Genomic DNA, 110,851 nt, shown 5'->3' with positions numbered 1-110,851 from the left:
ACCTCGTACAACGCGAGCAAGACCGGTTTCAAGGCGCTCGGCGTCGCCAACCGGGTCTTCCAGCAAGTCGCCGGCGGCGGCAAGGCCGCCCGCCCCGCCCGCGCCAAGAGCGACCTGTTCGACCTCACCCCCGAGGAAGACCAGAAGCTCATCGTCGAGACCGTCAAGGAGTTCGCCGACGAGGTGCTGCGCCCCGCCGCCCTTGAGGCCGACGCCGCCGTCGCCGCGCCGCAGTCGATCCTGGACCGCTCGGCCGAGCTGGGCGTCACGCTGATCAACGTCCCCGAGGAGTTCGAGGGGGCCGCCGCCGAGCGCAACGCGATCACAAACGCGCTCGTCGCCGAGGCGCTCGCCTACGGCGACCTCGGCCTGGCCCTGCCGATCCTCGCGCCGAGCGCGGTCGCCATCGCGCTGGGCGAATGGGGCACCGACGGCCAGCAGAAGACCTACCTGCCCTCCTTCGCCGAGGACAAGGCTCCGCAGTCCGCGTTCGTCATCGCCGAGCCGCAGCCGCTCTTCAACCCCTTCGACCTCAAGACCAAGGCGGTCCGGACCCCGAGCGGGTTCAAGCTGAGCGGCGTGAAGGCGCTCGTCCCCGCCGCGGGCTCCTCCGAGCTGTTCATCATCGGAGCCCAGCTCGAAGGCCGCCCCGCGCTCTTCATCGTGGAGTCCGGCAATAGGGGCCTCACCGTCGAGGGCGACCCGAGCATGGGCCTTCGCGCCGCGGGCATCGGCCGCATCAACCTCGACAACGTGGTCGTGCCCGAGAGCGCGCTCCTCGGCGACCCGGACCCGCAGGCCCGCGAGAACAACTACACCGAGTCGGTGCGCCTCGCGCGCATCGCGTGGGCTTCCGTCGCCGCCGGAGTCGGACAGGCCGTCCTCGACTACGTCATCCCCTACGTGAACGGCCGCGAGGCGTTCGGCGAGCCGATCAGCCACCGCCAGGCAGTCGCCTTCATGGTGGCCAACATCGCCATCGAGCTCGACGGCATCCGGCTCGTCGCCCTCCGGGGAGCCTCCCGCGCCGCCCAGGGCCTGCCGTTCGCCCGCGAGGCGGCGCTCGCCCGCCGTCTCGCCTCCGAGAAGGGCATGCAGATCGGCCTGGACGGCGTGCAGCTGCTCGGCGGCCACGGCTTCACCAAGGAGCACCCGGTCGAGCGTTGGTACCGCGACCTGCGGGCAGTCGGCGTCGCCGAAGGCGTCATCCTCGTCTAATTCCCCGACTCTAGATAGAGAGGATTTCGCACTATGCCTATCAACCTCGAACTTTCCAAAGACCTCGAAGCTATCGTCGAGAAGGCGCACAAAGTCGCTTCCGAAGTCTTCCGCCCGATCTCGCGCAAGTACGACATCGCCGAGCACGAGTACCCTTCCGAACTCGACGCGGTCGCGGCCAACCCCGAGACGAAGGACCTGTTCTCCCCCGGCAGCAACATCGGGGAGGTTCTGAACATCCTCGAGCTCTCCTGGGGCGACCTCGGCCTCGCGCTGACCTTCCCCGGCAACGGACTCGGCAATGCCGCCATCGCGGCGGTCGCCACGCCGGAGCAGCTTGAGCGTTTCGGAGCCGAATGGGCCGCGATGGCGATCACCGAGCCCGGCTGCGGCTCGGACTCCGCCGCCATCACGACCACGGCGGTGCTCGACGGCGACGAGTACGTCATCAACGGCGAGAAGATCTTCGCCACGGCGGGAGCCCGCGCGAAGAACGTCGTCGTGTGGGCCTCGATCGACCCCGCAGCAGGACGCGCGGCGATCAAGTCGTTCGTCGTGCCCTGGGGCACCCCGGGCATGACGCTGGTGCGTCTGGAGCACAAGCTCGGCATCAAGGCCTCCGACACCGCGGCGATCCTCTTCGACAACGTCCGCGTGCCGAAGGAGAACCTGCTCGGCTCCCCCGAGGTGAACGTCGAAAAGGGCTTCGCCGGGGTCATGCAGACCTTCGACAACACCCGCCCCGTGGTCGCCGGGCAGGCGCTCGGCGTCGCCAAGGCCGCCCTGGAGGAGCTGCGCTCGATCTTGGAGAAGGAGGGCGTGGAGATCAGCTACGACATCCCCGCGTACAACCAGCAGTCCGCTGCGGCGGACTACCTGGCGCTGGAGGCGGACTGGGAAGCCGGCTACCTGCTCTCCTTGAAAGCCGCGTGGATGACGGACAAGAAGCTGTCCAACTCCAAAGAGGCCTCCATCGCCAAGGCAAAGGCCGGGCGTGCCGCCACGGCGATCACCCTCAAGGCGGTCGAACTCGCGGGCCTGTACGGCTACTCGCAGAAGTCTCTGCTCGAAAAGTGGGCTCGCGACGCGAAGATCACCGACATCTACGAGGGCACCCAGCAGATCCAGCAGCTCATCGTCGCCCGGCGCGCCCTCGGGCTCTCGTCCGCGCAGCTCAAGTGACCACACCACTCGGAAAAAGGCGTTAAACATGGCGATCAACCTCGAACTCCCGAAGAAGTTCGTTCCCTTCCTCACCCTCGCCCACGAGTTCGCGGGCAACTACCTCCGGCCCATCGCGCGCAAGTACGACCTCGCCGAACACGACTACCCAGTTGAAATGGACGTCATCGGCGCGGCGTACGACGCGATCAACGCGACCAGCGACATGGGCGCGTCCGTCAACTCGCAGGCCAAGGACGAGCCGGCGGAGAGCACGGACTCGAAAGAGAACAAGAACGGCGCGAACCTCAACTCCGTCCTCGCGATGGCCGAGAGCTGCTGGGGCTGCCCCGGCCTCACCCTCACCATCCCCGGCCAGGGCCTCGGCAACTCCGCCATCGCGGCGGTCGCCAACGAGGAGCAGTACAAGCGGTTCGGCAACAAGTGGGCCGCGATGGCGATCACCGAGCCCGGCTGCGGCTCGGACTCCGCCGCCATTAAGACCACCGCGATCCCGGACGGCGACGAGTACGTCATCAACGGCGAGAAGATCTTCGCCACCGCCGCCTCCCGCGCCAGCCACATCGTCGTCTGGGCGACCGTGGACAAGAGCCTTGGCCGCGCCGCGATCAAATCCTTCGTGGTTCCCCGCGACACCCCGGGGGTCAACCTGATCCGCGTCGAGCACAAGCTCGGGATCAAAGCCTCCGACACCTGCGCGCTGATCTTCGACAACGTCCGCGTCCCCAAGTCGAACCTCCTCGGCTCCCCAGAGGTGAACGTCGAAAAGGGCTTCGCCGGGGTCATGCAGACCTTCGACAACACCCGCCCCGTGGTCGCCTCCATGTCCATCGGCGTGGCCCGAGGCGCTCTTGAGGACCTCCTGGAAATCCTCAACGAGGCCGGGATCGAGATCAGCTACGACAAGCCCGCGCACGTCCAGCACGCCGCGGCGGCCGAGTACCTGCGCCTTGAAGCCGACTACGAGGCCGCCTACCTGCTCACGCTCAAGGCGGCGTGGATGGCCGACAACAAGATCCCGAACTCTCGGGAAGCCTCCATGGCCAAGGCCAAAGCGGGCCGCATGGGCTCCGACGTCACCCTGCGCGCGATCGAGCTCGCGGGCCTCTACGGCTACTCCCAGCGCACGCTCTTGGAGAAATACGGCAGGGACACGAAGATTTTCGACATCTACGAGGGCACCCAGCAGATCCAACAGCTCATCGTCGCCCGCCGCACCCTCAACCTCACCTCGGCGCAGCTGAAGTAAAAACGAAACTCGCGCGAGCGGAAAAGAATGCCTTTTCCGCTCGCGCGAGTTTTACTCCGACCTCCTCGAATTCTGCGTGAGGCCTACCCGAAATGATCGCCATAGGGTAAACTTGATCTTGTGTTCGCAGGAGCACAACCACACAACGCAAGAGAAGCACACAACGTAAGAGAAGGCAGGAATGACGATGATCACTCCCACTTTGATGGCTTCCACTCAGATCCTCGCTGAGGCGACACGATACACAGCGTACGGCTGGATCGGCTACATCATCATCGGCGGTCTCGCCGGTTGGATCGCGAGCAAGTTCCTGGGCACCGACGAACGGCAAGGGTTTTTACTGAACATCGTCTTCGGTGTGATCGGCGGGCTGGTCGGCGGCTACCTGCTCAGCTTCATCTGGCATTCGAGCGGAGGCTTCTGGTTCACCTTCATCAGCGCGCTCGTCGGCGCGTCCATCCTCATCTGGATCTGGAAAAAACTCAGCAGCAAGTAAACTTTCCGCGCCTATAACAGGACGACCGGGCCAGTGTCACTGGCCCGGTCGTCCTGTTATAGGCTCTGTGCTATGAGCGAGAACACAACGCCGGTATGGGTGGATTTCGGCACGCCGGACTTCGAGGGCAGCGCGGGATTCTTCGCGCAGCTCTTCGGCTGGACCTACGAGCGCAACGCGGACTTCGGCGGGTACGGCAATTTCTCTCGGGGTTCGAGCCTGGTCGCAGGCGGCATGGAAGTCGCGCCCGACCAGGGCATACCGCCATGCTGGACGATCTATTTCCGGGCCGACGACATCGCTGCGGCCACCGAAAAGGCCAAGGCTGCTGGCGCGACCGTGTTCTGCGAGCCGATGCCGGTGGGCGACCTCGGCTTCATGGCCGTCATCGCCGACCCGACTGGGGCCGTTTTCGGGCTGTGGCAGCCGGGCTCGCACAAAGGCTTCGTCCGCGCGAACGAGCCGGGCAACCCTGTCTGGTTCGAACTCAGCACCCGTGACAAAACGGCGGGGGTCGCCTTCTACAGCGACCTTTTCGGCTGGTCCGCCCGCCCCTACGAGTCAGAGGGCCCGGACTACACGGTGTTCGCCACGCCGGAGACCGGCGAGTTCGCCGGGTCTATCGACGCGAGCAGCTTCCTGCCCGAGGGGGTGCCGAACCACTGGCTGGTCTACTTCGGCGTCACGGACACGGACGCGGCGGTCGAGAAGGCGCAGAGCCTCGGCGGCACCGTGCTCGCCCCGGCGTTCGACACCCCGAACGGGCGGATCGCAGTGCTCGCAGACCCGAAGGGCATCGCCTTCGGCGTGGTGAGCGTCAGCTAAGCCGCGCCTCGAGGGAGCCTTAAAACGGCACCACGTCGTCCGCGTGCACGACGGGCTTCGCGAGTTCGCCCCGTCCAGCGAGCGCTTCGCTCAGCTCCACCGCCCCGTACCCGGCCACGCCCCTGGCGACCTGCGCCCCGCGCTGGTCCGCGAAGACGACCACGTCTCCAGCCCGGAACTCCCCCAAGGCGGCTTTCACGCCCGCGATGAGCAGGGATTTTCGGTCGGCGGTGACGGCGCGCACCGCGCCGTCGTCGAGGACCAGCGAGCCTGCGGGCTCTGCGGCGTGCCGGATCCAGAACTTCCGCGCCGACAGCCTTGGGGCTCGCGGGGCGAACACGGTGCCGCTTCGCCCTTCGAGCAAGGCTTCTGCCCCGCGCGGGGCAGAGGTGACGAGCACCGGAACCCCGGCGTCCGCGGCCATCCGGGCCGCGCGGAGCTTGCTTTCCATCCCCCCGGTGCCCAAACCGCTGCCGCCTTTGGCCGTCACCCCGTCCAAGTCGGCGGCCGAGGCCACCAGGTCGAGCCGGACGGCTCCTGGCTCTTGCGGATTGCGGTCGTACACCCCGTCCACGTCGGAGAGCAGCACGAGCGCCTCCGCTCCGACCAGGTGCGCGACCAGCGCCGCCACCCGGTCGTTGTCCCCGAGCCGGACCGTGGCCGTCGAGACCACGTCGTTCTCGTTGATCACCGGGACCGCGCCGAGCGAGATCAGCCGGTTGAGCGTGCGCTGGGCGTTCGCGTTGTGCTCTCGGATCGAGAAGTCCTGCACGGAGAGCAGCACCTGCCCGACGACTTTCCCGTACCGGGCGAACGACGCGCCCCACGCCAGGGCGAGGGCCGATTGCCCGACGCTGGCGGCGGCGCGCTGGGTGAGATGGTCCTGGGGACGGCGGGGCAGCCCGAGCGGCGCGAGTCCCGCGGCGACCGCGCCAGAGCTCACGACCAAGACTTTGCCGCCCGCTTCGATCCGCCCTGCGATCGCGTCCACGAGGGAGTCCAGTTTCGCGACGTCCACCCCGACGCCCGCGCTGGTGAACGCGGAGGAGCCGATCTTCACCACCAGGGTGCGGGCGGCTCGGACCTGCTCGCGCACCGAGGCGGAGGCTGTCGCCGCGTCCACGGCGTTCACTCGGGAAGCTCCTCGTCGTCCTCCCACAGCTCCTCGTCGGGCTCCTCGAGGCTGCGTTGCGCCTCCCCCACCCTGGTGTCGGTGCCTCGGGACCCGTGCCGCCGAGAGGTCAGCCTCGGCTCCCAGCCGAACACGACATCCCCGATGCGCACGTCGACGCCCGGCTCCGCGCCGAGCTTGGTGAGCTGCTCTTCCACGCCGAGCTTCGCGAGCCGGTCCGCGAGGTAGCCGACGGCCTCCTCGTTGTCGAACTGCGTCTGGCGGACCCAGCGTTCCGGCCTCGCCCCGGTGACCAGGAAGCCTTCGGGGTTCTCTGGGTCCGTCCGGACCGAGAACTGCGATTCGTCGATGGGCTTGGGCCGGACGATCTGCCGCGCGGGCTCGATCTGCGCCATGCGGGCCCGATGCTCCTCCACCAGCGCCGCGAGCGCGAACGTCAGCGCGCGCAGCCCCTCGCCGCTCGCCGCCGAGATCTTGAAGACCTTCGGCGACTCGGGCTCCGCCCACGGCTCGTCCGCCGAGGCGGAACCGCCGCGCAGCTTCTCGGCCAACTCGTCCGCCACCATGTCGGCGAGGTCCGCCGCGTCCGGCACGTCGATCTTGTTCAGCACCGCGATCCGGGGACGGCCGAGCAGATCGCCGAGGCCGAGGTCGGTGTCCAGAGCAGGTTTGTAGGCCGCGAGCTCTTGCTCCACCGCCTCGAAGTCGGACACCGGGTCGCGCCCGGAGTCGAGCGTCGCGCAGTCCAACACGTGCACCAGCACCGCGCAGCGGTCCACATGCCGCAGGAAGTCAAGGCCAAGGCCCTTCCCCTCCGCCGCGCCGGGGATCAAGCCAGGCACGTCCGCGACGGTGAACGTGGTGTCCCCCGAGGACACGACGCCGAGGTTCGGGACCAGCGTGGTGAAGGGGTAGTCGGCGATCTTGGGCTTCGCGGCGGAAAGCGCCCCGATCAGCGAGGACTTCCCCGCATTGGGATAGCCGATGAGGCCCACATCGGCCACCGAGCGCAGTTCGAGGGTGAAATCGCCCGTTTCGCCCTCCTCGCCGAGCAGCGCGAAGCCGGGAGCCTTGCGGGCCTTGGAGACCAGCGCCGCGTTGCCGAGGCCGCCCCGGCCGCCCTCCGCGACGACGAACCTGGTCCCCTCGCCGGTGAGGTCCGCGACGAACTCGCCGCGCGCGTCGAAGACGACGGTGCCGGACGGGACCGGCAGGACGAGGTCTTCGCCCCGAGCGCCGTTGCGGTTCGAGCCCATGCCCATCTTGCCGTCTTGGGCCTTGATGTGCGGGTGGAAGTGGAAGTCCAGCAGCGTGTGCGCCTGCGAGGAGACCTCGAACACCACCGAGCCGCCGTGGCCGCCGTTCCCGCCGTCCGGGCCGCCAAGAGGTTTGAACTTCTCGCGATGGATCGAGGAGCAACCGTGGCCACCTGATCCGGCGCTCACATGGACCACGACGCGATCTATGAAACGCGCCATGGGGAGAAAACCTTACGCTTCGACAGCCTCGGCGGCTTCGATGTTGACGGTCTTGCGGCCACGCTTGGAGCCGAAGAGGACCTTGCCCGCGACGAGCGCGAACAGGGTGTCGTCGCCGCCTCGGCCGACGCCCTCTCCCGGGTGGAAGTGGGTGCCGCGCTGGCGCACGATGATCTCGCCCGCGTTCACAGCCTGGCCGCCGAACCGCTTCACGCCGAGCCGCTGGGCGTTGGAGTCGCGGCCGTTGCGGGAGCTGGAAGCGCCTTTCTTATGTGCCATGGGTCTTTATCCTCTCGTCGAAGTCTTCTTGTCGCGAATGCAGATCAGGCGATACCGGTCACCTTGAGCACCGTCAGCGGCTGACGGTGGCCCTGGCGACGGTGGTAGCCGGTCTTGTTCTTGAAGTGGTGGATGCGGATCTTCGGGCCCTTGGTGTGCTCGACGACCTCGGCGGTCACCTTCGCCTTGGCCAGCGCGTCGGCCTTCGTGGTGACGGTGGACCCGTCGGCGATGAGCACCGGGGTGAGGGAGACGGCAGCGCCGGGCTCGCCCTCGAGCTTCTCCACGCTCACCACGTCGCCAACGGCGACCTTGTACTGCTTGCCGCCAGTCTTCACAACCGCGTAAGTGGCCATAGTTCTCACATTCCTCGAAGCTTGCCCAGGTCGTACCTGCGGGGTTTTCAGCCCACGACGGGCCAGAAACAACCGAGTCATTCTAGGGGAGAGCGGCTCGGAGAGTCAACTTGACGCGGCCGTTCCCAAAAAGACACGTACGAGCGGTCTTTGTGGAACGCCCAAAGCTCGTCGTAGCGGCGCTGCCGTTCCTCGGACCCAGTCTGCGGATCGCCGATCGCGGCGAACTCTCTCGCGTACCGGCGGCTGTCGTCGAGTGCCGCGCGGATCCTGGTCGCCAAGGCGTCCCGCAAGGCCGCGCGCCCCGGCGAGCCCGCAGCCGCCCGGTCGAGGACGGCCACGAATCCCAGCATCGCGTCGAAAACCGCCACGGCCCGAGACCACGCGCCCCCGACCACCGCGCATATCGCGGCGACCAAGTCGGTGACCTCGCCCGGCCCCTCCGGGTCCCGGCGGATTGCTGGGGGCACCCCCGGCACCTCGGGGAACATCTTCCGGTTCATCTCCGAAACGGCCCGCACCCGCGCCTTCGCCGCCGCGACCGCCGTTTCCGCCGTCTCGTCGCCGCCCAAGCCCCAGCGCTCCGGACACCAGCCATTCGCCCAGACCACGATGTGCTTGACCTCCCAAAGCGTCCCTGCCACGCATCCGTTCGCTCGGGTAATCTGGAACCGAAGGTCCGGCGGGCACAACTCGTGCATCCAGTCCCGGAGGATCGTGACCTCGGTGTCCGCGAGGACCGCTATCGCATAGTCCGGCGACTCCGGGTCGCACCAGCGCGACCAGAAGCCTTCGAGCTCTTCCGCAAGCTCGTCCGGGGCCTCCGGTCCGCCCTCGACAGCCATAGCGCCACTGTACCTGGTGGAATATCTGGGTGAGCACCGCCCAACGCACCACAGTTGTCGTCGTCGGCGCGGGCCAGGCGGGCCTGTCCGCCGGGTATTTCCTGCGCAGACACGGCTTGCAGCCCGGCTCCGGGTTCGTCATCCTCGACCATGCGCCTCGATCCGGGGGCGCGTGGCAGCACCGCTGGCCGAGCCTCACCTTGCAGACCGCCAACGCGGTGCACGACCTGCCCGGGCTCCCGCTGGACCATTCCCGCCCGCAGATCCAGGCCGCGACGGCGGTGCCGGAGTACTACGCGCAGTACGAGCGCGAGTTCGGGCTCGACGTGCGAAGGCCCGTCCACGTGCGGGAGGTGGCGCGCGAGGGCGATGGCTTCCTCGTCCGCGCCGACATCGGGGAGTTCGCCTGCGCGGGCGTCCTCAACGCCACCGGCACGTGGGAGAAGCCGTTCTGGCCGCGCTACCCGGGAGCCGACCTCTTCGCGGGCAGGCAGCTGCACGCGCACGACTACCGGGAGCCCGAGGAGTTCGCCGGACAGCGCGTGCTGGTGGTCGGGGCGGGAGTGACCGGGGTGCAGCTGCTCGTGGAGCTCTCCCGTCTCTCCGAGACCACGTGGGCGACCCGGCGCGAGCCGGTCTTCCGGGACGGCCCCTTCACCCCGGAGCTCGGGCGGGCCGCCGTCGCCGTCGTCGAAGACCGCGTCCGACGCGGTCTGCCGCCGGGCTCGGTGGTCAGCGTGACCGGGCTCATGTGGACTCCGGAGCTGCGCGAGGCGAAGGCGCGGGGCGTGCTCGACCGCCTGCCGATCTTCCAGCGCCTCACGCCGACCGGGGTGGCGTGGGAGGACGGCACAACGCTGGACGTGGACGCGATCCTCTGGTGCACCGGGTTCCGGGCCAATCTCGACCACCTCGCCCCGCTCCGGCTGCGCTCCCCCGGCGGCGGCATCACGATGACCGGACGGCTCGCGACGCAAGTCGCCGCCGAGCCGAGGGTGCATCTGCTCGGCTATGGGCCTTCGGCGAGCACGATCGGGGCCAACCGCGCGGGCCGGGCTGCGGTCGCCGAACTGCTCGGCGCGCTCGCCGCTACATCGGCAACGGCTCCCGACAGCCCGGCCACATCGCCCAGCCCGGATACCGCAGCACGCGGTTGAGCAGCGGCAGGCCGTGCAGATCCGACTCCGGCTCCGCGGCGGCCTCCTCCACGAACTGGAGCAGGACGAACCACAGGCCGAGGCAGTAGCCCATGCCCTGGCCCCGCCGCTCGCGCAGACGCTGGTCCGAGCGCAGGAACGTCGCGAGGAGCTCCTCGCCGTAGCGGCGGCTGAGCTCCACCGCCTGCTCACCGCATTCGCGGACCGAGACGGTCCAGAACGGGCGCTCGCAGCCGAGCGCGCGCAGTTTCACCCCGTACATCCACAACGTCTCGAACTCGAACCGCGCCCGCTGCCCCGCGTCGCGCAAGGCGAGATGCCACTGCGCCGCGGAGTCGTCCCCGTCGCCCCGAAAACGCTCGACCAGCGCGTCCACCGCCCAATCGGCCATGTCGAGCGCTTCCTCGTAGGCCATCAGGCGGAAATCTTGCGGAGCGAGCCCGCCATGGCCCGCCGCGAGCCGCGCGCGGGCCCTGCCCGCGTACGAGGGGAAGCGCTCGCGGATCAGCGCGGCCAATCCGGAGTGCCGCAACAGCCACGGGAGGTAGTAGCGGTACGCGACATCGTGCAGCGGCTCCTGCGCAGCCTCGTGGTCCTGCTCATTCCTACGGCAGAGCCACCACTCCCACCATGCCGTGCCCGGCTCGCCCCACAACTCCCGCGCCCGTAGCACGCTCCGGCCTCAGGCCGAGGTGTCCTCGGGCTGCGCGGCCTCGACGGCCTCAGTGGTCTCGGCCTGCGCCGCCATGGCCCGGAACATCGGGTGCTCGCCGTGGTGGGCGACCACCTTGGGCACCACAGGGGCCTGCTGCGCGGCGTTGCCGCCGCGCGACCGGCGGCCTCGGCCCGACCCGGACTCGTGGCGGCCTTCCTCCGGAAGTTCGGTGCCCAGCGGGTCGGGGTGCACGATGACGCCGCGCCCCTCGCAATGCGAGCACTTCGAGGAGAACGCCTCCAAGAGGCCCGTGCCGATCCGCTTGCGGGTCATCTGGACCAGGCCGAGCGAGGTCACCTCGGAGACCTGGTGCCGGGTCCGGTCCCGCGCCAGGCACTCGGTGAGCCTGCGCAGCACCAGCTCGCGGTTGGACTCGAGCACCATGTCGATGAAGTCGACGACGATGATCCCGCCGATGTCGCGCAGCCGGAGCTGCCGCACGATCTCCTCGGCGGCTTCGAGGTTGTTGCGGGTGACGGTCTCTTCCAGGTTGCCGCCGGAGCCGACGAACTTGCCCGTGTTCACGTCGACCACGGTCATGGCCTCGGTCCGGTCGATGACCAGCGTGCCGCCAGAGGGCAGCCACACCTTGCGGCCCAGCGCCTTCGCCAGCTGCTCGTCCACCCGATACTCGGAGAACACGTCCTGGCCCTCTGCCTTCGGCTCGAAGCGCTCGAGGCGCTCGCCGAGGTCGGGGGCGATGGCCGAGAGGTACTCCTGCACCACTTCGTGCGAGTTCTCGCCCTGGACGACCAGCTTCGCGAAGTCCTCGTTGAAGACATCGCGGATGAGCTTGACCAAGAGGTCCGGCTCGCGGTACAGCGAGCGGGGGCCGCCGCCCTGCCCCTTCGCGTCTTCGGCGGCCTTCTGGATGCGCTGCCACTGCTCGGCCAGGCGCGTCACGTCTTCGGTGAGCTGCTCGGCGGACACGCCCTCCGAAGCGGTGCGGACGATGACGCCAGCGTCCTCCGGGACGATGCCCGCGAGGATCTCGCGCAGCCGGTTGCGCTCGGTGTCGGGCAGTTTGCGGCTGATGCCCTTGGCCGAGGCCCCCGGCACGAACACCAGGTAGCGGCCCGCGAGGGCGATCTGCGTGGTCAACCGCGCGCCCTTGTGCCCGACCGGATCCTTGTTCACCTGCACCAGCAGGTAGTCGCCCGGCTTGATCGCGTGCTCGATCTTGCGAGCGTCGCCGCCGAGGCCAACGCCTTCCCAGTTCACCTCGCCCGCGTACAGGACGGCGTTGTTGCCCCGCCCGATGTCGACGAACGCCGCCTCCATCGAGGGGAGCACGTTCTGCACCCTGCCGAGGTAGATGTTCCCGACCATCGAGGCCGAGGCCGAGGTGGTCACGAAATGCTCGACGAGGACGTTGTCCTCCAGCACGCCGATCTGGGTGTATTTCCCTCCCGGCGAGCCGTCCGGGTTGCCATCGCGCTCGCGCACCACCATGACGCGCTCCACGGACTCGCGCCGGGCGAGGAACTCGGACTCGGAGAGGATGACCGAACGGCGCCTGCCCCAGTCGCGGCCCTCGCGGCGGCGCTGGCGCTTGGCTTCGAGCCGGGTCGAGCCGGAGATGCCCTGCACCTCGTCTTTGGCCTTCGAACGGCTGGAGCGCTCGCGCACGACGGTGTTCGGCGGATCGTCCTCGCTGCCCGCGCCGTCGTTCCCGCCCCGCCGCCTGCGCCTGCGGCGCTTCGCCGAGGGCGACAGCTCGCCCGCTTCCGCGCCCTCCGAGGCGGGCTCCGCCTCGTCGGACGCGGCGGCCTCTTCCGAAGGCTCTGCGGACTCCTCGGCCTCGCCAGCCTCTTCGCCTTGCTGCTCCTGCGCCTCAGAGCCCCGGCCCCTGCCCCGGCCCCGCCTGCCCCGGCGGCGCCTGCGCCCGCCCTTGCCCTCGTCGTCGGACTCGTCCGTGGCCTCCTCCGCCGGGCCAGGCTCCTCGGAGACAGCGGCGGCGGGACCGGGCTCTTCGACGGCGGCCGGCTCGGCCTTGCTCGACCTGCGCTTGCGCGGCTCTTGGCTCTTGGGCTCTGGGCTCTTCGGCTCGAGGAACAGCGGTCCGCCCATCAGCTCCAGCTGCGCGGGGGCCGCGGCGGGCTCCTCCGCCGCGGCGGGCTCCTCGGAGGCGGGCTCGGCCGCGGCCGCCGGGGGCTGGGCCTGCTCGCCAGCGGGTGGCTCGGCGTTCGCCAACGCCTCGCGGACCTGGGTCGCGACGGTCTCGTCGATGCTCGACTGCGGGCCCCGGACCGTCACCCCGAATTCGGAAAGCTTGGTCAGCACCTGTCGGGAAGTCACCCCGAGCAGACGGCCGAGGGCGTGGACTCGAATCTTCCCCTGCGGGGCAGAATCGTCAATGGGCGGCAGCTCTTCAGCCACGTGGCACTCCTTATATCAGCCCCCGGGCGCGCTCAGGACGTCGTGACGACATCGCGAGCACAGCCACGCGGGGGGTCTTTGTGTCTATCGCGCGTCACGCGAACTGGAGGAACGCGTGAGGCGACATAGTCGCGTTTTCTGGCCGAGGCTCATCGGAAACTCCCGCCGCCGACGCCCGCGAAGGGGTGGAGCCAGCGTTATTCGGAACCTTTCAACAAAGCTTCGGGGTCGTCGCGCGCCGTCCGGCCGAAGCCGCCAGCTGCGCGCCGACTGCATCCACTATCGCATATCTTTGGCGGAATGCACGCCATCCCCCGCCCAGGAGTCGCCCGGGAAAGCCTTCAAGCAGGTCAGTGGTGATTGGACAAGCAGAACTCGGGGAACCACAGCGCGATCTCCCGATGAGCAGACTCCGGCGAGTCGGAGCCGTGCACCAAGTTGCTCTGGACCGTGAGGCCGAAATCCCCTCGGATCGTGCCGGGGACGGCGCTCTTGACCGGGTCGGTGCCGCCGATGATCTGCCGCATCGCCGCGATGGAGCCCTCGCCCTCGATGACCGCCGCGACCAGCGGGCCCGAGGTGATGAACTCGACCAGCGAGTCGAAGAACGGGCGCTGGGCGTGCTCCGCGTAATGCTCCCGCGCGATGTCCACGTGCGGCACGAGCCGCTGCAGCGCGAGGATCTGCAACCCCTTGCGCTCGACGCGTCCTAGCACTTCGCCGATAAGGCCACGGGCCACCGCGTCAGGTTTGATCAACACCAAAGTCCGCTCAGTCACGCCAGCTAGCTTAGAGCACGGATTTCCGTGGTATCAACCAGCTCCCTGCGCCCTCTGCACGGCCCGCCGCATCCACCACACGACGGCCCAGACCGCCGCGAAAATCAGGCCGGTGACCCCGATGGCGGGATGCACGAGCCACCCCGCCACGAGGACCGCCTGCAACCCAAGGTCCAGGGAGAACCCCCATGGTTTGGACTGCACGGCGCACGCCCAGAAGAGCAGCGCGGCGAAGCAGAGCACGAACGCGGTCGGCGCCCAGCCCGGCCCGTGGAACGAGGACAGGTTCACGACCACGGGCACGCCGAGCAGCACCGCGATCATCTCCAAGATCAGGATGCCGGAGCACACCCCTCGGAACCCCTTCCACGGATCAGGCCGCTCCGCAGGAGCCGGGTCCGGATTCGGTTCTTCTTCGGTCATGAGGGGGCCAATCCGTAGAGGTCTCGCGCCGCGCCGGCAGTCACGACCGAGCCGGTGATCAGCACGCCCTCGCCCTTCGGCGCGGCCAGCTCCTTCGCTGTGCCGACCGCCTCCGCGAAGTCCGGCTGCACCACGACGCGTTTGGGCTCGAACACCGTGCGGGCCAGCTCGGCCAGCTCGGCGGCGGGGAGCGCCCTCGGCGACCCGTTGTCGGTCACCACGACCGAGGCGAGCGCCGGCTTGAGCGCTTCGAGCACGCCGCGCACGTCCTTGTCGCCCATCACGCTGAGCACGCCGTGGAACGGCGTGTTGGGGAAATCCTCCGCGAGCGCCGAGGCCAACGCCGTCGCGCCATGGGGGTTGTGGGCGGCGTCCGCCAGCACGAGGGGCTCCCCCGGCCCGCTCGGCATCCGCTCCAGCCGCCCAGGGGAGCGGGCGTTCGCGAAGCCGTCGAGCACGACGGCTTCCGCGAGGCTCCGCTCCGGACCGGCTCCGAAGAACGCCTCGACCGCGGCGAGGGCGAGCGAGGCGTTCGCCGCCTGGTGCGGCCCGTACAGGGGGAGGAAGACCTCCGGGTAGACCGCGCCGAGGCCGCGCAGGCCGATCTGCTGCCCGCCGACGGCGAGCGAACGTCCGGTCACCGCGAACTCCTGGCCGGAACGGGCCAGGACGGCCCCCGCCTTCTCCACCTGCGCGAGGATCGCCCGCAGCGCCGCCGGGTTCTGCTCGGCGGTGACCACGACCTGGTCCTTCTCCTCCCAGCCCCCCTCGCTCTTCGGGAGCCGTTTGACGATCCCGGCCTTCTCCCCTGCGATCACCGAGAGGTCCGAGCCCAGATACTCGACGTGGTCGAGCGAGATCGGCGCGAGGACGGCGACGTGGCCGTCGATCACGTTGGTCGCGTCCCAGCGCCCGCCCATGCCGACCTCGACGACGGCCACGTCCACCGGGGCCTCGGCGAACAGCGTGTACGCCATCGCGACGAGCACCTCGAACTTGCTCATCGCCGGGCCGCCCTGGGCGCGGGAGCTCGCGTCGACCCGGTGCACGAGCGGCTCTATCTCCCGCCAGGCCGAGACGTATTGCTCCTCGGTGATCGGCTGGTCGCCGAGCGAGATCCGCTCCGTCGGGGACTGCAGGTGCGGGCTGAGGATCCGCCCTGTGCGCAGGCCGGTCGCGGTGAGCAGCGCGTCCACCATCCGCGTTGTCGACGTCTTGCCGTTCGTTCCCGCGATGTGGATCGACGGGTACGCGCGCTGCGGCGAGCCCAAGAGGTCCATGAGGGCGGCGATCCGGGTCAGGCTCGGCTCGATCTTCGTCTCGGGCCAGCGCGCGTCCAGCTCGGCCTCGACGGCCTGGAACTCGGCTGGGTCGAACTCGCTCACAGGAGCTCCTTCAGCTTCGCCTCAAGACGCTCGATCTCTGCCTTCGCCGTCTCGTGCCGGGCGCGGATCTTCTCCACGACGTGCTCGGGGGCCTTCGCGAGGAAGGACTCGTCCGAAAGCTTCGCCTCGGTGCCGTCGCGCTCCTTCTGCTGCGCCGCGACGTCCTTCTCCAACCGCTTGCGCAGCGCGTCCTTGTCCACCGCCCCGGACAGGTCGAAACGGACGACGACCACGCCGGAGCCGAGCGCCGACTCGACGGCCGCGGTCTGGTTGAAGTCCTCCGCAGGGGCTGCGACCTTCGCGAAGGCGCGGATCTGCTCCTCCCAGCCCGCGATTCCAGCTTCGGCGAGCCCGTCGAGCGCGGCGGGGATGCGCTGCCCCGGCGGCAGGCCCTGCTCGGAGCGGAACCGGCGGATGTCGGTGATGAGCGTCTGCGCGGCGGCGACGCGGGCGAGCACCGCCGGATCGGCCCGATGCGCCAGCGGCTCGGGCCATGGCGCGCTGGCCAGCGTCTCGCCGCCGGTGAGCGAGCGCCAGAGCACGTCGGTGACGAACGGCATGATCGGGTGCAAAAGGCGCAGCAGCGTGTCGAGCACGCGGGCGAGCACCGCCCTTGTGCTGTCGGCGCGCCCTGGCATTTGCAGCTTCGCGAGCTCCAAATACCAGTCGCAGAACTCGTCCCAGGTGAACTGGTAGAGGGCCTGGGATGCCTTGGCGAACTCCCCGGCCTCCAACGCGCTGTCCGCCTCGGCCCTGACCTCTTCGAGCCGCCCGAGGATCCAGCGGTCCGCGTCGGTGAGCGACTGCTGGGCCAGCTCCGCGCCGAAGCCTTCGGCGGCGCCGCTGATCAGCGCGAACCGGGTCGCGTTGAAGAGCTTGGTGACGAAGTTGCGGGCCGCGATGGCGTTGGACTCCCCCATCGGCACGTCCGCGCCGGGCGCGACGGCGCGCAGGAGGGCGAACCGGGTCGCGTCCGCGCCGAACCGGTCGAGCCAGTCCAAGGGGTTGATGACGTTCCCCTTGGACTTGCTCATCTTCTGGCCCTTCTCGTCCCGCACCAGGCCGTGGAACCACAGCTCGCGGAACGGGGCCTGGGCCAAGCCCTGTGCTGACGTCGCAGTCGCCGACTGGCCGGTTTGGCCCACCCAGCCGCCGAACATCGCCATCCGCACGGCCCAGAAGAAGAGGATGTCGTACCCGGTGACCAGCACGCTCACCGGGTAGAAGGCTTCCAGCTCCGGAGTCTTCTCCGGCCAGCCGAGGGTCGCGAACGCCCACAGGCCGGAGGAGAACCAGGTGTCGAGCACGTCCTCCTCTTGCCGCCAGCCGTCGGGGATCTCCTCGCCGGGCCCGAAGCACCGGACTTCGCCCTCGGGCCCGTACCAGACCGGGATCCGGTGCCCCCACCACAGTTGGCGCGAGACGCACCAGTCGCGCATGTTGTCGGTCCACTCGAACCACCGGGGGACGAGCCCTTCCGGCGCGATCGGCATGGCCCCGGAGCGCACCTGCTCGCCCGCCGCCTTCGCGAGCGGCTCGACCTTCAGGAACCACTGCAGCGACAGCCGGGGCTCCACCGGCTCCCCGCCGCGCTCGGAGTGCCCGACGCTGTGCTTGTAGGGCCGGACCTCGGCGACCACGCGCCCTTGGTCCGCCAGCTCCAGCCGGACGGCCTTGCGGGCCTCGAAACGGTCCATCCCGTCGAACCGGGTGCCGGTGCCCGCGATCTTGCCGTCCTCGTCCATGACCGTGAGCATCGCCAGGCCGTGGCGCTGGGCGAGCTCGAAGTCGTTCGGGTCGTGCGCCGGGGTGATCTTCACCGCGCCGGTGCCGAACTCCGGGTCCACGTGCGCGTCCGCGACGATGCGCAGCTCGCGCTCGACCAGCGGGTGCGGCAGGGTCGTGCCGACCAGGTGGCGGTAGCGCTCGTCGTCCGGGTGCACCGCGACGGCGACGTCGCCCAGCATGGTCTCCACCCGGGTGGTCGCGACGACGATATGCGGTTCGTCGTCCTTGAGGGAGCCGTAGCGCAGCGAGACGAGCTCGCCGTCCACCTCCTTGTGGATCACCTCCGCGTCGGAGATCACGGTGCGCTGCTTGGGCGACCAGTTGACCAGCCGCTCGGCCTGGTAGATCAGGCCCGCGTCGAAGAGCTGCTTGAAGACGGTCCGCACGGCCTTGACCATGCCCTCGTCCATCGTGAAGCGCTCCCGGCTCCAGTCCACCGAGTCGCCCAGGCGGCGCATCTGCCCGGAGATGTTGCCCCGGACCTGCTCCTTCCACGCGAAGGCCCGCTCTAAGAACGCCTCGCGGCCCAGCTCGTGGCGGCTGGTGCCCTCTTCGGCGAGCTGCTTGTCGATGGCCGCCTGGGTCGCGATGGAGGCGTGGTCGAAACCGGGCAGGTAGAGCACTTCGTAGCCCTGCATGCGCTTGCGCCGGCAGATCGCGTCCATGACCGCGTGCTCCATCGCGTGGCCGACGTGCAGGTTGCCGGTGACGTTCGGCGGAGGGACGACGATGGAGAACTTCGGCTTCTCGCTCGCCGGGTCGGCGGTGAAGAGGCCGGAGTCCTGCCAGCGCCGGTAGATCTCGTCCTCATGCGCCGACGGCTCCCAGCCGGGCGGCAACGTCTCGTTGGTGGTCTCGGGGTTGGGCACCGGGGAATTCTACTCGCAGCCGCGCCGGAGGCAGAGAACGCTCGCGCTTGCGCAGCGCGAACTGGCGTTTCCCGGACCCGCCGCCGCGCCTCACGGCGCGGTATTGGTCCGGCCCCAAATGCATAACAGTCTCAGGGATCTAGTCGCGTAACACTCGACTCACAAGCTTCACTAGTCTCATGAGTAAACAGTCGTCACTCCTTTCGCTGTTCGCGGCGTGCGCTGCGGCCGCGTCTTTCGGCGCGCCGCACGCCGCCGCCGCGCCCGCCGACCCGGCGTGCGCCTCGCTGCAGCAGCTGGGCCCGGACCTGAACGACCTCGTCGGCAAGTTCAACGCGTTCAACAGCACAGTGAGCCAGATCCCGGCGCAGTACCAGCAGACCGATCTGTTGGGCATGGTCCAGAACGTGGGCGCGACCGGGCAGAAGGCCCAAGACCTCGCCGGTTCGCTCAACCAGGTGAACGGCGACATCCAGGACGCGGAGAACACCACCCAGGACCCCGGCCTGCGCGAGAGCCTCAGCCAGCTCTCCGACACGGTCGGCCAGGCCAGCGAGTACGTCGGGGCGTACGCGAACCCGTTCGCGCAGCGTCCGGACAACAGCAAGCTGACCGCGCTCGCGGTCCGCACCGGCACGCTGGTGATCGGCTACCAGATCAACTACACCAGGGTCTGCGGGATCGGGCAGCTCGGCCTGCCGGGCGCGCAGAGCCCCGCCGCCGCCGCGCCGGGCCCCGCCGAGGACAACTAGCCCCGGCCGCCCTCACCGCCCCAGGACGTCGGGCAGCTCGGCTTTTTCGCCGAGGACGTGCTCGGAGAGGAAGCCGAGCACGACCTGGTACCAGAGCTTGGCGTCTTGCGGCGCGAGCACCCAGTGGTTCTCGTTCGGGAAGTACAGGAACCGGTGCGGGCTCCGCCCGTCCTCGTCCGCCGCCAATTGGGACCGCGACAGCAGATCCCACCACAGCCGCAACCCCTCGCCGACTGGCACCCGGTAGTCCTTGTCGCCGTGGACCACGAGCATCGGGGTGCGGATGTTCTCCGCATGCAGGTGCGGCGAGTTCGCCAGCGCCATTTCGGGCGTCATCTCCCTCGTCCAGTACGAGCTGTCGTCGGTGGTGGCCCCGAATTGGTCCAACGCCCACAGGGAGGCGTGGGTGACGATCGCCTTGAACCGGTCGGTGTGCCCGGCGATCCAGTTGGCCATGTAGCCGCCGAAGGACCCGCCCATCGCCGCCGTGCGCGTCTGGTCGACGGCGGGGTGCTCCAGCGCCGCGTCGACCGAGGCCATCAGGTCGGTGTAGGTCGCGCCGCCCCAGTCGCCCCAGCCACGCTGGACGAACGCCTGCCCGTACCCGGTGGAGAGGGCGGGGTCGGGCAGGAGCAGCGCGTAGCCTTTCGCCGCCAAGAGCCACGGGTTCCACCGCCACGACCAGGCGTTCCAACTCGACAACGGCCCGCCGTGCACCCACAAGACCAGCGGCGCTTTCCGCCCCTCGCCCGCCCCTGCGGGCAGCACGAGCCAGGACCGCACCCGCGTGCCGTCCGCTGCGGTCGCGACAAGCTCTTCGAGGGTTCCCGGCAGCTCCAGCGCGGCAGCAGGAGAAGCCAGCTCGACCACCGCCCCGTCGGCTCCGATCCGCACCGGGTGCGGCGGGCGCAGATACGAGGAGCGCAGCGCGAAAACGGTCCCGTCCGACACGGGGGCGATGGCGGCGTAGGCGAAGTCGTCGGCGGTGACCCGCACCGGCGCGGAGCCGTCCACGGCCACCCGGAACAGGGGCGCGCGGCCGTCCTCGTCCGCGACGACGAACAACGCCTCGCCGTCCCGCGACCAGGCGATCTCCCCCGGCCAGCGGTCCCATCCCGGCGCGAGCTGGCGAGCCGGCCCGCCGTCTGCCAACGAGAGCACGTGCAACGTGACCGCCGGCGCCTCGGTCGGCGTGGAGCGGCTCTCGCGCAGGAAGGCGACTTTCGTCTGGTCCGGGGAGATCTTCGGGCTCAGCAGGTGCGCCTCGGGGTCGTCCTGCAAGACGCGGCTCTCCCCCGACGCGACGTCGATCCACACCAGCGTCTCGCGGCTCGCCCCGCGAGCCTCGGGCCGCTTGAACGAGGTCACGAGGAAGCTCCCGTCCGCCGCGATATCGGCCGTGGTCTCCCGCAGGCCGCCGCCTCTGACCTGGGCTCCCGTCGGCGGCGGGGTGAGGTCCACCGGCTCCTCGCCGAGCAGCCAGAGGCGCGGGGCCTCCGGGCCGAGGTCGTGGTCCCAGAACCGCACCGGGTAGCCCGTGTACAGGATCGCCGAGACTTTGCCCTCTTTGCGGAGTTTGCGCAGCTGCTCGTCCGATTCGGCTCCGCTCGCGCCCGAAAGGGTCTGCGCGGTCACGACCGTGGTCGCCGCCGCGCCCGCCGGAAAGACGCCGGTCACCGCGCCTGGGAACTTCGCGACCTCGCTCGCCTCGCCGCCTTCGGCGGGCAGGAGCCATAACGAGGCCGGCGGGTCCTCGCCGCCCTCGCCCGAGCCTCGGGAGCTCAGGAACAAGAGCGAGCCGTCCGCCGCGAACACCGGGGCGGACTCGCCCCGCTCCGAGAAGGCGATCCGTCTCGCCCGGCGCGCCCCGGCCGGGTCCGTCTCCCAGAGCGCGGAGACGAACTTCGACTTCTTCTCGTCGAGCTGGGCGACCACCAGCACCGCCCGCGAGCCGTCCGGCGACACGGCCAGGCCGGTCACCCTTGGGGTGTCCAGATACGCGTCGAGGTCGTGCAGCGCAGCGGGGTTCTCAGGAGCCGTCATGCCTTTGAGCGTAGCCCCGCGAGGGAGGCCCACTGCTGCGGGGTGTTCACATTGCTCAGCGCTAATGGGTCGCTGACCTGTGTTTTTCTGATAGACCGCGAGTCGAGGAAGCGCATCATCGCCCGCTCCCCCCGCTCCAGCGCCGCCCCGGCGGGCTCCGCGAGCTCCGTCGAGTACACCCCGACCAGCGGATGCGCCCGCGCCCGGCCTTCGCTCGTCCGGTCCGAGGCGAGCAACGCCTCCGCCGGGCCGGCCTCGAAAACCGCCAAGAGCTCGCCCACCACAGCGGCTGTGATCAGCGGGAGGTCCGCCGAGAGGACCACGGCGAGCCCGGCTCCGCGAGCGCGGGCCGCCGCGAGACCGGTGGCCAGGCCCCGCAACGGCCCTTGGCCGGGGACCTCGTCGTAGAGCGCGCAGACATCCTCCGGAACCGCGCGCGGAACGCTCCCGAGCACGGCGAGCAGCGGGGAGCAGCACGGCCGTATCGCGTCGAACGACCGCGCCATGAGCGTCTTCCCGTCGAACACGAGCTGGGTCTTGTCCGAGCCCATGCGGCGGGACTCGCCCCCGGCGAGGACGACTCCTGCGATAACGGCCATGCCTCTAGTCTGCCTGCCGTCCTCAGCGGGGGCGCCTCCCTCCCTCGGGGGCGTAGTCCACATAGCGGCGCACTTCCTCGGCCCGCTCGCTGCTCGTCAGGCGCGTGAGCAGGTGCAGGGCCATGTCGATCCCGGCGGAGACCCCCGCCGAGGTGACGATGCCGCCTTCGTCCACCCACCGCGACTCCCTGTCCACCGCGATGGTGGGGTCGGTCTCGGCCAGGAGGTCGAGCGAGCCCCAGTGCGTCGTGGCGCGCTTGCCCCGCAAGAGTCCCGCCGCCGCGTAGACCAGCGATCCGGTGCAGACGCTGGCGAGCAGCGGCACCGTTTCCCGCGCCGCGCGGACCCAGTCCAGATGGCGCTCGTCGCGCATGAGCGCGCGCGTGCCGATCCCGCCGGGATGCACCAGCACGCCGGTCCCGTCCAGATCGTCCAGCCCGGCGTGCGCGGCGACGGCGAGCCCTTTCGCGCAGGCGACCGGCCCGCCGTCCGGGGAGATCATCCGCACCGCCCAGCCGTCCTGCGGGTGGTTCTGGCACCAGGCCGAAAAGATCTCCCACGGGCCGACCGCGTCGAGCTCCTCGACCCCGTCGAACAGCAGGATGTCGATCCGGCTCATCGGACGACCTCCTCGGTGCTGGTCACCGTGGCGAACTCGCGATCGAGGCTCACGGCGGTCGCGGTCGCGATCTCGTCCGCCGTGAACCAACGCTGCTCGCGTTCGCTGAACCGGTCGAAGGTGTGCGTGGCGTCGAGCGGCAAGACCACTTCGTAGCCCAGGTCGGAGCCGACCCGCGATGTCGTCTCGACGCAGAAATTCGTGGCGATCCCGGTGACCACGATCCGGGACACTCCTCGGGCTTGGAGCTCTTTGTGCAGGTCCGGCGTGCCGAAGAACGCCGCGTGCGCGCTTTTGACGACCACGAGGTCGGCGGACGAGCACAGCTCGGGGTCTTTCGGCTCGAACCCCGGCGATCCGGGCGCGAGCGGGGAACCGGCGATCTTCGAGGCGTGCTGGACGGCGACGACGAGCCAGCCCCGTTGGCGGGCGCGGGCGACGAGGCGCGCGATATTCGCCTCCGCGTCCGGATTGTTCCTCGGGCCCCAATACGCCTCGTCGTCGAAACCCTTCTGCACGTCGATGACGAGGAGGGCGGTGTCTGTGCTGTTGTGCGCCATGACATGGAGCCTCGCGCATGCGGGAGCCCCTTGCCAGTGGCATGAATGCCATGGTTCCATAGAAAAATGCCAAATCTTCCGGACCGGCCGCACCGCGTGGTGGCGCTCGCGCTACCTGGGGTGGTCCTGCTCGACCTCGCGGCCCCCGCGCACCTCTTCGGGCACTGCGGCGAGGGGAGATACGAGTTCCAGCTCGCGGGGCTCGCCCCTGGGCCCGTGCCGGACAGCACCGGCGTCGTCCTGTGCGCGGAACACGGCTTGGCCGCCTTGGCGCGGGCGGACACCGTCGTCGTTCCGGGCTACGGGCCGCTCGACAACCCGGCTCCGCCCGAAGCTGCCGAGGCGGTGCGCGCGGCCTACGACCGGGGCGCGCGGGTCATGTCGGTCTGCACGGGCGCGTTCCTCCTCGCCGAGGCGGGCTTGCTCGACGGGCGCAGCGCCACGACCCATTGGGCGCACACCGACGAGCTGGCCCGGCTCCACCCGAAAGTCACCTCGGTTCCCGACGTGCTCTTCGTGGACGAAGGCCGGATCCTCACCAGCGCGGGCGTTGCCGCCGGGCTGGACCTCTGCCTGCACGTCATCCGGCGCGACCATGGCGCGGCCTACGCGGCGGAGGCGGCCCGCCGCACGGTCATCGCCCCGTATCGCGAGGGCGGCCAGGCGCAATACATCCAGCGCCCCGTGCCGGAACGCTCCGGGGACTCGCTCGCGGACGTGCGCGCCTGGGCACTCGAACGGCTCGCGGAGCCGATCACCGTCGCCGACATGGCCCGCCGCGCGCTGCTCTCGACCCGCAGCTTCCAGCGGAGGTTCGTCGCCGAGACCGCCACGAGCCCAGGAGCCTGGCTCCTTCGGCAACGCATCGCCGCCGCGCAGCGCCTGCTCGCCGAGACCCGGCTGAGCGTGGAAGAGATCGCGGCCGCGAGCGGCCTAAGCTCCGCCGAAGGCATGCGGCAGCACTTCCGCAAGCAGCTGCGCACCACGCCGACCGCCTACCGACGGGCCTTCTCGGGTTAGAACCGCTTCAGGCAGACGACCTCGGGGATGGAATCGATCGTGTAGATCGTGTCCGCGTCGGACGAGCCGCACACCGACTTGTCCGACGTGCCTTTTTTCGCGGTTCTGACCACGTACGCGCCGATCGCGCCGCACGTGGCTCCCGTGATCCACTCCGACGATTCGGCCTCCGGCACGTTGTAGCAGGCTCCGACGACGAAGTTCGGATCGACGCACAGATAGTCCGTCTCGCCTTGGAGGCGGATCGAGCCGTAATATTCCGAGCACCCCGACTTCTCGGGAACCGACTTCAGGATCTGATAGGGGCCCGAGTTGTCGCCGCAGCTGCCGAGCTGGTCCGAACTCGGCGTGATCGACAGGCAATCGCCGATCTGGTAGGCGGAGGAACCCCTCCGCGATGCCGTCGTGCTGGTCGTCGTCGGGTCTATGTTGGGCGGCAGCACGCCCGTGCCGACCACGCTGCTTGTGGCCGAGGACTTCGCCTGGCTCGTCTTCCGCGCGTGCTCGGCGAACGACCAGACGAACCACCCTCCCGCCCCGAACACAAGCAGCGCGACCGCTGCGACGACTCCGACGATCACGCCCACCGGAGTCTTTTTCCTCGGCGGCGGGAAGCCCGGCGGGTAGTAGCCCCCTTGCTGCGGGTAGTGGCCCCCTTGCAGGGGATAGCCGCCCTGCTGAGGATAGCCCCCTTGCGGCGGGAACGGCTGGGGCGGATATCCCCCCGGCGGGTAGCTCATCTCTTCCTCGCTTCACTCACCATGCAACCTGAGACTAGCAGTCCGCCTTGGCCTCGACGTGATCTTGCCGTCAATACGCGTAGGCGCAGACGACCTGGGCCGGCTCCTGCCAGTACCAATAGCGGTAGCGCGAGCCGTTGGAGGCGGCTTGACAGTGATTGCCGTTCGTCGTGTCCGGGATGACGTCGAAAACCAGGATCGTCCCCGGCGCTTTACAGGTGGGAGCTGGTTGGATCCAGCCTTTCGCTGGAATCGTGTAGCAGTAATGCACGCGAAGGTCGACCTTGAGGCAGTACACCTGCGAGCCTTGCTCGATGCTGCCCTGGTCGCCGCAGGAGCTTTTCGAGCCTGCGATCTTATAGATCTGATACGTGCCGTCGCCGCACGCCACCGGGGTGGTCTCGCTGTCCGTCAGCTGGAAGCAATCCCCGACGTTGTACTGCGGGACCGGCGGCGAGTACGTGCTGCTGTACGGCGAGTAGGACGAATACGAGGAGTACGAGTGCCGGGAGGAGCTCGTCGAGGCGATGCTCCTGGCGGCCTTCTTCTCTTTGTTCGCGGCGAAGAGGAAGAGCGCCGCCACGCCGCCCCCGCCGCAGCACAGCAGCACCGCGACGACCGAGACGATGATGACCACCGGGGCCACGCTGGATTTTTTCCGCTGCGGGGCCTGTCCCGCGTGGGGCGGGAATTGCGGATACGGCGCTCCCCCTGACGGATACGTCACTTTCCACTCCTGTCCGCGACCCCTCCGGAGAGTCGACCTCTCTGCTGATCCTGGGACTCTAGCAAAACCGGGGAAGCTCCTCTACGATGCTCGTATGCAGCTGCCGCAGTGGCTTGCGCGGATGAACCGCCGCGTCACGAACCCAGTGCTCGGCGCGATCACGCCGTGGGCTCCGCTCTTCGGGACGATCAAACACAAAGGGCGTTCGAGCGGGAAGACGTACTCGACTCCGGTCACCCTCTTCAGCGCCCCGGAGAGCTTCGTCGTCATCCTCACCTACGGCCCGGACCGCGACTGGCTCAAGAACCTCGCCGCCGCCAAGGGCGGCGAGGTCGTCCACCTCGGCAAAACCGTCAGCATCGGGCCGCCCCGTGTGCTGCCGAAAGCCGAGGCCGTCCTCCCCCGGCTCGCCAACGCGATCGCCACGGCGGCGAAGTTCGAGTACGTCGCGATCCTGCCGAAATCCTGAGCTGCGGGAATGCTTCGCGCCGCCACGTCGTTCTGTCAAATATGGCATAATGGAACGCTGCGACGCAGGCGCTGAGCGCAGAACGAGGAGATGACAGACATGGCTGATCGAGTATTGCGCGGGTCGAGGCTCGGAGCGGTGAGCTACGAGACCGACCGGAACCACGACCTAGCTCCCCGCCGGATGGCGAAGTACCGCACGGAGAACGGCGAGGAGTTCGTCGTCCCCTTCGCCGACGACGCGGAAATCCCGCCCACCTGGCTGTGCAAGAACGGCCAAGAAGGATATCTGGTCGAGGGCGACAGCGTCGAGGTCAAAAAACAGAAGCCGCCGCGCACCCACTGGGACATGCTGCTGGAGCGCCGCAGCATCGAAGAGCTCGAAGAGCTGCTGAAGGAACGGCTGGACTTCCTCAAGCAGAAGCGCCGGGTCAGCGGGGTCTAGCCCCAACGGGACCGGCGGCCGCTTCGAAGCGCTCCACCGGTCCGCCCCCTCAACGCCGTTTGCCGAACCTGTGGTCCACGCCCCACTTGGCCACTTTGAAGAACGCCTCGAAGACGATGTCCTTGCTCATCTTCGAGTAGCCGATCTCTCGCTCGGTGAACGTGATCGGCGCTTCCGCGACGGTGAACCCGGCGAGCTGGGCCCGCCAGGCCAGGTCGATCTGGAAGCAGTAGCCGCGCGACTCCACCGCGGCGAGGTCGATCTTGCGGAGCACTTCCGCCCGGTAGGCGCGGAAGCCGCCGGTGATGTCGCGCACGTGCGTGCCGAGCGCGAGGCGGGCGTAGATGTTCGCGCCCCGTGAGAGGATTTCGCGCTGCTTCGGCCAGTTCACCACTGTGCCGCCCGGCACGTACCGGGAGCCGATGACCAGATCCGCGCCCACGTCGATCTTCTCCAACAGCCGGGGGAGCTGCTCCGGGGCGTGGCTGCCGTCCGCGTCCATCTCCACGAGCACCGAGAAGCACCGCTCAAGGCCCCAATGGAAGCCCGCGATGTACGCGGAGCCGAGCCCGCCTTTGCCGGTGCGGTGCATCACGTGCAGCCGGGGCTCGTCCTTGGCCAGCTCGTCCACGATCTGGCCGGTCCCGTCCGGGCTGCCGTCGTCCACGACCAGCGCCTCGACATCCGGGTTCGACGTGAACAGGCGCGGCAGAATACGGACGATGTTCTCCCTCTCGTTGTAGGTGGGAACGATCACCAACGTCCGCTTGGGCTCTGTCATGCTCTTCCTATGTTCTCCGCGAGCGGGGACGGCTCGTCAGCTTGCTTTGTGCGCCCAGCAAGCCTACCGTGTCGGAACCTGAGAGCGAAACCAGCGAACACGAAGGCGACGAACAGGACGTCCAACCACGGGAGGACGTAGCTCGCGGGCGTGCGGTCCGAGCGCAACGGCACGTCGGCGGCGAGCCAGGCCGGTTTGATCTTGCCGGACTCGGCGACCACCCGCCCGTCCGGCAGGATGATCGCGGAGACCCCGGTGGTGGCGGCCACCACCACGGCGCGGCCGAGCTCCACCGCCCGGATCTGCGAGACCGCCAACTGCTGGTAGGTCATGTCGCTGTCGCCGAACGTGGCGTTGTTCGTCGGCACCACGAGGATCTGCGCGCCGCCGCGCACCGAGCCGACCAGCGCCCGGTCGAAGATCACCTCGTAGCAGGTGGCGACGCCGACCGGCACGGGGCTGGAGCCTTCGACCGGGACGCGGACCACGCCGTCCCCGCCGCCGGGGACGAAACGCCCCGCCCGGTCGGCGTACTTGGAGAACAGCCGGAAGAAGCCGCGCATCGGCAAGTACTCGCCGAACGGCTGCAGGATGATCTTGTCGTGCCGGTCCACCGGCCCGGCTTGCGGGTCCCAGACCAGCGCGGTGTTGCGCGGAGCCGCCTCGTCCGCCGTGTCCAGGGTGCCGACCAGCAGCGGGGCGTTCAGCTCCCGCGCCGCCGAGGAGATCTGCTCCCCCGCCCACGGGTAGAGCACCGGGTCGATGTCGGAGGCGTTCTCCGGCCAGACCACGAGTTGCGCCTTCGGCGTCCTCCCCTCCTGTTCCGCGCGGGCGAGCTCGAGCGACTCGCGCACGTGCATGTTGAGCACCGCGGCGGGCCTGCTGTTGAAATCGAGGCCGAGTTTGGGCACCCCGCCCTGGACCGCTGCGACCTTCAGCCGCTGCCCGCCGCCGGGGTCCGGCAGCGCCGCCGCGCCCGCGAGGACGCAGCCCAGCAGCACGGCGGCGGTCGCGCCGAACGCCGCCCACGCGCGTCCAGGGCGCTCGTCGGGGATTCCCCGCGCGAGCCCGGCCCCGATCAGCGCGACGACGAAGGAGAGGAAGCTCGCGCCGCCCAGCGCCGCGACCGGGGCGAGCTGCCCGCCCGCCTGGCCGAACGCGAGCCTGCCCCAGGGGAAGCCGCCGAACGGCCAGCTGCCTCGGAACCATTCGCAGGCGCTCCAGGCGCTGGCGACGAAGAACGGCGCGAATTTCAGATCCCAGAGCCGGACCGCGACCCAGCCGAACAGCCCTGTGTAGAGCGAGAGGAACGCGCACAACGCGAGCCAGGGGCCGCTGCCGACGAAGATGCCCGTCCAGGAGAGCAGCGGCGTGAAAAACCCGAGGCCGAAGGCGTAGCCTGGCCAGAATCCGGTCAGCCGCCGCCGGGGCCCGCTGATTTCGGGCCGGAGCAGGGCGAGGAAGAAGGCGAGGAAGATCGGGGCGGCCCACCACAGCTTGTCGTGCGGCGGGAACGTGAAGTACAGCCCGTAGCCGCTCAGCGCGGAGCCGACAGCGCGCAGCGCTCGGTCCTTGTACGCCTTACCCCGCATACGCGATCTCCCCGTCCACGACGACCATCCTGCACCTCGGAGCCACCGCCGCGAGGTCGGGCAGGGGTGCCTGGTGGGTGCGCCGGTCGGTGGACCAGCTGTTCGCCCTGCCGGGCGCGGATTCGGCGTACCGCTCGACCTCCCACACGGCGAAGGTCGCCCTCGCCCCCGGCACGAGCGTCCCGGCGAACTGGTCCTTGCTGCCCGCCGCCCGGCGCCCGCCTCTGGTGGCCGCGAGGAACGCGGCCCGCGCCGAGATCCGCGACTCGGGCCGGTGGTGGTTCGCCGCCGCCGCGACCCACGCCCACGGGTCCACCTCGGTGACCGGCGCGTCCGAGCCGAAGGCAAGGACGACCCCGGCCGCCGCGAACTGCGCGAAATCGTTCAACCGGCTCCCCCGCCGAGCGCCGAGGCGTTGCTCGTACATGCCGCCCGGCCCGCCCCACAGCGCGTCGAAGAGCGGCTGCATGCTCGCGGCCACGCCCCACTGCCCGAGCAGCCCGGCCTGCTCCGCCGTCGTCATCTCCATATGCTCCAGACGGTGCCCGCACCTGGCGACGGCCGGTCCGCCGAACTCGGCTGCGGCGGCCCCGAACGCGCCGACCAGCTCGGTGATCGCCGCGTCCCCGATCGCGTGGAAGCCTGCGGGCACGCCCGCCTCGGTGGTAGCCCGCACGTGCGCCGCCACCGCCTCCGGGCTCAGATACGCGTTGCCGCAGGCCCCGGTCGAGAGGAAGGGCTCGTGCAGCCACGCGGTGCTCGACCCGATCGACCCGTCGATGAACAGATCCCCCGCAAGGCCGCGCGCGCCGGTCTCGGCGAGCAGTTCGCGGGCCCGCTGCGGGCTTTCGACGGCCTCGCCCCAGTAGCCGACCCGCGCCACGGTGTGCTCGGCCCCGAGGAGCAGGGCCAGGTCTTCTTTGCTGGAGATCTCCGGGCCCGCGCACTCGTGGACCTCGACAACGCCTCGGGAGAGCACGTGGTCCAGCGCCGCGCGCTGCGCCGCCGCGCGCTGCTGCGCCGAAAGCCGCGCCCTGGCCGCCGCGCGCACCAGATGATGCGCCTCCCCGGTCAGCGGGGCTTGGGGGTGGTAGCCCTTGGCCTCGGCGAGCCCAGGGACCGAGGCGCGCAGCGCGGTCGAGGCCGCCGCGGAATGCACGTCCACCCTCGGGCTGTACACCATGGCTCCGGGGGCCAGCGCGTCGAGCTCGTCGGTCGTCGGCGGCTCGGGCTCGTCCCATCTGGACTCGTCCCATGTGCCGAGCCACACCAGCTCCCCGCCCCGGCGCGGGGCGGCGTAGACGCGCAGCGCCTCGGCCCGCGACCTCGCCTCGCCGAGCGCTCGGGCGGCGAGGCCCAGACCGGCGTCGGTCAGATGGACGTGCGCGTCCACGAATCCCGGCGCGACGAACGCCCCGTCGAGCGGGACGAGGTCCGCGTCCGGGAACAGCTCCTTCGCGGCCCGGTCGGCTCCGAACCAGACCGCCTGGCCGTTCTGGACGGCCATGGCCGTCGCCTCCGGGGCGGTCGGACTGTGGATCCGCCCGCCATAGAAGACGGTGGTGTCAGATGAGGTGGGCACGATGTCCAAGTCTGCCAGACCGCGATGACCGATCCGGCTTCTCCGGCGGATGAGGAAGAGCGGAGTTCACGAAGCAGGCACGCGAGGAGCCGACAACGCCGCAGATCGCCGCCCCAGCCACCGGCGCTATGCCACACTAACGAGGTGACCCTCATGCTTGTCGACGGCGCTGGATTATGGTTCCGCGCGTTCTACGCCCTGCCCGAATCGATCACCGCGCCGGACGGGCGGCCCGTGAACGCGGTCCGGGGCTTTTGCGACATGCTCGCCGCGCTGGTCGAGCGCGACCGCCCGAACCGGCTCGCCGTCTGCCTCGACCTCGATTGGCGGCCAAGGTTCCGCGTGGAGCTCCTGCCCGAGTACAAGGCGCACCGCGTCGCCCCCGGCGGGGATCCGGACGCGCCAGGAGCCGGGCCCGGCGAAGCGGAGCCCGAATCGCTGGGCCCGCAGGTCGAGATGATCCTCGCGCTGCTCGACGCGGCGGGGGTCGCCACAGCGGGCGCGGAGGGTTTTGAAGCCGACGACGTCATCGCGACGCTCGCCGCGCGCGAGCGCCGCTCAGCGTCTTCCCTCAATCGCCGGGAGGCTGGCGTCGTGGTGGTCACCGGCGACCGAGACCTGCTCCAACTGGCCGCCGACGCGCCGGTTCCCGTCCAGGTTCGCTACCTCGGGCGCGGGGTGGCGAAGTCAGAGCTGTTCGGACCTGCCGAGGTGGCCGACCGCTACAGCCTGCCGCTCGAGCGGGCCGGGGCGGCGTACGCGGAACTCGCGGTGCTGCGCGGAGACCCGTCGGACGGGCTTCCCGGCGTGGCGGGGATCGGGGAGAAAACCGCCGCGAAGCTGATCAGCGCGTTCGGCGGCCTCGCCCCGGCCCTCGAAGCCGCCAAACGGGGCGAAGTGTCCTCCGCGCGAGTGGCCTCCGCCCGTGTGGAGAGCGCGCTCGTCGCGGCGGAAGACTATATCGGCCGCGCGGTGCGGGTGGTCGTCACCCGCGAGGACGCTCCCGTCGAACTCGACCGCGACGACGCGATCGCGACGGGGCCCGCAGACGAGGCGCGGCTCGCAGCGCTCGCCGAAGCGTTCGGCGCGGGCGCGTCGGCGCGACGGCTGTTCGCCGCGCTCTACGGCTGATCCGCCGGACCCACCTGGTAGTCGCCGTCCTCGTTGGTGAACTTGGCTTTCACGGTGGTCTCCTTGCCGTCCTTTTTCAGGGAGCACGTGAAGGAGGCGTCCTTCTCCACCTTGATGTCGCCGCCTTGGTCCGGGCATTTCACATCGGTGATGTTGGTTTCGCCGTACCCGTTCGGAGCCGCCGCCGTGAGCACCCCTTTGACGTCTTTGGCCGCTTGCGCGGTGTCGAGCACCTTCTGCCTGCCGAAGATCCAGAATCCGGCGAACCCGAGCACCGCGACGAGCACGAACACGCCGAGTCCGATGAGGACGCCTTTCAGCGCCGCGTTGCCCTGCTGCGGCGGGGCCCCGTATCCGATCGGCGCGGCGGGCTGCCCGTACGGGAGCGGCTGCTGGGGCGGGCCGCCATAGGGCGAGGGGGGCTGCTGTTGCGGGGCCCCATACGGGGGCGGCTGCTGGGGCGGGCCGCCATAGGGCGAGGGGGGCTGCTGTTGCGGGGCCCCGTACGGGGACGGCTGCTGCGGCTGGCCGCCATACGGGCTTCCGCCATAGGGCGACGGCTGCTGCGGCGGGCCGTAAGGACTGCCGCCTTGGGCGCCGTACGGGCTCGGCGGGCCGTATGGTCCGGTCATACGATCAAGCTCCTTCACCCTCTTTGACCAGGCGTGTCGCTCTGGCTCTCGAAACTGCGCCCATTATTGCACACAGCCGCCGCGCGCAGCGCCCAGGCTTTGCCCGGACCTCGCGCAGCATCCCGCGCGCGACAGATTCCGCCCCGCACAACTCCCCGCGCGAGGCGCTGAGGTCTTGTTGATGACTCGATAACACGGGTGTAGTGGTCGCGTCACCGCCGAGGACAACCCTCGAAAGCATGGCGAGCACCCCGAAATTCCTCCAAGGCGTCTTCCAATTCAGCGGCGAGGGCCTTGCGAAGCCGTCCCTGATCGATCCGGCCTTGGTCTACGTCGTGCCCCAAGGGACCACCGCCCAGCCCCTCTATTTCCGGGGCGGCAACTCCTCCGACGAGCTCGTCGTGGTCTCGCTCTGGCGCGACGGGGCCCCGATGCGCCACTTCCCGATGGGAGCGCGCTCGGGGGTGAACATCCCGCTGCGGGTCGTGGAGGACGTGGACCCGGACTCCACGCTCGAACTCGTGGTCGCCGCTCCCTCGGGCACGACGGGCGAGGTCGTCGTCGACTTCGGCCTGATGGAGATCTGAGCATGCCCGAGCAGGAGAACACCGAAGACCCCCGGCGCAAGCTCGTCGTCGTCGGCAACGGCATGGCCGGAGCCCGCGCGGTCGAGGAGATCATCGCCAGGGGCAAGGGGAAGCTCTTCAACGTCACCATGATCGGAGACGAGCCGCACGGGAACTACAACCGCATCATGCTCTCGCACGTCCTCTCCGGCGAAGCCACCTTGGAGAGCGAGGACTTCTTCCTCAACCCGATGAGCTGGTACCGCGAGCACGGCGTGCGCCTCTACGCCGGAGACCGGGCGGTCAAGATCGACCGCTTCGCCAAAACGGTCACCTGCGAGTCCGAGCGCGAGATCCCCTACGACGTACTCGTCATCGCGACCGGAAGCAACACCTATTTCCCGAACATGGACGGACTGCGCGAGGCGGACGGACGGCTCGGGCGCAACGTCTTCGGCTTCCGCACGATCAAAGACACCACCGGCATGATCGACCTCGCCACCTCCCGCGACCACACCACCGCGGTCGTGGTGGGCGGGGGCCTGTTGGGCCTGGAGGCGGCGTACGGCCTGAAGACCCAGGGGCTGGACGTGACCGTCGTGCACTCCCCCGGCCACCTGATGAACCAGCAGCTCGACGAGCGCGGCGGGCGGATCCTACGCGCCCGCATCGAGAGCCTCGGCATCGAGGTGCGCACCTCTGCGCGGACCACCGCGGTGGTGCGCGACGAGCGGGGCGAGGTCGTCGGCGTGCAGTTCCACGACGGCGAGACCATTCCCGCCGACATGGTGGTGGTCGCCGCGGGCATCCGCCCGAACACCGAGCTCGCCCGTTCGGCCGGGCTGGTCGTCGAGCGCGGGATCGTCGTGGACGACCAGCTGCGCTGCGAGGACGAGGGCTCGATCTACGCCATCGGCGAATGCTGCCAGCACCGGGGCGAGACCTTCGGCCTCGTCGCGCCGGTGTGGGAGCAGGCGACAGTCCTGGCCGACCACCTCACCGGGGCCGACCCGAAGGCCGCGTACCACGGCTCCCGGCTGACCACGAAGCTCAAAGTCGCCGGGGTGGACGTCGCGGCCATGGGCGTGAAGGGCCCCGAGCGCCCGGACGACGAGTTCGTCCAGTTCTACGAGCCCAAAAGCGGAACGTACAAGTCCGTCGTGGTCCGCGACGGGAAGCTCATCGGAGCCATGCTGCTCGGCGACGTCAGCAAGGTGGGCTTCCTCTCCCAGGCGTTCGACGACAAGGTGCCTCTGCCCGAGGAGCGGATCAGCATGCTCTTCGACATGGGCACGCCCTCCCAGGCGACCGGTGCGGCGGAGCTCGCCGACGACGCGCAGGTCTGCAACTGCAACGGCGTCAGCAAGGGGCAGATCGTCGCCTGCGTGGAAGCGGGCGCGACCTCGCTCTCCGAAGTGGTCGCCAAGACCCGCGCGGGGAAGGGCTGCGGCTCCTGCAAGGGGCTGGTCGCCGACATCGTCGCGTGCGCGGCGGGCGGCGCGTTGACCGCCGACCCCGCCGCCGACTACTACGTGCCCTGCATCCCGCTGACCAAGGCGCAGCTCATCGCCGAGGTCAAGGCCCGAGGCCTGCGGGCGGTCTCGCAGGTCTTCGCCGAGCTCGCGCCGAACGGCGGCGACGCGACGGCGAAAATGGCGCTGGCCTCGCTGCTGCGGGTCGTCTGGGGCCCGGACTGGGTGGACGAGCGCGGAGCCCTGTTCATCAACGACCGGGTGCACGCCAACATCCAAAAGGACGGCACGTTCTCGGTGGTGCCGCAGATGAAGGGCGGGGTGACCACGCCCGACCAGCTGCGCAAGATCGCGGACGTCGCGGACAAGTACAACGTCCCCATGGTGAAGGTGACCGGCGGGCAGCGGATCGACCTGCTCGGCATCAAGAAAGAGGATCTGCCGAAGGTCTGGGGCGATCTGGGCATGCCCTCCGGATACGCGTACGGCAAGAGCTTCCGCACGGTGAAGACTTGCGTCGGGCGCGACTTCTGCCGCTACGGCCTTGACGACTCCACCGGCCTGGGGATCAAGATCGAGGAGCGCTTCCAAGGCCTTGAGACGCCGGCCAAGCTCAAACTCGCCGTCGCCGGATGCCCCGGAACTGCTCGGAGGCGCTGTGCAAGGACTTCGGCGTCGTCGCGGTCGGCGACGGCAGGTGGGAGATCTACGTCGGCGGAGCGGCAGGGGCGCACATCCGCAAGGGCGACCTCCTCGCCACCGTCGACTCCCCCGAGGAGGTGCTGACCGTCGCGAGCCGGTTCATCCAGCACTACCGCGAGGACGCGAAATGGCTCGAACGCACCTACGCCTGGGTGCCGAGGGTGGGCATTGACGAACTCAAGCGCCTGCTGATCGAGGATGCCGACGGCATCTGCGACGGGCTCGAGGAGCGGATGCAGCACTCGGTGGACGGCTACCGCGATCCCTGGCTGGAGCGCGCCGAGCCCAAATCCCCCGCGCAATTCCAACCGGCGCTGCCGCTCGTGCCGCTGCCGCTGGTCCCGATCCGCTCAGGAGGCGAGCATGGCTAAACCCCTTCGGGTCGAGGAGGTCTACGACATCGGGGCTGTCGCCGACCTCACCCCTGGCGAGGGCCGCGCGTACGTGGTGGACGGCGCGCAGATCGCGGTGTTCCTGCTCGACAACGGCGAGCTGCGGGCCACGTCCGCGACGTGCCCGCACAAAGCAGGGCCGATCGCGGACGGACAAGTGGACCTCGGCGTCGTCGTCTGCCCCTTGCACCAGTACGCCTTCAGCCTCGCGAGCGGGCTGTGCACCAGCGAAGGGGTCGGCAGGCTCGCCGTGCACAGCGCGTGGGCGGAGAACGGCCGGATCTTGGTTTCGCTCGGCGGATGAGCGGAGCCTGTGATCAAGCAGACTCTCTCCCGCGCGCGCACGTCGGAGCGCCCACGGCCCTCGTGATGAGGGGTTCCTAACGGGCGTTCGTCCCCCTCTTGTGGTAAGCAGGAGGGGAAAAAGCGGACCAGACAGGAGGCGAACCGCATGAGCCAGGACGCACAACAGACGCCCCACCGTGTGGTGGTGATCGGATCCGGCTTCGGAGGGATCAACGTCGTGCAGTCCCTCGAGAAGGCGCCGGTCCAGATCACTCTCATCGCCAAGACCACGCACCACCTGTTCCAGCCGCTGCTCTACCAAGTGGCGACCGGCATCCTGTCCGAGGGCGAGATCGCCCCGCCGACCCGGCTTATCCTCGCCAAGCAGAAGAACGCCAAGGTGCTCCTCGGCGACGTGGAGCAGATCGACACCGCGTCCAAGACGGTGGTCTCCCGGATCGCAGGGTCGCGCCGCCGTCCGGCGACAGTCGTCACCACCCCGTACGACACGCTCGTCATCGCTGCGGGGGCGGACCAGTCCTACTTCGGCAACGACCACTTCTCCGAGTTCGCCCCCGGCATGAAGACCATCGACGACGCGCTCGAGCTGCGCGGCCGCATCGTCGGCGCGTTCGAGCTGGCCGAGGCGACCAACGACCCCGTCGAGCAGGAGCGGGCGCTCACCTTCGTCGTGGTCGGAGCCGGTCCGACCGGCGTGGAGGTCGCGGGCCAGATCGCCGAGCTCGCCCACCGCACCTTCAAGGGGGCGTTCAAGAACATCGACGCGCGCCAGGCCCGCATCATCCTCCTCGACGGCGCGCCCGCCGTGCTCCCCCCGATGGGCAAGAAGCTCGGCGAGAAGGCGCAGAAGCACTTGGAGAAGATCGGCGTGGAGGTCCGGCTCGACGCGATCGTGGTCGACGTGGACCAGGACGGCGTCACCTACAAGGACAAAGCGGGCGCCCTGCACACCATCGCGACGAAGTGCAAAGTGTGGTCCGCCGGTGTGGCCGCGAGCCCGCTCGGCAAGCAGCTCGCCGCGCAGACGGGAGTCGAGCTCGACCGCGCGGGCCGGGTCGTCGTGGACAAGGACCTCTCCGTCCCCGGCCACCCGGACATCTTCGTCGTCGGCGACATGGCCTCGGTCCCCGGAGTCCCCGGCATGGCCCAGGGCGCGATCCAGGGCGGCAAGCACGCGGCCAAGATGATCAAGGGCGACTTCAAGGGCGAGCCCCGCAAGCCGTTCAAGTACCTGGACAAGGGCTCGATGTCCACCATCTCCCGCTTCTCCGCCGTCGCGAAGGTCTGGAAGTTCGAGTTCTCCGGCTTCATCGCCTGGGTGCTGTGGCTCTTCATCCACCTGTACTACCTTGTCGGGTTCAAGAACCGGGTGACCACGATCTTCTCCTGGCTCGGGGCCTTCATCACGCCAGGCAGGGCCCAGCTCACCATCACCCACCAGCAGATCCAGGCGCGCATCGCGCTCTTGGAACGCAACGCCATCCTGCGCGAGCAGGCGGAAGCCGCCGCTCGAGGGGCCGAGGAGAACAGCGCCGCGCCCGCCGCCGAGGCCGCCGCGCCGAAAGCCGCCACGAACTAGAGCGAGTCGGTTAGCCGAGGACCGCTTCGGGAGTGTCGAAGCGGGGCGTGTCGCGCATATCGCGGATGCGCGCCACGACCAGTGCCTGGTCCTGCTCGCAGAGGTGCACGCCGAACTCCTCCGCCAGGACGGGAAGGGTGTCCTCAGCCGACACCTCTGTCCTGCTCAGCACCTCGTCCGCAGTGGAGACGACCAGTTCGCCGCCTTGGAGCAACACGGCATGCGACTCGTCCATCCGGGACGCGCGCGGAGTTTTGCGGAACGGCGAGCGGGGATGCGTCGACAAGAAATGGTTCGTGTAGAGGTTGTCCACCGGATAACGCGGCACGTCGGCGAAGCTGCTGAAATCGATCCAGCCCTCGGCGGTCTTGCCGGCGAGCACCCACTCGCCGCGCTCCCAGCGCACCGCGTGCTCCCACACGCCCGCCCTGCCGCGCGCTCCGTCCGCGAGCCGCACCGGTTCGAGCGGGCCGGTCCCGAAGCCAACGTCGCACCAGTACGCCGTCCCGTCGACCTGCGCCCAAACCACCGCGTGCGACAGCCCGGTGATTTTCTCCGCCCCCATCCGCACCCTCGCCGAGCGGCATTCCACGTGGAACCCGAGCGCGGCGAGCGCGGCGGCGAACAACGTGGTGTGCTCCTCGCAAGTCAGCCCCCGGCGGCCGACGGTGATCTTGTCCAGGATCGCGGGGGGCTCCAGCACGGCGGGGCGGCCCAAGAACATCTCGATGTTCTCCCACGGGATGCTCGTGGAATCGGCCAATTGAAGCTCGCGCAACGTCTGGAAGGTCGGCTCCGCGCTCCCGGTGTAGCCGATCCGTTCGAAGTATCTGTCGAGGTCGAAATCCTCGCAGAACCACGCCGAAGACGCCGTCTGCGCTGCGACTGGACTGCTCACGGCCCCAGCATAGTCAACGGCCCGCGCGGCCGACGACCTCCTCGCGAACAATCTGGCAACTCCGCCGCCGCCCGAACCTGCCCGTCACTGCCACGGCATGGCGAGCCGCCTGCCGATCCCGGCGAAGTCGTGGTCGCCGCCGAGCAGGTCGAAAACGCCGAGGATGAGGCCTCGGATCTCCGCCCCGATCGGGTTCGGGAGCAGCAGGATCATAAAGAGGACGAGAAAACCCCACTGCCGGACCGGATACAGCTTGCGCTGCGTCTCGTACGAGAGCCACGGCTCGATCGCGCCGTAGCCGTCCAGGCCGGGGACCGGCAAGAGGTTGATCACCACCGCGAAGACCTGGAGGAACCCGAGGAACTCCACGGCGGCCCAGAACACCAGGTGGCCCGACTGCACCACGCCGCCCCCGCCTGGGCCGTCCCACTCGAACCAGGTCAGCGAGGCAAGGCCCGCCGCCCCGGCGGCCAACAGGAGCACGGCAGCGATCAGGTTCGCGGCAGGCCCCGCCAGCGAGATGATGGTGCGCTGCTTCTTGCTCATCCACTGGGTGTCCAGGTAGACCGCCGCGCCCGGCAGGCCGATGCCGCCGATCAGAATGATCACCATAGGGATCACGAGCGAGTTGAGCGGATCGGTGTACCGGCGGATGTCGAGGTCGAGATAGCCCTTCAGCGCCACGTCGTGGTCGCCGAACCGCCATGCGGCGAACGCGTGGCCGAACTCGTGCAGGCACAAGGTCGTCAGCCAGCCGCCGAAGATGAAGACGAAGGCTCCGAGCCTGCCCAACGCGCCGCCCGGCTCCCCGACCCACGCGAGCGCTCCGCCGAGCGCGGTGGCCCCGAGCAAGCCGAAGAAGACAGGACTGGGGCGGATTCCCTTGAACGCGGAGGTGTAGCTCACCCGAACACGGTACCTGCTGCGAGCCGATCCGACCCGATGAGGACTCTGCGGGCGCGGTGCTCGCCGGAACAATTATTCATCCGCGCGACAATTTGTTGAATTCTTTTGTTGAATTCTTTGGACGTATTGCGGTTCGACTCGCGCAAATCTGTCCCTGCCCTTACAATCCTTCGTTATGAGACTGTTACCGGCCGTCATGGCTTCCGCCGCCCTCGCTCTTGCGCCCGTCGCCGCGTCCATGTCGACCGCCGCCGCGGACGATATCTGGAACGCCGCCATCGCCGTCTCGCCGAGCACCGGCGCGGTCGGCACGATCTCCGGCCCCGCGAGCCGCAAGTTCGAGGAGAACGCCGCGAAGGACCTCTGCGCCCGCAACGGCGCCACCGACTGCCAGGTCGTCACAAGCTTCACCAACACCTGCGCCACCGTCGCCAAGGGGGTCACCACCTCGAAAGGCGAGGACGGCAAAGACGTCCGCAACGCCCAATTCTTCGCGGAACTCGGCGGCGACGATGACGACGAGACCGACGCCCGCCAGGTCCGGGTCCTCGACGCGTGCAAGGCCGGAGCGCAGGAGTGCGTGCTGGTGACCACGTACTGCGCGGCCTTCGAGCAGCGCACCGGCATCTGAGCCGGGCGGCGCGAAGCCGTCACGAGCGGAAGAGGGCCTGGTCCCGCAGCCCGTGACGTTCGGCGAGGATGTCGCCGAACGGGTCGGAGACCTCCTGCAGACCGCTCGCGGCGCGCTGCGCTATCTCGTCGCAAAGCCCCGAGAGCCGCAGCGTCGCCGCCGCCATGAGCTGCGGGTCCAGCGCCAGCAGCCGCTGGGCCGCCGTCGCGGCCGCGCTCATCGCGGTGTACACGAAGATCGCCGCGACATCCTCGGCCCCCAGCCCGAGATGGGCTCCGAGCACGCCGAACACCGTGGTCAGATGCGGCCGGGGCGGCAGCTTCTCGCCGCAGCCCGGCCAGCTGGCCTTCGCCAGCCGCGCCAAACCCCTCCCCTGCTCGCGCGAGGCTTCGCGCGCGGCTGGCGAAGGGGTCCGCACGTCCGCCAGCCGCTCGGCCGCCATCGGCCCGCAGCGACCCGCAGCGAGGTGCGCGGCGACGGACGCGCCCGTCAGGCTGGTCGTCTTCGTTTTACGCACGAGGAACGCCTCCGCGCTGGCCAGGTCCACGACCATGCCCGAGGCGATGGCCTCCTCCATCGCGCCCGAATGCGCGTGCGCGCCGGTCGGCAGCCGCGAGTCCGCGAGCGCGAGCAAGAGGGCGGACACGGGGCTCATCACCCCAGAGGATAGCGCGCCGATATCCGGGGCGTGCAGCTCAGGGCACGATCGCGTCCACGTACCCTCCGTCGACTCGGACGGCGGCCCCGGTGGTCGCCGAAGCCAGCGGGGAGCTCAGGTACGCGACGAGGTTCGCGACCTCCTCGGGCTCGATGAGCCGCTGCAAGAGGGACTGCGGCCGGTAAGCCTTCATGAACTCGCGCTGCGCGGCCTCCCACGGCAGCGACTTGTCCACGAGCTGGTAGACGAAGTCCTCCACCCCGCCGGTGTGGGTCGGCCCCACGATCACCGAGTTCACCGTGACCCCGGTGCCCGCCGCCGCTTTCGCGAAGCCCCGCGAGACGCCGAGCAGGGCGGTCTTGGACACCCCGTAGTGGATCATCTCGGCGGGGATCACGATGGCGGAATCGCTCGCGATGTACTGGATCCGGCCCCAGCCCTTCGCGGTCATCCCCGGCAGGTAGTGCCGGGTGAGCCGGATGGCGGCGAGCACGTTGACCTCGAAATAGCGCCGCCACTCGTCGTCGGAGATCTCCAACGGCTCCTCGGAGCCGAAGATCCCGAGGTTGTTCACGAGCACGTCGGCCTCGGGCAGCGCCGAAGCGGCGGCCCCGGCCCCTTCCTCCGTCGCCACGTCCGCGACGAGCCCCAACGCGTCCGCGCCGGGGATCTCGTCGCGCAGTCGGGCGACGGCTCCGTCCACGCTGGCCCTCGAGCGTCCATTGATCGCGACCCGCGCGCCGCTTCCGGCGAGGGCTTTCGCGATGGCGAAGCCGATGCCCTGCGTCGAGCCGGTCACCAGCGCGGTCTTTCCGTTCAAGTCGATCTGCACGCGGATCATACTACACACAAATATTGTGTGTGCAACTTTTGTTGACGCTGCACATCAGAACAAGAAATAACGCTGCGCCATCGGCAGCTCGACGGCGGGTTCCTCCTCGAAGACCTCGCCGTCCACCCGCACTGTGAACGTGTCCGGATCGACCTGGATGTCCGGAGTCGCGTCGTTGAGCTTGAGGTCCGCCTTCCGCACCCCGCGCACGTCCTTCGCCGCCACCAGGCGCCGCCGCACCGCCAGACGGTCGGCGAGGCCCGCCTCCAACGCGGCGGGCGCGACGAAATGCACCGAGGTCTCCGGGGCCGCCGCCGCGCCGAACATGGGCCTCGGCAGCACCGGCTGCGGGGTGGGGATGGAGGCGTTCGCGTCCCCCATCTGCGCCCACGCGATCATCCCGCCTTTGAGCACGAGGTGCGGGCGGACGCCGAAGAACGCGGTGTCCCACAGCACGAGGTCCGCGAGCTTGCCCGGCTCGACGCTGCCGATCTCGTCGTCGAGCCCGTGCGCGATGGCCGGGCAGATCGTGTACTTGGCGACGTACCGGCGCGCGCGGAAGTTGTCGACCTTGCGCCCGCCCGCCAGCACGCCCAACCGGCGTTTCATGACATGCGCGGTCTGCCAGGTGCGGATGACCACCTCGCCGATCCGGCCCATCGCCTGCGCGTCGCTGCCGATCATCGAGATAGCCCCCAGATCGTGCAGGAGGTCTTCCGCCGCGATGGTCGACGGCCGGATCCGGCTCTCCGCGAACGCCAAGTCCTCCGGAATCGCCGGGTTGAGGTGGTGGCACACCATGAGCATGTCAAGGTGCTCGTCGATGGTGTTCACCGTGTGCGGGCGGGTGGGGTTGGTGGAGCTGGGCAGGACGTTCGCGTGGGAGGCGACCGAGATGATGTCGGGAGCGTGCCCGCCGCCCGCGCCCTCGGTGTGGTAGGTGTGGATCCCCCGCCCGCCGATGGCCGCCAACGTGTCCGCGACGTACCCCAACTCGTTGAGGGTGTCGGTGTGCAGCGCGACCTGCACGCCCGACGCGTCGGCGACCCGCAGGCAGGCGTCGATCGCGGCGGGCGTCGCGCCCCAGTCCTCATGGATCTTGAAGCCGCAAGCCCCGGCGCGCAGCTGCTCCCACATGCTCTCTTCCGAGACCGTCGAGCCCTTGCCGAGCAGGACGAAGTTCATCGGCTGCCCGTCCAACGCCTCCAGCATCCGGGCGAGATGCCACGCTCCCGGGGTCACCGTGGTCGCCTTCGAGCCCTCCGCAGGGCCGGTCCCGCCGCCGATGAGCGTGGTGAGCCCGGAGCCGAGCGCCTCGGGAATGATCTGCGGGCAGATGAAATGCACGTGGCAGTCGATCCCGCCGGCGGTGAGGATCTTCCCGTTGCCCGCGATGATCTCGGTGGACGGGCCGATCACCAGGCCGGGGTGCACGCCGTCCATCGTGTCCGGGTTCCCCGCTTTGCCGAGCGCGACGATCCGCCCGTCGCGGATGCCGACGTCGGCTTTGACGACGCCCCACCAGTCGAGCACCACCACGCCGGTGATGACCGTGTCGGGCGCCCCCTCCGCGCGGGTCGCCCTGCCCTGCCCCATCGACTCGCGCAAGACTTTCCCGCCGCCGAACACGGCCTCGTCGCCCGCGAGACCGGGGCCGCCGCAACGGTCCTCGGTCACCTCGATGAACAAGTCCGTGTCCGCGAGGCGGATCCGGTCGCCGACGGTCGGCCCGTAGAGCCCGACATAACGGACCCGGTCGATGCGGCTCACTGGTCGCGCTCGTCTGGCACCACGACCTCGATCTGCGCGCCGAGCGCCCCCGGCGGGTCAAGGCTCAGGCCGGGCACGAACCGCGCGCCGCCGACCGGGGTCAAGAAAACGCGCTTGGCCACCCCCGGCTCGAAACGCACGGCGGTGCCCGCCGGGATGTCCAACCGCAATCCGTGCGCGTGCTCCCGGTCGAACCGCAGCGCCGTGTTGGCTTGGGCGAAATGCACATGGCTGCCGACTTGCACCGGCCGGTCGCCGGCGTTGAGCACCTCGAGCGGGATCGACGGCTTGCCCTCGTTCAGCTCGATGTAACCGGGGGCATAGCCGAAAGCGCCAAGGATCTCGCCGGGAATCATGCAATCACTGTACGGGAACTGGTGGTTCTCGCGCTCGGCTCCGCTCAGCCTTCGGCCTTGACCAGCCGCCACCCGGCCGCGCCGATCCGCTCGTTCCAGTACCGGGCATAGCCGCCGCCCCTGGCGAGCAGTTCCTCGTGGCTGCCCGCTTCTGCGATCCCGCCCCGCCCGTCGAGCATGATGATCCGGTCCGCCGAAGCGATGGTCTGGAGCCGGTGCGCGACGACGACCAGGGTCCGGCCCTCGCGGATCGCGGCGAACGCGTCGTGGATCGCCTGCTCGTTGCCGACGTCGAGCGCGGCGGTCGCCTCGTCCAGCAGCACGATCGGAGCGTCCTTGAGCAGAGCCCGCGCGATGGAGACCCGCTGCCGCTCGCCGCCGGAGAGGTTCGTCCCGCCCTCGCCGACCCTCGCGTCCCAACCGCCAGGCAGCCGAGCGGCGATCTCGTCCGCCCGCGCCTGCTCCCCCGCCCGGATGACTTGTTCGCGGGTGGCTTCGGGGTTGCCGAGCCAGATGTTCTCCAGGATCGTCCCGTCGAAGAGATACACGTCTTGGAAGACCGGCGCGACCGCGCTCAGCACCGTGTTCGAGCCCAACTCCGGCAACGGGGCTCCGCCGATGGAGACGACGCCCTGCTCCGGGTCGTAGAACCGGGCGATCAGCCGGGTGATCGTGGTTTTGCCCGATCCGGACGGGCCGACGATCGCCGTCATCGCGCCCTCGGGAGCCTCGAACGTGAGCCCGCGCAGGACAGGATCGCCGTCGTAGCCGAAGGTCACGTCCTCGAACGCGATCCCCCAGCCCTGCGGCGAGCGCGGCTGGTCTGGCTCGGGCAGCGCGGGCTCGTCGATCAGCGACTGGATGTGGTCGACGGTGTTGGCCGCCATCCCCAACGCGCCGCCCAACGCCCCCGACTGGACGATGGGCTCGACGAACCGCACGGCCAGCACCAAAAGCGGCACCAGGGTCGCGAGCGCCAACTGCCCGTCCAAGGCGAGCCAGGTGGCGACGACGATGACCGCGACCACCGCGAGCTGCACCGCGCCGCCGAAAAGGCCGACCGCCGCGCCGCCGGTCAAATACGCCTTCTTCGTCGCGGCGTGCTGCGCCCGCAGCGCGCGCTGCACGAGGCCTCGGGCGATGGCGTTGTCCCCCGCCGTCCGCAACGCCGGCTGCACCCTGGCGTACTCGATGACGCGGGCCGCGGTCTCGGCGGTCGCGGCGGTGTGCTCGCGGTCAGCCGAGGCGAGCCGGCCCGAGATCACCCGATGGACCAGCAGCATGACGGGCACGACGAGCGCCATGACGAGCGCGACGCGCCATTGCAGGAACACCGAACCGATCAGAACCGTCGCGGGGGTGATGAAACCGATCAGCAGCGGGCGCAGGATGGCGTAGGGCACCGTGGCCGCGAAGACGACGCCCCGCGTGGCGGTGTCCGAGACCGAGCCGCTGCGATCTGCGGCGAACCAGCCGAGCGGGAGCTCGACGAGCCTGGACCCGAGTTTGTCGAGGAGCACCGCGATCACATCGACGGCCGACGCGACGCTGAGCTTCGTGCTGGTCCAGAACCCGACCGCGTACAGCGGGGCGAGCAGCGCCAAGACTCCGAGCCACCGGGCCGTCGCGGCGCTGTCGCGGGTGAACAAGGACGTGAGGAAGGGGACGAGGGCGACGAAGGCCAACCCCTGCAGCACCCCGCAGACGGCAACCGTCGCGATCAGCGCGCGCAGCCGCCGCCGGCCCTGCTCGTCCGCGAGCGCGAAAAGTTTCTTGATCATCGGTCCGCTCCTTGCGGGGTCGTCGCGGCGTGCGCCTTGCTGTAGCGGTCCCACATCTGGCTGTAGAGCCCGCCCTTGGCGGTCAGTTCGGCATGGGAGCCCCGCTCGACCACGCGGCCGCCGTCGAGCACGAGGATCTGGTCGGCGCCGACGATCGTGTGCAGCCGGTGCGCGATGACCAGCAGCGTGCGCTCCTCGGCGAGCGTGGAGAGCGCCTCTTGGATGGCGGCCTCCGAATCCGGGTCCGCGAACGCGGTCGCCTCGTCGAGGACGAGAACCGGCGCGTCGGTCACCAACGCGCGGGCGATGGTGAGCCGTTGCCCCTCGCCGCCGGACAGATGCGCGTCCTCGCCGATCACGGAGTCGTACCCCCTTGGCAGGCGCAGGATCCGGTCGTGGATCTGCGCGCCGCGCGCCGCGCGCTCCACCGCCGCGTCGTCCGCGTCGGGCCGGGTGAGGCGGATGTTGTCGCGGACGCTCGTGCGCAGCAGGTAGACGTCTTGGAACACGAAGCCAGCCGTCCCGTAGAGCTGGTCGGCCGCGATGGCGCGGACGTCCGCGCCGCCGACCGACACCGAGCCTCCGGTCGCGTCGTAGAAGCGCGGCACGAGCCGGGCGAGGGTGGACTTCCCTGACCCGGAGGGCCCGACGAGCGCGGTCGTCGTGCCGGGGGCGCACTGCGCCGCGATCTCGTTGAGCACCTGGCGGTCGCCGTCGTAGCTGAACGACACCGAGTCGAACCCCACCGCGTGGCCCTCCGGCGCGACCGGGCGCTCGGGCTGCGGGATCGTCGGCTGGGCGAAGAACTCGACCAGCGAGGCCTTGCTCTGCATCGCGTTGTACATCGCCTTGCCGGAGGCTCCGAGCTGGAGCAGCGGCGCGGTCAGCCCGAGCCCGAGCAGGAGCGCGGGGACCACCTCGACCGGCGTGACCGCTCCGGCTCCGACCAGCCACGCGCTCACGGCCGACAGATACACCAGGACCACGACGGGGGAGGTGATCAAGGTGACGACCCCCATCCCCAGCGAAGAGCGCCGGGTGGAGTCGCGGTAGAACCCGACGAATTCGCCGACCGCCTCCTGGTAGCGGCTGTGGCTGCGCCCGATCTGGCCGAACGTTTTCACCACCGCGATGCCGTGCACGAACTCGACGGCGGCGGAGCCCAACTTCGCGACCGACGACTCGTACGCCGCGAGCTGTTCCTGCCCGCCGCGCATCGCGACGGAGTAGACGACCATCGTCACCACGATCGGGACCAAGCACACCAGCGCCATCCGCCACTGCGTGGCGAACAAGTAAGCCAGCGACAGCACCGGCACGGCGACCGCCGTGACGATGTCCCCGATCCCGTGCGCGATGAGCGAGTGGACTGCGGAGACGTCGCTCTCGGCCACTTTGCGCACTTCGCCAGAGGAGCGGTCGCCGAACCAGCCAAGCGGAAGCTCGCGCAGCTTTTGCACGATCTTGGTCCGCAGGTCCAGCTGCAGGTCGTTGTCCGCGAGATGGCTCACCACACCCGACAAACCTGCGGCGACGAGGCTGACCGCGAGCGCGACGGCAGCCAAAACGGCCATCGCCCACGCGCCGCCCTCGTCCACCGCGCCGCCCTCGAAGGCAGGCCATAGCGTTTTCGCAAGCTCGGAGATCGCGATCAGCGGGACCACCGAGCACGCCGAGCCCGCCAAGCTGAGCGCCGCGATCACGAAAATCCGGCCGCGCACCGCCTCGAACAGCTTCGTCCGCTCCGCGCCTGCGGCTTTCTCGCCTGCCATATCAGCTCTTTCCCTTCGCTCCAGCTCTCGGGGACGCGCGATTCCGGCGAGAGCCGCCGGGAAACGCCACGAGACTTAGAGAGATAGGATAGCCTGCCCTACGTAATTACTGCGGACAGGCTCCGGCCGAGGCGCGCCCGGCGCGTCACCCGATCGGGTGGTGCACGGTCACAAGCTTGGTCCCGTCCGGGAAAGTCGCCTCGACCTGCACGTCGTGCAGCATCTCCGGCACCCCTTCCATCACGTCCTCCCGCGAGAGCAGGCTCCGCCCGGAATCCATGAGCTCCGCGACCGTGCGCCCGTCCCTCGCCCCCTCCAAGACGTGGTCCGAAATGATCGCCACCGCCTCGGGGTGGTTGAGCTTGAGCCCTCGGGCCTTCCGCCGCCGAGCCAGCTCGGCGGCGTACGAGAGCAGCAAACGCTCCTGCTCGTGCGGGGTCAGCCGCATCAGTCGCCCGCCCCGCCGTAGATGTTGTGCACCCGCAGCTCCCCGACCGCCACGAGTTTGTCCTGGTCGTTCACGATCTCGACCCGCCACAGCTGCTGGCTGCGGCCCTGGTGCACCGGGGCCGCCGTGGCGCGCAGCGTCGTTCCGGGACGGGCCGGGCGCAGGAAGTCGGTGGCGTTGTGGACGCCGACGCAATAGCCCTTGCCCGCGAGCCACACCGTGCCGCCCACGCTCGGCAACGTCTCAACCACGGCCGCGTAGACCCCGCCGTGCACGATGCCCTGCGGTTGCAGATGCTCCTCGGCCACGTCCAGCTCCGCGGTCACCAGGTCCCCGCGCACCTCGCCGTAGCGCAGGCCAAGGATTTTGTTGAACCCCGTCTGGTTATTGATCTGAAGCGCTTCCACCACGCTCGCGTCCACGCTCGGATCGATGTCGGCCATGCCGGCCATCCTAGCCACACCGGCCGAAGCCGACTTCGACGCCCGATCTCGCCACATATCTGATACAGTCAGTATCATGTGTTTTGCGACACGAATCCTCGGCGCGAGTGCCGAGAGGGTATGACCGGCCCGACACCACATCACCCGACACCACATCATTTGAGAAAGCGAGAAGCAGTGACCGCCACAAGCACACGAGCGCAGACCACCGGCCCAGACAAAGGGGCGCAGCCCGACCACGAGGTGCTGATCATCGGAGCCGGGTTCGGCGGCATCGGGGCCGCGATCGAACTCAAGCGCAAGCTGATCGACGACTTCATCATCGTCGAGAAATGGGGGGCCGTCGGCGGGACCTGGCACGCGAACAAGTACCCCGGCGTCGCGGTGGACATCCCCACCTTCATCTACAGCTTCTCCTACGAGCAGCGCACGACCTGGTCGAAGTTCTTCACGCCGGGGGCCGAACTGGAGCAGTACGCCAACGAACTGGTCGACAGCTACGGCCTGCGCCGCAAGATCCGTCTGAACACCATGGTCGTGGACGGCAAGTTCGACGAGGAGAACAACTTCTGGCGCGCGACCCTGGACACCGGCGAGGAGATCACCGCCCGCCACGTGATCGCCGCGACCGGCGGCCTCGAGCAGCCCAAACTGCCCGAGATCGACGGGATCGACAGCTTCGGCGGCACCTTGATGCACACCGCGCTCTGGGACAACGACGTGCAGCTCGAGGGCAAGCGGATCGCGGTCATCGGCACCGGCGCGACCGCCCTGCAGATGATCCCGGAGATCGCGCCGAAGGCCGGGCACCTCACCGTCTTCCAGCGCACCCCGATCTACGTCACGCCCAAGCCGGACCTGAATTACAACGCCTTCTGGCGGGCGCTGTTCGGCTTCCCCGGCTTCGCCAAGGGCATCCGGCACCTGATGAACTTCTCCAGCCTCTACATCCCCGACTTCATCTGGAAGCTGCCGTCGAAGTACATCGAGGCGGGCTCCAACTGGTACGCCGGGCGGATCCGCAAGTGGATGCGCACCCAGGTCGACGACCCGGTCACCCGCGAGAAGCTCATCCCGACGACGTACGGCTTCGGCTGCAAGCGCCCGTCCATGTCGAACACGTACCTGAAGACCTTCAACCGGCCGAACGTCAGCCTGGTCACCGACTCCATCCAGAAGATCACCGAGAAGGGCCTGGTCACCGCAGACGGCACCTTGCACGAGGTCGACGTGCTGATCTGCGCCACCGGGTTCAGCATCTGGGACCACATGCCGCCGTTCCCGGTCACCGGACGAGGCGGCAAGGACCTCAAGACGTTCTTCAAGCAGAACCGCTACCAGTCCTACCAGGGCGTCACGATGGTCGACTACCCGAACCTCTTCCTGGTGCTCGGACCATACGGCTACGTGTTCGGCCCCTACCACTGGCTCATCGAGTCGACCACCGCGCACGCAGCGCGGGTGATCGCCGAGACCAAGAAACGCGGGGCCACCACGGCCGAGATCAAGAAGGAGGTGCACGACGCGTACTTCCACAAGATGCACGAGCGCAACAAGAACCACCTGTGGCTCTCCCCGACCTGCGCGAAGTCGAACACCTACTACATCGACCAGCACGGCGACTCCCCGTTCCGACCGGGCGGGCTCGGCGAGATGTACTACCACAACAGGTTCTTCCCGCTGAACAACTACCGCTACAGCAACAAGACGGTCGCCCCCGCCGCAACGCGCGCCGAGGCCGTCGCGCCGAAGGCGGAAACCGTCGACACCACCGCCAACAGCACCGGAAGCGAGCAGGTATAGCCATGAAGATCAACAAACTGCAACCCCGCCTCGTCGTCGTCACCGGCGCGGGCAGCGGCATCGGCCGCTCCATCGCCCGCCGGTTCGCCGAGCAAGGGGCCAGCGTCGTCGTCTCGGACATCAACCCCGAGACGGCGAAAGAGACGGTCATCCTCATCGAGGAGGCGGGCGGCAAAGCGTTCGCCGAGCCGCTGGACGTGACCGACCCGAACGCCTGGCGCGACTTCGCGGACGACGTGCGCGCCCTCTACGGCATCCCCGACGTGCTCGTGAACAACGCGGGCATGCTGGTCAGCGGCCGGTTCCTCGACCTTGAGCCGGCGAACTGGGAGCGCCAGCTGAGCGTGAACCTGAACGGCATGGTCTACGGCTGCAAGGCCTTCGGCCAGCAGATGGTCGAGCGCGGCTCGGGCCATATCGTCAACATCTGCTCGGCCGCCGCGTTCGCCGCGACCCCGGTGATGTCGCCGTACTCGGTGTCCAAGGCCGGGGCGAAGATGCTCTCCGACTGCCTGCGGCTGGAGTTCCGCCCGCACGGGGTCGGCGTGAGCGCCATCTGTCCGGGCGTGATCAACACCAACATCGGGTGGCACGCCGAGACCATCGGCGTCGACGAGACGATAGTCCAGCAGGGCAAAGAGATCGGCAAAAAGCTCCAAGAGCTGATGGAACGGCTCCCGCTGTCCCCGCGCAGCCCCAACCTGGTGGCCCGCGCGGTCACGCGCGCGGTCCGCTACGACCTCGCCGTGGTCCCTGTGACCTTCGAAGGCTGGCTCAGCTACGCCTTCAGCAGGCTCGCGCCGTCGCTCAACCGGTTCATCGTGAAGGGCGCCTCGGTCGACCGGGCCGAGAAGCTCGGCGTATGGGCTCTGGCGCGGTTCGGCGGACTCATCAACCGGCTCTTCCCGGATCTCGCGAGCGCCCCGGCCTCGAGCCGGCCTGCGGCGAAAGCCGGCTCGGCCAGCTCGTAAACCGAGAAAACGACAAAGCTGGAGCGCCGAGGCGCTCCAGCCAAGGGGAACCAAGAAATAAGAAAGTTGATGGCCCGCCGACCACCAGCGCGGCGGGCCATCAACTTGTGGTCCGGACCTCGCCGCAGCCCTCGGCTCTGTCCGGTACAACCATTATAGGTAAGCCTAACCTTGGTTGTCAAGGGGGTAGGATATACTGCAGTTATGAACGGTCTCGGTGATTTGGAACGCGCGGTGATGGAGCGCCTGTGGGCGTCGGCCACGCCGCTAACCGTGCGCCAAGTGCACGAGGAACTGGCGGCGGACCGCGACCTCGCCTACACCACCGTCATGACCGTGCTCCAGCGCCTCGCGCGCAAACGTCTAGTCATCCAGCGGCGCGAAGACCGGGCGCACCGTTACTCCCCCGCGCAGCCCCGCGAAGACATGGTGGCCGCGCTGCTCGTGGACGCGCTCGGCCAAGCGCCCGACTCAAGCGTCCGAACCGCCGCCCTCGTCCGGTTCATCGGGCAAGTGACCCCCGGCGAGGCGCTCGCCATGCAGGAGGCGCTGCGCCAGCAACAAGAGCTCGACCCTCCGGTCGCGAACGGGGCGGGCGAACGGTGACGACAGCCGTCGCGTTCGGGGTGCTCGCCCTCCTGCTCGCAGGGCCGATCCCCGCATGGCTCGGAGCCTCGGAATGGCCGCAACGGGCTCCCCGCGCCGCGCTCGTGCTCTGGCAAGCCGTCGCAGTCGCCGCTGTGTTCTCCGCGTTCAGCTGCGGGCTCGCCATCGCGAGCCGACTGCTCCTCCCCGGCCCCGACGGCCGCCCGACCCAGGACGTCCACGCCCAGCTCGCGAGGCTGGGCGTGCCGATGTGGCTCTTCTGCGTCGCCGTCTTCGCGCTGACGCTCCTCGTCGGGGCGCGTCTGAGCTACTCCGCCGTGCGCCTCGCGGTCGCGTTGCGGGCCCGCCGCGCCCACCACCGCATGCTCGTGGACCTTTTGACCAGCGACCGGCGGATCCCCGAGCACGCGGAGGAAGACCTGCGCCTGCTCGCCGCCGAGGAGCGGTTCGCGTACTGCCTGCCGGGCCTGCGGCATCGGCTGGTGATCAGCCACGGGACGGTGGACTCGCTCGCGCCGAGCGAGCTCGAAGCGGTGATCAGCCACGAGCGGGCGCATCTGCGAGCCCGCCACGACCTCATCTTGGAGGCGTTCACCGCGATCTACGAGGCGTTCCCCCGCCTCGTCCGGTCCCAGGCCGCGCTGACCAGCGTCCGCATGCTCGTGGAGATGCTGGCCGACGACCACGCCCGGTCGGCGGTCGGGGCCGCTCCGGTCGCCCGCGCTCTCGTGGCGCTCGCCGACACCTCGGCCCCCGCAGGAGCCATCGCGGCGGGCGGCGAGTTCACCCTCGCCAGGGTCCACCGGCTCTGCCGCTCGGAGCGCTCCCCCTTGATCGCCGCCTCGGCCTATCTCGCCGCGTCGGTCATCCTGATCGTCCCGACCATCGCTCTCGCGGTCCCGTGGCTCACCGAACTCTCCCGCCTCCTGCGTTGATCAGCACAGGGGGCTTCTCCGCTCGCCGGGGCGACGAAAGTAGATCGCCCTCACAGAGCCGATCTCGCGCAAACGCGCTAGGGTGAAGTGGTGAGCATTCCTACCGGCACAGCACAAATCGGAGTCACCGGCCTCGGCGTGATGGGAGCCAACCTCGCGCGCAACCTCGCCCGGCACGGCCACACCGTCGCCCTCCACAACCGTAGCGCCGGACGCACCGACGCCCTCCTGGAAGCCCACGGCTCGGAAGGCTCGTTCGTGCGCACCGAGACCATCCGCGAGTTCCTCGACGCGCTGGAGCGTCCGCGCCGCGCGCTCATCATGGTCCAGGCCGGCGCGGCCACTGACGCCGTGATCGAGCAGCTGGCCGCCGAGATGGAGCCGGGCGACATCATCATCGACGGCGGGAACTCGCTCTTCACTGACACCATTCGCCGCGAGGCGTCCCTGCGCGAGCGCGGGCTGCACTTCGTCGGCATGGGGGTCTCCGGCGGCGAGGTCGGCGCGCTCGAAGGCCCGTCGATCATGCCCGGCGGCCCCGCCGAGTCCTACGAATCCCTCGGCCCGCTGCTGGAGTCCATCTCCGCGCACGTCGACGGCGTCCCCTGCTGCACCCACATCGGCCCGGACGGCGCAGGCCACTTCGTGAAGATGGTGCACAACGGCATCGAGTACTCCGACATGCAGCTCATCGCCGAGGCCTACCAACTGCTCAAGGACGTGGCCGGCCTGTCGGCCGACGAGATCGCCGACATCTTCCGCGGCTGGAACACGACCGAGCTCGAAAGCTACCTGATCGAGATCACCGCCGAAGTGCTCAGCCACAAGGACCCGCGCACCGGCAAGCCTCTGGTGGACGTGATCGTGGACGAGGCCGAGCAGAAGGGCACCGGGCGCTGGACCGTCCAGTCCGCCCTCGAACTGGGCGTCCCGGTCACCGGCATCGCAGAGGCCGTCTTCGCCCGCGCGCTCTCCGGATCCCGCGCGCAGCGCAAGGCGGCCGCAGGCCTGCCGTCCGGCGACCTCGCCGAGAAGCCGAACCTCGACGGGTTCGTGGAAGACGTCCGCCAGGCGCTCTTCGCCTCGAAGATCGTCTCCTACGCCCAGGGCTTCGACCAGATCAAAGCGGGCAGCGACGAGTACAACTGGAACATCAAGCCCGGCGACCTCGCGACCATCTGGCGTGGCGGCTGCATCATCCGGGCCGGGTTCCTCAACGACATCAAGCAGGCCTACGACGCCCAGCCCGACCTGCCGAACCTCCTCGTCGCCCCCTACTTCGAGGAAGCGGTCGCCAAGGCGCTCGGCTCGTGGCGGAAAGTCGTGGCCACGGCCATCGGGCTCGGCGTGCCCGTTCCCGCGTTCTCCTCGACACTCGCCTACTACGACGGCCTGCGCGCCAAGCGGCTGCCCGCCGCCCTCATCCAGGGGCTGCGCGACTACTTCGGCTCGCACACCTATGCCCGTATCGACGACGAGGGCAAATGGCACACCCTCTGGTCCGGGGACGGCTCCGAAGTCAAGAGCTAGTTCCCAGAGGAGTCAAGCGCTCATTCCAGGGGCCGCGCGACTCCTCCCACCCGACAGCACCCACGCGCCCGCACAGACGACGAGGGCAAACGGCACACCCTCTGGTCCGAGGACGGCTCCGAAGCCACAAGCTGAGCAAGCCTCGCCGATGCTCTCCATAAGGTATGATCCTGCGTGTGACCGATGACTATCGAAGTACCGGCGCGGGGGTGACACCCTCGCGCTAGACGCGCGCCGCGCGTCTGCTGCGACATAGCTATGCCGCACGTATTGGTACAAGTTCTGAGCGTTCTCGGCTTCCTCGCGCTCACTGCGGGGACGGCGCTGTTCGTCGCCGCCGAGTACGCGCTCACCACCCTCGAACGGGGCACGGTCGAGACCGATTTCCGGCTGCGCAAAGACCGGCGGGCGAAAGCCCTTCTGCGAGCGCACCGCCACCTCTCGTTTCAGCTTTCCGGCGCGCAGCTCGGCATCACGCTCACCACGCTCGCCACCGGCTATCTCGCGGAGCCGGTGCTCGCGGAAGCGCTCGAACCGCTTATCGAGCCTATAGTCCCCGCCTCCGCGATCCGCGCGGTCGAGTCCGCCGCCGCGCTGATCGTCGCGACCTGCCTGTCGATGGTCCTCGGCGAGCTTGTCCCGAAATACCTCGCGATTGCCAAACCGCTGACGCTCGGGCGGGCGACCGCGCCGTTCCAGGTCCGCTTCTCCACGTTCTTCGCGCCAGTGATCCGAGGCCTCAACCGCGCCGCGAACGCCGTGGTGCGCAGCTTCGGGGTCGAGCCCGCCGAGGAGCTGCGCTCCGCCCGCTCCCCGAACGAGCTGGTCGTCCTCGTGCGCAACTCCGCCGTGCACGGCGGTCTGGAAAAAGAAGAAGCACAGCTCATCGACCGCTCCCTGCGGTTCGGCGAGCGCCGGGCGGAAGAAGTCATGACGCCCCGCTCGCGGATCGTCGCGCTTTTGGCGGACAACACAGTGGACGAGCTGCTGCGGATCTCGGCGGAGACCGGGCATTCGCGCTTCCCGATCCTTCAGGCCGGCAGCAGCGAGCAGGCCTCCGACCTGGACGAGGCGTTGGGCTTCGTGCACGTGCGCCAAGTGGTCGACGTGCCGAGGGCCGAGCGTGGCAAGCGCCTGTTGGAAACCCTCGCCCGCCCGGTCTCCTCCGTGCCCGCCACCTTGGACGGCGACGCGCTCATCGCGCAGCTGCGCCGGGAGAAAATGCAGGTGGTGTGGGTCGTGGACGAGTACGGCGGCACTGCGGGCATTGTCACCCTTGAGGACTTGATCGAAGAGATCGTCGGCGAGGTCACCGACGAGCACGACGGCGCGGAAGAGCTCCCGATCCAGCTCGTGGACCCGCAGGACCAAACGGCGGGCTGGGCCTGCTCGGGTCTGCTGCGCGCCGACGAGCTGTGCGAGGCGACCGGGTACCGCTGCCCGCCGGGAGACTTCGAGACCGTCGCGGGCCTGGTGCTGCACGTGCTCGGGCGGATCCCCGAGGTCGGCGACGAGCTGCAACTGCCGCAGATCCATTCCGAGGAGGAGGACGAGGGCGTCCTCGTGCCGTCTGCCTGGTGGATTCGAGTCCTCGCCATGGACGGCAGGCGCATCGACCGGCTCTGGATCGGCGAGCGTCAGAACGCGGAGCCGCGCAAGGAAACGGAGCACGGATGACAGCAGGCATTTTCGAGCTCGTCGGCCCTCTGGCTCTCTGCGCGTTCCTCGGCTGGTCGGCTCTCGTCTGGGTCCGGGCGCTGCGATCGATTCGCGGCCGTCAACGCTCCTCAGACGGACAAGGCGATGGCGCATGATCTGGGGAATCGTCGCCTTCGTCGCGCTCATCGCCGTCAACGGGCTGTTCGTCGCTGCGGAATTCGCCTTGATCTCCGCCCGCAAAGACCGGCTGCAAACCCTTGCCGACCAGGGCAGACGCGCCGCCGAAGACGTGATCGCCATCGGCGGCAGGCTGCCCGCGCTCATCACCGGGGCGCAGCTCGGCGTCACCCTCGCCTCTCTCGCGCTCGGCTGGACCGCCGAACCGATGTTCGCGGCGGCGCTCGCCGAGGTCGCGGCGTTCGCGCGCGTGCCAGCGTTCCTCGCCCACCCCGCCGCGCTCGTGCTCTCCCTCGCGCTCGTCGCGTCGGTCCACGTCCTGTTCGGCGAGATGGTGCCCAAGAACCTCGCGCTTTCCGGCCCCGAACGGGCGGCGATGCTCCTCTCCGGCCTGCTCTCTGCCTGGGTGCGCGTCACCGCGCCGGTGACGTGGGTGTTCCAGAAGACCGCCTCCGCGCTCGTCCGGCTCATCGGGGTCGAGCCGAAAGAAGAGTTCGACAGCGCCGTTTCGGTGGCCGAACTCGGGGCGATGATCAGCGAGTCCCGCGAAGTCGGCCTTTTGGACGAAGAAGAGCACCGCAGGCTCACCCGTCTGTTGTCCATCGGGGACCGCACGCTCGCCGAATTGGCCATCCCTCTCGAACGCGTGGTGAGCCTGCCCGCCCGCCTGGCCCCGGACGGCGGTGTGCTCGGCCCCACAGCGGCGCAGGTGGAGCAGGCCGTGGCGCGGACCGGGTTCTCCCGCTTCCCGGTGTCCGCCGCGCAGGGGACCGGCGCTGCCGACTTCCTCGGCTACGTGCACTTGAAGGACGCGCTGCCGCTCATGACCAGCGAGGCGGACGATCAGGACGAGCAAGGGCCGCAGCTACGGCCCTTGCCGCGCGTGTCCGCCGCGCTGAACTTGGACGACGCCCTCGCGGCGATGATGGCGGAATCGACCCAGCTCGCGCTCGTGGTGGACGAGTCGGACAAGGTCGTCGGCCTCGCCTCGCTCGAAGACCTCGTGCGGGGCTTGATGGACGGTCCCAAAAACTCGCTTGCCCGCCCGGAGTGACCTGGATAGGTCGGACTAACATGGACGTGTTCCAGTAACCGATAAGGAAGGTCGTCCATGTCTGAACGGGTCAATGTCCACGGGTTCCAGGTCGCGAAAGAGCTCTACGACTTCGTGACCGACGAGGCCATCCCGGGCACAGGCGTGGACCCCTCGGCCTTCTGGTCCGGCTTCGCCGAGATCCTGACCGAGCTCGCTCCGCGCAACCGTGAGCTGCTCGGCCGCCGCGACGAGCTGCAGAGCGCCATCGACCAGTGGCACCGGGACCACAAGGACAGCTTCCAGCCCGCCGAGTACCAGGCGTACCTCCGTGAGATCGGCTACCTCGGGGCCGACCCCGACGATTTCGCGGTCACCACGGAGAACGTGGACGCGGAGATCTCGGGCACCAACGGCCCGCAGCTGGTCGTGCCGCTGCTCAACGCCCGCTACGCGCTCAACGCCGCCAACGCCCGCTGGGGCTCGCTCTACGACGCGCTGTACGGCACGGACGCGATCAGCGAGGACGACGGGGCCGAGAAGGGCACGTCCTACAACCCGGTCCGGGGCGCGAAGGTGATCGCCTACGCCCGTGCGGCGCTGGACACCATCGCTCCGCTGGAGGAAGGCAGCCACGTCGGCTCCGTCGCGTACACGATCACCGACGGCAGGCTGCTCGTGACCACCGCCGAGGGCCGCCAGGTCTGCCTCGCCGACCCCACTGGCCTCGCGGGCTGGGTCGGCGAGCCGTCCGCCCCGACCGCGGTGCTGCTGGTCCACAACGGCCTGCACGCCGAGATCCAGATCGACCCGCAGAGCCCGATCGGCAAGACCGACCCCGCAGGCGTCAAGGACGTGCTGCTCGAATCCGCGATCTCGACCATCGTGGACCTCGAGGACTCGGTGGCCGCCGTGGACGCGGAGGACAAAGTCCTCGGCTACCGCAACTGGCTCGGCCTGAACAAGGGGACGCTCACCGAGGAGGTCACCAAGGGCGGCAAGACCTTCACCCGCGCGCTGAACCCGGACCGCTCCTACACCGGCGCGGACGGGGAGCCGCTGGTCCTGCCGGGCCGCTCGCTGCTCTTCATCCGCAACGTCGGGCACCTGATGACCATCGACGCCGTGCTCGACCCGCAGGGCCGGGAAGTGCCAGAAGGCCTCCTCGACGCGCTGGTCACCTCGCTCGTCGGCCTGCACGGGATCAAGGCCGACAACCCGCTGCGCAACTCCCGCGCCGGATCGATCTACATCGTGAAGCCGAAGATGCACGGCGCGGCGGAGGTCGCCTTCGCGGTGGAGACCTTCGAGAAGGTCGAAGCCCTCTTGGGCCTGGCGAAGAACACCATCAAGGTGGGCGTGATGGACGAGGAGCGGCGCACCTCCGCGAACCTCAAAGCCGCGCTCTACGCCGCGCGCGAGCGCCTCGCGTTCGTCAACACCGGCTTCCTCGACCGCACCGGCGACGAGATCCACACCAGCATGGAGGCCGGCCCGGTGGTCCCCAAGGGCCAGCAGAAGACCCAGACCTGGTACAACGCGTACGAGAACCACAACGTGGACGTGTCGCTGCATGCCGGGCTCGCGCACCACGCGCAGATCGGCAAGGGCATGTGGGCGATGCCGGACCTGATGGCCGCGATGATCGAGCAGAAGATCGCCCACCCGCTCGCGGGCGCGACCACCGCATGGGTGCCCTCGCCGACCGCCGCGACGCTGCACTCGCTGCACTACCACGAAGTGGACGTGTTCCGCCGCCAGGACGAGATCGCCAAGCGCGACCCCGGCCCGATCGAAGATCTGCTCACGCCGCCGCTCGGCGACCCGGCGAAGCTCGGAGCCGACGCGCTCCAGGAGCAGGTGGACGACAACTGCCAGTCCATCCTCGGCTACGTGGTCCGCTGGATCGACCACGGGGTCGGCTGCTCGAAGGTGCCCGACATCCATAACATCGGCCTCATGGAGGACCGCGCGACGCTGCGGATCTCCAGCCAGACCTTGGCGAACTGGCTGCACCACGGCGTGATCACCGAGGAGCAGGTCGTCGAGAGCCTCAAGCGGATGGCGGCGGTGGTCGACGCGCAGAACGCGGGCGACCCGTCGTACCGGCCGTTGGCCCCGGACTTCGACTCGAACATCGCCTTCCAGGCGGCGAAAGAGCTGGTCCTCAAGGGCCGGGAGCAGCCGAGCGGCTACACCGAGCCGATCCTGCACCGTCGGCGCAAAGAGTTCAAAGCCCGCCAATCATCACAGGCATGAGCCGAGCCCCGAGACAACAGCGCGCCTGGAGCCTTCTCCCCCTCGCCCTGCTGATGGCGGCGTGCGGCACGGACCCCGCCGGGCCGACGACTTCGAACCGCGCCAAGGTCGACCCGTCGGCCTTCTTCGCGGGAGCGCTGCCGGCGTACGCGAAAGACCTCGACGGCATCGCGCAGTCGCGCCTCCTCGTGCGTTCGGGCCATCCGCGAGGGTCCGACCCGTGCGCGCTCGTGCCGAAGGACGAACTCGCCAAGGCCGCGCCCGCGCTGACGGACGCGGTCCCGGGCGACTCGCTCGACTCGTGCCGGCTCTCGTTCGCCGACGACGGCCCCGGGGAGCGGTTCGATGTGAGCCTGGTCCCCGACGCGGACCGGAGCCCCGGCGAAGAGTACTTCGAGGCGCATGGGCAGACCGTGTACCAAGGCCGCTCGAGCGACAGGGCGGTGTGCTCCTTCTTCTTCGACTCCGGACTCGCCAAGTATCCGGGGGCTCCGAGGGACGTGCCCGACGCGAAGATCCAAGTCCGCGCGTACCGGCACGACAACCCCTGCGGCCTCGCCAACGCGGTGGCCACCGCCATCGCGACGGAGAAGCCGGCCAACCTTCCCGCCCGCGCCTCGGCGGAGAAGGTGCTGGACGAGGACCCGTGCGCGGTCGTCGCCGACCGGGAGAAGGCTTCGGTGGATTTCGCGGACACCGAGGCGTACCGCTGCGGTTTGGTGACCACTCCGGACGAGCGCTCGCTGTGGGTGGAATTCCGCCGCCTGCCGGACGGCAAAGTCGCCCAATTCCCAGTCGGCGCAGAGGACGGCGTCCAGGTGTGGGCCGACGCGGCTGCGACTCCCCTCGCCCAGCTGCTCGTCACGTCCACGCCGTCGCCGACCAAGGGCTCGACCCCGGCCAAACGCGCTCCGGCGAGCCCGTCCGCGAAGCCGAAACCGCCCTCTGGCCCGCATTGCACCGCGTTCGCGAAAGTCGCGGGGGCGGACTCCGCCTCGCCGCAGCCCGCGCAGAACTCCGCGCAATCGGTGTACGTTGTGGTGGGCGGACAGATCGACTGCCCGCAGGCGAAACACCTCGCAGGCGAGGCGGCGCGCAGCCTCGCGCGGTGACCGCCGCGCGAGGCTGGCCCGCCAAGCTCAGTTGTCAAAGCCCGGGCGGGTTCTTCTCCAGCGTCTTCGCCACCGGCGGCTTGTACGGGTCCGGAACGTCGATCCCCTTCGCCTTGAGCACTTTGCGCAGCCGGTCCGGGTAGTCGGTGACGATCCCGTCGACTCCGAGGTCCACGAGGTCCGACATGGCCTTCTCGTCATTGACCGTCCACGGGATGACCTTCAGGCCCGCCGCGTGCGCCCGGTCCACGAGGGCTTTCTCCAGCAGCGGAGACCCAGGCCCCGGCGGAGTCGGCCCCGCGCAGCCCGCCGTGGTGTAGCAGGGCGAGAGAATGCTCGCGCCGATGCGCTGCGCCGCCTTGACCGGATCGCCGCCGACGGCGGCGTAGTCCACCGAGCCCAGCCAGGGGCTGCCGGAGAAGAACGTCCGCTCGTCGTACATGGCGATCAGCGTGACCTTGGGGTTCTGCTGCCTGATGAGGTCGAGATTGCGCCAGTCGAAGCTCTTGACCCTGATCTGCCCCTCTCGGTGGTCCCGCTTCGACTCGAGCAGGACCGCTTCGGTCGCCTGCTCCGGGGTCGAGGAGGAAGGATCGTTCGGGACGGTGTGGATCTGGATGTCGAACGTGAACTTCGACCTGCGGTTGACGAGGTTGAAGACCTGCTGCAGCAAAGCGATCTTGTTGCCGGAAACGGCTTTCTGGTCGGGGAAGCTCGGCGAGGCCTTGTCGCACACCATGGTGAAGACCTGGGCGAAGGTGAGGTCCTTGAGCGGTTGCCCGACGTACTTCCCGTTGCACTTCGACGCGCTCGCCGTCAGGTCGCCCCACACCAACGGCGCGGGGCGCTGGTACCCGACGAGCTCGTCGGCCCCTTGCGCCTTCCCCGGAACGATGTCGAGGTCGAGCACGTCCACGCCCAGATCCAACGCGCTCTGGAACGCCGCCAACGAGTCGCCGAGGTTCAACCCGCGCCCGCCTTCGTGGGCGATCACCTCGACGCGCTTCCCGATCTGTACCTGCGGCACGGGAGGCTGGCACGCGGTCAGCGCGAGCCCCGCCGCGAGCAGCGGCCACAGTCGGACGCGCCGCGCGGGGCGCGCGCCCGTATGCACGCCGTTCTCCGGCCCACCGATTACGCTGTGATCGTCCATTGTCAGCATGGTACTCGCCCCATCACAGAAACTTCACCCTATGCCGCACACCACTCGACGCGCCCCGATCCTCCGGCAGATTTCGCGCCGGAACTTCTTCCTCGGCGCGAGCGCCGCCGCCGCTGCCGGAGCGCTCGGCTGGGCGGGCTGTCACGCCTTCGCCGACCCCGCCGACGTCGAGACCGGCAGTTTCTCCTCGAAGTTCCGCAACGGCAGGGAGACCGGTTGGGCGATCGTGCGGCCCAAAGGCGCGAGCGGACCGCTGCGGGCGGTGATCCATCTGCACGGGCTCGGCGGCGACCACACCGAAATCTTCGGCTTCGACTTCGCAGGAGCCGTCGCCTCGGCGGTCGCCTCGGGCGCGCGGCCCTTCGCCGTGGTCGGCGTCGACGGCGGGAAGATGGGCGAGGGCACCTACTTCCACCCGCGCGCCACCGGCGAAGACGCGAGCCAGATGGTCATCCAAGAACTCATCCCGCTCTTGGGCCAGCGCGGCCTCGACGTCTCGAAAGTCGCTTTCCACGGCATCTCCATGGGCGGTTTCGGCGCTCTGCGGATCGGGGCGCTCTTCGGCCCGGTCCGGACCGCCGCCATCTGCGCGGCGAGCCCCGCGCTCTGGCAGCCCGGCTCGGGGACCGCGCCGGGGGCTTTCGACTCCGCTCAGGACCACGACCGCTACAGCGGCTTCGAGCTGCGCTCCGCGCTGGCGCAGATCCCGCTGCGGATCGACATCGGCGAATCCGACCCCTTCGCCTCCGCCACCCGCTCGTTCATCGCAGGCATGGACCCCAAACCGGAGGGCGGCTTCTTCCCCGGCGGGCACGACGGCGCGTTCTGGGGCGCGCACCTGCCGGACGAGCTGGCGTGGCTGGGCAAGCACCTCGCAGCCTAGAAACAAGCGGAGTCCCGCTCACCGGGTGAGCGGGACTCCGTTCGTTCTTGTTTCCGCTACCGGGCTCCCGAGTCCGCCGCCAACTTGCGCAACGCCGCGACGAAACAGCGCTTCCCCGTTCGCCACGGAGGCTCTTCGCCGCTACCGAGTTCCCGAGTCCGCTGCCAACTTGCGCAACGCCGCGACGAAGAAATCAACCTCGTCAATCGTGTTGTAGAAGGCGAGCGAAGCCCGGACCGTCGTCTCCTGGCCGTAGCGGCGCAGGATCGGCTGCGCGCAATGGTGCCCGGCGCGCACCGCGATGCCGAGCTCGTTGAGCGCCTGGCCGACCTGGATCGGCTCGTAGCCCGCGAGGGTGAACGAGAGCACGCTCGCTTTTTCCCGAGCGTGGCCGAAGATCCTCAAGCCGGGGATCTGCGACATGCCCTCGGTGGCGTGCTCCAGCAGCTGGTGCTCGTACGCCGCGATGGCGGGCAGGCCGATCCGCTCCACATATTCCAGCGCCTCGCCGAGGCCGACCGCGTCGGCGATGTTGCCCGTCCCGGCCTCGAACCTGCCCGGCGGGGGCTGGAAGACGCTGCGCTCGAACGTCACGTCGGCGATCATGTTGCCGCCGCCCTGGTACGGCGGCATGTCCTCGAGGACTTCGCGCTTGCCGTACAGCACGCCGATCCCGGTCGGACCGTAGATCTTGTGCCCGGAGAAGACGAAGAAGTCGGCGCCGAGCGCGGCGACGTCCACCGGGGCGTGCGCGACCGACTGCGCGCCGTCGATGAGGACCTTCGCGCCAGCCCGATGCCCGGCTTCGACGATGGCCTGGATCGGGGTCACCGTGCCGAGCGCGTTGGACACATGGGTCACAGAGACGAGCTTGGTGCGGTCGGAGAGCAGGTTCTGGTACTCGCCGAGCAGCAGCTCGCCCCGCTCGTCCACCGGGATCACTTTGATCACCGCGCCGGTCTGCTGCGCGACGAGCTGCCACGGGACGATGTTCGCGTGGTGCTCCAGGTTCGAGACGATGATCTCGTCGCCCTCGCGCAGATTCTTGCGGCCCCACGAGGAGGCGACCAGGTTGATCGCCTCCGTGGTGCCCCTCGCGAAGACAATCTCCTCGGTCGAGCCCGCGCCGATGAACCGAGCCACGATCCTGCGCGCCTTCTCGTAGGCGTCGGTGGACCGAGCCGCGAGCGTGTGCGCGCTGCGGTGGATGTTCGAGTTCTCGTGCGCGTAGTAGTACGCAAGCCGGTCGATCACCGCCTGCGGCTTCTGCGTGGTCGCCGCGTTGTCGAACCAGATCAGCGGGTGCCCGTTGATTCGCTCGGCGAGGATCGGGAAGTCCGCGCGGACGCCCCGGATGTCGAACCCAGGCGCGCTGCCGGAGACCGGATGTCCAGCTCCGGAGGCCAAAGGCGCGCCGCCGAAGGCGGGAAGCCCCTCCTCTGCCGCAGGCTCCCCCAAATACGGGGCGAGGTCGACGAAGCTCGGAGCGGTGGGCACGGCAGGAGGCACAGCCGCCGAGGGCGGCCGCGTCCGGGAGGCCTCTTCGAGGAAGTAGAACTCCGGAACCGAGGCGGCTGGGGCTGAAACCGGACCGTAGGACACGGGCAAGGTCTGCGCTGGCGGGGTGGCCGGCACAGCCGGGGCCGAGGGAGCAGCGGGGGCCAGCCCCAGCGCGCTCAGCACCGAATCCGGCAGGTCCGGCGAGAACCCGCCGACGCTTCCGGCGGAGAAGCCGGGCGCGCCTGGCGGAGCGGTGGCCGGCGCCACCGGGACGCTCGGCGTCGCCGTGAGGTCGAGCCCGCCGGGAACCGAGGCGACGCCGGGTGGCGTGGCCGAACTCGTCGGGCTCGGCGGCGTCGCCGAAGTCGCCCCCGGCAGGGCGGTGAAGAACTCCGCCGCCAGCCGGTTCAACGTCGCTTCGTCCGGCAACCAGCCGACCCCTTGGCCGACATCGGCGCTTGATGCGTTGCGACCGACAGCGTTGTCATCGATCCTGCCGGACTCCCAGCCGACCCCTTGGCCGCCGTCAGCGCTTGATGTACTTGGGAGCGTAGTCATGGAACTTTCCGACCTCCACATCGTCGAGCACTGCGAGCGCGTCATCAGTCAGCACCGCGAGCGAGCAGTACAGGGACACCAGGTACGAGGCGATAGCGCTGCGGTCGATCCCCATGAACCGGACCGACAAGCCCATGCCCTGCTCGCCGGTCAGGCCCGGCTGGAAGAGGCCGACGACGCCCTGCCGCGCCTCGCCGGTGCGAAGGAGCAAGAACTTCGTCTTCCCGTCCACGACCGGAACCTTGTCCGACGGGATGATCGGGATGCCGCGCCAGGTGATGAACTGGGAGCCGAACAGGCTCACGGTTGCGGGCGGCACGCCGCGCCGGGTGCATTCCCTGCCGAAGGCGGCGATGCCCTGCGGGCTGGTCAAGAAGAAGCCCGGCTCTTTCCACACCTTGCCGATGAGGTTGTCGAGGTCGTCCGGCGTGGGCGGGCCCGCGAGCGTGGAGATCCGCTGCCCCGGCGCGACGCTGGAGAGGAGGCCGTACTCGGGGCTGTTGATCAGCTCGCCCTCTTGGTGCTCCTTGATCGCCTCGATCGTCAGCCGCAGCTGCTGAGTGATCTGGTCGTGCGGGCTGGAGTACAGGTCGGAGATGCGGGTGTGGACATCGAGGATGGTCTGCACCGCTTTGAGGCGGTACTCCCTCGGCTCGGTCTCGTAGTCGACGAAGGTGTGCGGCAACGGCGACTCGTCGTGGTTGTCGCATTGGACCGCGACCGTCTCGGGGTTCGCGACCTTGTTGACCCGGTAGATGCCAGCCTCGACCGGGACCCAGGACATCAGCCGCACCAGCCACCTCGGCGTGATGCTCAGCTGTTGAGGGACGGTCTTTGTCGCGTTCGCGAGGACACGTGCGGCGTCGTCGCTCAGCGACACTGCGTGCGGGTTGGTCACGACCTGCTCCTTTGCTCGGATTCGCATGCCCCCGTCATTCGAGATGGATCGCATGTTCTATTAAAATCACACCAACATTAATCCTTGACAAAGCGGTTTAATGCGAATGCGAGCATAGCAGAGCACGACCCGGAGGTCGTGCGGGGAAGAGCGGGAGCGGGCCGAGGGAAGTCAGCCGGGCGCGGCGACGGAGATCTGCGTCCGGTCCGGGTAGAACGCGAGGCGGCCCGCGATGGCGGCGGCCGAAGGATACGGCTCCGGGTAGCTCCAGGCCGCGTCGAGAACCGTCCCCGCCTCAGTGACCACGTCGTAGTGCGAAGCCTCCCCTTTGTAGGGGCAGTACGTGTTGGTCGCGCTGCCGCGCAGCGCAGACCAGTCCGCGGCGCTCGCTGGCAGGTAGTAGACGGGAGGGTACGCCGCCTCGCGCAGCACAAGCGCTTTTTCGCTTTCGGCGATCACAACTCCGCCGACGCGGACCACCACATGGTCGGACGAAGGCTCGATAGCGATGGGGTGGTCTGGACCGGGTAGACGCGGCTCGCGTGCCATGCGCGGTGCAACATACGGTCGGAGCGGGATATTCCCGTCTCGTCCTTGCCTCAGCGCCCGGTGCCGCCTTGGGCCGCGACCGCGGCCGCGCCGGCCTCGGCGGCCGCAGGGTCCAGGTACACCCCGCCCTTGACGATCGGCTTCAGATGCTTGTCGAGGTCGTAGCGCAACGGGACGCCCGTGGGGATGTTGACCCCGGCGATGTCCTCGTCGGAGATCTCGTCCAAATGCTTGACCAAGGCGCGCAACGAGTTGCCGTGCGCGGCGACGAGCACCGTCAGCCCTGCGCGCAGCTCGTTGGCGATGTCGTGCTCGAAGTACGGCACGATGCGGGCGACCACGTCGGCAAGGCATTCGGTCAGCGGACCGCCGCCCTGGGGCCCGTAGCGGGGGTCGCGGTCCTGGGAGAACTCGCTGCCGGCCTCGATCGGCGGGGGCGGCGTGTCGTAGCTGCGCCGCCACTGCATGAACTGCTCCTCGCCGTACTTCTCCCGGATCTCGGCCTTGTTCAAGCCCTGCAGCGCGCCGTAATGCCGCTCGTTGAGCCGCCACTCGCGCACCACAGGGATCCACAGCAGGTCAGCCTCGTCCAGCGCGTAGTTCGCGGTGTTGATCGCGCGCCGCAAGAGCGAGGTGTGCACGATGTCCGGCGCGAGCCCCGACTCGGCGATGAGCCTGCCCGCGCGCTTGGCCTCGCCGACGCCTTTCTCCGACAACGCGACGTCCACCCAGCCGGTGAAGAGGTTCTTCGCGTTCCATTCGCTCTCGCCGTGCCGCAACAGGATCAGGGTGCCAATGCTCATGGCACCTATTGTCCCATACGGGGAATAGACACGGCGAGACGACGGTTTCCTGCACTATGGCCCTCTCCATTGTCGCCTCCGCGTACGGCGGCCCAGAAGTCCTCGAACTGCGCGACCTGCCCGTTCCCGACCCCGGGCCGGGGCAAGTCGTGATCGACGTGCGAGCCGCGGGGACGAACCCCATCGACTGGAAGATCTACAGCGGCACACGCGGCGACGACCCCGCCGCGCTGCCGTTGCGGATCGGGTTCGAGGTCGCGGGCGTGGTCTCCGCAGTCGGCCCGCAGGCGCGCGGAGTCACCGGAGCCCTGCGGCAAGGGGACGAGGTGCTCGCGTTCCGGGTGTCCGGCGGGTACGCGGAACGGCTCCTCGTCCCCGCGAAGGACGTGTTGCACAAACCCGTCTCGCTCGGTTTCGAGCAAGCCTCGGGGCTGCTGCTCGCCGGGACCACCGCCGTGCACGCGCTCGCCGTCGTCGGCCTTGGCGAGGGCGACACGCTCCTCGTCCACGGCGGCGCGGGCGCGGTCGGCCTCGCCGCCGCACAGCTCGCCCGGCTGCGCGGCGCGAAGGTCGTCGCCACCGCCAGCGCGCCCCGCCACGACCAGCTCCGCGCGTGCGGGGCCGTTCCCGTCGAGTACGGGCCCGGCCTGCTCGAACGAATCAAGGCGGTCGGCCCGGTCACCGCCGCGCTCGACTGCGTCGGCACGGACGAGGCTGTGGACGCCTCGCTCGCCCTGCTCGCGGACAAGCGCCGCTTCGTCACCATCGCCGCGTTCCCCCGAGCCGCCTCGGAGGGCTTCAAGGCCATCGGCTCCCAAGCGGACCCCGGCGTAGAGATCCGCGACAACGCCCGCGCCGAACTCGTCAAGCTCGCCGCCGAGGGCGAGCTCGACGTCGTCGTGGACCGGACCTACCCGCTCGCCGAAGCCGCCGAGGCGCATCGCTACCTGCGGACCGGGCACGCCAAGGGAAAAGTCGTCCTCATCCCGTAAGGATCGAACCCGCCTGCGGCAACTACGCCCGAAGCTCCGCCCCGCAACGCTTCGCAGCCTCCGCCAACGCCGACGCGCGAGCCTCGCTCGCATCGTCCTCCGTCAAAGTCCGGTCCGCAGCGCGGAACGTCAACGCGTAAGCCAGCGACTTTCTGCCCTCGCCTACCTGCGGCCCGGAGTACACGTCGAAGAGCCGGATGCCCTCCAACAGGTCTCCCGCGCCGTCGCGCAGCGCGCGCTCCACGCTCGACGCGGGCACGCCCTTGGCGACCGTCACCGCGATGTCCTGACGCACCGGCGGATACGTGGAGATCGGCGGGATCGGCTTGCGCTGCTCCTCGAACCCCTCCGAGCCGAGGGCGCTGAGGTTCAGCTCCAGCACGCACGTCCCCGGCGGCAGGCCGGCTTTCTCCAGGACCGCCGGGTGCAGCTCGCCGGCGATGCCCACCGTCCACGGCCCGGCTTGCAGGTACGCGCACCGGCCCGGATGCCACGGCACGTGGTGGGCGGTCTTCCTGGTCAGTTTCACCCTGGCCGCGCGGGCCAGGATGTCGCCGACCATGAAGATGTCCGACGGCTCCACGGCCCGGCCTTTGCCCCAGGGGCCGGGCGGGATGCGGTTGCCGCACAGCGCCACCGCGAGGTGGACCGGCTGCACCGGGACGCGTTCGGACAAGGCCCGCAGCTCGGTCACCGACGGCGGGCGGTCGGTCCGGATCGGCGGGATCGCCGCCGGCTTGAGCGCCGTGCCCACCACCTGCGCGATGCTGAAGACGGCGAGGTCCGTCATGCCCCTGGAGAGGTTGCGCGCCATCACGTCCAAGAGCCCCGGCATCAGGGTCGTCGCGAGTTCTGGCTTCGCGGAGTCCTGCGGGTTCGCCAGGCGCACCGTGCGCCGCCGCCCGGCTTTCTCGGACAAATTCCAGTCGTCGAAGACCGCGCTGGAGAAGAACGGGCTCACCGGCACCTGGAGGAACCCCTCCTCCGCGAGGGCGGAGCCGACCTTCCGTCGCAGCCGCTGCGACGGAAGGAGCCCCTTGCCCGCGGTCGCCTTCGGCAGGATCGAGGGGATCCGGTCGATGCCTTCCAACCGGAGCACCTCTTCGACCAGGTCTGCCTTCTGCTTAAGGTCCGAACGCCAGCTCGGCGGGAAGACCACCAGCTCGCGCTCCCCCCACACCGTGCAGCCGAGCTGCACCAGCCTGCGATACGTCGTCCCCGGCGGGTACGTGAGGCCCGCCGTGCGGTCCGGCAGGTCCGTCGGCATGATGATCGGCCTCGGCTCGTGCTTGCGCAGCACTTCGCTGCGGACCGGGGCCACTTCGCCGCCCGCGATGGAGACGATCAGCTGCGCGGCGCGGGCGAGGGCGACCGGGGCCACCAACGGGTCGACGCCCCGCTCGAACCGCCGCGAAGCCTCGCTCACCAAGCCCAGCCGCCGAGAGGTGTGGGTCGTGCGGCTCGGGTCGAAGCTCGCCGCCTCCAAAAGGACGCGCGTGGTCGCGGAGCTCACTTCGGTGCTCTCCCCGCCCATCACGCCAGCGAGCGCCACCGGCCCGGAGTCGTCCGCGATGACCACGTCTTTCGCGTCCAGGGTCCGCAAGGAGCCGTCCAGGGTCGTGATCGTCTCGCCCTCCCGCGCCTCGCGCACCTGGACCGGGCCGGAGAGCTTGTCCGCGTCGAACGCGTGCAGCGGCTGGCCCAGCTCGACCATCACGAGATTCGTCACGTCCACGACCAGGCCGAGCGAGCGGATCCCCGTTTTGGCGAGCAGCGCCCTGATCCACCACGGCGACGGCGCGGCGGGGTCGATCCCGCGCACCTCCAGGACGCTGTAGCCCGCGAGCGGGGTGCCCGGAGCCACGGCGATCGGCCAGCCCTCGCCGACTGGAGGGACGCTCGAAGGCTGGGCGACGCGGAGCGCGAGGTCCGTGTGCTGGGCTCCGAGCCCGATCGCGAGTTCGCGCGCCAGGCCCCGGACCGAGAGCGCGTAGCCCCGGTCCGGCGTGACGTCGAGGTCGAAGACGGGGTCGGCGAGGCCGAGGGCCAGGACCGCGTCGGCCCCCGGCTCGGCGGTGCCTTCCGGCAGCACCAAAATGCCCGAGTGGTCGCCGCCGAAGCCGAGTTCGGCGACCGAACAGATCATCCCGTCCGAGACCCGCCCGTACGTCTTGCGCGACGCGATGGCGAAATCGCCGGGCAGCACCGCGCCCGGCAAAGCGGCCACGACGAGGTCGCCCGGCGCGAAGTTCGTCGCCCCGCAGACGATCCCGCGCGGGGCTCCCCCCTCCCCCGCGAACGCTGCGCCGACATCGACCTGGCAGAACCGGATCGGCTTTTTGAACCCGGTCAGCTCTTCAATATCGAGCACCCTGCCGACGACGACCGGCCCGACCAGCTTGGGCTCACTGAGGTCCTCCACCTCGAAGCCGAGCCGAACCAGCGTCTCGGAGAGTTTCTTCGGGCTCGTCGAGAATCCCGGGTTGTCCTCGGACAAGGCTTTCACAAGCCACGAGTACGGAGCCTTCATACCTCTACTCCTCCCCTTCGGAACGGCCGACGAACGCAGCGGTGAACCGCACGTCGCCCTCCCACACGTCGCGCAGGTCGGACAGGCCCTCGCGCAGCATCAGCGTGCGGTCCAAGCCCATGCCGAACGCGAAACCGCTGTACACGTCGGGGTCGATGCCGCCGGCTCGCAGCACGTTCGGGTGCACCATGCCGCAACCGCCCCACTCGATCCAGCCCGGCCCGCCCTTCTTGCGCTCGAACCAGATGTCGTACTCGGCGGACGGCTCGGTGAACGGGAAGTGGTGCGGGCGGAACCGCGAGCGCACCCGGTCGCCGAACATCGCCTGCGCGAACGCGTCCAACGTGCCGCGCAGATGCGCCATGGTGAGCCCTTTGTCCACCGCGAGGCCTTCGAGCTGGTGGAACACCGGGGCGTGCGTGGAGTCGATCGCGTCGTTGCGGTACACCCGGCCCGGCGCGATCACGTAGATCGGCACCTGGCGGGAGAGCATCTCGCGCACCTGCACCGGAGAGGTGTGCGTGCGCAGCACGAGGCCCGAGCGCTCGCCGTTCGGGCCGAGCGCGTAGAACGTGTCCTGCGGGGTCCGGGTGGGATGTTCCTCGGGGAAGTTCAGCGCGTCGAAGTTGTAGTGCTCGGCTTCCAGCTCGGGGCCCTCGGCGACCTCCCAGCCCAAGCCGACGAACACGTCGCAGGCCCGGTCAACGAGCAGATCGATCGGATGCCTGCCGCCCGGGGTGATCCGGCTGGCCGGCAGGGTGACGTCGATGGCCTGCTCGGCGAGCACGCGGCGCTCGCGCTCGGCTTCGAGCTCGGCCTGGCGCTCGTCCAGCGCCGCCTTGATCTCGCCCTGGACGGCGTTCACGGCCTTCCCCGCCTCGGCGCGCTCCGGTCCGGGCAGCTCTCCGAGCGAACGGCGTGCCTGCGCCACGGCGCTGCGCTCCCCCAAGTGCTCCGCTTTCGCCGCAGCCAACGCGGGCAGGTCCTCGGCTTGTGCGAAAGCCGTTTTGGCAGCGGCTACCGCCGCCCCCAATGCGTCGCTCACGTGCTCTCCTTTTAGCGTTCCTCGTTCTGGGAAGACTCTACCGGACCCCGGACAGCGGCCGCGAAGGTCATGAGCGCAGCCTGGCGGTCTCATACAGGCAGATCCCCGCAGCGACCGCGAGGTTCAAGCTCTCCGGGGGCGCGAAGCCGGCCGCCGGGCGCATCGGCACAGCGACCCGGTGGTCCGCCGCCCGCGCGACCGGCTCGGGCAGGCCGTGCGCCTCGTTCCCGAACAGCCACGCGCACGGTCCCGAGAGTTCGGAGCCCGCCCGGCCCAGCGGCAATTCCCCGTCTGCTGTGGTGGCGAACAAACGCAATCCCGCCGTCCGCAGAGCAGCCACCCCCGCGGCCACGTCCCGCTCCCGCGCCAGCGGCACCGCGAAGAGGCTGCCCGCGCTCGACCGCGCCGCCTTGGGGTTGTGCGGGTCCACCCCGTCGCCGAGCACCAGGAACGCGCTCGCCCCGAACGCGTGCGCCGCGCGCAGCACTGTGCCGAGGTTGCCGGGGTCTCTCGGCTCGACCAGCACGACGACCAGGCGTTCCGGGTCTTCACCGGCAAGGACTTCGGCGAGGCCGCGGTCGAGCAGCGGGCAGCGGGCAGCCAGACCGACCGGAGCCACCGCGTCGGTGAGCTTGCGCGCGGCCCGCTCGTCCACGAGCCTCGTCGGCACGCCCGCGCGCTGGGCCGAGTCGATCAGCTCGCCGTGCTCCGCCGAGGCGGCTTCGCTCGCGAACAGCTCCAAAGCGCGTCCCGTCGCGAGCGCGGCCTGCACGTTGTTCGGCCCCTCGGCGAGGAACTCCCCCGCCTTGCGCCGACCGACGGGGGACAAAAGCTTCGCGGCCTCCACCACGCGTCTGGATGAGACGGTGAGGAGGCCGCGTTCGCTGTGCGGTTCGGACAGAATCAGACCGTGCTTTGCCTCAATGCCGACGGGCTAGCTCTTGGCCCCGACCAGCTGGTCGGCCACGGCTTCCCGCGCAGCCTCGACGAGCTGGGCGAAGACCTGGGGCTCGTTCACCGCGAGCTCGGCGAGGATCTTGCGGTCCACCTCGATGCCCGCGAGCGCGAGGCCCTGGATGAAGCGGTTGTAGGTCAGGCCGTTCGCCCGTGCCGCCGCGTTGATGCGGGTGATCCACAGCTGGCGGAACTCGCCTTTGCGGGCGCGACGGTCGCGGAAGGCGTAGACCAGCGAGCGCAGCTGCTGCTCCTTCGCCTTGCGGTACATGCGGGACCGCTGGCCCCGGTAGCCCTTCGACGCGTCGAGGATTGTGCGGCGCTTCTTGTGCGCGTTGACTGCGCGTTTCACACGTGCCATGAGTCGTTCCTATTCTTCGAGAAGTAAATGGGGTCGGGAAGCTGGGGCGACGAGCCGGCCTCAGAGGCCGAGCAACGCCTTGATCCGCTTGACGTCGGGACGGGCCACAGCGGCGGTGCCGTCGAGGCGGCGGGTCAGGTTCGTCGGCTTGACCTCGAGGTTGTGGCGCTTGCCGCATTTCTGGCGGCGCAGCTTGCCCGAACCAGTCACCTTGATCCGCTTCGAAGCCCCCGAGTGGGTTTTGTTCTTAGGCATGTTCTCTCCTTGTTGTGCTGATGCGCGTCTGTTGTTGGTGGGCTTCGGTCACTCAGCCGCCGTGTTGCCCGCTTCCGCGCCGCCCGCCTCGGAGGCGGGCGAAGCCTCCGCCTGCGCCGCAGGCGTCGTCGGGCCCGAACTCGCCTCCGCGGCTTGCTGCGCGGCCTTCGCGCGGGTCTTCGCCCCTCGGTGCGGGGCGAGGATCATCGTCATGTTGCGGCCGTCCAGCCGTGGGACCGTCTCGACGAACCCGTGCTCGCTGACGTCCGCCCCGAGCCGCTGCAACAGGCGGTGTCCGAGCTCCGGACGGGACTGCTCGCGGCCTCGGAACATGATCGTCACCTTGACCTTGGCCCCGGAGTCCAGGAACCGGACGACATGGCCCTTCTTGGTCTCATAGTCGTGGTCGTCGATCTTCGGGCGCAGCTTCTGCTCTTTGATGACGGTGTTCTGCTGGTGCTTCCGCGACTCGCGGGCCTTCTGCGCCGCCTCGTAGCGGAACTTCCCGTAGTCCATGATCTTGCAGACCGGAGGACGGGCGTCGGGAGCCACTTCCACAAGGTCGAGATCGGCCTCAATCGCAAGCCGCAGAGCTTCCTCCACGCGAACGATCCCCACCTGCTCGCCGCCGGGTCCGACAAGACGGACCTCTGGGACGCGGATGCGGTCGTTGATGCGGGTCTCTGTACTGATGTGGCCTCCTCTAGGTGCGGACAAAGTCATGACCAGAGCAGAAAAAATCCACGCCGAGAAAGCCCGTCGAGAGGCGCAAACGCCACCCTTGCAGGGCTACCAGACGGACCGCAATGGGCTAGACGAGCGTACGCTGTCAGACAACGCCCATGCGGTGGGAGCGGACTCCTCTTGCTCGCCCCGAAAGCTTCGGGGCAGGTCTCGATGTGAGAGTCTAACAGACATGAGCCCAGAAACACCAGCAGGCAACGCGTCCGGGCAAATCGTCCGCGAGCTCGCGGGCATTCCCGCCGCAGAAGTGATCAGCAATGCGATCATCCTGCTCATGAGCGCGGCGGCGGAAAAGCTCGGACTGGCCGACCCCGATCCCGCCTCCAGCGAGAACGTCGACCTCGACGAGGCCCGCAAGCTCATCACCGCCCTCGCCGGCCTCGTCCAGGCGGCCACGCCCGACCTCGGGCTGCACGGCAAGCCTATCCGAGACGGGCTGCGCGGGCTGCAGGCGGCGTTCCGCGAGGCGAGCGCCTTCCCCGACGCGCCGGGCGAGGGGCCTGGGGAAAAGCTGGTCTAGCGGCTCTTTCCGAGCCGGGCGCAGGGAATCGGCAGGCGTTAAGCGCGGTAGACAGTGAGAGGATTGCCAGAAGTTGGCCGTTCCCATGGCCTGCCGGTGGGCCACGAGCACGTGGACAACAAGGTGTCGGCGTCCGGGCCGAGGGTGCTCGACCCGGACGCACAGGGGCGCCACCAACTGCGGGATAGAAGCGACCCGCTGGCTCGACGCTGAGCGTGCGCCCGTCTGGCGAATAGCCGTAGCTAGCCCAGAGCTGCTACTAGGCTTTCCGCATCCACGTTTGGGGTGGTTCCCACTCGTCGTCTTCCGACTCGGCTGTCGAAGACGGACTCTCTGACGCAAGGAGTTTCGACGGCTCTGACTCCTCGGCGATGCCGAAGTAGGCTTGGATTTCTTTGATCGCGGCAGCGACGTCGCCGTCGGTCTCGAATTCGCCCATGATCTCGGCCACCTGCCGCTTGACATTTTTACGAGCCTCGTTGTACGCACGGCGGAACCCGCTCGCAATAGACGCCCCGTTCAACGTAGAGGCGGTATCGGCGACCTCGCACCGCACAAGCTCGCCGTCCGCGTCCAACTCGACCACAACAGCCACGTTCAGCCCATAGCCCTTGCCCCGCACTTGCGCAAGGGCTTCCCTCACGTACCGCTGCTTCGCTCGCAGCTCCTCCACTCTCGCGATTAACGTAGGATCGTGGTTCGACATTCAAGGGCCCCTCTCGGATCAGCTCTCGACAAGCTCCAACGTGAACCACCCAGGCGGAACACCCTCCCGTAGTCTCGCGTCCAACTCCTCGTACGTCAAGACGACCACGTGCGAGAACACAGTTGCGCCTGACTGGGTCATCCAACCTCGGTAAGCCGGCTCCTGGTCCACGATGATCCCGAACTTCTGAGAAAACTCTTTCTCCGGCTCCAGGTTCGTCAGCGTCACCCTCGGATGCAGGCCCTCCCGGTACCAGAGCAAATCGAGCGAGTCGAGGTTGTTCACACTTCTCGCCACGTCAGCCAACGAGAACAGCACAGCCTTCTCCGCATCAGGGAAGTTCGTGAACGTCATATCCCGGCCCCGAGAGCCCCGCTCCTCGCTCTCCAGATAGAAGCAGCCGTCCTCCGCAACCAAGTAGCTGTTCTCGTTCGAGGCCAAACCGAGGCGGAGTTCAGTAGGTGTGGCCATCTTCGGGGGCCACGCGTACCAGTAGTCGAACGACTCCGGGTCGCTAGAAAGCAGCCCGATCCGCCGTCCGGTGTGCCGAAGGTAGATTTCACGCCAGACACACCATTGCCGGACGGTCCTGTGCAGGGCTTCAGGGAATTGGCTCATGTCGATATGCGCCAGGCTCATTGGCGGGGACCTCTCTGCTCTCTCATTTCTTCACCTCGACGAGAAAACCCGTTCGGATGAGTTCGTCCAGTTTCGCTGTTCTCGCCAAATCCCCGTCCGGTCCGATGATCCTGTATTGCGTGCCGCCCCCTGGTTGTCCGAACCACGGCGCGACTTTGGACTCCTCGATCCGGTAGCCGGGCGGCAGGGGGCCGTCGCCCACCTTGTAGACGGTGTAATCGCCTCCGAGGCTTTCCGGGGGCAAGCCGCGCGCGCCGAACGGCGCTCCCTCAGGGGCAAGCCACCCGCCTTTCGGATAGCCGTAGCGGTCGAGGGTCATGCCCCGCATCTCTGCTGGGTCGGCTGTGCGAACAGTGCCGGGTATCGCGTAAGGCTTGTCTTTGCTGGTCTCATCCGGCCATCTCGTGCGTCCGTCGCGTGGCCCCCATTTCGCCTCGTACTCTTCGATGGTGAGTCCTTCGGATTTGGCCGCTTCGGCCTCTATCTCTTGGATTTTCTTCTCAGTGGCGAGGGTGTCTCTTCCCGCTGTGGTGAGGTAAAGGACGGCGCGCGCGTCGAGGAGGGGCTGGAGTTCGGCCGCAGTTTTGGCGAGCCCACCGACCGTCGCGAGGACGGGTGCTCCCGAGGCTTCCGCGAGCGTGCCGAAATTACGGCAGATGTTGGCGATGCGCGCGCCGACGGCGGCCAGGCGGCTCGCCTCACCGGCTTGGGCCACGCCCTCCGCGATCCCCGCCGTGAAGAACGCGGCGACACCGCCAACGACCTCGATGGCCACGCTCTGCCAGGCGAGGTCTTTCGCGGCTTCCAAGATTTGCTTGTGGGCCTCTTCGATCTGATGGGCGTAGTTCCCGCACGACGCCGCCAGCACGTCGAGCTGCGCGGCCACATCGCCCATCCGGTCCAGGAGCACCGAGCACCACCGCGCGGCGGCTGGGACCTCCGGTGCCACCTGCTGCCCGATCAAATCCGCAGCGGCCGGGATGTGCCCCGCAGCCTCCCGCACGAAGCCCGCCGCCGCGCGGTACGCTGCCGCGACCGCCTGGAGCTTGGCCGGATCCCCGTTCGGCCATAGGAAGCCCTCGGTGTATTTCGCGATGAACGTCCACCAACCCGGCTCGCCCCCCGAGCCGCCCCCGAACGCCTTCGGCACGCTTTGCGCTGTTTGCTGCGCCATCGTGCCAGGTGCCGGAACCGGGGCTGTGGGATTGTCGGCGTTGCGATGGTTCGCCGCGCTGTAGGCGAGCAGGTCGCGCATCATCGCAGCTCCGTTGCGTAGATCCGTCACCGTCGCCAAGGGCCCGTGCTGAGGGTCTGTTGCCACCGGGTCGTACTGCTCAGCCCATTTCTGCGCCCCTGAATCCGACCCCGCCATCCCCCCAGAGCCCGGCAACTCCCGTCCCAACGCCGACGCAGCGGCGGACATCGCGGCCTCCACGCGAGAGAACACCTGCCCCGCGTTCAGCAGCCCGTCCGGCACCACCGAGAGCAACACACCGCCAGGATCCAGCGCTGCCCCGCCGCCCGAGGGCGTCCCCGCCCCGCCAGGAGGAGGCTTCGGCGTCACGGCCACATCCCCTTCTGGTGCGCGATCACGCCCGTATACGCCTGGTGATTCCCCTTCGCCTGCCCCCGTAGCTCCTGCAATCCCTCACGCATCTGCGCGAGACCTTTGGCCCACCGGTCGTGATACGCCCTCTGCTGCTCCGCCGCTTGACCCGACCACGAGGCGTGCAACCTCGCAATTGCCGCGTCGATCTGACCGACCCACTCCTCAACTTTTTTGTCGAACGCCTCGCAGTCCTCGATCATCGCGGACAAACGGTCCAGATCGATCCGGTAATGCCCATCGGCCATCAGAAGTTGAGCCTCGCCTCAACCTGCCCGAAGCCCTGCTTGTTCTCACTCTCCTGCCGGTCGTACTCCGCAGCAGACTCGTCCAACAGCCCCGACTCGCCCTCTAACGCATCGATCACCGCCTTGCCGCCGCGCTTCCACTCCTCCCACGGCGCTCGGTACTTCGACCCCGACACACCGACCCAACCCTCCGCGAGCTCGTCGCCGCGAGCTGTGAGCTTCTCGAACTCCGAGCGCATCTCCTCCACAACGCTGTTGATCAGCCCCGCGACCGCGCGCATCTCCTCGGAGTCCGACTTAAGAGGACCACTCATAAAAACCTCCCATAAAAACCTCCGACCGTCGCAGCAACCACCTTTGAGGGTGAGCATAGCGAGAAGACCGCAAGCACGCAACCAGGGAATATGCTTTCCGAACATATAACAGACCACGCAATCTGACTCGATCTGCCTAACTCAATCTGCGCAAAGGAACCGCAACCACCCAGCGCGCGCCAGGTAGGACGGCAGAGTCGTGAGCAATGGGCGCGAGGGGACGAGCCGCCGGGAACCCCGACGGACAGCGGCGGGGAACACGCCACGACGGTTGCCGACAAAGCGCCTCCTCCCCTCTCTTGCTTGAGATACGTCGCTTTTCACCTGACGGCCTTTGGGCTCGGTCTGCGATCCTCACACCAGCTTGCTGGCGACGACCACTTGCTGGAACCCATCGACCCTCGTCCACAGCTTGATGTCCGGGTCGGCGGCCTTCGCCAGCGCGCGGAACGCGGCGGGCCGGTACGCCCGCAACAAGCTGATGAACCCGTCGTGGGCGGTCGGCAGCCCCTGCGTGACCGCCGCAAAAGAGAAAAACATCGGCAGGCCCGCCAGCAGCATCAACGACGGCGGACGCAGCACATCGATGATCAAAAGCTTCTTGGCCGCCCGTGTCCCCTCGCCGAGCACCCGGCTCGCCAGCTTCGGCGGCAGATGGTGGAAGGACTGCGCGAAAACCGCGAGGTCGTACGTCCCGGCCGGGGCGTCGATCGCGGTCGCGTCCTCGACTTTGACCGTCGCTCTCGGATGGCTGCCCAAATCCCCATTCCGGATCTTCGCCACCGACTCCGGCTCGACATCGGTGATCACGACCTCCGCCCTCGGATGCAGTTGCAGGATCTTCCGCGACAGACCGCCGTGGCCTGAGCCGAGTTCGAGGATCTTCGGGCTCGGGGTGCCCGCGACCTGTTCGAGGGCGAGCTCGGCGAATTTCTCGTGCCACCGCATTTGCTCCCCCATCCGGTCCAAGGAGCGGATCACCGACCCTTTGACCCGGTAGGGCACGTCGTCCCGGTCGAGGAATTCTTGCCGGTCGGTCTGCAGGAACCGATCGAGCCACGAGGCGCGCGGCCCCCCTCTCGGCAGTTTGTCGAGGTCGAACGCGGCTGAAGTCTCCGTCATTCCCCCATCCTAGTCAGCGACACGGTTCGCCGAGGCATGTGGCGGAGGCCTCTGTCATACTGGTCGGAATCGTCAGTGGAGGAGGCTACGCGGATGCAAGTGTCCGGGCATATTCAGCGGCGGCTGTTGGTCAACTTTGTGGCCGACCCTGACGAGGTACGGCCCCGGCTACCGCAAGGCGTGCGCCCGCACGTGACCGGCTCCGGGGTCGTCGTGGGCTGCTGCCTCCTTCGGTTCGGCCAGGTGCGGCCCGATCCGCTCCCCGACTTCCTCGGCCTCGGGTTCCAAGCCGCCGCGCATCGGATCTCCGTGGAGTGGGAGGCCGAGTCCGGCGCGACGACCGTCGGCGTCTATGTCCCGGTCCGGCACACCGACTCGCGCCTGCTGCCGCTCGTCGGCGGACGGATCTTCCCCGGAGTCCACGAGCGCGCGGACATCCGGCACGAGCAGACGGGCGATCTGATCGACTGGGCAGTCGCGACGCGCGGCGCGTCCTGCGGCTTCGACGTCGCGGTCCGGGCCAGAATCGACCGGGAGGCCGAGCCGGTCGATGTGTGCGACCAGATCGCGGGGGCATGCGTGAACGCGAACGTCGGCGTTTCCCCCGGCCATAACGGCGCGCTCGAAGCGGTCCGCATGGTCCCCAAGCATCGCGAGGCCAGAGAGATCGCAGTCGAGCACATCGAATCGGCGTTCCTCGCGGGCTTCGCCAGCGCCCGCCCCGCCCCGTCGTATCTGATCGAGGACGTGGGGGTCGCCTGGGCCGAAGCCTCGCTGCCCCGCCAGGCGCTGCGAGCCGCCGCGTGAGCGCGGCCAAGCTGGCATGGGCGTTCGGCCTCGCCGCCGCGCTGGGCTGCGATCTGGCGCTCGCCCCGCCGCCCGCCGCGCGGGCCGATCCCTACCTCCCCGATCTGGACCGGTTGACCACGGACGGCTCGACCTATCGCGACACGTACGGGGAATACGTCATCGAGGAGCGGGACGCGGGCTTCGAGCGCATCCCTACCGGGCGGATCACCGCGCTCGACCCCATCGTCTACGCCGAAGCGGACCCGGAGCCGTTCACTGCGGCCATCGCACCGGGCGATTACCAGGTCAAGGCCTTCGTCGCGCAGCTCTCCCGCGACTGCGCGCCGACCGAGCGGCGGGTGGCGGCGTTGCAGCTGGTCGTCTCCGACGAGCCCGCCGCCTCCTGGCAGCCGGCGCTGCGCCCCGGCCAAGACGGGAGCGACCTCGGCGAGGACCAGTACTACGGGTATCCGAGCGACGCCGCGACCGGCGCGATCGCCGACGTGGCCGCTGTGGCCGCGCTGTCCGGCTGGGACGAGGCCCGCTTCGAGAAAGCCTTCCTCTCCCCCAGCTCCGCGCACTGGTTCCGAGACCCGATCCCTGGGCTCTTGAACGTGGTGGCCGATCCGGCGAGCGGCGCGAACCTGGTCACCGTGACCACCGGTTTCGGCGACGGCTCCTATCCCACGTTCGTCGGACGCTCCGCGCAAGGCCAGATCACGTCGTTCGTCACCGACTTCCTCGTCGTGCCGAAGTCCGACGAGCCCGCGCGCTGCCCGAAGGCGCGCTGAGAATCACCAGCCGCGCTCGGCGAGCCGGTGCGAGACCGGCAACGAGTCGACGGTGATGCCCACCATCGCCTCGCCGAGCCCTCGGGAGATCTTCGCGAGCATGTCCGGGTCGTCGTAGTAGGTCGTCGCCGCGACAATGGCTTTCGCCCGCGCGGACGGGTCGCCCGACTTGAAGATGCCCGAGCCGACGAACACGCCTTCCGCGCCGAGCTGGCGCATCAGCGCCGCGTCCGCGGGCGTCGCGATCCCGCCGGCGGTGAAGAGCACCACCGGCAGCCGCCCTGCGGCGGCGACCTCTTTGACCAGCTCGACCGGGGCCTGAAGCTCCTTCGCCGCGACGTACAGCTCGGACTCGTCCAACGAGGCCAGCCGACGGATCTCCCCGCCGATGGAGCGCATGTGGGTGGTGGCGTTCGAGACGTCGCCGGTGCCGGCCTCGCCCTTGGAGCGGATCATCGCGGCTCCTTCGGCGATCCGGCGCAGCGCCTCGCCGAGGTTCGTCGCCCCGCAGACGAACGGGACGGTGAACTTCCACTTGTCGATGTGGTGGGTGTAGTCCGCCGGGGTCAGCACCTCGGACTCGTCGATGTAGTCCACCCCGAGGCTCTGCAGGATCTGCGCCTCCACGAAATGGCCGATCCGAGCCTTCGCCATCACCGGGATGCTCACCGCGTCGATGATCCCCGAGATCATCTCGGGATCGCTCATCCGAGCCACGCCGCCCTGCGCGCGGATGTCGGCGGGGACGCGCTCGAGCGCCATCACCGCGACGGCCCCCGCGTCCTCGGCGATCTTCGCCTGCTCAGGAGTGACCACGTCCATGATCACGCCGCCCTTGAGCATCTCGGCCATGCCTCGCTTGACTTTCGCCGTGCCGGTCTGGTGGATCTGTTGCTCTGTCGTCATGCCTTCATCGTAAGCCGCCGCGCAGGCCAGAAATCACGTTTCCAAACGCGAACAGGCCAGTGGTTTCCCACTGGCCTGCTCGCGGTCTCCCGAGGGATCAGGCGGAGGGGATCTGGGAGAGCATCTTCGCGGCCATCGCCGAGGTCAGCGAGCCGTTGTCGTCGAGGTCGCACGTCTCGACCTCGAACACGACCGCCGCGTGCTGATGCGCCTCGCGGTAGCAGTGGTACGGCATGCCGGACACATGGCTAAAGCCGACGTAGTCATCCCATTTCGCGCTGTCCGCCGTAGAGTCCGACACGGTGAAGCCCGAAGCCGAGGGCTGCTGCGCCGCGCTGCTCGGGGCCGCCGGAGCGGTGCTCTCTCCAGCAGGCTGCCCAGGCTCCGGAGCCGACGAGGCTCCCGTCGGCGCGGGGGCCGCAGGGGCGGCGGACTTGCAGGAGGCCAGTTGGGCGGTCAGCTTGCCGAACGCCTTCGCGGCGGCGGCCTCGTCGGCGTAGACCGCGACCCGCTGGGTCGGGCCGAGGTTGTTGTACGTGCTGTAGTGCACCGAGCGGTACGCGGTCCACGGGTCGGAGAACGCGGCGGCCTGCGCGTTGCCGCAGTTGCCGAGCGCCTTCTCCGGATCGGACGGGGCCGAGTTCACCGGCGAGGAGGTGAAGGTGTGCGAGAACACCTCGTTCGCGGAAGCCACCGAGACGAGGATCGAGTCGATCGAATCCCCCGCAGGGGCCGCCGAGGCCGGGACGAAGCCGAAGGCCGCTTGCGACGCGCAGGCGAACAGCAGCGCCGTGGGGAATAGGGTCCGTGTGCTGGGGTACATCTTCATCGTCGCCTCGCTGGTTCCGGGCACTCACTGAATTCCATGAGTGTTATTTCCTGGAAATTGTGCGCCGCCGACACTCCGAGAAGGGCCGGCCAAGGCCCTGTGTTACCAGATCGTGTTTGACTGGTGGGACTCGTGTGACCAATGAGCCCAGTACCAATGAGCCCAGTGTGGCCGCTAGGGGCGAGGCGCTCCGCCGGGGATCGCCCCGGACTCGTACAGCCGGGCCCGAAGCGGCCCGAGGAGCTCGACCAGGCGGGCGGAGCGTTCCGGGCCGAGCCGTCGCCACGGCGCTTCGGCGATGTGGTCGGTGAGCGTCTCGATCCGGTCGCGCAACGCCCGACCCTGTTCGGTCAACGCCTCCTGCGGCCCGTCTTCGAGCAGGCCGCGCTCGCGCAGCGAGTCCGCACCCGCGTCCCACTGCTCCGCCGACCAGCCCCGCGTGGCAAGGATGAACGCTTTCGGCATCGGCGCGGCCCCGGTCGCGTAGTAGGTGATGCCCGCCTCGAGGCCGGTCAGCCCGTGCCCGACGAGGAGCGCGATGTGCCCGTCGCCCCGGTGCTCGCGCAGCAGCGTGAGCGCGAACCAGAGCCGCAGGTGCGGCTCCTGCGGCCACGGCATGCGCAGATGTCCCGCGAAAAGCGGGCGGCCGGGCGCGTCGGAGGCGTCCAACGTCCTCGCCGCCGCTTCGGCCAGCTCCGCCGCTTCGGCGAACTCGGCCGACGCGATCAGCTCCTCGCCCCACCCCCGCCGCAGCCCCGCTCCGACCCCGTCGAGGCGGACGGACCAGTACTCTTCCGGAGCGGCCAGCGACCACGCGGCCGCCATGCTCCGCACGACCAGCTCCGGATTGAAGTTGTAGAACGTCGCCACCACGACCTCCGGGGCCACCGCGCCCATCGGGGCGACGCGGGAGGCGAAATAGCGCGTGTGGGCGTCCGTCACGCCGATCTCGGCGAAGCGCTCGGCGACTTCGGGGAAGAAGTAACCGCTCGCGTGGATCCGGTCGAAGGGCTGCATCGCCCGAGTCGTTTGCGCAGGGGTGAGTTCGGCGGAGTTCGGCATGCCAGACACGTCACAAATCTACTCGACCAGGGGACCGGCCCCTTCGACAATCTCGAAATACGCGGGCAATGGCGCGCTGCCTGCGAGTTTGAAGAGCCGAACGGCGGACCTGGCGCGCAGCGCGAGCGTGTCTCTGACCGCCTCGTTGTAGAAGCTCCGCGCGAAACGCACCCGAGCCTCCGCGTCCGCCCGCTCCTCGACGAGCTGCTCGCCGAGCGCGTCAGTCCCTTCCGCGCCCAACGCGCCGAGGCAAACCGACAGCTCGCTCTCCAGCCGCTCCCTGTCGGCCACGTCCGCCGCCTCCACCGCGCGGGCGAGCCTGGCGAGCTCCCCCCCTTGCGGGCCCAGCCGCGCCGCCGCGGTCCGCGCCACCAGCGCGCGTCGGTCCAAGGCCGCAAGGAGCGCCTGCCAGGCCAAGTCTCGGCGCACGTGCAGACGGTCCAGCCGCCGCGCGGTGTTGACCAGCCATCCCGCGAGCAAGAGCAGCCCGACGACGAGCGCGCCGAGCAGCGCCGAGGCCAACACGATCATGCGCGGGCGACCCGGACCCCGGGAGAGCCGACCGTGACCGTCTCGTACACCCGCAGGATCTGCTTGGCGATCACGTCCCAGTCGTACGCCGCGACCACCGCTCTGCCCTCCGCGACGTACCGCGCCCGGCACGAGCGGTCCGAGAGCAGCGCGCTCACGCCTTCAGCCCACGCCGACGCGTCCCCGACTGGGAGCAGCGCCCCAGCCCGTCCGCCGCCGAGCACCCTGCGGAACGCCTCCAGGTCGCTCGCCGCGACGGCCACGCCCGCAGCCATCGCCTCCAACAGGACGATGCCCTGGCTCTCCCCGCCCGTGTTGGGGGCGCAGAAGACATCCGCCGAGCGCAACGCGGCGGCCTTCTCCGCATGGCTCACCCGGCCCAAAAACCGGAGCCGGGCGGCGTGCGCCCCGGCTTTCGCCCGCGCCCGTTGCTCGTCGCCCGGCCCGACGACGAGCACTTCCAGGTCCGGGTGCCGCGCAGCCAGGCGCGGCAGCGCCCGAAGCAGCGTCGCGAAGCCTTTGCGCGGCTCGTCGTACCTGCCGAGGAACACGACCGTCCCGCCGCCGCGCGGGTACCCCGGCAGCGGCTCGGCATCTTGGAACTCCCGCACGTGCAATCCGTTAGGGATCTCCACCGAGCCCGCGCCGACCGTCTGCATCTGCAGCCGCCGCGACAGCGGGGAGACCGCGATCCTCCCCATGATCTTCTCGTAGCAGGGGGTGATCACCGAGCGGAGCGCGGAAAGGATCAGCGACTGGGTCGCCGCCGCGTGGAACGTCGCGACGATCGGCCCCTCTGCGGCCCTGACCGCCAGGAACGACAGGCTCGGCGCGCTCGGCTCGTGCACGTGCAGCACGTCGAAACGCCCCGCCGCGATCCAGCGCCGCAGTTTCGCGAGCGCGCCGGGGCCGAACTGCAGCCGCACGGTCGAGCCGTTGTACGGCACGGCGAGGGCCCGCCCGCTGGTGAAGACATAGTCCGGCAGTTCCGCCGCCCCGCTCGCCGGGGCGATGACCTGCACCTCGTGGCCTTGGTCGATGAGCACCTTGGCGAGTTCGAGCACGTGCGCCTGCACGCCCCCCGGCGCGTCGAGAGAATACGGGCACACCATGCCGATCCTCACCTCGGCCGTCCCCGGTCGGCTTCCCAGAGCGGCTGCAGCATGTGCCAGTCCGCCGGGCGCCCGGCGATGGCCGCCTCGAAGGCCTCGGCGATCCGCGCCGTCGCGGCCTCGACTCCCTCCGACGTGTCGATCCTCGGCCCGACCTCGGCCCGCCACGGTCCCTCGGGCTCCCCTGCCTCGTACCAGGTGTGCGCGGTGACCAGTGCCGCGCCGGTCTCGACCGCGAGCTTCGCCGGGCCGAGGGGGAAGCGCGCCGCCTCGCCGAAGAACTGCACAGGGACGCTGCCCCGGCTCATGCCCCGATCCGCGAGGAGGCACACGACTTTGCCCTCCCGCAGCCGCTGGGCGAGGATTTGGTACGGCCCCTCCCCCCTCGCCTCGTCCGAGCTGGACACGTGGGGCAGGATCTCGAAGCCCAACGACTCGCGGTAGGCGAGGAACTTCTGGTACAGCGACTCAGGCTTGAGGCGTTCGGCGACCGTGGCGAACTGCCCGTGCCGCGCCACCAGCCACACTCCGGCCAAATCCCAGTTCCCCATATGCGGCAGGGCGATCACCACGCCGCGCCCCTCCGCCACCGCCGCGTCCAAGCGCTCCTGCCGGGCCACCGCCGCGTCCACCTCCCGCGACAGGCGGGCGTGGTCCATCGCCGGGAGGCGGAACGCTTCGCGCCAATACCGCGCGTAGGAGCGGAAACTGCGTTGGACCAGTTCGTCCGGCACCTGGTCGGCGGGGACGGCCAGAACCCGCGCGAGGTTCTTGCGCAGCTGCGCCCCTGCCCCTCGCCGGAACGCCCGGTCCGCGCCAGCCTGAAAGGCCGTCCGGGCGAGGCTCTCCGGCGCGCGGCGGACCAGCCCCCAGCCCGCGCTGTAGCCCCAGGTGGCGGCCCGCTCTTTCAGGCTCTCGCTCATCGCGGCCCGTCTGCCCGCTTGGCGTCGCGCCAGACCGAGACGATGCGCTGGCCGATGGTGATCACGCTGGTGACGGCCAAGAAGGCGACCGCGACGGGCAATGCCCACCACAAGCCCAACCCGCTGAACCCTGCTCCGACGAGCACGATGACGAGCCGTTCTGGCCTCTCGATCCAACCGCCGTCCCCGGAGAAGCCGCTCGCTTCGGCGCGGGCCTTGATGTACGAGATCGTCAGCGCCGAGACGAGGCAGACCAGCAGGCCGACAAAGAGGAGTTGGAACCCCTCCGCGCTGAGCGTTGTCGAGGCTGGAGAATCTAAACCCTTCCCGACGAAGAGGTATTTCGGAGGAGCCGTTGTGAAATAAGCATCAGCGACCCGGCCCATTCTCTCGGCTCCCCACGGGAACGCGGCCCAGTAGGCCAGCGCGCCGAAGATCGCGCCGTCCGCGATCCGGTCGCAGCTCGCGTCGAGCACCGCGCCGAACTTCGTGCCGCCGCCCGACGCGCGGGCGACCGCGCCGTCGAGCATGTCGAAGACCGCGAACGCCCCGCACACCACCGCGCCCCAGAAGAGCTGGCCGGTCGGGAAGAACGCCAGCGCGGAGAGCACGGTGCCCGCCGTGCCGACCACCGTCACCACGTTCGGGGTCACCCCGATGCGGACCAGCCCGCCGCCCAGCGGCGCGATGACCTTCGAGACGACCGGCTTGATGAGCGACGAGAGCACTACTGCTGCCCCGGATACGGCGGGTATCCTCCGGGCTGGCCGTACGGTCCGGGCTGCTGGGGGTGCGCCCCGCCCGTTCCGGGGAGCTGCGGGGTCTGCTGCTGGGGCAGCGCGGGCTGCGCGCCGGGGAGCTGGGGGCTCGCCCCGCCGGGCCCGAACGACGGGTAGCCGAGCTGCGCGGCGGTCTGCTTGGCGGCTTCGGTGACGGGGACCGCGACGACGGCGGTGCCGTACGCGCACATCTCGGTGAACACATCGCCCATCTCGGAGGTGTCGAACCGCATGCCGACCACGGCGTTCCCGCCTCGGGCGCGCGCCTCCTCGATCATCCTGCCCATCACCTGGTTCCGGCTCTCGGTCAAGTTCTTCGTCATGCCCTGCAGCTCCCCGCCGAATATCGACTTGAAACCGGATCCCATCTGCGAAAACGCGTTCCTGGAACGGACGGTGAGGCCGAACACCTCGCCGCACACCCGCTGGATCTCCCAACCGGGTATGTCGTTCGTCGTCACCACAAGCACAGCCGTCTCCTCTCGCTCCACGCGATTTTTATCGCCCTTAGCGTACGCGACCGGTCAGGACGGGTCCTGTCCCCACGCGGCGGCGAGCAGAGCCCGTGTGTCCCGCAGCAGTTGCGGCATCACCTTGCTCGCGCCGATGACCGTGATGAAGTTCGCGTCGCCGCCCCAGCGGGGCACGATATGCAGGTGCAAGTGCGCGGCGACCGACCCGCCCGCCGCGGCTCCGAGGTTGAACCCGACGTTGAAGCCGTGCGGACGGGAGATCCGCTTGATCGTCCGCAGCGCCTCCTGCGTGAACACCACGAGCTCGGCGCTCTCCTCGCCGGTCAGCTCCTCGAACTCCGAGACGGTCCGGTACGGCACGACCATCAGATGCCCGGGGTTGTAGGGGTAGAGGTTCAAGACCGCGTACACGAACTCGCCCCTCGCCACGATGAGGCTCTCCTCGTCGGAGAAGCTCGGCAGGTCCGCGAACGGGTTCGCGGCCTCGCCCGTCTTGGGCCCCGAGGCGATGTACTGCATGCGGAACGGGGACCAGAGCCGGGCCAGGTGGTCCGGCTCCCCTGGGCCTTGGTCGCGCAGCGTCTCGTCGGATTCAGCCATGGCACCACTCGCTCATCGGCCGCTAGCCCTCCAGACCGAAGCTCTCCGCCGTGGGAGAGGCGTTCTCCCGGCGGGCGACCCAGTCCAGGACCAGGCGCTTGGCCTCGTCCACCGGCACCGCGTTGCGCTGGCCGCCGTCGCGGAACCGGAAGCTGACCGTCCCCGCCTCGACGTCCCGCGCGCCAGCCAGCACGAGGAAGGGGATCTTCTGCGCGGTGTGGGTGAAGATCTTCTTCTGCATCCGGTCGTCGCTGGTGTCCAGGTGCGCCCGGACGCCGCCGGCGCGCAGCGAGTCGACGAAAGCGCGCAGGTGCGGGACGTGGTCGTCGCTCACCGGGATGCCCATCGCCTGCACGGGCGAGAGCCACGCGGGGAAGGCCCCGGCGTAATGCTCGACCAGCACGCCGATGAACCGCTCGATGGAGCCGAAGAGCGCGCGGTGGATCATGACCGGCTGTTCCCGGTGCCCGGACGGGCCGGTGTACTCCAAGCCGAACCGCTCGGGGAGGTTGAAGTCGAGCTGGATCGTGGACATCTGCCAGGTCCGCCCCAGCGCGTCCTTCGCCTGCACCGAGATCTTCGGGCCGTAGAACGCCGCGCCGCCCGGATCCGGCACCAACGTGAGTCCGGACGCCTCGGCGACCTCCGCCAGCGTCCGGGTGGCCTCCTCCCAGATCTCGTCGGACCCGACGAACTTCTCCTCGTCCTTGGTCGAAAGCTCCAGATAGAAGTCGTCAAGGCCGTAGTCGCGCAGCAAATCGAGCACAAACTGCAAGGTCTTGGCCAGCTCGTCCTTCATCTGGTCGCGGGTGCAGTAGATGTGCGCGTCGTCCTGCGTCATCCCCCGGACCCTGGTGAGCCCGTGGATCACGCCGGACTTCTCGTACCGGTACACCGAGCCGAACTCGAACAGCCGCAGCGGCAGCTCCCGGTACGACCGACCGCGCGAGCGGAAGATCAAGTTGTGCATCGGGCAGTTCATCGGCTTGAGGTAGTAGTCCTGCCCTGGCTTTCGCACCGCGCCGTCCGCGTCAAGCTCCGCGTCGACGTGCATCGGCGGGAACATGCCGTCCGCGTACCAGTCCAAGTGGCCGGAGACCTCGTAGAGGTGGGATTTGGTGATGTGCGGGGTGTTGACGAACTCGTAGCCGGCCTCGATGTGCTTGGCGCGCGAGTAGTCCTCCAGCTCTTTGCGCAGGATCCCGCCCTTAGGGTGGAACACCGGAAGGCCCGAGCCGAGCTCGTCGGGGAAGCTGAACAGGTCCAGTTCCGTGCCGAGCTTGCGGTGGTCGCGCCGCTCCGCCTCGGCGATCAGCTCCAGATGCCGCTCAAGGGCCTCGGCGGACTCCCACGCGGTGCCGTAGATCCGCTGCAAGCTGTCGCGGGACTGGTCGCCGCGCCAGTACGCCGCCGAGCTGCGGGTGAGCTTGAACGCCGGGATGTGCTTGGTGGTCGGGATGTGCGGGCCCCGGCACAGATCTGCCCACTCCCGCTCTCCCGTGCGCGGGTTCAGATTGTCGTAGATGGTCAGCTCGGCCCCGCCGACCTCCATGACCTCCGGGTCGTCGATGCCGGACTTGTCGCTGATCAGCTCCAACTTGAACGGCTCGCCCGCGAGCTCGGCCCTGGCCTCTTCCACCTCGACGACGCGGCGGGCGAACCGCTGCGAAGCCTTGATGATCTTGCGCATCCGCGTCTCGAGGCGCGCCAAATCCTCCGGGGTGAACGCGCGGTCCACGCGGAAGTCGTAGTAGAAGCCGTCTTTGATCGGCGGCCCGATCCCGAGCTTCGCCTCGGGGAACTCCTGCTGCACCGCTTGCGCGAGCACGTGCGCGGCGGAGTGCCGGATGACCGAGCGGCCCTCTTCGGTGTTCGCCAAAACCGGCTCCACCAGTGCGTCCGCCTCCGGAGACCAGGCGAGGTCGCGCAGCGCCCCGTCCGCGTCGCGCACCACGACGACCGCCTCCGGACCCGAGGTCGCGAGCCCCGCCTCCCGCACGGCGGCGCTCGCAGTCGTCCCGGCCAGCACCTTCAGCGCGGCTGCTGAGGCGGGCGGGGCGATCAAATCGGCCATGTGGGTTGCTCCGTTCGGACTGGGCTTGAGACAAGACAAGGTTTCGGGTCTGACCATGGTAACCGGCCTGGCCGGAGAAATTTTCAGATCCCCAAGGGGCTGGCGAGCCACGGCTCGTCCCATCCGAACAGCCGCCCCGCGAACGCGAACGCCCCGAGCAGCCACAACGTCAGCGCGGTGAACACCGCCACGGAGAGCGCCATCAACGCCCGCAGCCAACGGGGCTGCCCGCGCTGCCACTCCATGAGCCGGTCGTAACGCCGTTTGGTCCACCGCAAGACGCTGGCCGCCCAGCGGAACTCCGTGGCGAGGACGCCGAGGCCGAGGAAAAGGACCGCCCAGCCCGGACCGGGGTACGGGATCATGACCACGCCCGCGATGAGAATGATCCCCCGACGAGCGCCACCGCGACCCGGTACGCCTTATAGAGGAGCGGCCGTTCGCGATAGAGGAGCGGCCGTTCGCGCAATGCTGACTTGAACCCTTTGATGTGGTCCCGGCTGGGATCGAACCAGCGACCTTCCGCGTGTGAGGCGGACGCTCTTCCACTGAGCCACGAGACCTTACCTCGCGCGGCGGACGTGTCCGCCGCAGTGCGCGATACTGGGATTGAACCAGTGACCTCTTCCGTGTCAGGGAAGCGCTCTCCCGCTGAGCTAATCGCGCGGGCTCCGAGCCTGCCGACATCAGTGCCGGACGCTCGAATGTGCTCGTGCATAGTACCGCACGATGCGCTCGATACCGAAATATCGAGGTGGAGACGGGATTCGAACCCGTGTGGACGGCTTTGCAGGCCGCTGCCTCACCACTCGGCCACTCCACCGAAGTCGCCGCCACATGCTGTGGCCGCTTTTCGATCCTACCCGCCAGAGTCCAAGAAAACCTCGAGTCGCAGCCTCGCGCTCGGCTCGCAAACCCGTGACCTGCCAAGATGTCCACCGCGATCTCGGATCAAGCTGAGAGGATCAGTCAGACACGGAAAGTAGAACACTCCGATGACCGAGCGGATGACGAGATTCGAACTCGCGACCCTCACCTTGGCAAGGTGATGCGCTACCAGCTGCGCTACATCCGCATACCCACTCGGCCTCCGGGCGCTGCCGGAGAGCTCGTGGCGCGAGGACATACCTTAGCGCATCGACCGGCGACCCCGCAAATACGCAGGTCGGAAGGTGTGTCGACCATCAAGGGCTCCTCGTCCGCCGCGCCTGGGGCGCGTTTTCGCGCGTACGAGCGCCCCGGCGCGCCCGTACGCGCCAACTCCGCGCTCCTTGTGCCTTATAAGCCAACTCCCTGCTTATAGTGCGAACACAAGGCTTCGTGCGGCGCTTTTCTTGATTTGTGCTATCGTCGCTTTAATGCGTTATGCTTTGGGCGCATTATTCTTTTTAGGAATAATAAAGCAATGGCGTGGCTCACATTTCGATGGAAAAGTGATGTTGTGCCATTGTAATTCGCGCCCAAGACAACGGCGCTACGATGCTTTCTAGCGACATGGCATCGAAGCCAGGTTGCTTCTCACTCTCGATCGCCCGCCATTGAAGCCGGACGGCCCGAAGCGCTCCAGAACGACACCCTCCGGGCCTTCGAGAATTTGCCTCGGAATTTCGATACGTCTCACTGCGCGGACCTCTTCCGTTTCAGACGTAACTTCGTGGATGGATGATGGATTATCCGATCGAGGAGCAGACCAGAATCATGTGGGCATTACGTTATCCTGTTTTTGCGCTGCGGCCGCGTCGATGGCTCAGCGTTTCTTTTGCTTTTATCTCTCAGGTTTTCATGCTTTTTTGCGCGCCGGATATCGTGCTCTCGCATTCTGCCGCAGCGCATGCCGATCCAGTGGGCTTGGACGACACCATCGGAAACCATGTGACGGACGACGGCTACACGGTGTCCCTGAATCTTTTAGACATGTCTGTGAACTCGGTCGCGAATATGGGCTCGACGCTGTTTACGAGGGAAGCATTCATATCCGGCAAAGCTGCGGTGTCCATAGAGGGGAAAGGGAGAGCTCCGGTGGACTCCGGACTTTTGAAAATAGGCCTTCAGGCTTCTTGCCAGATGGATCTCTCGAACGGGCTCGAAGTCCAAGGCGGAGCCAACGCGAACTGGGCCTCCCCCAACGTCAGCGTCGGGACGGGCGGCCTCAACCTCAACAGCGGGAACGTCGGCGTCGGCGTGAACGGTTTCCTCGACCTGTACCTGCGGCCCGGGCAGATCGTCACCGTGCCGATGTCGGTCAAACAACTCACCGGGCCGAAGGGCGGGACGCGCGTGACCGACGGACATCTCAACGTGGACGCCTGCGGAGGCGCCGCGTATGTCCGGCTGTTCGCGGTCGTCCAGCTCTCGACGCCGGAAAACGACGACACCTTTTCCGTCTACGGGCCGATAGTTTCATTCTGAACAGGAGGAACCTGATGATCCGACCTCGAACCGCCCTCCGTCCGCTCCCCGGCGCGCTCTTCTGGTTCGCGCTGCTGTGTTGCGCCGCCGAAACCGCCAAAGCGGACCCGCCCATCATCCCGATGCCCGGCGACCCCAGCAGTCCGGCCATCGGCAGGCGCACCGACCTTCGCAACCAGGACGACTTCGGCAGGCCCTCGAACAAGATCTTCCCCGAGAACGGGGGCTCGCCGCACATGAGCGTGCAGACGAACGACCCCTTGCCGTCGAACGAACATCCGATCATCAAGCAGTAACCGAGGACCCCATGTCGACCTCTACCATCGCAAGCCCCCTTGCCGTCCCGAAGGCGAACACGCGGCGGCAGAAGAGCAGCCCGTATGTGAGCACCATCGGCCTTCTCGACTTCGTCGTCCTCGTCGTGGCCGCCAGCATCTCCCACACGTGGACCCTCGACCGGAAGTCCATCTGGCACCCCGGCCCTGCGTGGGTCGCGGTCTTCGCCGGGCCGCTGGTCGTGGTGACAGTCGCCGAAGCGCTGGGCATCTACCGCAGGCGCATGGCGCTCGCGGCGCTCGACACGATTCCCGAGCTGATCGCATGCGGCTGGATGGTCACGCCGTTCATGCTCATCCTCGCGTGGCACGACCCGCACCCGGTGCTGTGGTGGATCATCACCGCGCTGTTCACCTACGTCGCGTTCTTCCTCGTCAGGGTGGTCGTTTTCGCGGCGCTGCGCTCACGTCGGCGCCGAGATGTCCGCAGCCGCGCGCGGACCTTGGTCGTCGGCGGCGGCAAGGTGGCGCAAGTTTTGGTCCAAAGCGCCGCCGAATACCCCGAGTACGGGCTCGAGCCGGTGCTCGTCATGGACGACGACCCGATGAACAAGGCGTGGCCCGAAGGCGTCTCGGTGATCGCGCACAGCGACGACCTTCCCGGCGTCGTGGCGCGGGCTGGCATCCAAGTCGTCGTGGTGGCGTTCTCCAAGCAGAACGACCGGGCGCTCGTCGATCCGCTCCGCGAATGCGACGAGCTGGAAGCCGAGATCTACATCGTCCCCCGGCTGTACGAGTTCGTCCACCTCGACCGGGATATGGACCGCTTGCACACCATTCCGCTGGTGCGTGTGCGCCGGCTTGCCTTCCGCAGCGTCCACTGGCGCACAAAGCGGATCTTCTCCCTGGTCTCGGCGTTGCTCGGAATCCTCGTCCTCTCGCCGCTGCTGATTTTCGTCGCTCTCGCGATCAAGCTGCAAGCTCCTCGTCACCCGGTGCTCTTCAAGCAGGAGCGCATCGGCCGCGACGGGAAACCTTTCCTGCTCTACAAGTTCCGGTCGATGCGGCCCGTGCCGGAACAGGCGAGCAACACGGACTGGTCCCCCGACCACGCGCAACGGGTCAACCGGTTCGGATCCTTCATCCGGAAGTTCTCGATCGACGAGCTTCCCCAGCTGTGGAACGTCGTCCGGGGCGAGATGACCCTGGTCGGCCCGAGGCCGGAGCGCCCCCATTTCGTGAGCCAGTTCGGCGAATCGATCCCCTCGTACAAAGCCCGGCACCGGGTCCCCGTCGGCCTCACCGGCTGGGCGGCCATCCACGGGCTCCGAGGCGACACGAGCATCGCGGACCGAGCCATGTACGACAATTTCTACATCGAGAACTGGAGCTTGTGGCTCGATATGAAGATTCTCATGCTGACCTTCGGCGCGGTCCTTTTCGGCACAGGCCGCTAGCCCGCGCCCGTCGCGATGAACACGGCCGCCGCGCAGCAGTCTGTGTGCGAGAACGAGACGACCCTCTGCCCCCAGCCCCGCTCCTCCGCAGCAGCCGCCACCGCCCCGGAAAGCCGCACTTTCGGCCCGTCCGGGGCCGACACGACTTCGACGTCACGCGGCGAGGCGGGAAGATCGCCTTGGAGCTTGAGCGCTTTGACGACAGCCTCCTTCGCGGCGAACCGCGCGGCGAGCCGACGAGCGTCGCCCGCGCACTGCTCAAGCTCTCCTTCGGTGAACACCCTGTTCAGATACCGCGCCCCGAAGACTGCCACAGCGGTTTCGACCTCCTCGACCGCGACCAGGTCCACGCCCATCCACACGGTCACACGCCGCCCCCTGTCACAACGCGTCCACCACCGCGCGCATGCGCAGCCGGAACCGGGCCGTTGAGAAACCCTCCGCGTGCCGCCGTATCGCCGCCGGGTCGAAGTCCCCTGGGCGGAAGCCGCGCATCGCCTCGGCGAACCGCGACACCGTCTCCCCCTCCGAGGAAGCACGTCCTGCCCCAGCGGGCTCGACCAGCTGGCCCGAGAGGCCGGGGACAACCGTGTCGAGCGCCCCTCCGGCTCCCAACGCGATCACGGGAGTACCGCACGCCATCGCCTCCACCGGCACGATCCCGAAGTCTTCGAGCCCCGGCATGACCAACGCCCGCGCGCGTTGGAACAAGGAGCGCAGCTCGCCGTCGGCGACTCTGCCGAGGAATCTGGTCTCGGGCCCGGCGAACGAACGGCACAGACCGGCAAGCCTGCCCTCGCCCGCGACCACGAGGGGGACTCCCGCCTCCCGCGCGGCCCGCACCGCGATGTCGGCCCGCTTGTACGGAACAAGCCTGCCCGCGACGAGGAAGAAATCCTCGCGCGAGCCCGGATCCCCCAGGCTGAACCGGTCGACGTCCACGGGCGGATGCACCACTGTGGACTCGCGCCCCCACCACCGCCGGATCCGTTTCGCCACCTCGGCCGAGTTCGCCACGATCCGAGTGATCCGACTGGCCGCCTCCAGCTCGGTCCGAACAGCCTGCTTGGCGAGTCCGGCGAGGGCGAACCGCCCCAGCTGGGAAGAAGCCTCGTGCTCGCGCATCGCCGGATCCCAAGCCCAACGCGCGGGCGAGTGGACGTAGGCCACCGTTGGGACCTGCGAGGCAGCGACAGACGACACCGCCAGCGCGTGGTGGCTCACGATGACCGCCTCTGCGTCGCCGAAGTCCCAACGCCGCATCGCCCACGGCACGACCGGCAGCACAGGAGCGTGCGACCTGCGGCCGAGAACCCGGTGCAGCCGGTCGGCGGGGCTCACGACGATGCGTCCGGCCACCGGCCCCCGCACAGAGGCCGGGTCCGCGAACGGCACGAAGACACGCGCGCGCGGCCATTCGAGCGCCAGCTGCTCGACCACATTCTCAGAGCCGCCGATCTCGGTCCAGCGCTCGTGGACTATAGCGATTCGCGATCTGGTCATCGCTGAACTCTGGCAGAGGAAAAGAGACGGAATATTGCGCGATTAATACAGCGTTGGAAACTCTCAGAGCATATCTTGAAGCGCTCTGACCGTCCGCGCCATCGCAGAGATCGACGCGAAAGTGGATTTCTTCAAGAACTCGTCCGGAAACGCTATCGAGAACTCCTCTTCGATGGCCAGCATGACATTGACGCTCCCGTGAGAACTCAGGCCGAGAGAATACAAGTCGGCTTCGGCGGGGACCGTTTCGGGATCGACGGACAGGCGGCCGTGCGCCTTGAGTATTGAACGTATTCTGTCTTCCATAACAACCCTTCGTTCGTCGTCGGAATTCGATTTCCAACAGATGACGCCGCTCAGTCCGACCCTCTTGCGGAGCCTATGATGTGGATCACGCAAGATATCGGATCAGCGCTCGCTCAATACAGCGCAATTCTGTTATTCTCAAACCATGAGCGGCCATGCAACGGGGCATCGGCTCGTATCACTATTCCATAGGTGACGCGTTAGTGCCTTGCGCGCTCAAAGAAAGGACGATCTCCTGATCGAAACCCAGGAAGAGCATTCCCTAGGAAACCATTCTGACCGCCCCGTCACAGTTCCGCTCCATGCGAGCGCCATGCCCGCCCAGGCGCTCCGCGCGCGGCGCGCCGCTTTCCGCGACGAGCTCATTCGCTCTCGATACCTGGTCCCTCTTGGCTCCGGCGGGCTGTACGCCCTTGCCGGGGCCTTCGAGGACATCGTGACCGGGATCGGAGTCCGTGTGACGGAGGAAGGCCGCCGCGCGCACGGGGACCGGGCGGCGGTCCTGCGTTTTCCGCCCGTGTTCCCCGCCGAGGATTTCGACCGCACCGACTACATCGCCGCGTTCCCCCACCTCAGCGGGCTGGTCAACACGTTCGGCGGCGGCGAAGAACAGCACAGAGAGCTGCTCCTGGACCGCGAGGCGGGTCTCGCGTGGGACTCGCACCTCGCCCCTTCGGGCATCGCCCTCGTCTCCGCGGCTTGTCACCCCTGCTACGCCGGCCTTGCCGGAGCCTTGCCCGAGCAAGGAGCCCTGTTGGACGTTTATGGCTCTTGCTTCCGCCGCGAGCCTGCCGCAGACCCCGCCCGCATGCAGTCCTTCCGTATGCGGGAGTTCGTCGCGGTCGGCCGCGCCGAGCAGGCGGCGGCGCATCAAGCGTCCTGGATTCCCCGAGCGCAGGGCGTCCTTTCCGATCTTGGACTCGACGCGGCCACCGCGCCAGCGAGCGATCCGTTCTTCGGCAGAACAGGCCGGATGCTCGCGGCGCACCAACTCGCGGAGAACAAGAAAACAGAGTTGGTCGTGCACTTGTACGGGGCCGACCAACCGCCGACCGCCGTCGCCTCGTGCAACAATCACACAGACCATTTCGGGGTGAATTTCTCGATCAGCGCCTCCGACGGCACGCCTGCGCACTCCGCGTGCGTGGGCTTCGGCATGGAGCGGATCGCCCTTGGCTTGCTCAAAACGCACGGCTTCGACCGAGCCGCGTGGCCCGCCTCCGCAAAGGCCTGGCTATGACCGGACAGTCCTCATCCGCGCTCAGCGTCCACATGACCGGCTCCGAATGGTTCCGGACCCTGCCGAGCGGGCTGTCCAGGTACTTCTCCAACCTCTTCGCCGCATTGCGCGAACATTCGGACACGCGGGTCTGCGCGTCGGCATTCGGGGAGCCGGACCCCGGCGGCACCGCCTGGGCCTGCGCCGGGGCGAGCCTGCCCAGGCGGGTCAGAGCCTCGCGCGACCGGTTGCCTCGGCATATCGACATCCTCGACCGCCACTTCGCCCTGTACGGCCCGCCAGCTCCGAGCGGCGCTGCGCTCATCACGCATTTCCATGGCCCATGGGCTATGGAGAGCGCGGCGGCGGGGCAAGGGGCGGCAGCGGTCGCGGTCAAGCGGTTGATCGAGATCGCGCGCTACCGGCGCAGCACGCGTTTCGTGGTGCTGTCGCAATGCTTCGGCGACCTGCTCTCGGCCCGGTACGGCGTGGTCCCTGCCCGTGTCTCGGTGATCCCTCCCGGAGTCGACCTACGCGCGTTCGTCGCGACCCCGATCCTCGACGGCCCGCCGAGAGTTCTCTGTGTGCGCCGCCTGGAGCGCCGCATGGGGATCGACATCCTCCTCGACGCATGGCCCCTCGTCCGCGCCGCAGTGCCCCAGGCCCGTCTCGACATCGCGGGCACAGGTTCGGTCGCGGGCGAGTTGGCCGACCAGATCTCGGCATTGGGCGTGGAAAGCTCCGTGACGCTCCTCGGACCGAAATCGGAAACCGAACTCGCCGCCGCCTACCGCGACGCGACGGTCACCGTGGTCCCCACCCGCTCGCTCGAAGGCTTCGGGCTGATCGCCCTCGAATCGCTCGCGAGCGGACGAGCGCCTATCGTCACCGATGTCGGGGGCCTGCCCGACTCGGTGCGCGGACTCGCGCCCGACCTTATCGTGCGCAAGGAGGATCCCGCCGCGCTCGCCGAACGGCTCATCGGCGCGCTGCAAGGCGACCGGCCATCCGTCGACCAGTGCCGCGCCCACGCGGAGTCCTTCTCCTGGAGCCTCGCCGCCGAGCGCCATCTCGCCCTGTACCGGGAGGCGCTGTCATGAGCCCGCCTCCCGGCCTCGTCGTGTTCCTCTCGCACACCGCCGCCGTGTCCGGCGCGGAACTCGCCTTCGTCCGGCTCGCGACCGCGCTCGGCCGCCTCGGACACCCCGCTGCCGCCGTCCTCACGGAGTCCGGCCCGCTGGACGGCGCGCTCGCCTCGGCAGGCATCCCGACGACTCTCGTCGCAACCTCCTTCGCAAGCCGCGAGGTCACGATCGGCGGCTCATTCGCGCGCCTTATCCGAGGCGGGTTCCAAATGCTCGCGGCGGGCTGGGCCGCCGGGGCCGCGATCCGCGAAGCACATGGCTCGGTTGTGGTCGCCGAGTCCACGAAAGCGCTGCTCATGGGCGCAGTGGCGAGCCGACGCGCCCGAGTTCCGCTCGTATGGCACGTGCATGACCGGATCACTCGCGAATACTTCGGCAGGCTCGCCCCGATCATCCGGCTCATCGGCTTCTTCGCGGCGGCCGGATTTGTCGCCAACAGCAAAAGCACACTCGCCACCCTGTGGACGGGCCGGCGGCCCGCCGTCGTCAGCTATCCGGGCGTCGATCTGGGCCAGGTCCCCGAGCGCGGGCCGCAGCGCCCCGCCGCAGAGGCCGCGCTCGTGATGGTCGGCAGGCTCGCCGAATGGAAGGGGCAAGACCTCGTCCTTCGAGCGCTCGCCCGAACTGCGGCCCCGGTTCCCCTCGTCTTCGTCGGCGGAACTCATTTCGGCGAGGAGGATTACGCCCGCGCGCTCCGAGACCTCGTCGACGAGCTTGGGCTCACCGACCGCGTCGCTTTCGTCGGGCACACGGACGACCCGTTGCGCCAGGCCGCGCAGGCCGACGTGGCGATCCATTACTCCAGGCTCACCGAGCCCTTCGGCCAAGTCGTCGTCGAGGCGATGGCAGCAGGATGCGCGACCATCGCGGCCGCCGAGGGCGGTCCGGCGGAGATCGTCACCGACGGGGTGGACGGCGTCCTGGTCCCCCCGCGCGACCCCGAAGCCTTGGCAGAAGCCATCGACCGTCTCGTCGCGGACAGCTCGCTGCGAACCGCGCTCGCCGCCGCCGGCGCGGCCAGAGCCCGTGATTTCAGCCTCGACGTCGTGGCCGTCGCCGCCGCCGAGCTGCTGCGGCAGGTGGCTCCGCGCACCGCTGCACCGCCGCGTCCCTCCTTCCCGCGCGGGACAGCCCGATGAGCGGGGGCACGCGGACCGCGCTCGCGGTGATCCGCGACATCGGCTACGTCTCGTTCGGCAAATACGGGCAGTACCTCGTCGCCCTCGTGACGCTGCCGGTGTCCGCGCGCGTGCTGGGGCCGAGCGGGATGGGCCTGCTCGCGGTCGCCATGTCCACCTATTTCCTCGGATCCCTCGTCGCGGACCTCGGGATCACCCCGTATCTCGCGGCCAGGGTCGACGGGCCCGGGCTGGCGCAGCTCCGAGGGGACTACGCGGGTTTGCGGGCGACGGTCGTCTTCCTCCTCGGGTGCGGGTGCGCCGCCGCCTTGGCGCTAGGAGCCCCCGCCGATCTGGGCATGATGGCGCTCGGCCTCTTCGGCGGCTCGATCAGCTCATCCGGGGACGACTGGGTGCTGCTCGGCAAAAACAGGTTCGGGACGATCGCGCTGCTCCAGTCCACCGGACGCGTCCTCTACCTCGCGACGTTGTTGGTCTTCCTCCCGCGCTTCCCCACACCGACGACCGCCATGCTGTGCCTCATTCTCTCGACGTTGGTCCCCGTGGTCGGGTCGTGGGCGATCACGGTCCGCGACTATGGGCCGCCCGCGCGCCCGAAGAGCCCTGCCCCGCTGGTTCGCACCGGCCGGACGGTGCTCGCCGCGCGACTGCTCGAGAACACGTACGAGCAGGGCTCTGCCACCGTGTTCGCCGTGGCGCTCTCGACGCATTCGATGGGCTTGTTCTCCGGCAGCGACCGCCTGGTCCAAGCGGTCGGAGCGCTTCTAGACGCCATCGGGTGGAGCCTGATTCCCAGAATGGCCCGGCACAAGGCCGGAGACAGCTTCCTGGCCGCCGCCATGCGCGGAGCCCGCGCGGTGGCGCTGATCGGTTCCGCCGCCGCAATCGTCACAGGCATATTCGCGTCTTGGGGGGTGCTGCTGCTCTTCGGCCCGGCCTTCACGGGCTCGGTCCCGCTGGTGCGCGTCGAAGCATGGTGTTTGCCGGGGATGGCCGTTGCCTCGTTCTTCTCGACGGCTGTGCTCCCGGCGCGCGGGGACGCGCTCGGAGTCCTCTACGGGGCCACGATTGGGGCGGGCGTGGCCTTCGTCGCGCTCGTGGTCTCGCTCCACGACCATTCGCCGATGACCGTGGCCCTCGGCATCGTCGGAGCCGAGACGACCGTCGCCTTGTTCTATTTCCTCCGTGCGCGTCGCCTGGGCCGAAGCGCGCCCCCGACCCCCCAAGAAACGGAGACAGCGCGATGAAGATTCTGTTCGCCGGCGACGACTGGTACGGGAGCAACGCCCGCTCGCTCGCCGACGGCTTCCGCATGGCGGGCCACGACGTGGTCGTCGTGGACACCACCGCCGTGACTCTTCCGCGCCGGGGAACGCCTTCCTGGTGCTATGCGAAGGCCACCGGCCGTCGCGACCCTCGCACGGTCCACGCGACGCACGACCAGCTGGCCGCCGCGGCCTCGGCGTTCCGGCCCGATCTGTTCGTGGCGTACAAGTCGATCTACCTCGACCAGGAGCGGCTGCTCTCGCTCCCCGTCCCGCTCAAAGCCCACTACAGCGCGGACGACACCGCCAACCCCGACAACACGACCCCCGAATACCTCGCGAGCGAGTCGCGTTGGGACGCGATCGTGACCACCAAAGCCCATAACGTCGAGGAGCTGCGCGACAGAGGGGCGCGCGACGTGATTTTCGTGCTCAGCGCGTACGACCCGGCCTGGCATCGCCCCATGGCCCGGCGCGGGGCCCGGTCCTATATCGCCGGGTTCGTCGGAGCCTTGCGCCCCGACCGGGCCGACCTGTTGCGCGGACTCGCCGGACGCTACCGCGAGCGCTTCTATCTGGCAGGTCCTGGCTGGCGGCGCGACCTCGCCTCGCGGATGAGCGGGGCACAGATCGACGGAGCCCAATACGGCGAGCGCCTGTCCTCGGCAATCGGCTCGATCCTTGCCAACCTCGTGCTCTTGAACTCGGCCAACAGGGACACCCACACCTGTCGCACTTTCGAGGTCCCAGCCGCGGGCGGGCTCTTCGTGGGGCAGCGCACCGACGAGCACCTCGCGCTGTTCGCGGACGGGGACGAGGCGTTCTTGTTCGAGAGCGAAGGAGAGCTGGCGGAAATCCTCGAGCGGGTCGCCGCCCATCCCGACCACGCCCGCGCGGTGGCCGAGCGCGGACACCGCGCTGTGGTCAGGGGCCGGCACAGCTACCGAGACCGAGCGGAGACGATCGTTGCCCGCCTTCGCTGACCTCTCGCCCGGATACGCCTCGGTCGCCCGCGTCTCGACGGCGCTCATAGTCCTCGTGCTGCTGGCCGTCGCCGCGAAAGGCGTGGCCCGTATCCTGCTCCTGACCCAGGTGGTGTATTGGGGAGTGGCATTCGTCGGGAGGTCCGTGCTGCTGCTCAAAACGACCCCGGAGCCGAGCTTCGGCGACAACATCGCCGACCCTCGGCTCAAGAGTATCGGCTACGACTACGGGATCGCGCATGTGCTCGGCACTGTCGAGCACAGCCTGTGGGTCTACGTGGCGCTCGTGGCGGCGTTCGTGGTCGCGCAGCGGCTCGCGGGCCCGGCTCCCGACCCGCTGCCCCGGCAGTCTTCCCTCACCATGGCGACGCTCGCGACGATCTGGGGCCTCGGCATGCTCGCCCGAGCTGGCGCGTATCTCACCGGCTCGATCAGCAAAGCCGGGGAGGTCCACAACGCGAATCCGTACTTGGACATCCTGAGCACTCTCTGCTCCATCGGCGCGCTCGGGATCATTCTGTATTTCCACAGCGAATCGTGGTGGACAGAGCTCGCCGTCATTGGATTTTTCACGGCGAGCCAGCTGATCTGGGGCATCGCCGAGGAGTCAAAGAGCCCGTTCATGGGGGCTGTGCTCGCCCTCGCCGTGCGCTACCTTTCGACAGGGATGAGCCGGGCGAAGCTCGCTGGCATCGGCGCGGGCGGGTTCGCCGTCGTCAGCCTGTTCGGCTGGATGCAGGCCATGAAGTCCTCGGAGCGGGCGACGACCATGGTCAACTCCGCCGGTTTGACCTACAACCTGTCCTACCCGGAGCCAGTACGTCCGTATCTGTCGATCTTCCGGCGGTTCGACCTGCTCGAAGCCGCGACCGACGTCTACTACATGAACGGGCAGTCGTGGAAGCGTCCAGCCGACATCGCTCGCAGCGCCGTCGTCAACCTCGTCCCCCAGCAGCTCGGAGCCGTCAAGGTCCAGTCCGGACCTGATTGGGCGCAGCACGTGCGCGGCAAGTCGGTGGATATGAGCACGATCTCCGTTTCTCTCGCGGAGGGGCACCTGAACGAGGGCTATCTCATGGCCGGAACAAGCGGCGTCGTCTTGGAATCGCTGTTCGTGCTCGGCATGATCGCGCTCGTCGCCCGCTGCCTTCGGTCCCGTGACAATCCCGTCGCCCTCACGCTCGGGATCTTGTTCGTCTCGCTGCCGCCCTTGTTCGAGCGAGGAGTGCTGGGGATCACCGAGACCTTGGGGAAATCGGTCCAGCAATGCGCGATCGTCGGAATCATCGCCTTGTCGCTCTGGCTCTGCCGCGAGCTTGGCGAAAGGGCGCGAACAGCCAATGCCATAGGCCAACGGAAGGAGACACGATGAAACTGGACGAAGTGCTCTCATTGATACGCCGAGGATGGTGGGTCGCGCTCGGGCTCGCCCTGCTCGGGGCGTACGAGGGGCACTCGTACGCGGCGAAGAAGCCCGTCTTGTACTCCTCAACGTCGCAAGCGTACGTGGTGGTCAACAACAGCGGCACCTCCGGCGGCGACGCCTTCAACGCCGGGCAGGCCGCGCAGAACAAGATGGCCTCGTACACCGTCCTCGCGAAGAGCCGGCCCGTCACGCAGAAGGTCATCGACGCGCTCCAGCTCACGCTGAAGCCCGAAGAGGTCGCCGCGCATCTGTCGGTGGACTTCGCGCCGGGCACGCTGCTGCTCGAGATCACCGCGACCGGGGAGACCGCGCGGCTGGCCTCCGATTTGGCCTCGGAGACAAACCGACAGCTGGTCAACCAGGTCGAGATCCTGGAAACCCCGGCGCCCGGAGTCCCCGCGTGGACCCGCCTGATCCCCCTCTCCGAGTCCACTCCTCCGACTGCGTCGAAACCGGGCACCACGAAACTCACCGCCGCGGGCGGCCTCGGCGGGCTCGGGCTCGGCATGGGCCTCGCGTTCCTCATGACACGCTTCGACCCGAGGGTGCGGAGCGAGAAACGCCTCGCGGAGATTTTCGGCTCCGATCCGCTGTCCTCGGACGATCCTCGCGCGATCCGGGCGCGTGTCCTCGCAGAGGGGAACGCCGGGCGGCTGGTCGCGGTCTCCGGGGTCCGGGCAGAGAGCTGGCCGACGACACGACAGCTGGCCGACTCGCTCGCCGCCGCCGGAGCGTCCGTGCTCGTCGTCGACGCGCGGCCCGTGCTCGGCGGGGCCACCTCTGCGTTCGGCATGGCGGACGCAGAAGGGCTCGCCGAGTCGTTGCGGCTCGGCGAGCCGCCGCACGGCCTCGGGCAGCCAGAAGCCGGATCGGTCGCCGTGCTCCCCTCAGGGATCGCGCGCGCGGACTTGCCCGACCTGCTCGCGTCCTCGCAAGCCCGCCGCGCCCTCGACCAGCTATCTTCCGCCTATGACCACGTGCTCGTCGACGGAGTGACGCCCACCACGAGCCCGGCGGCCGCCGGGGCGTTGCGGCTGTTCGTCGTCAGGCCCGGCAAGGCTTCGGCCTCGGGCTACCGATCCGAATCCGGGGCCGAATCCGCCCTGGATTCCCCTCGGCTCCTCGCTGTCGTGCGGCGCTCGATCGTCCTGCGCTGGCTGATGGGGCTGGCCGGAGGAAGGAGCGGCAGATGACCAAGGAGGCGACGCGCGAGCTGCACACCTATCTCGGGCCTGAAGAAGCCCCGCTGTTCGGGGCGATCCATCTGCCCGCGTCGGGCGAGGCCAGGGGAACCGCGCTGGTCTGTCCGCCCCTCGGCAAAGAGCACTTCGACACGGTGCGCGGGCTCCGGCTGCTCGCCGACGAGCTGGCCTCGGTCGGCATCGTCGCGCTGCGAGTCGACTACTACGGCACCGGCGACTCTGCCCACGAAGCAGAGCGCGACGACATCATCGCGCTCTGGGACACAAGCGTGCGACTTGGCCTCGCCCACCTGCGCGCGCTCCTGCCGCTGCCGCCCGCCATAGTCGCGCTGCGCGCCGGGGCGCTGCTCGTCGCCAACGCGCTCGCCTCCGGCGACGCGGGGGAAGTGGGCCCGGTCGTGCTCTGGGACCCCGTCGCGACCGGACGTTCGTATCTGCGGGAGCAACGCGCCCTGTTCGCCATGGCCGCCGACTCGCGCGCGACCCCGCCAGAAGCCGTGCCGCTGCTCGGAATGACGCTGAGCGCCGAAGGGGCGGCCGCGCTGTCCGGCCTTCGCATCCACCCTGCCGCCGCGGGCTCGGCGGCTCGCTGGCTCATAGCGCGCCGCCCGGAATCCACTGGCTCCGCGTTGGACGCGTTCGCGAGATCGGCCCGTCCGGACGAGCTGGTCTCGACGGGAATGCCGGAGTTCGTCCAAGCCCCCGGCCTCCTGGTGCGGATCCCCGGAGCGGCTATAGCAGACATCCGCAACTGGCTCGACCGCGTCTTGCCCGACAAGGCAGTCCCGGTCTCGCCGACGATCCGCGACTCGGCGAGCTTCGCAGGGCCCGGCGGCGAGCAGATCGTCGAGCGTATCGAGCGGCTGGGCGAGCACGGGCTCTTCGCCATCCGCACGTTCGCGCGATCCCCCAGCGTCGACCGGACCGCCTTGTTCTTCGCCACCGCGAACGACACGCATCACGGCCCAAACCGCGCGTGGGTCTCGTTGTCCCGCGCGGTCGCAGAGATGGGCGCGCAAGCGCTTCGTTTTGACCGCCGAGGCGCTGGCGAGACCTCCCGGCCTCTGGCGCACGAACGGACGGCGGTGTACGGGCCGAGCTCCATCGAGGACGCGTTCGCGGCGGCGCGCGGCGCGGGCGGCCCGGACGGCGTCATCACCGCCGGAGTCTGCTCTGGCGCGTGGCACGGCGCGGCGGCGGGCAGAGCAGACTTGGCCGAGGCTGTGGTCCTGGTCAATGTGACCGAATGGTCATGGCGGCACAAGCGCGCCCTCGCCAAGGCCGACGCCGACTCTTCCGGAGTCCTCCGTTCCGACCCGGCCTTCCAGAAATCATTGCGCGGCCGCCTGAAAGCAGCGCTGCGGCGCTGGCTTCCGTACCCCGGCTGGCTCCTCCTCGGGAAACTCGGCGTCACCCAGGTGCCAGAGGTGCTGCTGCGCGCCTTGGCCGACGCGGGCGTCGAGATCACAGCGATACTCGCGCCGCACGACGCCGACTGGTTCGACTCGCAGCGCGGCCCCGAAGGACTGCGCCGGATGCGCGCCGCGCCGCGCCTCCTCCGGACCGGAATCGGCGACCACGCCGCGTACCATCCCGCCGTGCGGGACGCCGTCCGCGCTGTGATACTCGAGTGGTGCGCGAGAAACGAGGCCCGTTGCGCGGACCATGCTCCTCCCCCCTGCACGGAGGCTGCCAATGACTGACCGACCCCCGATCACCAGGCGGGGCGCGCTGCTCGCCTGGATAGGAGCCGGAGCCTCGGCCACCGCCGCCTGCTCTGGCGACCACGGCAGGGCGACGACCCCCGAGCCGGCCAATGTGATGTCCTTCGGCGCAGTGGGCGACGGCAAAGCCGACGACACGGCCGCCATCGCGAACGCGGTGCGGTCAAGGGGCGAGCACGTGTCGCTGTTCTTCCCGCCGGGCGTGTACCGCGTGACCTCGTTCCCAGAGCTCCCCGACTTCGCGACGGTGACCGGGGCGGGCGCGGACCTCAGCGTCCTGATGCACGAGGGGGACGGCGCGCTCTTCGTCCTCCGGGGCAAGCAACGGGTCTCGTTCGCCAGGATCGGAGTCTTCGTCACGAAGAGCGCGGGCGCAGCCGCGCTGCTCAGCAACTCGTTCCGATGCTCATTCGACGCTGTGACGCTGCGGGGCAACCACATTGGCGAGAACTTCCCGAAATACCAGGAGCAGCGCGGCCTCATCCTCGACGAGAACACCGGCGGCACGAGCCTGATCAACTGCGACATCAACAATTTCGGCGTCGGCCTGACCGTCAAATGCATCCAGAACTACGTCACGAACTGCAAGTTCGCCACAAACCACGTCAGCGTGCTCGGCTCCGGCAACAACCACACCGCCGGTCTGTCGATCACGAACACCGAGTTCGTCTCCGACGAGGACCCGCGCAGCACCAAGACGCACATATGGGTCGACGGGGCCGCGAACGACTGGTTTTTGACGAATATATGGTTCGAGGGATGCGACATCGCCGCCGACATCGGGGCGAACGGCGGCGGCCCGGCGCAGTTCGGGCTGGTGAACGCCAAGGTCGCCGCACGGAAGACGGGGATCGCGCTCAACTACTGCCGCCAGCCGTATCTCGCGAACGTCTCGTTCGACGACGACACCGGCCAGACGACCGGGCCCCGCGCGCTGGCCGTCGACCCGCAGGGCTGCCCGGACGGCATCGCCCTCGGTTTGATCTCCGGAACAAGCGACGACCTTCCGTTCTCGGCATTCCCCGAGGGCTGGACCGCCATCACTCGGCACGGCAACCTCGGAGGCAGGGTCCTCACGCCGACCACCATGATGGCTCCGACGGTCGCGGACTCCCCGGCGGCGGCTCCGGTGCTCACCGACCCCGGCGGGGGGTATTGGCAGCTGACGGTCGACTCGAGCGGGAACCTCGCCACCCGCTCGTTGGGCCACACTCCGCCGAGGTGAGCCGCTGGAGACTTCGGCGGAGCAGAGCCCTCCTCGCCTTGACCGCCCTTTTGACACTCGTGTCGGCCATGTTCGTCCGTGATTTCTACATCTCGCCCACCATCGACTCGCCGCTGCGTCCCGCAGACGCGGTCGTCGTGCTGGGCGGCGCTCCGTACGAGCGGTTCCGCTACGGGATAGGGCTCGGCGAACGCGGCCTCGCCCCGCAAGTCGTGATCTCGAACTCGATCGGGCCGGACGACCCGGTCATGCGGCAGATCTGCGCCGCCCCCACGCATGTGCGGCTGACTTGCTTCCTCCCCGTGCCGTGGTCCACGCGCGGGGAGGCCCAGGAGATCCGACGGCTCGCCGCTTCCCGGCACTGGCGCAGCATTATTGTCGTGACGACGACCGCGCATATCGAGCGGGCGCGCTACATCGTCCGCCGGTGCTTCGCGGGAGACATCCAGATGACGGACTACCCGGAGCGACGGGGAGCTTGGGAATCCGTCTACGGATGGATCTACCAGACCGGCGGGTGGCTCAACGCGATCACGCAAACCGGATGCTGAAGCCCCGTCGCGCACTTCCAGAATGGCTTGCCTGCCATCGGGAAGGAGCGTCCCGTCCACGCGCGAAAGGTCCGGGCGCATCCGCTTTCGAGGTGGTTCTTCCGGTCGCGCGGCGCAGTTCGAGCCATTAAACTCCACATCACCGAACGATCTGCGTTTCAGCCGAGCACACCTCGTGCGACAGCGGATAGGAACGAGCGCATGCATTCCGAATCTGGCCGGGCCGAGCCGCCCCCGCACCAAGGCGGCCGCGAGCGCTGGAGCGTGATCGCAGTCGTCTCGACTCTGGTGACCATCGCGCCCTTCTTCTCGGCGGCGCTGCGAACAGACCAGGCTCTCGATCTCGCCGTCACGGGGCTTTGCACAACCGCAGCCGCGACGATCATCCTTCGCAGGAGCAGGCTCAACCGTTACCAGGACGTTTGCGCCGGGAGCCTCGCCATCGCGGCGATCAACGTGGCCTCGTTCGAGATCGCCGACCACAAACCTGAAACCAGCTCCGAGCAGATCATGACGACGATTCTGGCCGGAGTCCCTGTCTTCGCCGCCAGGAAAGCCAGGCCCTGCGCCGTCGCCGTGCTGATTCTCGCCGCTGCCGTGTCCGCAGGCTCGCGACGCCTGTTCGGCGCCGGGCCGTCGGCCCCCGAGTGGCTGGGGGTGCTCGCCACGCTGTTCATTGTCGCTGCCCCCGCCGCGATGGTGCTCGTCGTGCGGAGTTCTCTCGAACGCGCCCTCGCCGCGCTGAGGCGAGTCAGCGAGACCGATCCATTGACCGAAGCGCTCAACCGCAGAGGGCTCGTCGCGCACACCGCCGACCTCGTCGCGACGGCTGTCCGCCAAAACTGCGACCTCGGCCTCCTCGTCCTCGACTTCGACCATTTCAAGGGCATCAACGACAGATACGGGCACACGGCAGGGGACGCGATCCTCGCCAGAAGCGCCGAGGCGATCCGCGCCTCCTTGAGCCCGAAGGCGCTCGTGGCCCGCGTGGGCGGCGATGAATTCATCGTGCTGTGGCCCATCGCCGACCAGTTGGAACTCGCCTGGCAAGCGGACTGCATCCGCCGCATGATCGAGTCTCAGACCCCCTCGACCATCAGCGCGGGCGCGTTGTACTGCCCGATCCGGAGCCGGCGAATAGCCGTTCCCACCGACAAAGACGCGTCCGCCGATCTGTTGGCCCAGCTCGCGCAGCAGGCCGACCAACTCCTGTACCGGGCGAAACGCGCGGGCAGGAACTGCGTTCGCACAGGAGTCGCGCGCACGGCGGCTCCGGCCGCCGAGGTCCGGCCCATGAACCGAGAAGCGCTCGACTGCGCTCCGCCCGCCGCGCCGTTCGGGTGCTCTCTCCCCTCAGATCAAGAGAGCCACTCCCCTCTGCGCATCACCTGGCGCACTCCTCGGTCTTCGTCGAGCACGACAAAATCGGCGTGACTGCCGGGGAGCAGCTCGCCGATATCGGCCAGCCCCAACGCCTCTGCGGGACCGGAGCCGACGTATCTCGCGAGCGCGCCGAGGCTCATGGGCGACCGGCGCGCGATGTCGGCGAGCGCGCTCGTGCTCCCGGCGAGCGACCCATTGGCGAGCCGGGCCACCCCGTCTTGCACGACGACGTCCAGCTCGCCGAGCCGGTACGGCCCGTCCGGCATGCCCGAGGCGGCCATCGCGTCCGACACCAGGACCACCTCGCCTCCCACTGCGGCCAGCATCGCCACGAACTGGTCCGCGACGTGCTGTCCGTCCGCGATGAGCTCGATGTGCGTCGAGCTTGTCCCATCGGTCGCGATCTTATGCAGCACCGCCCCGACCGGGCCGGGAGCCCGATGGTGCATGGGGGCCATCCCGTTGCCGAGATGGGTGACGACCCTTGGCTTCGGCGCGTCGAGCGCGCGGCGGAACGTCGCGTAGTCGGCGGCGGTGTGCCCGAAGGCGACCGTCACCCCCGCATCGTCCAAAACCGAGACCACCTCGTCCGCGCCGAGCAGTTCGGGGGCGAGCGTCATCATGACCACCGTCCCCTCCCCCGTCTCGAGCAACCGCCTGGTCATCGACGGATCGGGCGGCACGAGGTATCGCGGGTCCTGCGCGCCGCACCGGCTCGCGGCGAGGAACGGGCCCTCGAGATGGATCCCGGCGATCACCCCCTCGTCGGCCAGCGGCCGCAAAGCGCGGATCTGCGCCTGCAACACCTCTTCGCTGGCGGTCACCAGGCTCGCGACCACCGTGGTGGAGCCGCTGCGGTGGTGGAACTCCGCCGCTTTCCTGGCCTCGTCCGGGTCGGTGGTGCAGAACGTGTGCCCGCCGCCGCCATGGCAGTGGATGTCGACCAGACCGGGGAACAGCCTGCCGAGATGTGTCGGCGGCACGGCTTTCGGCCAGGCCCGCGACCACTCCTCGAACGCCTGACGCTGGGCGATCGCCCCGTTCCGCACGGTGAAGACCACGTCGCCCTCAGAACTCGTGCTGCCTCGGATTTGATGCGATGTCATAGCGCCGAGTGTGCCCGACTCCGCGCCGTTCCGTTGAGCGGGCCCTCTCGTCGCGAACTCGACGAGAAGACCGGACGAGCCAAAACCACCCGGTCAGATGGCGACGGCGCGGGCACTCGTCGTGTAGGCTCGGTGCAATGATCCGCCTTTTGATCGCAGCTGGCGTCGGCTACGTCTTCGGAGCCCGCGCCGGACGGGAGCGCTACGAGCAACTGCTGGCTCTCACCAAGAACATCCAGTCCAATCCGCTTGTCGCCGAGGCCATCGCCGCCGCCCGCAAGCAGGCGAGCGACGCGCTGGGCGGGGGCACGGCCCCGAACGGACGGCCTTCCCCGGACGGCGGCTCCGGCCGCTAGCCGAACGGCAGGCCGTCCTCCCCGTTCACCTGCTTCTGCAGGGCGCGCCGATACGACTCCAACGCGACAAGCTCGCCGAACACCTCCGCGACGCGGCCCTCTCCCCCAGCGCCCTCGCTGCGGCTGAGCTCTGATTTCAGCTCGGCGATCTGGTCCTCGACGTCGAAGAGCTCCAACCGGGCCAGCACCGCGCCCACATACCTCGGCATCTGCTCGTGGGAGGTGGCGATCGGCTCCACGGCGAGTTCGGCGACCAGGGTCCGCAGCCGTTCGTCGTCGGTCTGCTCCCGGACCGCTTGCACCCAGCTATGCCCCTCAAGCCCAGGCGCGCTGTCGATCGCGCGCATCGCGCCGTCGCGGATCGCGCGGTAATCCGGCAGGGCGAACACGGTCGGGGACACCCCCGCGAACTGCTCCGCGGCGAGCTTCGGGTGCTGGAGCAGTGCTTTGAGCGACTCCCGCTGCGACCAGTCCCGCGCCGACGAGGGGCGGCGCTGCGTTCGGGGCGCGGGCCCGCCCCCTTGCGACGAGGGGCGGCGCGCGGATTTCTCGCCCGACTCCTCCCGAACTCGGTGCAGCACTTGGGCGGTGTCCTCCCACCCCACCCAACCGGCGAGCTGGCGGGCGTACTCGTCGCGCAGCGCCACGTCTTTGATCTTCGCGACCATCGGCACCGTCCGGCGCAACGCGCCGACCCTGCCCTCCGCGGTCGCGAGGTCGAACTCCGCGATCGCGGCGCGGGTCGCGAACTCCAAGAGCGGCACCCGCTTGGCGACCAGCTCGCGCAGCGCCTCCTCCCCGAGCTGCAACCGGGTGTCGCATGGGTCGAGCTTTTCCGGCATGAGCGCCACGAACGTCTGCGCGACCAGGCTCTGGTCCCCCTCCCACGCCTTCAGCGCGGCGGCCTTCCCCGCGTCGTCCCCGTCGAAGGTGTAGATCACCTCGCCGCGCGAGTTGTCGTCGAGCAGCAACCTGCGGATCACCCCGATATGCTCCGAGCCGAACGCCGTGCCGCAAGAGGCCACGGCGGTCGGCACGCCCGCGGCGTGCATCGCCATCACATCGGTGTACCCCTC

At 69.0% G+C, this 110,851-nt stretch carries 107 protein-coding genes, 4 tRNA genes and 2 pseudogenes (2 of these 113 running past the window's edge); 45 read left to right on the top strand and 68 right to left on the bottom strand.

Features of this window, described 5'->3' with window-relative positions:
* The 5 genes from HMPREF9336_RS15920 to HMPREF9336_RS15900 all read left to right on the top strand — a co-directional run.
* Window positions 1-1,218, top strand: partial view of an acyl-CoA dehydrogenase family protein gene (locus HMPREF9336_RS15920; protein WP_007468808.1) — the 3' portion only. The gene continues 150 nt to the left of window position 1, outside the view; the window shows 1,218 of its 1,368 coding nt (coding positions 151-1,368); its start codon lies beyond the left edge, outside the window; the stop codon is at window positions 1,216-1,218.
* Window positions 1,219-1,251: 33 nt separating this feature from the next.
* Window positions 1,252-2,400 carry an acyl-CoA dehydrogenase family protein gene (locus HMPREF9336_RS15915; protein ID WP_007468806.1) on the top strand — a complete coding sequence of 383 codons (1,149 nt, stop codon included), beginning with the start codon at window positions 1,252-1,254 and terminating at the stop codon, window positions 2,398-2,400.
* Window positions 2,401-2,428: 28 nt separating this feature from the next.
* Window positions 2,429-3,649, top strand: a complete 1,221-nt coding sequence (locus tag HMPREF9336_RS15910) for an acyl-CoA dehydrogenase family protein (protein ID WP_007468804.1) — start codon at window positions 2,429-2,431, stop codon at window positions 3,647-3,649.
* A gap of 181 nt (window positions 3,650-3,830) precedes the next feature.
* Complete coding sequence (locus HMPREF9336_RS15905) at window positions 3,831-4,145, top strand: GlsB/YeaQ/YmgE family stress response membrane protein (protein WP_007468802.1); 315 nt, start codon at window positions 3,831-3,833, stop codon at window positions 4,143-4,145.
* Between the two features lie 72 nt (window positions 4,146-4,217).
* The gene (locus tag HMPREF9336_RS15900) at window positions 4,218-4,970 is read left to right on the top strand and encodes a VOC family protein (RefSeq protein WP_021030858.1); all 753 of its coding nucleotides are present in this window, start codon (window positions 4,218-4,220) and stop codon (window positions 4,968-4,970) included.
* A gap of 19 nt (window positions 4,971-4,989) precedes the next feature.
* On the opposite strand, the gene proB is transcribed toward HMPREF9336_RS15900, so the two are convergent.
* The 5 genes from proB to HMPREF9336_RS15875 form a co-directional block, all read right to left on the bottom strand.
* Window positions 4,990-6,102 (bottom strand): glutamate 5-kinase, encoded by a 1,113-nt coding sequence (gene proB, locus HMPREF9336_RS15895; protein ID WP_007468797.1) that lies wholly within the window; start codon window positions 6,100-6,102, stop codon window positions 4,990-4,992.
* Window positions 6,099-7,580, bottom strand: coding sequence for a GTPase ObgE (obgE, locus tag HMPREF9336_RS15890; RefSeq protein ID WP_007468795.1), 1,482 nt, complete (start codon window positions 7,578-7,580; stop codon window positions 6,099-6,101). Before obgE ends, proB begins: the two co-directional genes overlap by 4 nt.
* A gap of 12 nt (window positions 7,581-7,592) precedes the next feature.
* Window positions 7,593-7,859 carry a 50S ribosomal protein L27 gene (gene rpmA, locus HMPREF9336_RS15885; RefSeq protein ID WP_007468793.1) on the bottom strand — a complete coding sequence of 89 codons (267 nt, stop codon included), beginning with the start codon at window positions 7,857-7,859 and terminating at the stop codon, window positions 7,593-7,595.
* A 44-nt stretch (window positions 7,860-7,903) separates the two neighbouring features.
* Window positions 7,904-8,215, bottom strand: coding sequence for a 50S ribosomal protein L21 (gene rplU / locus HMPREF9336_RS15880; RefSeq protein ID WP_007468791.1), 312 nt, complete (start codon window positions 8,213-8,215; stop codon window positions 7,904-7,906).
* Between the two features lie 77 nt (window positions 8,216-8,292).
* Window positions 8,293-9,060, bottom strand: a complete 768-nt coding sequence (locus HMPREF9336_RS15875) for a hypothetical protein (RefSeq protein WP_007468789.1) — start codon at window positions 9,058-9,060, stop codon at window positions 8,293-8,295.
* Window positions 9,061-9,089: 29 nt separating this feature from the next.
* Between HMPREF9336_RS15875 and HMPREF9336_RS15870 the strand changes: the two genes are divergently transcribed.
* Entirely contained in the window at window positions 9,090-10,217 is a 1,128-nt protein-coding gene (locus HMPREF9336_RS15870) for an NAD(P)-binding domain-containing protein (protein WP_007468788.1), read from the top strand.
* On the opposite strand, the gene HMPREF9336_RS15865 is transcribed toward HMPREF9336_RS15870, so the two are convergent.
* The 6 genes from HMPREF9336_RS15865 to HMPREF9336_RS15840 form a co-directional block, all read right to left on the bottom strand.
* Window positions 10,150-10,890: a hypothetical protein gene (locus HMPREF9336_RS15865; RefSeq protein ID WP_007468786.1), complete on the bottom strand. Its 741-nt coding sequence runs from the start codon at window positions 10,888-10,890 to the stop codon at window positions 10,150-10,152. The genes HMPREF9336_RS15870 and HMPREF9336_RS15865 overlap by 68 nt on opposite strands.
* A gap of 9 nt (window positions 10,891-10,899) precedes the next feature.
* On the bottom strand, window positions 10,900-13,311 hold the full coding sequence (locus HMPREF9336_RS15860; protein WP_021030857.1) for a translation initiation factor IF-2 N-terminal domain-containing protein: 2,412 nt from the start codon (window positions 13,309-13,311) through the stop codon (window positions 10,900-10,902).
* A 350-nt stretch (window positions 13,312-13,661) separates the two neighbouring features.
* Window positions 13,662-14,090, bottom strand: coding sequence for a nucleoside-diphosphate kinase (gene ndk, locus HMPREF9336_RS15855; protein WP_040585695.1), 429 nt, complete (start codon window positions 14,088-14,090; stop codon window positions 13,662-13,664).
* 33 nt (window positions 14,091-14,123) lie between these two features.
* Complete coding sequence (locus HMPREF9336_RS15850) at window positions 14,124-14,513, bottom strand: DUF4233 domain-containing protein (protein WP_007468780.1); 390 nt, start codon at window positions 14,511-14,513, stop codon at window positions 14,124-14,126.
* Window positions 14,510-15,898 (bottom strand): bifunctional folylpolyglutamate synthase/dihydrofolate synthase, encoded by a 1,389-nt coding sequence (locus HMPREF9336_RS15845; RefSeq protein ID WP_007468778.1) that lies wholly within the window; start codon window positions 15,896-15,898, stop codon window positions 14,510-14,512. The genes HMPREF9336_RS15850 and HMPREF9336_RS15845 overlap by 4 nt, the downstream gene beginning before the upstream one ends.
* Complete coding sequence (locus tag HMPREF9336_RS15840; RefSeq protein ID WP_007468776.1) at window positions 15,895-18,555, bottom strand: valine--tRNA ligase; 2,661 nt, start codon at window positions 18,553-18,555, stop codon at window positions 15,895-15,897. Before HMPREF9336_RS15840 ends, HMPREF9336_RS15845 begins: the two co-directional genes overlap by 4 nt.
* A 179-nt stretch (window positions 18,556-18,734) precedes the next feature.
* Here HMPREF9336_RS15840 and HMPREF9336_RS15835 point away from each other — a divergent pair, with 179 nt between their 5' ends.
* The gene (locus HMPREF9336_RS15835) at window positions 18,735-19,307 is read left to right on the top strand and encodes a hypothetical protein (protein ID WP_007468774.1); all 573 of its coding nucleotides are present in this window, start codon (window positions 18,735-18,737) and stop codon (window positions 19,305-19,307) included.
* A gap of 12 nt (window positions 19,308-19,319) precedes the next feature.
* On the opposite strand, the gene HMPREF9336_RS15830 is transcribed toward HMPREF9336_RS15835, so the two are convergent.
* From HMPREF9336_RS15830 to HMPREF9336_RS15815, 4 genes are read right to left on the bottom strand one after another with little or no spacing between them, the layout of a single operon-like run.
* Window positions 19,320-21,350 carry a S9 family peptidase gene (locus tag HMPREF9336_RS15830; RefSeq protein ID WP_007468773.1) on the bottom strand — a complete coding sequence of 677 codons (2,031 nt, stop codon included), beginning with the start codon at window positions 21,348-21,350 and terminating at the stop codon, window positions 19,320-19,322.
* Window positions 21,347-21,949, bottom strand: coding sequence for a molybdenum cofactor guanylyltransferase (gene mobA, locus HMPREF9336_RS15825; protein WP_007468772.1), 603 nt, complete (start codon window positions 21,947-21,949; stop codon window positions 21,347-21,349). The genes HMPREF9336_RS15830 and mobA overlap by 4 nt, the downstream gene beginning before the upstream one ends.
* Before the next feature lie 22 nt (window positions 21,950-21,971).
* Window positions 21,972-22,568 (bottom strand): DJ-1/PfpI family protein, encoded by a 597-nt coding sequence (locus HMPREF9336_RS15820; RefSeq protein ID WP_007468771.1) that lies wholly within the window; start codon window positions 22,566-22,568, stop codon window positions 21,972-21,974.
* Window positions 22,565-23,128 (bottom strand): cysteine hydrolase family protein, encoded by a 564-nt coding sequence (locus HMPREF9336_RS15815; RefSeq protein WP_007468770.1) that lies wholly within the window; start codon window positions 23,126-23,128, stop codon window positions 22,565-22,567. The genes HMPREF9336_RS15820 and HMPREF9336_RS15815 overlap by 4 nt, the downstream gene beginning before the upstream one ends.
* A 66-nt stretch (window positions 23,129-23,194) precedes the next feature.
* On the opposite strand from HMPREF9336_RS15815, the gene HMPREF9336_RS15810 reads away from it, so the two are divergent.
* On the top strand, window positions 23,195-24,148 hold the full coding sequence (locus HMPREF9336_RS15810) for a GlxA family transcriptional regulator (RefSeq protein ID WP_021030856.1): 954 nt from the start codon (window positions 23,195-23,197) through the stop codon (window positions 24,146-24,148).
* Here the strand turns inward: HMPREF9336_RS15810 and HMPREF9336_RS15805 are convergent.
* The gene (locus tag HMPREF9336_RS15805) at window positions 24,145-24,888 is read right to left on the bottom strand and encodes a hypothetical protein (RefSeq protein ID WP_007468768.1); all 744 of its coding nucleotides are present in this window, start codon (window positions 24,886-24,888) and stop codon (window positions 24,145-24,147) included. The genes HMPREF9336_RS15810 and HMPREF9336_RS15805 overlap by 4 nt on opposite strands.
* Before the next feature lie 70 nt (window positions 24,889-24,958).
* Window positions 24,959-25,615, bottom strand: coding sequence for a hypothetical protein (locus HMPREF9336_RS15800; protein WP_007468767.1), 657 nt, complete (start codon window positions 25,613-25,615; stop codon window positions 24,959-24,961).
* A gap of 94 nt (window positions 25,616-25,709) precedes the next feature.
* On the opposite strand from HMPREF9336_RS15800, the gene HMPREF9336_RS15795 reads away from it, so the two are divergent.
* A complete protein-coding gene (locus tag HMPREF9336_RS15795; protein ID WP_007468766.1) occupies window positions 25,710-26,084 on the top strand; it encodes a nitroreductase family deazaflavin-dependent oxidoreductase in 375 nt (124 codons plus the stop codon).
* A 99-nt stretch (window positions 26,085-26,183) separates the two neighbouring features.
* Window positions 26,184-26,528: an RNA polymerase-binding protein RbpA gene (locus HMPREF9336_RS15790; RefSeq protein ID WP_021030855.1), complete on the top strand. Its 345-nt coding sequence runs from the start codon at window positions 26,184-26,186 to the stop codon at window positions 26,526-26,528.
* Window positions 26,529-26,577: 49 nt separating this feature from the next.
* Here the strand turns inward: HMPREF9336_RS15790 and HMPREF9336_RS15785 are convergent, their stop codons facing one another.
* From HMPREF9336_RS15785 to HMPREF9336_RS15775, 3 genes are read right to left on the bottom strand one after another with little or no spacing between them, the layout of a single operon-like run.
* Window positions 26,578-27,309 (bottom strand): polyprenol monophosphomannose synthase, encoded by a 732-nt coding sequence (locus tag HMPREF9336_RS15785; RefSeq protein WP_007468763.1) that lies wholly within the window; start codon window positions 27,307-27,309, stop codon window positions 26,578-26,580.
* Entirely contained in the window at window positions 27,306-28,901 is a 1,596-nt protein-coding gene (gene lnt / locus HMPREF9336_RS15780; protein WP_021030854.1) for an apolipoprotein N-acyltransferase, read from the bottom strand. Before lnt ends, HMPREF9336_RS15785 begins: the two co-directional genes overlap by 4 nt.
* The gene (locus tag HMPREF9336_RS15775) at window positions 28,891-30,408 is read right to left on the bottom strand and encodes an amidohydrolase (protein ID WP_021030853.1); all 1,518 of its coding nucleotides are present in this window, start codon (window positions 30,406-30,408) and stop codon (window positions 28,891-28,893) included. Before HMPREF9336_RS15775 ends, lnt begins: the two co-directional genes overlap by 11 nt.
* Window positions 30,409-30,636: 228 nt before the next feature.
* On the opposite strand from HMPREF9336_RS15775, the gene HMPREF9336_RS15770 reads away from it, so the two are divergent.
* The gene (locus HMPREF9336_RS15770; RefSeq protein ID WP_007468759.1) at window positions 30,637-31,614 is read left to right on the top strand and encodes a 5'-3' exonuclease; all 978 of its coding nucleotides are present in this window, start codon (window positions 30,637-30,639) and stop codon (window positions 31,612-31,614) included.
* Here the strand turns inward: HMPREF9336_RS15770 and HMPREF9336_RS15765 are convergent.
* Window positions 31,605-32,246 carry a DUF4333 domain-containing protein gene (locus tag HMPREF9336_RS15765; RefSeq protein WP_021030852.1) on the bottom strand — a complete coding sequence of 214 codons (642 nt, stop codon included), beginning with the start codon at window positions 32,244-32,246 and terminating at the stop codon, window positions 31,605-31,607. The two genes, HMPREF9336_RS15770 and HMPREF9336_RS15765, sit on opposite strands and share 10 nt — an antisense overlap.
* Before the next feature lie 239 nt (window positions 32,247-32,485).
* On the opposite strand from HMPREF9336_RS15765, the gene HMPREF9336_RS15760 reads away from it, so the two are divergent.
* From HMPREF9336_RS15760 to HMPREF9336_RS15745, 4 genes and pseudogenes are all read left to right on the top strand, one after another.
* On the top strand, window positions 32,486-32,833 hold the full coding sequence (locus HMPREF9336_RS15760) for a hypothetical protein (protein WP_007468757.1): 348 nt from the start codon (window positions 32,486-32,488) through the stop codon (window positions 32,831-32,833).
* Between the two features lie 2 nt (window positions 32,834-32,835).
* Window positions 32,836-35,357: pseudogene (gene nirB / locus HMPREF9336_RS15755) on the top strand (nitrite reductase large subunit NirB).
* Window positions 35,350-35,682: a Rieske (2Fe-2S) protein gene (locus tag HMPREF9336_RS15750; RefSeq protein ID WP_007468755.1), complete on the top strand. Its 333-nt coding sequence runs from the start codon at window positions 35,350-35,352 to the stop codon at window positions 35,680-35,682. Before nirB ends, HMPREF9336_RS15750 begins: the two are co-directional and overlap by 8 nt.
* 147 nt (window positions 35,683-35,829) lie before the next feature.
* A complete protein-coding gene (locus HMPREF9336_RS15745) occupies window positions 35,830-37,263 on the top strand; it encodes an NAD(P)/FAD-dependent oxidoreductase (protein ID WP_007468754.1) in 1,434 nt (477 codons plus the stop codon).
* Between the two features lie 10 nt (window positions 37,264-37,273).
* Here the strand turns inward: HMPREF9336_RS15745 and HMPREF9336_RS15740 are convergent, their stop codons facing one another.
* Together HMPREF9336_RS15740 and HMPREF9336_RS15735 are read right to left on the bottom strand one after the other, a co-directional pair.
* The gene (locus HMPREF9336_RS15740) at window positions 37,274-38,161 is read right to left on the bottom strand and encodes an arylamine N-acetyltransferase family protein (RefSeq protein WP_007468753.1); all 888 of its coding nucleotides are present in this window, start codon (window positions 38,159-38,161) and stop codon (window positions 37,274-37,276) included.
* Window positions 38,162-38,245: 84 nt separating this feature from the next.
* Complete coding sequence (locus HMPREF9336_RS15735; RefSeq protein ID WP_007468752.1) at window positions 38,246-39,067, bottom strand: site-2 protease family protein; 822 nt, start codon at window positions 39,065-39,067, stop codon at window positions 38,246-38,248.
* 175 nt (window positions 39,068-39,242) lie between these two features.
* On the opposite strand from HMPREF9336_RS15735, the gene HMPREF9336_RS15730 reads away from it, so the two are divergent.
* Window positions 39,243-39,698 carry a DUF4189 domain-containing protein gene (locus tag HMPREF9336_RS15730; protein WP_007468751.1) on the top strand — a complete coding sequence of 152 codons (456 nt, stop codon included), beginning with the start codon at window positions 39,243-39,245 and terminating at the stop codon, window positions 39,696-39,698.
* Window positions 39,699-39,717: 19 nt separating this feature from the next.
* Here the strand turns inward: HMPREF9336_RS15730 and HMPREF9336_RS15725 are convergent, their stop codons facing one another.
* From HMPREF9336_RS15725 to HMPREF9336_RS15690, 8 genes are all read right to left on the bottom strand, one after another.
* The gene (locus tag HMPREF9336_RS15725) at window positions 39,718-40,353 is read right to left on the bottom strand and encodes an urease accessory protein UreF (protein ID WP_021030849.1); all 636 of its coding nucleotides are present in this window, start codon (window positions 40,351-40,353) and stop codon (window positions 39,718-39,720) included.
* A 40-nt stretch (window positions 40,354-40,393) separates the two neighbouring features.
* The gene (locus HMPREF9336_RS15720) at window positions 40,394-41,188 is read right to left on the bottom strand and encodes an SDR family NAD(P)-dependent oxidoreductase (RefSeq protein ID WP_040586147.1); all 795 of its coding nucleotides are present in this window, start codon (window positions 41,186-41,188) and stop codon (window positions 40,394-40,396) included.
* A 54-nt stretch (window positions 41,189-41,242) separates the two neighbouring features.
* A complete protein-coding gene (locus tag HMPREF9336_RS15715; protein WP_007468748.1) occupies window positions 41,243-42,958 on the bottom strand; it encodes an urease subunit alpha in 1,716 nt (571 codons plus the stop codon).
* A complete protein-coding gene (gene ureB / locus HMPREF9336_RS15710; protein WP_007468746.1) occupies window positions 42,955-43,314 on the bottom strand; it encodes an urease subunit beta in 360 nt (119 codons plus the stop codon). Before ureB ends, HMPREF9336_RS15715 begins: the two co-directional genes overlap by 4 nt.
* A gap of 44 nt (window positions 43,315-43,358) precedes the next feature.
* Window positions 43,359-45,095, bottom strand: coding sequence for an ABC transporter ATP-binding protein (locus tag HMPREF9336_RS15705; protein WP_007468744.1), 1,737 nt, complete (start codon window positions 45,093-45,095; stop codon window positions 43,359-43,361).
* Complete coding sequence (locus tag HMPREF9336_RS15700) at window positions 45,092-46,867, bottom strand: ABC transporter ATP-binding protein (protein WP_007468742.1); 1,776 nt, start codon at window positions 46,865-46,867, stop codon at window positions 45,092-45,094. The genes HMPREF9336_RS15705 and HMPREF9336_RS15700 overlap by 4 nt, the downstream gene beginning before the upstream one ends.
* A 145-nt stretch (window positions 46,868-47,012) precedes the next feature.
* On the bottom strand, window positions 47,013-47,315 hold the full coding sequence (locus HMPREF9336_RS15695) for an urease subunit gamma (RefSeq protein WP_007468740.1): 303 nt from the start codon (window positions 47,313-47,315) through the stop codon (window positions 47,013-47,015).
* Window positions 47,315-47,758 carry a PaaI family thioesterase gene (locus HMPREF9336_RS15690; protein ID WP_007468738.1) on the bottom strand — a complete coding sequence of 148 codons (444 nt, stop codon included), beginning with the start codon at window positions 47,756-47,758 and terminating at the stop codon, window positions 47,315-47,317. Before HMPREF9336_RS15690 ends, HMPREF9336_RS15695 begins: the two co-directional genes overlap by 1 nt.
* A gap of 177 nt (window positions 47,759-47,935) precedes the next feature.
* On the opposite strand from HMPREF9336_RS15690, the gene HMPREF9336_RS15685 reads away from it, so the two are divergent.
* From HMPREF9336_RS15685 to HMPREF9336_RS15645, 9 genes are all read left to right on the top strand, one after another.
* On the top strand, window positions 47,936-49,561 hold the full coding sequence (locus tag HMPREF9336_RS15685) for a flavin-containing monooxygenase (protein ID WP_007468737.1): 1,626 nt from the start codon (window positions 47,936-47,938) through the stop codon (window positions 49,559-49,561).
* A gap of 2 nt (window positions 49,562-49,563) precedes the next feature.
* Window positions 49,564-50,532: an SDR family NAD(P)-dependent oxidoreductase gene (locus HMPREF9336_RS15680; RefSeq protein WP_007468736.1), complete on the top strand. Its 969-nt coding sequence runs from the start codon at window positions 49,564-49,566 to the stop codon at window positions 50,530-50,532.
* Between the two features lie 204 nt (window positions 50,533-50,736).
* On the top strand, window positions 50,737-51,138 hold the full coding sequence (locus tag HMPREF9336_RS15675; protein WP_007468735.1) for a BlaI/MecI/CopY family transcriptional regulator: 402 nt from the start codon (window positions 50,737-50,739) through the stop codon (window positions 51,136-51,138).
* Window positions 51,135-52,073 (top strand): M56 family metallopeptidase, encoded by a 939-nt coding sequence (locus tag HMPREF9336_RS15670; protein ID WP_007468734.1) that lies wholly within the window; start codon window positions 51,135-51,137, stop codon window positions 52,071-52,073. The genes HMPREF9336_RS15675 and HMPREF9336_RS15670 overlap by 4 nt, the downstream gene beginning before the upstream one ends.
* Before the next feature lie 87 nt (window positions 52,074-52,160).
* On the top strand, window positions 52,161-53,603 hold the full coding sequence (gndA, locus tag HMPREF9336_RS15665) for an NADP-dependent phosphogluconate dehydrogenase (protein ID WP_007468732.1): 1,443 nt from the start codon (window positions 52,161-52,163) through the stop codon (window positions 53,601-53,603).
* A 258-nt stretch (window positions 53,604-53,861) separates the two neighbouring features.
* Complete coding sequence (locus HMPREF9336_RS15660; protein WP_021030847.1) at window positions 53,862-55,280, top strand: hemolysin family protein; 1,419 nt, start codon at window positions 53,862-53,864, stop codon at window positions 55,278-55,280.
* A gap of 133 nt (window positions 55,281-55,413) precedes the next feature.
* A complete protein-coding gene (locus HMPREF9336_RS15655) occupies window positions 55,414-56,493 on the top strand; it encodes a hemolysin family protein (RefSeq protein WP_007468727.1) in 1,080 nt (359 codons plus the stop codon).
* Window positions 56,494-56,550: 57 nt separating this feature from the next.
* Window positions 56,551-58,731, top strand: a complete 2,181-nt coding sequence (locus tag HMPREF9336_RS15650) for a malate synthase G (RefSeq protein ID WP_007468725.1) — start codon at window positions 56,551-56,553, stop codon at window positions 58,729-58,731.
* A complete protein-coding gene (locus tag HMPREF9336_RS15645) occupies window positions 58,728-59,843 on the top strand; it encodes a hypothetical protein (RefSeq protein WP_021030846.1) in 1,116 nt (371 codons plus the stop codon). The genes HMPREF9336_RS15650 and HMPREF9336_RS15645 overlap by 4 nt, the downstream gene beginning before the upstream one ends.
* Before the next feature lie 34 nt (window positions 59,844-59,877).
* Here HMPREF9336_RS15645 and HMPREF9336_RS15640 read toward each other — a convergent pair whose 3' ends face one another.
* Complete coding sequence (locus tag HMPREF9336_RS15640) at window positions 59,878-60,996, bottom strand: glycerophosphodiester phosphodiesterase family protein (RefSeq protein WP_084206707.1); 1,119 nt, start codon at window positions 60,994-60,996, stop codon at window positions 59,878-59,880.
* A gap of 40 nt (window positions 60,997-61,036) precedes the next feature.
* Here HMPREF9336_RS15640 and HMPREF9336_RS15635 point away from each other — a divergent pair, with 40 nt between their 5' ends.
* Window positions 61,037-61,888 (top strand): alpha/beta hydrolase-fold protein, encoded by an 852-nt coding sequence (locus HMPREF9336_RS15635; protein ID WP_007468720.1) that lies wholly within the window; start codon window positions 61,037-61,039, stop codon window positions 61,886-61,888.
* Window positions 61,889-62,029: 141 nt separating this feature from the next.
* Here the strand turns inward: HMPREF9336_RS15635 and HMPREF9336_RS15630 are convergent, their stop codons facing one another.
* From HMPREF9336_RS15630 to HMPREF9336_RS15615, 4 genes are all read right to left on the bottom strand, one after another.
* Window positions 62,030-63,946, bottom strand: coding sequence for a family 2A encapsulin nanocompartment cargo protein cysteine desulfurase (locus tag HMPREF9336_RS15630; RefSeq protein WP_021030844.1), 1,917 nt, complete (start codon window positions 63,944-63,946; stop codon window positions 62,030-62,032).
* On the bottom strand, window positions 63,915-64,871 hold the full coding sequence (locus tag HMPREF9336_RS15625) for a family 2A encapsulin nanocompartment shell protein (protein WP_007468717.1): 957 nt from the start codon (window positions 64,869-64,871) through the stop codon (window positions 63,915-63,917). Before HMPREF9336_RS15625 ends, HMPREF9336_RS15630 begins: the two co-directional genes overlap by 32 nt.
* A 144-nt stretch (window positions 64,872-65,015) precedes the next feature.
* Window positions 65,016-65,393: a DUF427 domain-containing protein gene (locus HMPREF9336_RS15620; RefSeq protein ID WP_007468715.1), complete on the bottom strand. Its 378-nt coding sequence runs from the start codon at window positions 65,391-65,393 to the stop codon at window positions 65,016-65,018.
* A 50-nt stretch (window positions 65,394-65,443) separates the two neighbouring features.
* A complete protein-coding gene (locus HMPREF9336_RS15615) occupies window positions 65,444-66,196 on the bottom strand; it encodes a phosphoglyceromutase (protein WP_007468713.1) in 753 nt (250 codons plus the stop codon).
* A 56-nt stretch (window positions 66,197-66,252) separates the two neighbouring features.
* Here HMPREF9336_RS15615 and HMPREF9336_RS15610 point away from each other — a divergent pair, with 56 nt between their 5' ends.
* Window positions 66,253-67,188 (top strand): NADP-dependent oxidoreductase, encoded by a 936-nt coding sequence (locus HMPREF9336_RS15610; protein WP_021030842.1) that lies wholly within the window; start codon window positions 66,253-66,255, stop codon window positions 67,186-67,188.
* Window positions 67,189-67,210: 22 nt separating this feature from the next.
* Here HMPREF9336_RS15610 and pheT read toward each other — a convergent pair whose 3' ends face one another.
* The 6 genes from pheT to infC form a co-directional block, all read right to left on the bottom strand.
* Window positions 67,211-69,718, bottom strand: coding sequence for a phenylalanine--tRNA ligase subunit beta (gene pheT / locus HMPREF9336_RS15605; RefSeq protein WP_007468710.1), 2,508 nt, complete (start codon window positions 69,716-69,718; stop codon window positions 67,211-67,213).
* A 4-nt stretch (window positions 69,719-69,722) separates the two neighbouring features.
* Window positions 69,723-70,763 carry a phenylalanine--tRNA ligase subunit alpha gene (pheS, locus tag HMPREF9336_RS15600; RefSeq protein ID WP_007468709.1) on the bottom strand — a complete coding sequence of 347 codons (1,041 nt, stop codon included), beginning with the start codon at window positions 70,761-70,763 and terminating at the stop codon, window positions 69,723-69,725.
* A 67-nt stretch (window positions 70,764-70,830) separates the two neighbouring features.
* Window positions 70,831-71,613: a TrmH family RNA methyltransferase gene (locus HMPREF9336_RS15595; RefSeq protein ID WP_021030841.1), complete on the bottom strand. Its 783-nt coding sequence runs from the start codon at window positions 71,611-71,613 to the stop codon at window positions 70,831-70,833.
* 84 nt (window positions 71,614-71,697) lie between these two features.
* Window positions 71,698-72,078, bottom strand: a complete 381-nt coding sequence (gene rplT, locus HMPREF9336_RS15590; protein WP_007468707.1) for a 50S ribosomal protein L20 — start codon at window positions 72,076-72,078, stop codon at window positions 71,698-71,700.
* A 60-nt stretch (window positions 72,079-72,138) separates the two neighbouring features.
* Window positions 72,139-72,333, bottom strand: coding sequence for a 50S ribosomal protein L35 (gene rpmI / locus HMPREF9336_RS15585; RefSeq protein WP_007468706.1), 195 nt, complete (start codon window positions 72,331-72,333; stop codon window positions 72,139-72,141).
* A 48-nt stretch (window positions 72,334-72,381) separates the two neighbouring features.
* Window positions 72,382-73,056: a translation initiation factor IF-3 gene (infC, locus tag HMPREF9336_RS15580; RefSeq protein ID WP_007468705.1), complete on the bottom strand. Its 675-nt coding sequence runs from the start codon at window positions 73,054-73,056 to the stop codon at window positions 72,382-72,384.
* A gap of 193 nt (window positions 73,057-73,249) precedes the next feature.
* Between infC and HMPREF9336_RS15575 the strand changes: the two genes are divergently transcribed.
* Window positions 73,250-73,597, top strand: coding sequence for a DUF1844 domain-containing protein (locus HMPREF9336_RS15575; RefSeq protein ID WP_007468704.1), 348 nt, complete (start codon window positions 73,250-73,252; stop codon window positions 73,595-73,597).
* A gap of 259 nt (window positions 73,598-73,856) precedes the next feature.
* Here the strand turns inward: HMPREF9336_RS15575 and HMPREF9336_RS15570 are convergent, their stop codons facing one another.
* The 6 genes from HMPREF9336_RS15570 to HMPREF9336_RS15545 form a co-directional block, all read right to left on the bottom strand.
* On the bottom strand, window positions 73,857-74,303 hold the full coding sequence (locus HMPREF9336_RS15570) for a YbaB/EbfC family nucleoid-associated protein (protein ID WP_021030840.1): 447 nt from the start codon (window positions 74,301-74,303) through the stop codon (window positions 73,857-73,859).
* 18 nt (window positions 74,304-74,321) lie between these two features.
* Window positions 74,322-74,921: a hypothetical protein gene (locus HMPREF9336_RS15565; RefSeq protein WP_156920438.1), complete on the bottom strand. Its 600-nt coding sequence runs from the start codon at window positions 74,919-74,921 to the stop codon at window positions 74,322-74,324.
* A gap of 43 nt (window positions 74,922-74,964) precedes the next feature.
* Window positions 74,965-76,506 carry a TNT domain-containing protein gene (locus tag HMPREF9336_RS15560; protein WP_007468701.1) on the bottom strand — a complete coding sequence of 514 codons (1,542 nt, stop codon included), beginning with the start codon at window positions 76,504-76,506 and terminating at the stop codon, window positions 74,965-74,967.
* Window positions 76,503-76,796: a WXG100 family type VII secretion target gene (locus HMPREF9336_RS15555; RefSeq protein WP_007468700.1), complete on the bottom strand. Its 294-nt coding sequence runs from the start codon at window positions 76,794-76,796 to the stop codon at window positions 76,503-76,505. The genes HMPREF9336_RS15560 and HMPREF9336_RS15555 overlap by 4 nt, the downstream gene beginning before the upstream one ends.
* Window positions 76,796-77,110 carry a WXG100 family type VII secretion target gene (locus tag HMPREF9336_RS15550; RefSeq protein WP_007468699.1) on the bottom strand — a complete coding sequence of 105 codons (315 nt, stop codon included), beginning with the start codon at window positions 77,108-77,110 and terminating at the stop codon, window positions 76,796-76,798. The genes HMPREF9336_RS15555 and HMPREF9336_RS15550 overlap by 1 nt, the downstream gene beginning before the upstream one ends.
* A gap of 354 nt (window positions 77,111-77,464) precedes the next feature.
* Window positions 77,465-78,232: a class I SAM-dependent methyltransferase gene (locus tag HMPREF9336_RS15545; protein WP_007468698.1), complete on the bottom strand. Its 768-nt coding sequence runs from the start codon at window positions 78,230-78,232 to the stop codon at window positions 77,465-77,467.
* A gap of 93 nt (window positions 78,233-78,325) precedes the next feature.
* On the opposite strand from HMPREF9336_RS15545, the gene HMPREF9336_RS17680 reads away from it, so the two are divergent.
* Complete coding sequence (locus tag HMPREF9336_RS17680) at window positions 78,326-79,039, top strand: DUF2071 domain-containing protein (protein WP_007468697.1); 714 nt, start codon at window positions 78,326-78,328, stop codon at window positions 79,037-79,039.
* On the top strand, window positions 79,036-79,812 hold the full coding sequence (locus HMPREF9336_RS15535; RefSeq protein WP_021030838.1) for a DUF4241 domain-containing protein: 777 nt from the start codon (window positions 79,036-79,038) through the stop codon (window positions 79,810-79,812). Before HMPREF9336_RS17680 ends, HMPREF9336_RS15535 begins: the two co-directional genes overlap by 4 nt.
* 3 nt (window positions 79,813-79,815) lie before the next feature.
* On the opposite strand, the gene pdxS is transcribed toward HMPREF9336_RS15535, so the two are convergent.
* The 15 genes and pseudogenes from pdxS to HMPREF9336_RS15460 all read right to left on the bottom strand — a co-directional run bounded on the left by pdxS (window position 79,816) and on the right by HMPREF9336_RS15460 (window position 90,176).
* Entirely contained in the window at window positions 79,816-80,718 is a 903-nt protein-coding gene (gene pdxS / locus HMPREF9336_RS15530; RefSeq protein WP_007468692.1) for a pyridoxal 5'-phosphate synthase lyase subunit PdxS, read from the bottom strand.
* A gap of 97 nt (window positions 80,719-80,815) precedes the next feature.
* The gene (locus HMPREF9336_RS15525) at window positions 80,816-81,571 is read right to left on the bottom strand and encodes a sensor domain-containing protein (RefSeq protein WP_244431684.1); all 756 of its coding nucleotides are present in this window, start codon (window positions 81,569-81,571) and stop codon (window positions 80,816-80,818) included.
* Between the two features lie 150 nt (window positions 81,572-81,721).
* On the bottom strand, window positions 81,722-82,609 hold the full coding sequence (locus HMPREF9336_RS15520) for an SCO6745 family protein (protein WP_021030836.1): 888 nt from the start codon (window positions 82,607-82,609) through the stop codon (window positions 81,722-81,724).
* 18 nt (window positions 82,610-82,627) lie between these two features.
* Window positions 82,628-83,140 (bottom strand): LemA family protein, encoded by a 513-nt coding sequence (locus HMPREF9336_RS15515; RefSeq protein ID WP_007468686.1) that lies wholly within the window; start codon window positions 83,138-83,140, stop codon window positions 82,628-82,630.
* A complete protein-coding gene (locus tag HMPREF9336_RS15510; protein WP_040585684.1) occupies window positions 83,137-84,264 on the bottom strand; it encodes a glycosyltransferase family 4 protein in 1,128 nt (375 codons plus the stop codon). Before HMPREF9336_RS15510 ends, HMPREF9336_RS15515 begins: the two co-directional genes overlap by 4 nt.
* A complete protein-coding gene (locus HMPREF9336_RS15505; RefSeq protein ID WP_007468682.1) occupies window positions 84,261-85,175 on the bottom strand; it encodes a phosphatidylinositol mannoside acyltransferase in 915 nt (304 codons plus the stop codon). The genes HMPREF9336_RS15510 and HMPREF9336_RS15505 overlap by 4 nt, the downstream gene beginning before the upstream one ends.
* On the bottom strand, window positions 85,172-85,903 hold the full coding sequence (locus tag HMPREF9336_RS15500; protein WP_007468680.1) for a CDP-alcohol phosphatidyltransferase family protein: 732 nt from the start codon (window positions 85,901-85,903) through the stop codon (window positions 85,172-85,174). The genes HMPREF9336_RS15505 and HMPREF9336_RS15500 overlap by 4 nt, the downstream gene beginning before the upstream one ends.
* 203 nt (window positions 85,904-86,106) lie before the next feature.
* Window positions 86,107-86,424 (bottom strand): annotated as a pseudogene (locus HMPREF9336_RS19265) (YbjQ family protein); the annotation flags it as partial.
* Window positions 86,425-86,478: 54 nt separating this feature from the next.
* Entirely contained in the window at window positions 86,479-87,027 is a 549-nt protein-coding gene (locus HMPREF9336_RS15490) for an ATP adenylyltransferase (RefSeq protein ID WP_007468676.1), read from the bottom strand.
* Window positions 87,028-87,049: 22 nt separating this feature from the next.
* Window positions 87,050-89,101 (bottom strand): threonine--tRNA ligase, encoded by a 2,052-nt coding sequence (gene thrS, locus HMPREF9336_RS15485; RefSeq protein WP_007468674.1) that lies wholly within the window; start codon window positions 89,099-89,101, stop codon window positions 87,050-87,052.
* A gap of 83 nt (window positions 89,102-89,184) precedes the next feature.
* Window positions 89,185-89,466: a TIGR02611 family protein gene (locus HMPREF9336_RS15480; RefSeq protein WP_021030834.1), complete on the bottom strand. Its 282-nt coding sequence runs from the start codon at window positions 89,464-89,466 to the stop codon at window positions 89,185-89,187.
* A gap of 126 nt (window positions 89,467-89,592) precedes the next feature.
* A tRNA-Val gene (locus HMPREF9336_RS15475) sits at window positions 89,593-89,664 on the bottom strand.
* A 31-nt stretch (window positions 89,665-89,695) separates the two neighbouring features.
* Window positions 89,696-89,767 (bottom strand) — tRNA-Val (locus tag HMPREF9336_RS15470).
* 86 nt (window positions 89,768-89,853) lie between these two features.
* Window positions 89,854-89,924: transfer RNA gene (locus tag HMPREF9336_RS15465), tRNA-Cys, on the bottom strand.
* A gap of 179 nt (window positions 89,925-90,103) precedes the next feature.
* Window positions 90,104-90,176, bottom strand: a tRNA-Gly gene (locus tag HMPREF9336_RS15460).
* A 590-nt stretch (window positions 90,177-90,766) separates the two neighbouring features.
* On the opposite strand from HMPREF9336_RS15460, the gene HMPREF9336_RS18110 reads away from it, so the two are divergent.
* From HMPREF9336_RS18110 to HMPREF9336_RS15445, 3 genes are read left to right on the top strand one after another with little or no spacing between them, the layout of a single operon-like run.
* Entirely contained in the window at window positions 90,767-91,510 is a 744-nt protein-coding gene (locus HMPREF9336_RS18110; RefSeq protein ID WP_169727326.1) for an MspA family porin, read from the top strand.
* 14 nt (window positions 91,511-91,524) lie between these two features.
* Window positions 91,525-91,806: a hypothetical protein gene (locus tag HMPREF9336_RS15450; RefSeq protein ID WP_007468668.1), complete on the top strand. Its 282-nt coding sequence runs from the start codon at window positions 91,525-91,527 to the stop codon at window positions 91,804-91,806.
* 11 nt (window positions 91,807-91,817) lie between these two features.
* Window positions 91,818-93,242, top strand: coding sequence for a sugar transferase (locus HMPREF9336_RS15445; RefSeq protein WP_007468666.1), 1,425 nt, complete (start codon window positions 91,818-91,820; stop codon window positions 93,240-93,242).
* On the opposite strand, the gene HMPREF9336_RS15440 is transcribed toward HMPREF9336_RS15445, so the two are convergent.
* From HMPREF9336_RS15440 to HMPREF9336_RS15430, 3 genes are all read right to left on the bottom strand, one after another.
* On the bottom strand, window positions 93,239-93,610 hold the full coding sequence (locus HMPREF9336_RS15440) for a holo-ACP synthase (RefSeq protein WP_007468664.1): 372 nt from the start codon (window positions 93,608-93,610) through the stop codon (window positions 93,239-93,241). The genes HMPREF9336_RS15445 and HMPREF9336_RS15440 overlap by 4 nt on opposite strands.
* 13 nt (window positions 93,611-93,623) lie before the next feature.
* Window positions 93,624-94,745: a glycosyltransferase gene (locus tag HMPREF9336_RS15435; protein WP_007468662.1), complete on the bottom strand. Its 1,122-nt coding sequence runs from the start codon at window positions 94,743-94,745 to the stop codon at window positions 93,624-93,626.
* 63 nt (window positions 94,746-94,808) lie between these two features.
* Entirely contained in the window at window positions 94,809-95,051 is a 243-nt protein-coding gene (locus tag HMPREF9336_RS15430; protein ID WP_007468660.1) for an acyl carrier protein, read from the bottom strand.
* Between the two features lie 313 nt (window positions 95,052-95,364).
* Here HMPREF9336_RS15430 and HMPREF9336_RS15425 point away from each other — a divergent pair, with 313 nt between their 5' ends.
* The 11 genes from HMPREF9336_RS15425 to HMPREF9336_RS17670 all read left to right on the top strand — a co-directional run bounded on the left by HMPREF9336_RS15425 (window position 95,365) and on the right by HMPREF9336_RS17670 (window position 108,364).
* Window positions 95,365-96,291 (top strand): amino acid--[acyl-carrier-protein] ligase, encoded by a 927-nt coding sequence (locus tag HMPREF9336_RS15425; RefSeq protein ID WP_007468658.1) that lies wholly within the window; start codon window positions 95,365-95,367, stop codon window positions 96,289-96,291.
* 32 nt (window positions 96,292-96,323) lie between these two features.
* Window positions 96,324-97,370, top strand: coding sequence for a glycosyltransferase family 4 protein (locus HMPREF9336_RS15420; protein WP_040586133.1), 1,047 nt, complete (start codon window positions 96,324-96,326; stop codon window positions 97,368-97,370).
* Window positions 97,367-98,554, top strand: a complete 1,188-nt coding sequence (locus HMPREF9336_RS15415; protein WP_007468655.1) for a glycosyltransferase family 4 protein — start codon at window positions 97,367-97,369, stop codon at window positions 98,552-98,554. The genes HMPREF9336_RS15420 and HMPREF9336_RS15415 overlap by 4 nt, the downstream gene beginning before the upstream one ends.
* Window positions 98,551-99,801, top strand: a complete 1,251-nt coding sequence (locus tag HMPREF9336_RS15410) for a lipopolysaccharide biosynthesis protein (RefSeq protein ID WP_021030833.1) — start codon at window positions 98,551-98,553, stop codon at window positions 99,799-99,801. Before HMPREF9336_RS15415 ends, HMPREF9336_RS15410 begins: the two co-directional genes overlap by 4 nt.
* Window positions 99,798-100,802: a CgeB family protein gene (locus tag HMPREF9336_RS15405; RefSeq protein ID WP_007468651.1), complete on the top strand. Its 1,005-nt coding sequence runs from the start codon at window positions 99,798-99,800 to the stop codon at window positions 100,800-100,802. The genes HMPREF9336_RS15410 and HMPREF9336_RS15405 overlap by 4 nt, the downstream gene beginning before the upstream one ends.
* A complete protein-coding gene (locus tag HMPREF9336_RS15400; RefSeq protein WP_007468649.1) occupies window positions 100,786-102,174 on the top strand; it encodes a hypothetical protein in 1,389 nt (462 codons plus the stop codon). Before HMPREF9336_RS15405 ends, HMPREF9336_RS15400 begins: the two co-directional genes overlap by 17 nt.
* Window positions 102,171-103,421 carry a chain length determinant protein gene (locus HMPREF9336_RS15395; RefSeq protein ID WP_007468647.1) on the top strand — a complete coding sequence of 417 codons (1,251 nt, stop codon included), beginning with the start codon at window positions 102,171-102,173 and terminating at the stop codon, window positions 103,419-103,421. The genes HMPREF9336_RS15400 and HMPREF9336_RS15395 overlap by 4 nt, the downstream gene beginning before the upstream one ends.
* Entirely contained in the window at window positions 103,418-105,133 is a 1,716-nt protein-coding gene (locus HMPREF9336_RS15390) for an alpha/beta hydrolase family protein (RefSeq protein ID WP_007468646.1), read from the top strand. Before HMPREF9336_RS15395 ends, HMPREF9336_RS15390 begins: the two co-directional genes overlap by 4 nt.
* Window positions 105,126-106,379 (top strand): glycosyl hydrolase family 28-related protein, encoded by a 1,254-nt coding sequence (locus tag HMPREF9336_RS15385; protein ID WP_007468645.1) that lies wholly within the window; start codon window positions 105,126-105,128, stop codon window positions 106,377-106,379. The genes HMPREF9336_RS15390 and HMPREF9336_RS15385 overlap by 8 nt, the downstream gene beginning before the upstream one ends.
* A 68-nt stretch (window positions 106,380-106,447) precedes the next feature.
* Window positions 106,448-106,930, top strand: coding sequence for a YdcF family protein (locus HMPREF9336_RS15380; protein ID WP_021030832.1), 483 nt, complete (start codon window positions 106,448-106,450; stop codon window positions 106,928-106,930).
* A gap of 201 nt (window positions 106,931-107,131) precedes the next feature.
* Window positions 107,132-108,364 carry a GGDEF domain-containing protein gene (locus tag HMPREF9336_RS17670; protein WP_007468643.1) on the top strand — a complete coding sequence of 411 codons (1,233 nt, stop codon included), beginning with the start codon at window positions 107,132-107,134 and terminating at the stop codon, window positions 108,362-108,364.
* Here HMPREF9336_RS17670 and HMPREF9336_RS15370 read toward each other — a convergent pair.
* Window positions 108,289-109,419, bottom strand: coding sequence for an N-acetylglucosamine-6-phosphate deacetylase (locus HMPREF9336_RS15370; RefSeq protein ID WP_040585683.1), 1,131 nt, complete (start codon window positions 109,417-109,419; stop codon window positions 108,289-108,291). The genes HMPREF9336_RS17670 and HMPREF9336_RS15370 overlap by 76 nt on opposite strands.
* Window positions 109,420-109,556: 137 nt before the next feature.
* On the opposite strand from HMPREF9336_RS15370, the gene HMPREF9336_RS15365 reads away from it, so the two are divergent.
* Window positions 109,557-109,775 (top strand): hypothetical protein, encoded by a 219-nt coding sequence (locus HMPREF9336_RS15365; protein WP_007468641.1) that lies wholly within the window; start codon window positions 109,557-109,559, stop codon window positions 109,773-109,775.
* On the opposite strand, the gene dnaG is transcribed toward HMPREF9336_RS15365, so the two are convergent.
* Window positions 109,772-110,851, bottom strand: partial view of a DNA primase gene (gene dnaG, locus HMPREF9336_RS15360; RefSeq protein WP_007468640.1) — the 3' portion only. Its footprint extends 792 nt past the window's final position; the window shows 1,080 of its 1,872 coding nt (coding positions 793-1,872); the start codon falls outside the window, past its right edge; it ends in the stop codon at window positions 109,772-109,774. The two genes, HMPREF9336_RS15365 and dnaG, sit on opposite strands and share 4 nt — an antisense overlap.

Origin of the sequence: Segniliparus rugosus ATCC BAA-974 (genome assembly GCF_000185725.2) — a bacterium.
GTDB lineage: Bacteria > Actinomycetota > Actinomycetes > Mycobacteriales > Mycobacteriaceae > Segniliparus > Segniliparus rugosus.
This window is presented reverse-complemented; position numbering and strand designations above follow the sequence as displayed.

Coding starts and splice junctions, on each gene's coding strand:
- HMPREF9336_RS15915 (WP_007468806.1), top strand. CDS start 1,252: ATGCCTATCAACCTCGAACTTTCCAAAGACCTCGAAGCTATCGTCGAG.
- HMPREF9336_RS15910 (WP_007468804.1), top strand. CDS start 2,429: ATGGCGATCAACCTCGAACTCCCGAAGAAGTTCGTTCCCTTCCTCACC.
- HMPREF9336_RS15905 (WP_007468802.1), top strand. CDS start 3,831: ATGACGATGATCACTCCCACTTTGATGGCTTCCACTCAGATCCTCGCT.
- HMPREF9336_RS15900 (WP_021030858.1), top strand. CDS start 4,218: ATGAGCGAGAACACAACGCCGGTATGGGTGGATTTCGGCACGCCGGAC.
- obgE (WP_007468795.1), bottom strand. CDS start 7,580: ATGGCGCGTTTCATAGATCGCGTCGTGGTCCATGTGAGCGCCGGATCA.
- rpmA (WP_007468793.1), bottom strand. CDS start 7,859: ATGGCACATAAGAAAGGCGCTTCCAGCTCCCGCAACGGCCGCGACTCC.
- rplU (WP_007468791.1), bottom strand. CDS start 8,215: ATGGCCACTTACGCGGTTGTGAAGACTGGCGGCAAGCAGTACAAGGTC.
- HMPREF9336_RS15875 (WP_007468789.1), bottom strand. CDS start 9,060: ATGGCTGTCGAGGGCGGACCGGAGGCCCCGGACGAGCTTGCGGAAGAG.
- HMPREF9336_RS15850 (WP_007468780.1), bottom strand. CDS start 14,513: ATGACCGAAGAAGAACCGAATCCGGACCCGGCTCCTGCGGAGCGGCCT.
- HMPREF9336_RS15835 (WP_007468774.1), top strand. CDS start 18,735: ATGAGTAAACAGTCGTCACTCCTTTCGCTGTTCGCGGCGTGCGCTGCG.
- HMPREF9336_RS15830 (WP_007468773.1), bottom strand. CDS start 21,350: ATGACGGCTCCTGAGAACCCCGCTGCGCTGCACGACCTCGACGCGTAT.
- mobA (WP_007468772.1), bottom strand. CDS start 21,949: ATGGCCGTTATCGCAGGAGTCGTCCTCGCCGGGGGCGAGTCCCGCCGC.
- HMPREF9336_RS15820 (WP_007468771.1), bottom strand. CDS start 22,568: ATGAGCCGGATCGACATCCTGCTGTTCGACGGGGTCGAGGAGCTCGAC.
- HMPREF9336_RS15815 (WP_007468770.1), bottom strand. CDS start 23,128: ATGGCGCACAACAGCACAGACACCGCCCTCCTCGTCATCGACGTGCAG.
- HMPREF9336_RS15810 (WP_021030856.1), top strand. CDS start 23,195: ATGCCAAATCTTCCGGACCGGCCGCACCGCGTGGTGGCGCTCGCGCTA.
- HMPREF9336_RS15805 (WP_007468768.1), bottom strand. CDS start 24,888: ATGAGCTACCCGCCGGGGGGATATCCGCCCCAGCCGTTCCCGCCGCAA.
- HMPREF9336_RS15795 (WP_007468766.1), top strand. CDS start 25,710: ATGCAGCTGCCGCAGTGGCTTGCGCGGATGAACCGCCGCGTCACGAAC.
- HMPREF9336_RS15790 (WP_021030855.1), top strand. CDS start 26,184: ATGGCTGATCGAGTATTGCGCGGGTCGAGGCTCGGAGCGGTGAGCTAC.
- HMPREF9336_RS15785 (WP_007468763.1), bottom strand. CDS start 27,309: ATGACAGAGCCCAAGCGGACGTTGGTGATCGTTCCCACCTACAACGAG.
- lnt (WP_021030854.1), bottom strand. CDS start 28,901: ATGCGGGGTAAGGCGTACAAGGACCGAGCGCTGCGCGCTGTCGGCTCC.
- HMPREF9336_RS15775 (WP_021030853.1), bottom strand. CDS start 30,408: ATGGCCGTCCAGAACGGCCAGGCGGTCTGGTTCGGAGCCGACCGGGCC.
- HMPREF9336_RS15770 (WP_007468759.1), top strand. CDS start 30,637: ATGCTTGTCGACGGCGCTGGATTATGGTTCCGCGCGTTCTACGCCCTG.
- HMPREF9336_RS15765 (WP_021030852.1), bottom strand. CDS start 32,246: ATGACCGGACCATACGGCCCGCCGAGCCCGTACGGCGCCCAAGGCGGC.
- HMPREF9336_RS15760 (WP_007468757.1), top strand. CDS start 32,486: ATGGCGAGCACCCCGAAATTCCTCCAAGGCGTCTTCCAATTCAGCGGC.
- HMPREF9336_RS15750 (WP_007468755.1), top strand. CDS start 35,350: ATGGCTAAACCCCTTCGGGTCGAGGAGGTCTACGACATCGGGGCTGTC.
- HMPREF9336_RS15745 (WP_007468754.1), top strand. CDS start 35,830: ATGAGCCAGGACGCACAACAGACGCCCCACCGTGTGGTGGTGATCGGA.
- HMPREF9336_RS15730 (WP_007468751.1), top strand. CDS start 39,243: ATGAGACTGTTACCGGCCGTCATGGCTTCCGCCGCCCTCGCTCTTGCG.
- HMPREF9336_RS15725 (WP_021030849.1), bottom strand. CDS start 40,353: ATGAGCCCCGTGTCCGCCCTCTTGCTCGCGCTCGCGGACTCGCGGCTG.
- ureB (WP_007468746.1), bottom strand. CDS start 43,314: ATGATTCCCGGCGAGATCCTTGGCGCTTTCGGCTATGCCCCCGGTTAC.
- HMPREF9336_RS15705 (WP_007468744.1), bottom strand. CDS start 45,095: ATGATCAAGAAACTTTTCGCGCTCGCGGACGAGCAGGGCCGGCGGCGG.
- HMPREF9336_RS15700 (WP_007468742.1), bottom strand. CDS start 46,867: ATGGCAGGCGAGAAAGCCGCAGGCGCGGAGCGGACGAAGCTGTTCGAG.
- HMPREF9336_RS15695 (WP_007468740.1), bottom strand. CDS start 47,315: ATGCGGCTGACCCCGCACGAGCAGGAGCGTTTGCTGCTCTCGTACGCC.
- HMPREF9336_RS15690 (WP_007468738.1), bottom strand. CDS start 47,758: ATGGCCGACATCGATCCGAGCGTGGACGCGAGCGTGGTGGAAGCGCTT.
- HMPREF9336_RS15680 (WP_007468736.1), top strand. CDS start 49,564: ATGAAGATCAACAAACTGCAACCCCGCCTCGTCGTCGTCACCGGCGCG.
- HMPREF9336_RS15675 (WP_007468735.1), top strand. CDS start 50,737: ATGAACGGTCTCGGTGATTTGGAACGCGCGGTGATGGAGCGCCTGTGG.
- HMPREF9336_RS15660 (WP_021030847.1), top strand. CDS start 53,862: ATGCCGCACGTATTGGTACAAGTTCTGAGCGTTCTCGGCTTCCTCGCG.
- HMPREF9336_RS15655 (WP_007468727.1), top strand. CDS start 55,414: ATGATCTGGGGAATCGTCGCCTTCGTCGCGCTCATCGCCGTCAACGGG.
- HMPREF9336_RS15650 (WP_007468725.1), top strand. CDS start 56,551: ATGTCTGAACGGGTCAATGTCCACGGGTTCCAGGTCGCGAAAGAGCTC.
- HMPREF9336_RS15645 (WP_021030846.1), top strand. CDS start 58,728: ATGAGCCGAGCCCCGAGACAACAGCGCGCCTGGAGCCTTCTCCCCCTC.
- HMPREF9336_RS15640 (WP_084206707.1), bottom strand. CDS start 60,996: ATGGACGATCACAGCGTAATCGGTGGGCCGGAGAACGGCGTGCATACG.
- HMPREF9336_RS15635 (WP_007468720.1), top strand. CDS start 61,037: ATGCCGCACACCACTCGACGCGCCCCGATCCTCCGGCAGATTTCGCGC.
- HMPREF9336_RS15630 (WP_021030844.1), bottom strand. CDS start 63,946: ATGACTACGCTCCCAAGTACATCAAGCGCTGACGGCGGCCAAGGGGTC.
- HMPREF9336_RS15625 (WP_007468717.1), bottom strand. CDS start 64,871: ATGCGAATCCGAGCAAAGGAGCAGGTCGTGACCAACCCGCACGCAGTG.
- HMPREF9336_RS15620 (WP_007468715.1), bottom strand. CDS start 65,393: ATGGCACGCGAGCCGCGTCTACCCGGTCCAGACCACCCCATCGCTATC.
- HMPREF9336_RS15615 (WP_007468713.1), bottom strand. CDS start 66,196: ATGAGCATTGGCACCCTGATCCTGTTGCGGCACGGCGAGAGCGAATGG.
- HMPREF9336_RS15610 (WP_021030842.1), top strand. CDS start 66,253: ATGGCCCTCTCCATTGTCGCCTCCGCGTACGGCGGCCCAGAAGTCCTC.
- pheT (WP_007468710.1), bottom strand. CDS start 69,718: ATGAAGGCTCCGTACTCGTGGCTTGTGAAAGCCTTGTCCGAGGACAAC.
- rplT (WP_007468707.1), bottom strand. CDS start 72,078: ATGGCACGTGTGAAACGCGCAGTCAACGCGCACAAGAAGCGCCGCACA.
- rpmI (WP_007468706.1), bottom strand. CDS start 72,333: ATGCCTAAGAACAAAACCCACTCGGGGGCTTCGAAGCGGATCAAGGTG.
- infC (WP_007468705.1), bottom strand. CDS start 73,056: ATGACTTTGTCCGCACCTAGAGGAGGCCACATCAGTACAGAGACCCGC.
- HMPREF9336_RS15575 (WP_007468704.1), top strand. CDS start 73,250: ATGAGCCCAGAAACACCAGCAGGCAACGCGTCCGGGCAAATCGTCCGC.
- HMPREF9336_RS15570 (WP_021030840.1), bottom strand. CDS start 74,303: ATGTCGAACCACGATCCTACGTTAATCGCGAGAGTGGAGGAGCTGCGA.
- HMPREF9336_RS15565 (WP_156920438.1), bottom strand. CDS start 74,921: ATGAGCCAATTCCCTGAAGCCCTGCACAGGACCGTCCGGCAATGGTGT.
- HMPREF9336_RS15555 (WP_007468700.1), bottom strand. CDS start 76,796: ATGGCCGATGGGCATTACCGGATCGATCTGGACCGTTTGTCCGCGATG.
- HMPREF9336_RS15550 (WP_007468699.1), bottom strand. CDS start 77,110: ATGAGTGGTCCTCTTAAGTCGGACTCCGAGGAGATGCGCGCGGTCGCG.
- HMPREF9336_RS15545 (WP_007468698.1), bottom strand. CDS start 78,232: ATGACGGAGACTTCAGCCGCGTTCGACCTCGACAAACTGCCGAGAGGG.
- HMPREF9336_RS17680 (WP_007468697.1), top strand. CDS start 78,326: ATGCAAGTGTCCGGGCATATTCAGCGGCGGCTGTTGGTCAACTTTGTG.
- pdxS (WP_007468692.1), bottom strand. CDS start 80,718: ATGACGACAGAGCAACAGATCCACCAGACCGGCACGGCGAAAGTCAAG.
- HMPREF9336_RS15520 (WP_021030836.1), bottom strand. CDS start 82,609: ATGCCGAACTCCGCCGAACTCACCCCTGCGCAAACGACTCGGGCGATG.
- HMPREF9336_RS15515 (WP_007468686.1), bottom strand. CDS start 83,140: ATGATCGTGTTGGCCTCGGCGCTGCTCGGCGCGCTCGTCGTCGGGCTG.
- HMPREF9336_RS15505 (WP_007468682.1), bottom strand. CDS start 85,175: ATGAGCGAGAGCCTGAAAGAGCGGGCCGCCACCTGGGGCTACAGCGCG.
- HMPREF9336_RS15490 (WP_007468676.1), bottom strand. CDS start 87,027: ATGGCTGAATCCGACGAGACGCTGCGCGACCAAGGCCCAGGGGAGCCG.
- thrS (WP_007468674.1), bottom strand. CDS start 89,101: ATGGCCGATTTGATCGCCCCGCCCGCCTCAGCAGCCGCGCTGAAGGTG.
- HMPREF9336_RS15480 (WP_021030834.1), bottom strand. CDS start 89,466: ATGATCCCGTACCCCGGTCCGGGCTGGGCGGTCCTTTTCCTCGGCCTC.
- HMPREF9336_RS18110 (WP_169727326.1), top strand. CDS start 90,767: ATGGATTATCCGATCGAGGAGCAGACCAGAATCATGTGGGCATTACGT.
- HMPREF9336_RS15450 (WP_007468668.1), top strand. CDS start 91,525: ATGATCCGACCTCGAACCGCCCTCCGTCCGCTCCCCGGCGCGCTCTTC.
- HMPREF9336_RS15445 (WP_007468666.1), top strand. CDS start 91,818: ATGTCGACCTCTACCATCGCAAGCCCCCTTGCCGTCCCGAAGGCGAAC.
- HMPREF9336_RS15435 (WP_007468662.1), bottom strand. CDS start 94,745: ATGACCAGATCGCGAATCGCTATAGTCCACGAGCGCTGGACCGAGATC.
- HMPREF9336_RS15430 (WP_007468660.1), bottom strand. CDS start 95,051: ATGGAAGACAGAATACGTTCAATACTCAAGGCGCACGGCCGCCTGTCC.
- HMPREF9336_RS15425 (WP_007468658.1), top strand. CDS start 95,365: ATGCCCGCCCAGGCGCTCCGCGCGCGGCGCGCCGCTTTCCGCGACGAG.
- HMPREF9336_RS15420 (WP_040586133.1), top strand. CDS start 96,324: ATGACCGGCTCCGAATGGTTCCGGACCCTGCCGAGCGGGCTGTCCAGG.
- HMPREF9336_RS15415 (WP_007468655.1), top strand. CDS start 97,367: ATGAGCCCGCCTCCCGGCCTCGTCGTGTTCCTCTCGCACACCGCCGCC.
- HMPREF9336_RS15410 (WP_021030833.1), top strand. CDS start 98,551: ATGAGCGGGGGCACGCGGACCGCGCTCGCGGTGATCCGCGACATCGGC.
- HMPREF9336_RS15405 (WP_007468651.1), top strand. CDS start 99,798: ATGAAGATTCTGTTCGCCGGCGACGACTGGTACGGGAGCAACGCCCGC.
- HMPREF9336_RS15395 (WP_007468647.1), top strand. CDS start 102,171: ATGAAACTGGACGAAGTGCTCTCATTGATACGCCGAGGATGGTGGGTC.
- HMPREF9336_RS15390 (WP_007468646.1), top strand. CDS start 103,418: ATGACCAAGGAGGCGACGCGCGAGCTGCACACCTATCTCGGGCCTGAA.
- HMPREF9336_RS15385 (WP_007468645.1), top strand. CDS start 105,126: ATGACTGACCGACCCCCGATCACCAGGCGGGGCGCGCTGCTCGCCTGG.
- HMPREF9336_RS15380 (WP_021030832.1), top strand. CDS start 106,448: ATGTTCGTCCGTGATTTCTACATCTCGCCCACCATCGACTCGCCGCTG.
- HMPREF9336_RS17670 (WP_007468643.1), top strand. CDS start 107,132: ATGCATTCCGAATCTGGCCGGGCCGAGCCGCCCCCGCACCAAGGCGGC.
- HMPREF9336_RS15370 (WP_040585683.1), bottom strand. CDS start 109,419: ATGACATCGCATCAAATCCGAGGCAGCACGAGTTCTGAGGGCGACGTG.
- HMPREF9336_RS15365 (WP_007468641.1), top strand. CDS start 109,557: ATGATCCGCCTTTTGATCGCAGCTGGCGTCGGCTACGTCTTCGGAGCC.